106 protein-coding genes and 1 pseudogene (2 of these 107 cut by a window edge) are annotated in these 110994 nt (G+C 71.6%); 54 read left to right on the top strand and 53 right to left on the bottom strand.

Annotation, left to right across the window (positions count from 1 at the left end):
- On the bottom strand, positions 1-358 hold the beginning of the coding sequence (locus tag ACWEOZ_RS09880; protein WP_451910336.1) for an alpha/beta hydrolase. Its footprint begins 731 nt before the window's first position; only the first 358 of its 1089 coding nucleotides appear in the window; the start codon lies at positions 356-358; the stop codon falls past the left edge of the window.
- A gap of 207 nt (positions 359-565) precedes the next feature.
- Between ACWEOZ_RS09880 and ACWEOZ_RS09875 the strand changes: the two genes are divergently transcribed.
- From ACWEOZ_RS09875 to ACWEOZ_RS09855, 5 genes are all read left to right on the top strand, one after another.
- A complete protein-coding gene (locus ACWEOZ_RS09875; protein ID WP_451910410.1) occupies positions 566-1078 on the top strand; it encodes an MFS transporter in 513 nt (170 codons plus the stop codon).
- Positions 1079-1082: 4 nt separating this feature from the next.
- Positions 1083-1319 (top strand): hypothetical protein, encoded by a 237-nt coding sequence (locus ACWEOZ_RS09870; protein WP_451910335.1) that lies wholly within the window; start codon positions 1083-1085, stop codon positions 1317-1319.
- 241 nt (positions 1320-1560) lie between these two features.
- Positions 1561-1926, top strand: coding sequence for a hypothetical protein (locus ACWEOZ_RS09865; RefSeq protein ID WP_451910334.1), 366 nt, complete (start codon positions 1561-1563; stop codon positions 1924-1926).
- The gene (locus tag ACWEOZ_RS09860; RefSeq protein ID WP_451910333.1) at positions 1923-2450 is read left to right on the top strand and encodes a DUF6036 family nucleotidyltransferase; all 528 of its coding nucleotides are present in this window, start codon (positions 1923-1925) and stop codon (positions 2448-2450) included. Before ACWEOZ_RS09865 ends, ACWEOZ_RS09860 begins: the two co-directional genes overlap by 4 nt.
- A gap of 1055 nt (positions 2451-3505) precedes the next feature.
- On the top strand, positions 3506-4411 hold the full coding sequence (locus ACWEOZ_RS09855) for a hypothetical protein (protein WP_451910332.1): 906 nt from the start codon (positions 3506-3508) through the stop codon (positions 4409-4411).
- A 667-nt stretch (positions 4412-5078) separates the two neighbouring features.
- Here the strand turns inward: ACWEOZ_RS09855 and ACWEOZ_RS09850 are convergent.
- The 4 genes from ACWEOZ_RS09850 to ACWEOZ_RS09835 all read right to left on the bottom strand — a co-directional run bounded on the left by ACWEOZ_RS09850 (position 5079) and on the right by ACWEOZ_RS09835 (position 9409).
- On the bottom strand, positions 5079-5849 hold the full coding sequence (locus ACWEOZ_RS09850; RefSeq protein WP_451910331.1) for a class I SAM-dependent methyltransferase: 771 nt from the start codon (positions 5847-5849) through the stop codon (positions 5079-5081).
- 260 nt (positions 5850-6109) lie between these two features.
- On the bottom strand, positions 6110-6700 hold the full coding sequence (locus ACWEOZ_RS09845; RefSeq protein ID WP_451910330.1) for a DUF3885 domain-containing protein: 591 nt from the start codon (positions 6698-6700) through the stop codon (positions 6110-6112).
- A 127-nt stretch (positions 6701-6827) separates the two neighbouring features.
- On the bottom strand, positions 6828-7331 hold the full coding sequence (locus ACWEOZ_RS09840) for a hypothetical protein (RefSeq protein ID WP_451910329.1): 504 nt from the start codon (positions 7329-7331) through the stop codon (positions 6828-6830).
- Between the two features lie 62 nt (positions 7332-7393).
- The gene (locus ACWEOZ_RS09835) at positions 7394-9409 is read right to left on the bottom strand and encodes a fibronectin type III domain-containing protein (protein ID WP_451910328.1); all 2016 of its coding nucleotides are present in this window, start codon (positions 9407-9409) and stop codon (positions 7394-7396) included.
- Positions 9410-9662: 253 nt separating this feature from the next.
- Between ACWEOZ_RS09835 and ACWEOZ_RS09830 the strand changes: the two genes are divergently transcribed.
- Positions 9663-10463, top strand: coding sequence for an alpha/beta fold hydrolase (locus ACWEOZ_RS09830; protein WP_451910327.1), 801 nt, complete (start codon positions 9663-9665; stop codon positions 10461-10463).
- On the opposite strand, the gene ACWEOZ_RS09825 is transcribed toward ACWEOZ_RS09830, so the two are convergent.
- The 4 genes from ACWEOZ_RS09825 to ACWEOZ_RS09810 are packed head-to-tail and all read right to left on the bottom strand — an operon-like array spanning position 10444 to position 14718.
- Entirely contained in the window at positions 10444-12114 is a 1671-nt protein-coding gene (locus ACWEOZ_RS09825; protein ID WP_451910326.1) for a PQQ-dependent sugar dehydrogenase, read from the bottom strand. The genes ACWEOZ_RS09830 and ACWEOZ_RS09825 overlap by 20 nt on opposite strands.
- 25 nt (positions 12115-12139) lie before the next feature.
- Complete coding sequence (locus ACWEOZ_RS09820; protein ID WP_451910325.1) at positions 12140-13231, bottom strand: SMP-30/gluconolactonase/LRE family protein; 1092 nt, start codon at positions 13229-13231, stop codon at positions 12140-12142.
- Positions 13232-13291: 60 nt separating this feature from the next.
- Entirely contained in the window at positions 13292-14278 is a 987-nt protein-coding gene (locus ACWEOZ_RS09815; protein WP_451910324.1) for a S66 peptidase family protein, read from the bottom strand.
- Positions 14275-14718, bottom strand: coding sequence for a MarR family winged helix-turn-helix transcriptional regulator (locus ACWEOZ_RS09810; protein ID WP_451910323.1), 444 nt, complete (start codon positions 14716-14718; stop codon positions 14275-14277). Before ACWEOZ_RS09810 ends, ACWEOZ_RS09815 begins: the two co-directional genes overlap by 4 nt.
- A gap of 111 nt (positions 14719-14829) precedes the next feature.
- Here ACWEOZ_RS09810 and ACWEOZ_RS09805 point away from each other — a divergent pair, with 111 nt between their 5' ends.
- On the top strand, positions 14830-15558 hold the full coding sequence (locus ACWEOZ_RS09805; protein WP_451910322.1) for a dioxygenase family protein: 729 nt from the start codon (positions 14830-14832) through the stop codon (positions 15556-15558).
- 15 nt (positions 15559-15573) lie between these two features.
- Positions 15574-16455 (top strand): SDR family NAD(P)-dependent oxidoreductase, encoded by an 882-nt coding sequence (locus ACWEOZ_RS09800; protein WP_451910321.1) that lies wholly within the window; start codon positions 15574-15576, stop codon positions 16453-16455.
- A 34-nt stretch (positions 16456-16489) separates the two neighbouring features.
- Here the strand turns inward: ACWEOZ_RS09800 and ACWEOZ_RS09795 are convergent, their stop codons facing one another.
- Entirely contained in the window at positions 16490-16963 is a 474-nt protein-coding gene (locus ACWEOZ_RS09795) for a MarR family winged helix-turn-helix transcriptional regulator (protein ID WP_451910320.1), read from the bottom strand.
- Between the two features lie 62 nt (positions 16964-17025).
- Here ACWEOZ_RS09795 and ACWEOZ_RS09790 point away from each other — a divergent pair, with 62 nt between their 5' ends.
- The gene (locus ACWEOZ_RS09790) at positions 17026-18219 is read left to right on the top strand and encodes an FAD-dependent monooxygenase (protein ID WP_451910319.1); all 1194 of its coding nucleotides are present in this window, start codon (positions 17026-17028) and stop codon (positions 18217-18219) included.
- Here ACWEOZ_RS09790 and ACWEOZ_RS09785 read toward each other — a convergent pair.
- Positions 18209-19072: a helix-turn-helix transcriptional regulator gene (locus ACWEOZ_RS09785; RefSeq protein ID WP_451910318.1), complete on the bottom strand. Its 864-nt coding sequence runs from the start codon at positions 19070-19072 to the stop codon at positions 18209-18211. The genes ACWEOZ_RS09790 and ACWEOZ_RS09785 overlap by 11 nt on opposite strands.
- A gap of 139 nt (positions 19073-19211) precedes the next feature.
- On the opposite strand from ACWEOZ_RS09785, the gene ACWEOZ_RS09780 reads away from it, so the two are divergent.
- The 10 genes from ACWEOZ_RS09780 to ACWEOZ_RS09735 all read left to right on the top strand — a co-directional run bounded on the left by ACWEOZ_RS09780 (position 19212) and on the right by ACWEOZ_RS09735 (position 31117).
- Entirely contained in the window at positions 19212-20090 is an 879-nt protein-coding gene (locus ACWEOZ_RS09780) for an aldo/keto reductase (RefSeq protein WP_451910317.1), read from the top strand.
- 29 nt (positions 20091-20119) lie between these two features.
- A complete protein-coding gene (locus tag ACWEOZ_RS09775) occupies positions 20120-21103 on the top strand; it encodes an aldo/keto reductase (protein WP_451910316.1) in 984 nt (327 codons plus the stop codon).
- A 58-nt stretch (positions 21104-21161) separates the two neighbouring features.
- Positions 21162-24257, top strand: a complete 3096-nt coding sequence (locus ACWEOZ_RS09770; protein WP_451910315.1) for an FtsX-like permease family protein — start codon at positions 21162-21164, stop codon at positions 24255-24257.
- Positions 24254-26941 (top strand): FtsX-like permease family protein, encoded by a 2688-nt coding sequence (locus tag ACWEOZ_RS09765; protein WP_451910314.1) that lies wholly within the window; start codon positions 24254-24256, stop codon positions 26939-26941. Before ACWEOZ_RS09770 ends, ACWEOZ_RS09765 begins: the two co-directional genes overlap by 4 nt.
- Entirely contained in the window at positions 26938-27882 is a 945-nt protein-coding gene (locus tag ACWEOZ_RS09760; protein ID WP_451910313.1) for an ABC transporter ATP-binding protein, read from the top strand. The genes ACWEOZ_RS09765 and ACWEOZ_RS09760 overlap by 4 nt, the downstream gene beginning before the upstream one ends.
- On the top strand, positions 27882-28559 hold the full coding sequence (locus ACWEOZ_RS09755) for an ABC transporter ATP-binding protein (RefSeq protein ID WP_451910312.1): 678 nt from the start codon (positions 27882-27884) through the stop codon (positions 28557-28559). Before ACWEOZ_RS09760 ends, ACWEOZ_RS09755 begins: the two co-directional genes overlap by 1 nt.
- 266 nt (positions 28560-28825) lie before the next feature.
- A complete protein-coding gene (locus ACWEOZ_RS09750; RefSeq protein ID WP_451910311.1) occupies positions 28826-28978 on the top strand; it encodes a hypothetical protein in 153 nt (50 codons plus the stop codon).
- A 224-nt stretch (positions 28979-29202) separates the two neighbouring features.
- Positions 29203-29520 (top strand): hypothetical protein, encoded by a 318-nt coding sequence (locus ACWEOZ_RS09745; protein WP_451910310.1) that lies wholly within the window; start codon positions 29203-29205, stop codon positions 29518-29520.
- Positions 29513-30685 (top strand): putative T7SS-secreted protein, encoded by a 1173-nt coding sequence (locus ACWEOZ_RS09740; protein WP_451910309.1) that lies wholly within the window; start codon positions 29513-29515, stop codon positions 30683-30685. The genes ACWEOZ_RS09745 and ACWEOZ_RS09740 overlap by 8 nt, the downstream gene beginning before the upstream one ends.
- 33 nt (positions 30686-30718) lie before the next feature.
- Positions 30719-31117, top strand: a complete 399-nt coding sequence (locus ACWEOZ_RS09735; protein ID WP_451910308.1) for a contact-dependent growth inhibition system immunity protein — start codon at positions 30719-30721, stop codon at positions 31115-31117.
- 53 nt (positions 31118-31170) lie between these two features.
- Here the strand turns inward: ACWEOZ_RS09735 and katG are convergent, their stop codons facing one another.
- Genes katG through ACWEOZ_RS09720 form a run of 3 tightly spaced genes read right to left on the bottom strand, consistent with a single transcriptional unit; the run spans position 31171 to position 35126 of the window.
- Positions 31171-33447, bottom strand: coding sequence for a catalase/peroxidase HPI (gene katG, locus ACWEOZ_RS09730; protein WP_451910307.1), 2277 nt, complete (start codon positions 33445-33447; stop codon positions 31171-31173).
- Positions 33444-33899, bottom strand: coding sequence for a Fur family transcriptional regulator (locus tag ACWEOZ_RS09725; RefSeq protein WP_451910306.1), 456 nt, complete (start codon positions 33897-33899; stop codon positions 33444-33446). The genes katG and ACWEOZ_RS09725 overlap by 4 nt, the downstream gene beginning before the upstream one ends.
- A gap of 45 nt (positions 33900-33944) precedes the next feature.
- Positions 33945-35126 (bottom strand): hypothetical protein, encoded by a 1182-nt coding sequence (locus ACWEOZ_RS09720; RefSeq protein WP_451910305.1) that lies wholly within the window; start codon positions 35124-35126, stop codon positions 33945-33947.
- Positions 35127-35229: 103 nt separating this feature from the next.
- Between ACWEOZ_RS09720 and ACWEOZ_RS09715 the strand changes: the two genes are divergently transcribed.
- The 5 genes and pseudogenes from ACWEOZ_RS09715 to ACWEOZ_RS09695 all read left to right on the top strand — a co-directional run bounded on the left by ACWEOZ_RS09715 (position 35230) and on the right by ACWEOZ_RS09695 (position 43859).
- The gene (locus tag ACWEOZ_RS09715) at positions 35230-35427 is read left to right on the top strand and encodes a hypothetical protein (protein ID WP_451910304.1); all 198 of its coding nucleotides are present in this window, start codon (positions 35230-35232) and stop codon (positions 35425-35427) included.
- Positions 35428-36448: 1021 nt separating this feature from the next.
- Positions 36449-37447 (top strand): multicopper oxidase domain-containing protein, encoded by a 999-nt coding sequence (locus ACWEOZ_RS09710; RefSeq protein ID WP_451910303.1) that lies wholly within the window; start codon positions 36449-36451, stop codon positions 37445-37447.
- Positions 37448-37501: 54 nt separating this feature from the next.
- Positions 37502-41377, top strand: a complete 3876-nt coding sequence (locus ACWEOZ_RS09705; protein WP_451910302.1) for a ThuA domain-containing protein — start codon at positions 37502-37504, stop codon at positions 41375-41377.
- 77 nt (positions 41378-41454) lie between these two features.
- Positions 41455-42591, top strand: a pseudogene (locus ACWEOZ_RS09700) (cupredoxin domain-containing protein); the annotation flags it as partial.
- A 290-nt stretch (positions 42592-42881) separates the two neighbouring features.
- Positions 42882-43859 carry a hypothetical protein gene (locus ACWEOZ_RS09695; protein ID WP_451910301.1) on the top strand — a complete coding sequence of 326 codons (978 nt, stop codon included), beginning with the start codon at positions 42882-42884 and terminating at the stop codon, positions 43857-43859.
- A gap of 137 nt (positions 43860-43996) precedes the next feature.
- Here the strand turns inward: ACWEOZ_RS09695 and ACWEOZ_RS09690 are convergent, their stop codons facing one another.
- On the bottom strand, positions 43997-46912 hold the full coding sequence (locus ACWEOZ_RS09690; protein WP_451910300.1) for a glycoside hydrolase family 2 TIM barrel-domain containing protein: 2916 nt from the start codon (positions 46910-46912) through the stop codon (positions 43997-43999).
- Between the two features lie 67 nt (positions 46913-46979).
- Between ACWEOZ_RS09690 and ACWEOZ_RS09685 the strand changes: the two genes are divergently transcribed.
- The 4 genes from ACWEOZ_RS09685 to ACWEOZ_RS09670 all read left to right on the top strand — a co-directional run bounded on the left by ACWEOZ_RS09685 (position 46980) and on the right by ACWEOZ_RS09670 (position 50714).
- A complete protein-coding gene (locus tag ACWEOZ_RS09685; protein WP_451910299.1) occupies positions 46980-47918 on the top strand; it encodes a PrsW family intramembrane metalloprotease in 939 nt (312 codons plus the stop codon).
- A gap of 24 nt (positions 47919-47942) precedes the next feature.
- Positions 47943-48851: an ABC transporter ATP-binding protein gene (locus ACWEOZ_RS09680; protein WP_451910298.1), complete on the top strand. Its 909-nt coding sequence runs from the start codon at positions 47943-47945 to the stop codon at positions 48849-48851.
- The gene (locus ACWEOZ_RS09675; protein WP_451910297.1) at positions 48848-49450 is read left to right on the top strand and encodes a hypothetical protein; all 603 of its coding nucleotides are present in this window, start codon (positions 48848-48850) and stop codon (positions 49448-49450) included. The genes ACWEOZ_RS09680 and ACWEOZ_RS09675 overlap by 4 nt, the downstream gene beginning before the upstream one ends.
- A 94-nt stretch (positions 49451-49544) precedes the next feature.
- A complete protein-coding gene (locus ACWEOZ_RS09670) occupies positions 49545-50714 on the top strand; it encodes a winged helix DNA-binding domain-containing protein (protein WP_451910296.1) in 1170 nt (389 codons plus the stop codon).
- A gap of 145 nt (positions 50715-50859) precedes the next feature.
- On the opposite strand, the gene ACWEOZ_RS09665 is transcribed toward ACWEOZ_RS09670, so the two are convergent.
- The 6 genes from ACWEOZ_RS09665 to ACWEOZ_RS09640 all read right to left on the bottom strand — a co-directional run bounded on the left by ACWEOZ_RS09665 (position 50860) and on the right by ACWEOZ_RS09640 (position 53727).
- Positions 50860-51579: a sulfite exporter TauE/SafE family protein gene (locus ACWEOZ_RS09665; RefSeq protein ID WP_451910295.1), complete on the bottom strand. Its 720-nt coding sequence runs from the start codon at positions 51577-51579 to the stop codon at positions 50860-50862.
- 26 nt (positions 51580-51605) lie between these two features.
- Positions 51606-51941, bottom strand: coding sequence for a YnfA family protein (locus ACWEOZ_RS09660; RefSeq protein ID WP_451910294.1), 336 nt, complete (start codon positions 51939-51941; stop codon positions 51606-51608).
- 65 nt (positions 51942-52006) lie between these two features.
- Positions 52007-52399: a hypothetical protein gene (locus ACWEOZ_RS09655; protein ID WP_451910293.1), complete on the bottom strand. Its 393-nt coding sequence runs from the start codon at positions 52397-52399 to the stop codon at positions 52007-52009.
- Positions 52383-52826, bottom strand: a complete 444-nt coding sequence (locus tag ACWEOZ_RS09650; protein WP_451910292.1) for a MerR family transcriptional regulator — start codon at positions 52824-52826, stop codon at positions 52383-52385. Before ACWEOZ_RS09650 ends, ACWEOZ_RS09655 begins: the two co-directional genes overlap by 17 nt.
- Positions 52823-53167, bottom strand: coding sequence for a hypothetical protein (locus ACWEOZ_RS09645; RefSeq protein WP_451910291.1), 345 nt, complete (start codon positions 53165-53167; stop codon positions 52823-52825). The genes ACWEOZ_RS09650 and ACWEOZ_RS09645 overlap by 4 nt, the downstream gene beginning before the upstream one ends.
- A gap of 224 nt (positions 53168-53391) precedes the next feature.
- Positions 53392-53727: an ArsR/SmtB family transcription factor gene (locus tag ACWEOZ_RS09640; RefSeq protein ID WP_451910290.1), complete on the bottom strand. Its 336-nt coding sequence runs from the start codon at positions 53725-53727 to the stop codon at positions 53392-53394.
- A 105-nt stretch (positions 53728-53832) separates the two neighbouring features.
- Between ACWEOZ_RS09640 and ACWEOZ_RS09635 the strand changes: the two genes are divergently transcribed.
- From ACWEOZ_RS09635 to ACWEOZ_RS09625, 3 genes are read left to right on the top strand one after another with little or no spacing between them, the layout of a single operon-like run.
- A complete protein-coding gene (locus ACWEOZ_RS09635) occupies positions 53833-54870 on the top strand; it encodes a cation diffusion facilitator family transporter (RefSeq protein ID WP_451910289.1) in 1038 nt (345 codons plus the stop codon).
- A gap of 48 nt (positions 54871-54918) precedes the next feature.
- Positions 54919-56271, top strand: a complete 1353-nt coding sequence (locus tag ACWEOZ_RS09630) for an FAD-dependent oxidoreductase (RefSeq protein ID WP_451910288.1) — start codon at positions 54919-54921, stop codon at positions 56269-56271.
- A 9-nt stretch (positions 56272-56280) separates the two neighbouring features.
- Complete coding sequence (locus tag ACWEOZ_RS09625; protein WP_451910287.1) at positions 56281-56916, top strand: CG0192-related protein; 636 nt, start codon at positions 56281-56283, stop codon at positions 56914-56916.
- A 91-nt stretch (positions 56917-57007) separates the two neighbouring features.
- On the opposite strand, the gene ACWEOZ_RS09620 is transcribed toward ACWEOZ_RS09625, so the two are convergent.
- From ACWEOZ_RS09620 to ACWEOZ_RS09600, 5 genes are all read right to left on the bottom strand, one after another.
- Positions 57008-58327 (bottom strand): SGNH/GDSL hydrolase family protein, encoded by a 1320-nt coding sequence (locus ACWEOZ_RS09620; RefSeq protein WP_451910286.1) that lies wholly within the window; start codon positions 58325-58327, stop codon positions 57008-57010.
- A gap of 67 nt (positions 58328-58394) precedes the next feature.
- Positions 58395-59003: a TetR/AcrR family transcriptional regulator gene (locus ACWEOZ_RS09615; RefSeq protein ID WP_451910285.1), complete on the bottom strand. Its 609-nt coding sequence runs from the start codon at positions 59001-59003 to the stop codon at positions 58395-58397.
- On the bottom strand, positions 58996-60996 hold the full coding sequence (locus tag ACWEOZ_RS09610) for an acetyl/propionyl/methylcrotonyl-CoA carboxylase subunit alpha (protein ID WP_451910284.1): 2001 nt from the start codon (positions 60994-60996) through the stop codon (positions 58996-58998). Before ACWEOZ_RS09610 ends, ACWEOZ_RS09615 begins: the two co-directional genes overlap by 8 nt.
- Positions 60997-61003: 7 nt before the next feature.
- On the bottom strand, positions 61004-62602 hold the full coding sequence (locus tag ACWEOZ_RS09605; protein WP_451910283.1) for an acyl-CoA carboxylase subunit beta: 1599 nt from the start codon (positions 62600-62602) through the stop codon (positions 61004-61006).
- A complete protein-coding gene (locus tag ACWEOZ_RS09600; RefSeq protein WP_451910282.1) occupies positions 62599-64299 on the bottom strand; it encodes an acyclic terpene utilization AtuA family protein in 1701 nt (566 codons plus the stop codon). The genes ACWEOZ_RS09605 and ACWEOZ_RS09600 overlap by 4 nt, the downstream gene beginning before the upstream one ends.
- A gap of 79 nt (positions 64300-64378) precedes the next feature.
- Between ACWEOZ_RS09600 and ACWEOZ_RS09595 the strand changes: the two genes are divergently transcribed.
- The gene (locus ACWEOZ_RS09595) at positions 64379-65524 is read left to right on the top strand and encodes an acyl-CoA dehydrogenase family protein (protein WP_451910281.1); all 1146 of its coding nucleotides are present in this window, start codon (positions 64379-64381) and stop codon (positions 65522-65524) included.
- 7 nt (positions 65525-65531) lie between these two features.
- Here the strand turns inward: ACWEOZ_RS09595 and ACWEOZ_RS09590 are convergent, their stop codons facing one another.
- Both ACWEOZ_RS09590 and ACWEOZ_RS09585 read right to left on the bottom strand, forming a co-directional pair.
- Positions 65532-65726, bottom strand: coding sequence for a hypothetical protein (locus ACWEOZ_RS09590; RefSeq protein ID WP_451910280.1), 195 nt, complete (start codon positions 65724-65726; stop codon positions 65532-65534).
- A complete protein-coding gene (locus ACWEOZ_RS09585; RefSeq protein ID WP_451910279.1) occupies positions 65695-65850 on the bottom strand; it encodes a hypothetical protein in 156 nt (51 codons plus the stop codon). Before ACWEOZ_RS09585 ends, ACWEOZ_RS09590 begins: the two co-directional genes overlap by 32 nt.
- Before the next feature lie 212 nt (positions 65851-66062).
- On the opposite strand from ACWEOZ_RS09585, the gene ACWEOZ_RS09580 reads away from it, so the two are divergent.
- The 4 genes from ACWEOZ_RS09580 to ACWEOZ_RS09565 all read left to right on the top strand — a co-directional run bounded on the left by ACWEOZ_RS09580 (position 66063) and on the right by ACWEOZ_RS09565 (position 69438).
- Positions 66063-66287: a helix-turn-helix transcriptional regulator gene (locus ACWEOZ_RS09580; RefSeq protein ID WP_451910278.1), complete on the top strand. Its 225-nt coding sequence runs from the start codon at positions 66063-66065 to the stop codon at positions 66285-66287.
- 226 nt (positions 66288-66513) lie between these two features.
- On the top strand, positions 66514-67323 hold the full coding sequence (locus ACWEOZ_RS09575; RefSeq protein WP_451910277.1) for an SAM-dependent methyltransferase: 810 nt from the start codon (positions 66514-66516) through the stop codon (positions 67321-67323).
- A gap of 4 nt (positions 67324-67327) precedes the next feature.
- The gene (locus ACWEOZ_RS09570; RefSeq protein ID WP_451910276.1) at positions 67328-69040 is read left to right on the top strand and encodes a putative bifunctional diguanylate cyclase/phosphodiesterase; all 1713 of its coding nucleotides are present in this window, start codon (positions 67328-67330) and stop codon (positions 69038-69040) included.
- Positions 68923-69438 carry an EAL domain-containing protein gene (locus ACWEOZ_RS09565; RefSeq protein ID WP_451910409.1) on the top strand — a complete coding sequence of 172 codons (516 nt, stop codon included), beginning with the start codon at positions 68923-68925 and terminating at the stop codon, positions 69436-69438. The genes ACWEOZ_RS09570 and ACWEOZ_RS09565 overlap by 118 nt, the downstream gene beginning before the upstream one ends.
- Here the strand turns inward: ACWEOZ_RS09565 and ACWEOZ_RS09560 are convergent.
- The gene (locus tag ACWEOZ_RS09560) at positions 69431-70267 is read right to left on the bottom strand and encodes an NAD(P)H-binding protein (RefSeq protein ID WP_451910275.1); all 837 of its coding nucleotides are present in this window, start codon (positions 70265-70267) and stop codon (positions 69431-69433) included. The two genes, ACWEOZ_RS09565 and ACWEOZ_RS09560, sit on opposite strands and share 8 nt — an antisense overlap.
- Positions 70268-70352: 85 nt before the next feature.
- Here ACWEOZ_RS09560 and ACWEOZ_RS09555 point away from each other — a divergent pair, with 85 nt between their 5' ends.
- A complete protein-coding gene (locus tag ACWEOZ_RS09555; RefSeq protein WP_451910274.1) occupies positions 70353-71627 on the top strand; it encodes a WXG100 family type VII secretion target in 1275 nt (424 codons plus the stop codon).
- The gene (locus ACWEOZ_RS09550) at positions 71624-72466 is read left to right on the top strand and encodes a hypothetical protein (RefSeq protein WP_451910273.1); all 843 of its coding nucleotides are present in this window, start codon (positions 71624-71626) and stop codon (positions 72464-72466) included. The genes ACWEOZ_RS09555 and ACWEOZ_RS09550 overlap by 4 nt, the downstream gene beginning before the upstream one ends.
- An 89-nt stretch (positions 72467-72555) precedes the next feature.
- Here the strand turns inward: ACWEOZ_RS09550 and ACWEOZ_RS09545 are convergent, their stop codons facing one another.
- The gene (locus ACWEOZ_RS09545; RefSeq protein WP_451910272.1) at positions 72556-72840 is read right to left on the bottom strand and encodes a hypothetical protein; all 285 of its coding nucleotides are present in this window, start codon (positions 72838-72840) and stop codon (positions 72556-72558) included.
- Entirely contained in the window at positions 72840-73991 is a 1152-nt protein-coding gene (locus tag ACWEOZ_RS09540) for a WXG100 family type VII secretion target (protein WP_451910271.1), read from the bottom strand. Before ACWEOZ_RS09540 ends, ACWEOZ_RS09545 begins: the two co-directional genes overlap by 1 nt.
- A 168-nt stretch (positions 73992-74159) precedes the next feature.
- On the opposite strand from ACWEOZ_RS09540, the gene ACWEOZ_RS09535 reads away from it, so the two are divergent.
- Both ACWEOZ_RS09535 and ACWEOZ_RS09530 read left to right on the top strand, forming a co-directional pair.
- Complete coding sequence (locus ACWEOZ_RS09535; RefSeq protein WP_451910270.1) at positions 74160-74816, top strand: hypothetical protein; 657 nt, start codon at positions 74160-74162, stop codon at positions 74814-74816.
- A 56-nt stretch (positions 74817-74872) separates the two neighbouring features.
- On the top strand, positions 74873-75922 hold the full coding sequence (locus ACWEOZ_RS09530; RefSeq protein WP_451910269.1) for a M14 family zinc carboxypeptidase: 1050 nt from the start codon (positions 74873-74875) through the stop codon (positions 75920-75922).
- A gap of 50 nt (positions 75923-75972) precedes the next feature.
- On the opposite strand, the gene ACWEOZ_RS09525 is transcribed toward ACWEOZ_RS09530, so the two are convergent.
- Positions 75973-76503 carry a MaoC family dehydratase gene (locus tag ACWEOZ_RS09525; protein ID WP_451910268.1) on the bottom strand — a complete coding sequence of 177 codons (531 nt, stop codon included), beginning with the start codon at positions 76501-76503 and terminating at the stop codon, positions 75973-75975.
- A 738-nt stretch (positions 76504-77241) separates the two neighbouring features.
- Between ACWEOZ_RS09525 and ACWEOZ_RS09520 the strand changes: the two genes are divergently transcribed.
- From ACWEOZ_RS09520 to ACWEOZ_RS09475, 10 genes are all read left to right on the top strand, one after another.
- The gene (locus ACWEOZ_RS09520; protein ID WP_451910267.1) at positions 77242-79383 is read left to right on the top strand and encodes an Agd3-related carbohydrate-binding protein; all 2142 of its coding nucleotides are present in this window, start codon (positions 77242-77244) and stop codon (positions 79381-79383) included.
- Between the two features lie 27 nt (positions 79384-79410).
- Positions 79411-80973: a GT4 family glycosyltransferase PelF gene (gene pelF, locus ACWEOZ_RS09515; RefSeq protein ID WP_451910266.1), complete on the top strand. Its 1563-nt coding sequence runs from the start codon at positions 79411-79413 to the stop codon at positions 80971-80973.
- The gene (locus ACWEOZ_RS09510; protein WP_451910265.1) at positions 80970-82493 is read left to right on the top strand and encodes a hypothetical protein; all 1524 of its coding nucleotides are present in this window, start codon (positions 80970-80972) and stop codon (positions 82491-82493) included. Before pelF ends, ACWEOZ_RS09510 begins: the two co-directional genes overlap by 4 nt.
- Positions 82494-82522: 29 nt before the next feature.
- Positions 82523-83248, top strand: coding sequence for a sugar phosphate nucleotidyltransferase (locus tag ACWEOZ_RS09505; RefSeq protein WP_360815339.1), 726 nt, complete (start codon positions 82523-82525; stop codon positions 83246-83248).
- Positions 83245-84144: an NAD-dependent epimerase/dehydratase family protein gene (locus tag ACWEOZ_RS09500; protein ID WP_451910264.1), complete on the top strand. Its 900-nt coding sequence runs from the start codon at positions 83245-83247 to the stop codon at positions 84142-84144. The genes ACWEOZ_RS09505 and ACWEOZ_RS09500 overlap by 4 nt, the downstream gene beginning before the upstream one ends.
- Positions 84141-85172 (top strand): endo alpha-1,4 polygalactosaminidase, encoded by a 1032-nt coding sequence (locus tag ACWEOZ_RS09495; RefSeq protein WP_451910263.1) that lies wholly within the window; start codon positions 84141-84143, stop codon positions 85170-85172. Before ACWEOZ_RS09500 ends, ACWEOZ_RS09495 begins: the two co-directional genes overlap by 4 nt.
- 23 nt (positions 85173-85195) lie before the next feature.
- Positions 85196-86551 carry a nucleotide sugar dehydrogenase gene (locus ACWEOZ_RS09490; RefSeq protein ID WP_451910262.1) on the top strand — a complete coding sequence of 452 codons (1356 nt, stop codon included), beginning with the start codon at positions 85196-85198 and terminating at the stop codon, positions 86549-86551.
- The gene (locus ACWEOZ_RS09485) at positions 86548-87516 is read left to right on the top strand and encodes an NAD-dependent epimerase/dehydratase family protein (protein ID WP_451910261.1); all 969 of its coding nucleotides are present in this window, start codon (positions 86548-86550) and stop codon (positions 87514-87516) included. The genes ACWEOZ_RS09490 and ACWEOZ_RS09485 overlap by 4 nt, the downstream gene beginning before the upstream one ends.
- Complete coding sequence (locus ACWEOZ_RS09480; protein ID WP_451910260.1) at positions 87513-88208, top strand: hypothetical protein; 696 nt, start codon at positions 87513-87515, stop codon at positions 88206-88208. The genes ACWEOZ_RS09485 and ACWEOZ_RS09480 overlap by 4 nt, the downstream gene beginning before the upstream one ends.
- A gap of 116 nt (positions 88209-88324) precedes the next feature.
- On the top strand, positions 88325-88726 hold the full coding sequence (locus ACWEOZ_RS09475) for a hypothetical protein (RefSeq protein WP_451910259.1): 402 nt from the start codon (positions 88325-88327) through the stop codon (positions 88724-88726).
- A 30-nt stretch (positions 88727-88756) separates the two neighbouring features.
- On the opposite strand, the gene ACWEOZ_RS09470 is transcribed toward ACWEOZ_RS09475, so the two are convergent.
- Genes ACWEOZ_RS09470 through ACWEOZ_RS09450 form a run of 5 tightly spaced genes read right to left on the bottom strand, consistent with a single transcriptional unit; the run spans position 88757 to position 92841 of the window.
- Complete coding sequence (locus tag ACWEOZ_RS09470; RefSeq protein WP_451910258.1) at positions 88757-89950, bottom strand: hypothetical protein; 1194 nt, start codon at positions 89948-89950, stop codon at positions 88757-88759.
- A complete protein-coding gene (locus ACWEOZ_RS09465; RefSeq protein ID WP_451910257.1) occupies positions 89947-90297 on the bottom strand; it encodes a hypothetical protein in 351 nt (116 codons plus the stop codon). Before ACWEOZ_RS09465 ends, ACWEOZ_RS09470 begins: the two co-directional genes overlap by 4 nt.
- The gene (locus ACWEOZ_RS09460) at positions 90294-91187 is read right to left on the bottom strand and encodes a hypothetical protein (RefSeq protein WP_451910256.1); all 894 of its coding nucleotides are present in this window, start codon (positions 91185-91187) and stop codon (positions 90294-90296) included. Before ACWEOZ_RS09460 ends, ACWEOZ_RS09465 begins: the two co-directional genes overlap by 4 nt.
- Positions 91184-92527 carry a hypothetical protein gene (locus tag ACWEOZ_RS09455; RefSeq protein WP_451910255.1) on the bottom strand — a complete coding sequence of 448 codons (1344 nt, stop codon included), beginning with the start codon at positions 92525-92527 and terminating at the stop codon, positions 91184-91186. The genes ACWEOZ_RS09460 and ACWEOZ_RS09455 overlap by 4 nt, the downstream gene beginning before the upstream one ends.
- The gene (locus ACWEOZ_RS09450) at positions 92524-92841 is read right to left on the bottom strand and encodes a chorismate mutase (protein WP_451910254.1); all 318 of its coding nucleotides are present in this window, start codon (positions 92839-92841) and stop codon (positions 92524-92526) included. Before ACWEOZ_RS09450 ends, ACWEOZ_RS09455 begins: the two co-directional genes overlap by 4 nt.
- Before the next feature lie 660 nt (positions 92842-93501).
- Between ACWEOZ_RS09450 and ACWEOZ_RS09445 the strand changes: the two genes are divergently transcribed.
- The gene (locus ACWEOZ_RS09445) at positions 93502-93855 is read left to right on the top strand and encodes a hypothetical protein (protein WP_451910253.1); all 354 of its coding nucleotides are present in this window, start codon (positions 93502-93504) and stop codon (positions 93853-93855) included.
- Here ACWEOZ_RS09445 and ACWEOZ_RS09440 read toward each other — a convergent pair.
- A complete protein-coding gene (locus ACWEOZ_RS09440) occupies positions 93842-94501 on the bottom strand; it encodes a hypothetical protein (protein ID WP_451910252.1) in 660 nt (219 codons plus the stop codon). The two genes, ACWEOZ_RS09445 and ACWEOZ_RS09440, sit on opposite strands and share 14 nt — an antisense overlap.
- Positions 94502-94570: 69 nt before the next feature.
- Here ACWEOZ_RS09440 and ACWEOZ_RS09435 point away from each other — a divergent pair, with 69 nt between their 5' ends.
- Positions 94571-95446, top strand: a complete 876-nt coding sequence (locus ACWEOZ_RS09435; RefSeq protein WP_451910251.1) for a transglutaminase-like domain-containing protein — start codon at positions 94571-94573, stop codon at positions 95444-95446.
- A 3-nt stretch (positions 95447-95449) separates the two neighbouring features.
- On the opposite strand, the gene ACWEOZ_RS09430 is transcribed toward ACWEOZ_RS09435, so the two are convergent.
- The 4 genes from ACWEOZ_RS09430 to ACWEOZ_RS09415 all read right to left on the bottom strand — a co-directional run bounded on the left by ACWEOZ_RS09430 (position 95450) and on the right by ACWEOZ_RS09415 (position 98584).
- Complete coding sequence (locus tag ACWEOZ_RS09430) at positions 95450-96013, bottom strand: DUF5709 domain-containing protein (protein ID WP_451910250.1); 564 nt, start codon at positions 96011-96013, stop codon at positions 95450-95452.
- Between the two features lie 57 nt (positions 96014-96070).
- Complete coding sequence (locus ACWEOZ_RS09425; protein WP_451910249.1) at positions 96071-97312, bottom strand: PP2C family protein-serine/threonine phosphatase; 1242 nt, start codon at positions 97310-97312, stop codon at positions 96071-96073.
- 67 nt (positions 97313-97379) lie between these two features.
- Positions 97380-98279: an SDR family oxidoreductase gene (locus ACWEOZ_RS09420; protein WP_451910248.1), complete on the bottom strand. Its 900-nt coding sequence runs from the start codon at positions 98277-98279 to the stop codon at positions 97380-97382.
- A gap of 53 nt (positions 98280-98332) precedes the next feature.
- On the bottom strand, positions 98333-98584 hold the full coding sequence (locus tag ACWEOZ_RS09415) for a hypothetical protein (RefSeq protein ID WP_451910247.1): 252 nt from the start codon (positions 98582-98584) through the stop codon (positions 98333-98335).
- Positions 98585-98732: 148 nt separating this feature from the next.
- Here ACWEOZ_RS09415 and ACWEOZ_RS09410 point away from each other — a divergent pair, with 148 nt between their 5' ends.
- Positions 98733-99743, top strand: coding sequence for an SDR family oxidoreductase (locus ACWEOZ_RS09410; RefSeq protein WP_451910246.1), 1011 nt, complete (start codon positions 98733-98735; stop codon positions 99741-99743).
- A 5-nt stretch (positions 99744-99748) separates the two neighbouring features.
- Here the strand turns inward: ACWEOZ_RS09410 and ACWEOZ_RS09405 are convergent, their stop codons facing one another.
- The 7 genes from ACWEOZ_RS09405 to ACWEOZ_RS09375 all read right to left on the bottom strand — a co-directional run bounded on the left by ACWEOZ_RS09405 (position 99749) and on the right by ACWEOZ_RS09375 (position 105504).
- Entirely contained in the window at positions 99749-100216 is a 468-nt protein-coding gene (locus tag ACWEOZ_RS09405; RefSeq protein WP_451910245.1) for a hypothetical protein, read from the bottom strand.
- A gap of 93 nt (positions 100217-100309) precedes the next feature.
- The gene (locus ACWEOZ_RS09400) at positions 100310-101428 is read right to left on the bottom strand and encodes an alpha/beta fold hydrolase (protein ID WP_451910244.1); all 1119 of its coding nucleotides are present in this window, start codon (positions 101426-101428) and stop codon (positions 100310-100312) included.
- Between the two features lie 89 nt (positions 101429-101517).
- On the bottom strand, positions 101518-102699 hold the full coding sequence (locus ACWEOZ_RS09395) for a serine hydrolase domain-containing protein (protein ID WP_451910243.1): 1182 nt from the start codon (positions 102697-102699) through the stop codon (positions 101518-101520).
- A 1-nt stretch (position 102700) separates the two neighbouring features.
- Entirely contained in the window at positions 102701-103621 is a 921-nt protein-coding gene (locus ACWEOZ_RS09390; protein ID WP_451910242.1) for a hypothetical protein, read from the bottom strand.
- Positions 103622-103760: 139 nt separating this feature from the next.
- A complete protein-coding gene (locus ACWEOZ_RS09385; RefSeq protein ID WP_451910241.1) occupies positions 103761-104012 on the bottom strand; it encodes a DUF3040 domain-containing protein in 252 nt (83 codons plus the stop codon).
- A 67-nt stretch (positions 104013-104079) separates the two neighbouring features.
- Positions 104080-104412 carry a hypothetical protein gene (locus tag ACWEOZ_RS09380; RefSeq protein WP_451910240.1) on the bottom strand — a complete coding sequence of 111 codons (333 nt, stop codon included), beginning with the start codon at positions 104410-104412 and terminating at the stop codon, positions 104080-104082.
- Between the two features lie 69 nt (positions 104413-104481).
- Positions 104482-105504 (bottom strand): SMP-30/gluconolactonase/LRE family protein, encoded by a 1023-nt coding sequence (locus ACWEOZ_RS09375; RefSeq protein ID WP_451910239.1) that lies wholly within the window; start codon positions 105502-105504, stop codon positions 104482-104484.
- A gap of 468 nt (positions 105505-105972) precedes the next feature.
- Between ACWEOZ_RS09375 and ACWEOZ_RS09370 the strand changes: the two genes are divergently transcribed.
- Positions 105973-107571: an LPXTG cell wall anchor domain-containing protein gene (locus ACWEOZ_RS09370; protein ID WP_451910238.1), complete on the top strand. Its 1599-nt coding sequence runs from the start codon at positions 105973-105975 to the stop codon at positions 107569-107571.
- Positions 107572-107595: 24 nt separating this feature from the next.
- Here the strand turns inward: ACWEOZ_RS09370 and ACWEOZ_RS09365 are convergent, their stop codons facing one another.
- The 4 genes in view from ACWEOZ_RS09365 to ACWEOZ_RS09350 are tightly spaced (at most 28 nt apart) and all read right to left on the bottom strand, a layout consistent with a single transcriptional unit that may run on beyond the window.
- On the bottom strand, positions 107596-108399 hold the full coding sequence (locus tag ACWEOZ_RS09365; protein ID WP_451910237.1) for an ABC transporter permease: 804 nt from the start codon (positions 108397-108399) through the stop codon (positions 107596-107598).
- On the bottom strand, positions 108399-109280 hold the full coding sequence (locus ACWEOZ_RS09360) for an ABC transporter permease (protein WP_451910236.1): 882 nt from the start codon (positions 109278-109280) through the stop codon (positions 108399-108401). The genes ACWEOZ_RS09365 and ACWEOZ_RS09360 overlap by 1 nt, the downstream gene beginning before the upstream one ends.
- Before the next feature lie 7 nt (positions 109281-109287).
- Positions 109288-110496: an ABC transporter substrate-binding protein gene (locus tag ACWEOZ_RS09355; protein ID WP_451910235.1), complete on the bottom strand. Its 1209-nt coding sequence runs from the start codon at positions 110494-110496 to the stop codon at positions 109288-109290.
- 28 nt (positions 110497-110524) lie between these two features.
- Positions 110525-110994, bottom strand: partial view of an ABC transporter ATP-binding protein gene (locus tag ACWEOZ_RS09350; RefSeq protein ID WP_451910234.1) — the 3' portion only. It continues 544 nt past the right edge of the window; the window shows 470 of its 1014 coding nt (coding positions 545-1014); its start codon lies off the right edge, out of view; the stop codon is at positions 110525-110527.

Genomic DNA, 110994 nt, shown 5'->3' with positions numbered 1-110994 from the left:
ATTTGGTGCCGGCGATGAAGGCTCCGCCGTGCACCCAGACGACGGTGGGTAGCCGACGGTCGGTGGTTGACGGATAGATGACGTCCATCCGGCCGTCCGGATCGTCCGGGTCGTAGACCCGGTCGATCTCCTGGGTGATGCCTGGAGGCACGTAGCGTGCCAGATGTTGGCCCGCGTCGAGGCCGTCGTTGCCGGTGGCTCGGAGCACGAGCACCGCGGGCCAGGGACTCACCTGAAAGGCGGTCCACAGAGCGATCGCGAGGACGACGAGTACGGACAGCGAGACGAGTGCCACTCGGCGCAGGCGTCGCCGCGGCGACCTCTTCATCGTCTCGGTATCTGATATGCCGGCATCCATGCTAGCCAAATTACCTCGTGCCCGATGCTGCCGAAGTCTTCTGGAACGTGGAACAGGCCGTCGCCTCCATCGAGACGAAGATCGCCTGGACTTCGTTTGGCGTCACTGCTGGTCGGCGTCGCCCGACCGCGTGGCGGATGATGGCCGCCCGCGCCCTGCAGGGTGTCGGTGCCGCGATCCTGGCCCCATCGTCGTTGTCGCTGCTGACTGCAAGCTTCGCCGAGGGCCGAGTGCCGAGAGCAGGCGAAGGCGGTGGCCGCTTACAGTGCCGTTGCGGGGATCGGCGCAAGCGCCGGCCTGGTCGTCGGTGGGATCCTCACCGATCTGGGGTCGTGGCGGGCCGGGTTCTTCCTCGACGTCCCCATCGCCATCGCCATGATCATCGCCGTGCCACGGGTGGTCGGAGAGACCGAGCGCCGCGCCGGCCGCTTCGACCTGATCGGCGCGGTGTGCGCGCCGCTGGGCATGACAGCGCTGGTGTCCGGCATCGTCGATGCCGCCGACGCCGGTTGTCTGTCGGTGACCACTATCGGCGCGTTCGAGTTCCGGTTGCTGCTGCTGGCCGTTGCCTGGTCGTCAACGAGTCTCGGGCCGAGCTATCCGCCTGCTGACCGAACCTCTCGACGGACGCCGCACCCGCTACCTGAGCAGAGAAGACCTCTTCCGTCGGCGCGATGCCACCACGGTGACCCTGCGCGCCTCCTGCAACGGCAGCACTGAAGACTTGGCCCCCTACCACCACGCCATTGCCCTCGGCCCCGCGAAGGCCGCGTTCACCCTGACCTACACCCCGCCACCACCCACGGTGTTACGCGGTCGCGCCGACTGGATCGCTGGCAACACCGCTGAACCCAGCGACCCCACACCGAGAACCCGCGAACGCATCCGCCACGTCTACCTGCTCGGCCTACGCGACGCCGTCCGCGACCTCGGCAGCAGCACCGCCACCGGCGTACGATGATCATCGAAAGGCTGATCGCCGAGGCCGACAGAACACCCCACCCGACGGTCAGCTCAACAACCGCGACCAGCTACTCGCTCACGCCCACGAGCACCTGGATACCAGCTGACTCTGCTGGCGGAGGAGTGCTCCGGTGAGTACCTCGCGGCCGTGTTCTCCGCATCCGGTCGGTTCAGCTTCGTAGGATCGACGGCGACACCGTTGAGAGGTAGAGGTCCAAGCAGCCATGGCGTACCAACCGATGACGATGGTCGAACTCGCCGGCCACCTCTCCCGCCACACTGACGAGAAGATCCGGTGGAAGCACGTCTGGGAGTTTCTCGAGGAGTACCGCTGGGAGCAGGCCGACGCACAGGCCCGGCTGCTGTTCGACGAGCCACCGACGACAGGCGACCTGCAGTGGGACGTCTTGCTCGGCGCTCTTGCGGAGCACCTCGCTGCGCAAATGGATCTGGCGCCTCCCGAATGGTCGAGACCCCGGATTCTCGCCACCCCCTGGTTCCCTTCGTCGCTGCCGTCGAAGCGTATGGAGGCTCTCGTCTGGGCGCCGGCCGCCTTTCGCAAGCACGGCGTCTACCTGTCCGCCCGCGACTTGGACGCGGCATGACTGATGACGGACTGCTCGGCCGAGCCGAACTCGAGCGGGCATTCTCGGCGCTCGGCGACCGGCTGGTCCGCCGAGGCGTAGTGGCCGACCTGTTCATCGTCGGCGGTGCCGCGATGGCGCTTGCCTATGATGCCGACCGGGTGACAAGGGACGTGGATGCCACATTTCTGCCGCATGGCATCGTTCTGGAAGAAGCGCGCAACGTGGCGGAAGCGATGGGTTTACCGCCGTGGTGGCTTAACGACCAGGCCAGCGCCTACGTCTCAAACCAGTACGACGCTGGAAAGCGCGAAGTGTTCGACCACCCCGGCATTCGCGTGATGGCGGCCTCCCCGGAGCATGTATTCGCGATGAAGGCGTTTGCTTCCCGGGGCCGAGACGAGGACGATCTCCGTGCACTCGCCGAGATTCTTGGGATCTCCACCGTCGAGGCGGCGCTGGAATTGTGTAGTCGGTTCTTCCCTGACGAAGAGGTTTCTTCTAGATCAAAGGCGATGCTGGAGGATTTGTTCGCCTCGCAATGACGGAGCGCTTGTTCTGTCATTGTTAGATTCGAGGTGGAATTGATAGCACGTATAAGCGTCGTTGTCGGCCTTGTTGAGCACTGCGACGACGGTAGAAGTCAGCCGCGCTGGGTCAGTCGGATCGCCGGGAGAACGATGCTGAGGCAAGCAGGTTGGCAAAGACGCAGGTCAGGTACCATGAGGGTAGCCCTAAAGGGGTGATGTGCTTGGACCCCTTTACTCGGCCGAGTATACTTCTCAGTGACCTGGTAAAACGTTTGTCAGCACGTCGCTGGGCCCTCTAAATGCTGGGGGTCAAGGGGTCGCAGGTTCAAATCCTGTCAGCCCGACAAAGTGTTCAGCAGGTAAGAAGGCTGGTCCGGATCTTGGACCAGCCTTCTTCGCGTTTCTGGGGACCACAAGAGTCAAGTGGCGCCGGTCTTAGCGCACCTTGACCGCTGGTCCAGAAACCCGCAGCAAGCAAGTGTTACTGCCGACTTGGTCAGTCTGTGTATCAAGGCGACCGTGCCCGCTCGCGCCCGGCCTGCTGGCGGCCTCCGGCTGGCATCGGCCGGCGCGGCGGGCCGCACCATGGCATTCCTTCCTCGCTCCTGGAGCTGGACTTCAGCCGGCGGCAGTCCTGCGGACCCTGGAAGGTACGAGCGACAACTCGGTCGGCCTTCCCTTCTCGCCTCAATGGTCCAGCACCGGTACCAGGCGTCAAGGACGCACCGCGTCGCTTCGCGATGGTCTGCGGCCACCCTTGACTCCTTGCATCGGTGCTGGTGGGGCGCTCTTGAGGGGGCCGGCAGAAGAAGGGTTAGCACTGCAGCTACCAGTCCGGCCGTTCTTGGTGGTGATGAACAGGGGTCGTGCAGACCGCCACCCTGTTGTGGGGTTCGGCGCTGCGGCGTAGCTGGGCCGGGCGGACGTGGGCGCGACGATGCTGGCGGCTGCACGCCCCGAGAGCCACGTTAAAGAAACTTAAGGAAAGCTTGCTCAGCGTCATGAACTGCTGCCGCATCACTGCTCGTATCTCTCGGCACAAGCAGTACCTAGATGAAGAGGAGCCGTGCATGTATCGACGCGGAGTCAGTAGCCGGACGCGCAAGCTGGTGATGGGAAGTGCCGCCGCAGCGCTGCTCGGCTCGGCGCTCGCGGTCGGCACGGGGATGGGCCAGGCCGCCGAACAGGGCAACGCCGGAGCCAGCTCCGGTAACATCAACGCTTTGGTGCCGGCGCTGGGTTTCAGCCCGGGCGATCCGAACGCGACGGCCGACCGCGTTGGCCCTACCGGGGTGAAAGTTCCCGGTCGTTGCCCACCCACTCAGGCCCAGGTGAACGCGCAGGTAGCGCTCAAGAATGCGACCTTGCCGAGTGGAGCGGACCTTGAGAGCCGCATCCAACGTTTTGAGAAGACCTTGTCGGCGATTCAGGACTTGAAATGCCCCGCGTCTTCCACGACTTTGCTGGGCCGCTTGAATTCCTTGACCGCGCTGCGCGGAAACGCGAACCGCGACAACATCGTGCGTGGTTTGGGTCTGAATGAAACGCCAGCGGATAAAGCCGCCGCCTCGGGATCCGGTGACGCGGCCGCGAGTGGAGCGACGGGGAACGCCGGGGCCGGCTCCGGTAGCATCAACGCTTTGGTGCCGGCGCTGGGTTTCAGCCCGGGCGATCCGAACGCGACGGCCGACCGCGTTGGCCCTACCGGGGTGAAAGTTCCCGGTCGTTGCCCACCCACTCAGGCCCAGGTGAACGCGCAGGTAGCGCTCAAGAATGCGACCTTGCCGAGTGGAGCGGACCTTGAGAGCCGCATCCAACGTTTTGAGAAGACCTTGTCGGCGATTCAGGACTTGAAATGCCCCGCGTCTTCCACGACTTTGCTGGGCCGCTTGAATTCCTTGACCGCGCTGCGCGGAAACGCGAACCGCGACAACATCGTGCGTGGTTTGGGTCTGAACGAAACGCCAGCCGGATAAAGCCGCGAGTATTGCGGCGCCGCAGAACGCGCCAGCGAAATGAGCGGCTCGCAGAGCGGCAACCTGATCCTTCGCTGATCCTGATTCACCGCACGGAACCGCCTCGCCGGAGGCCCTCGCACCAACGGGGGTCTCCGGCGCGTCCGTGTGTGGGCCATGCGCGCGGTGATCGTCGACTACTTCGACACGCTGACCGACCCCGGCGCTGAGGAGTATCGCGAGCCCCCTCGCGCACCGCACCGGCGAGCTGTCCGGCGTCTGCCGGCCACGGTTCTGGGAGGCGCTGGGGAGCTTCGGCGAGCGCACCATCGGGTCCACGGCGGGACGGAGAGCACGCTGAGGGCGGTGGCGCTTTCCCGCGGAGCGAGCCCGTCATCTGCCCAGCTCCCCGTCGCGCTCGCGCATCACCGGAGCGGTCATGCCCGCCTCCGAAGGCGCGGCACCACGCGCTCGGCGTCCTGGCGGAACTCCGGCGACGGGGGCTCTGGATCGGCCTGCTGAGCGACTGCGGTGCCGAGCTGGCGGAGTGCTGGAGCCCCACCGCGTTCATCCCGCTCGTCTTCTCCTGGCAGGAGCGATGCCGCAAACCCGATCCGCGGCCGTCCTGCATGCTGTCGTCGTACCTGGCGCTCACGCCGCCCCGGCCATGACGGGATGGATGGTCCGACTACCGGGCAGGAGCGACCCGCAGCTCGTGCAGGTAGGTCTTGATCACCACGCCTGCGTGGTCGTTGTCGATCAGGGCGCGGAGGTCGCCGAGCAGCCCGTTCCGCGATTGGTCGGACAGGGCGCGATGGCCCGAGTACGTGCCCAGGACATCGAGGTAGGTGTCCGCGGTGTACTCGATGTCGCGGACGTAGCGGCGTCGGGTCGCGGGTCCGAACAGCGTTGAGGTGTCGATCTCGTCGGTCGTGGCCGGGATGTCGTCGGGGGGCAGCAGCCGCTCGTCGGGGTCGGTGGCCGGATCCCAGCGCAGGTAGGCCTCCTGGGCCCGGTCGAAGAAGTCGACGCTGCCGCCGCGCACATGCGCTGTGGCGACCGTGGCCAGATGGCCGTCGGGCAGCAGGGCGGCGTAGACGCGTTGGGCCCGCACCTCGGGATCCACCCAGTGCCAGGCGGTGAAGCTGGTGACGAGGTCGACCGGACCCGGCGGAGTCCAGTCCTCGAAGGCTGCGTTGACCACGGTCACGTCGGGGAGGTTGGCCGCCAGGCGGGCAGCCAGGTTGGCTCCGATCTCGACGGCGGTGACCGTGGCACCGGTCGTGAGCAGTCCGCGGGTCGCCTGACCCGTGCCGGGCCCGATCTCGATCACGCTGCTGGTCGCGTCGAGGCCCGTCAGCCGCACGAGGTCGGCGAACAGCTCAGGTGGGTAGTCAGGTCGGGCGCGGTCGTAGAGGTTGGCGTCGGAATCGAAGATGCCGCGAAGGCTTACTGCCATCACCCCAGCATGCCCGAGGCGGGCAGCCGATTACCGCGCCCCTGGCAGTATGGGATCGGTCCGCCAGCAAGCGCCGTGGACGACGACGGCCAGGGCGACGCGTCAACGAACAGCATTCCGAGGCCACGGACGCGGACCGATCCGGGTCAACGGGACGGCGTTCTGCACATCTTGGGGACCACGTGGTCACGTGCGGTGTTCCGTAGCGCACCTTGACCGACAAGTGCAGAGAGCGGCCAGCCGACCTTTCGTGGATCGTCCTAAAGTCCTGCGGGATGGTGGGACAACCAACCTCCGTACGTGAGCTTCAAAGCGTCGCGCTGCTCTCGGGTGGGCAGGATGACGTCCGCCCCGCCGTCGTATGGGTGGTAGAGCCATTCCAAGTTCGGCGGAGCGATCATGACGTTGGACAGTTCGTCATCCGCGACAGCGCGAAGCAGTAGGTCGAGCTCAGGAGTAGCCAGGTTCAGCGATTCGACGTACAGGTGGGTATAGGTCTGTTGGTCCGAGTCCTCGATGACGGTGCGCCAATGCAACCCTCCTGGCGATAATTCCGCGCGTCGTGACGACAGAGGAGGGCTAGGCGCTTCAGTCTCGGTCCAGTCTGTAGTGAAGAGAAGAATCTTTGCGTCTGCGGAGAGTTCGCCGAGGATCGTACGGTGCCGCATCAGCACCGTGGCGTACTCGTCCGCTGTTCTGGGGTAGCGCCCCGACTCGGGCAGGCTGTGAAACCTGACCCACCGCTGTGGATAGTGCGTCTTCAGCTCGTGTGCGATCGGCAAGCACTCCGGCCACCGTTGAGCCCAGGTAGCGGTGAGGGGCACGAGGCTCAACGGTTCGGGCGAGATCATCTAATGGTTCTACAGCAATGCCGGGGCTTCCACGGCAGTGACCAGCCGCGGGGGAGGAGGTAGCCCGGCGCTGACCGTGCGCCGGCGCGTCACCGCCCAGCTGGCCTGCCGCGAAGCGAGCACTCCACTACTTGCGGCCGGACCGTCTCCGCCGGAGGGCCACGGCAACGCCCACGCCCACCAGGACGACCCCGGCCGCCGCGACCAGCGGTAGGTGCGACCGCCCGCCACTCGGTTGCTGCTGCGCGACCGGCGCCGCGGCCGCCGGCTTCGGTTCGCCGCAGCGGGTCGAGCCCGGCCGGCCAGATCCGCCACGCTGCACGTCGACCGGTGCCGCGCAGTGCCCGATGCCGGGTGCGGCGACGTCGATGGTCACCTGCCAATCGCCGTCGGGCAGCGTGCCTTCGTAGACAGCGGTGGAGGTGCCCTCCAGGCGGGCGAGTGCACTCGGTCCTACCTGGTCACCCGCGGACGATACGGCGACGATGGTCCCGGCCACCGGTTCGGTGACCGGATGCCCGTCGGCCCAGAGCAGGTCGACCGAGACGCTGCCGCGGCCGTCGTCGTTGACGGTGAGGATGATGCCGGCGTGGGCCTGCGCCGGGGCGGCCGTACCGACCGCGATCAGCACCGCCGCCAGGACGCCGCACCACCGGCTTGGCCGGTGGTGCGGCGGTGTTCCGGTCGTTCTGGTCACCTGACGTCGGCCGACCATGCCTGTTGGCGTACCCCTGACGGGTTCTGCAGGGCGAGCAGCGGCCGGCCTCCGTAGGAGGCGCTGCCCGGGCCGGCCACGAGGCCGCCGGTGGCCAGGGTCAAACCTGCTTCGGTACGGGTGACCTGCCACGTCGCCGCCGTCGCGCAGTCCTTCTGGACCAGTACGGCACCGGCCACGGCACGCCCCAGCGGGCTGACGCACTTGCCGGTCGCCTTCGACACCAGTTTGCCCCCGTCGAGGCGCCACGACTGGCTGGCCTCGCCGGTCGCGGCCTGGGTCACCAGGGGCGTGCGGTCGGCGCTGCGGGCCCCGTACACGTCGGCGGTCTCACCGGTGAGTGCGTTGGACAGCGAGAACCATTGCCCGGCCGGCGGCACGGCCGCCGCCGGGGTCGAGACCGCGACCTCGTCGGTGTAGTCGGCCGACCCCTTGGTGATCTTCATGCGGTAGGTGCGTCCCGGCGTGAGGCCGGTGATCGTCACCGCGGCCGAGCGGACCGTGCCGAGCGTACGGCCGTCGACGACGACCCCGTAGCTGCTGCCCGAACCCGCCGACGGCCAGCTGAGCCGGGCCGACGTGGTGGCGAGCTGCGCGACGGTGAGCTTGGCCGGCGCGGGACCCGGGTCCGCGCTGGGCTTGGTCGGGCTCGGCGCGGGCGTGGTCGGTGCCGGCTGGGAAGCGCTCGGGCCGGGCGTGGGCGGTGTGGTGCGGCTCGCGGACGGCGACGGGACCGGCACGCTCGGCGTGCTGGACGGAGCGGCCGACGGCGTGGCCGAGGGCGACGAGCTGGGCGTGGGCTCCGGCGCCCCACCGGTCTCGCCGGCGATGAGGAACTCGTTGCTGGCGACGTTCCAGTGCGACGCGAGGTAGCTGCCGGGCTGCGGGTCGGTGCTGTAGTAGTCGTCGTGGTTGCAGTCGAGCCGGTTCTCCTTGGCCCGGTCCGTGCACACGATCTTCACCGTGGTCTCCGGCGCGTCCTTGTAACACATGACGTCGTAGTCGTCGACGCAGTGACCGGCCTTGCTGGAGTTCGGGGCGCTGTTGCTGACGGCGCCGAGGTTGTGGCCGAGCTCGTGAGCCGCCACGCTCGCCGCCCAGCAGCCGGTGTCGCTGCGGCCGTACGACGGGCCGGCGTTGCTGCGGTTGCGTGCCGACGCCTGGTCGTCGCCCGCGAAGGTGCCGATGCCGCAGTACACGTTCGATTCGGCGAAGATCATGTACTTGCGGTCGGTGCGGCTGAAGCCGAGAGTTTTCAGCGCGCTGATGGTCTTGCTGAAGTCGTCGAGCTGGCCGGCGGGCACCTCGACCTCGCGGACGTCCACCTGGCAGTCCGAGGTGGTCACGTACCGCAGGTGCCGGTGTCCGCCGGTCTCCTGGGCGCTGGCGTCGTAGATGGTGTCCACGCCGGCGGCCCACGTACGGAAGGAAGCCTCGTACGCGGCGAAGCGGCTCGCGGTGGCGGCGGCGCGGACGTACAGGACCTGGACCCGCTTGCCGCTCTGCCCGTCGCCCTCGCAGACCACATCGCCCGCGGCAGCCGCCGCGCCGGCAGCCGTGGGGGCGGCGGCCGGAGTCAGGGCGAGCGCGTCGGGCTGGAGCAGCGGAGCCGTACGGGACGGCAGTTTCGATTCTTTGCGGACCGCGGCGACCGGCTGAACCCGCTTCTTCACGCTGAGGCCGGGAGGCGCCTCGTCGGGGCCGTGCGAGCACCGGCCGGTGCCGATCACCTCGTACTCACCCGCGCAGGACGTACCTTTCCCGCCGGGGCGCAGGCCCTTGTGCACAAGGCCTTCGCCGGGATCGTCGGCGGGCACGGAGGTCAGCGGTTCGGGTTCGGACACCGCTACGGTGCGCTCGCCCGGCGACGACGCCGAGGGAAGCAGCCAGGCGCTGCCGAGGGCCGAGGGGATACCGACGAGCCCGACCGCCAGGACACCGGTCGCGATGAGCGCGACGCGGCGCAGGGGGCGTCTGCGGCGGGGAGAGGACATGGATGCGGAGCCTTCCGGGGGTGAGACGGGCAAGCCTCGATCGGCGCCGTGGTGGCGGACGCCAGGAGGGGCCCCGACGGTATCGCCGCATCGACGTCCATCACCGCTCTTAAGCGAGACTTAATGTCGGCCTAGGCCACGTTTGAGTCGTCTCGCGGAGCTGATGCCAATACGTCGCCAAGTCGTGATCTACGGACGATGCCGGCGTCTGACATGCGGTAATCGGGCGGATACGCGTTGATAGGGTCGGCGCGTGCTGAATCCGTCCGAACACTTCGTCGGTGATCTACCCCTGGCGGTGTACGACTACGGCGGCTCCGGGCCCGACGTCCTGCTGATGCACGGGGGCGGGCGTACCCACAGCGACTGGGACGAGTTCGCCCGGGTGCTGCGCAGCGACGGCCATCGGCCGGTGGCGATGGACCTGCGCGGGCACGGGGCCAGCGGGCCCGGCCACTGGTCCTGGGAAGCCGCCGTCGCCGACGCCGAGTCCGTGGTGACGGCTCTCGGTCTGCGGACGCCGGTGGTCGTCGGGCATTCACTCGGCGGCATGGTGGCTGCCGTCTGGGCCGCCGGCCACGAGGACTGCCCGCTCGCCGTCAATGTGGACGGTCATGGCAATCCGACCCGTACCGATCAGATGCTCGGTCTCAGCGGAGAGTTCGCCGCCGACGCGCTGCGGCGGCTGCGGGCCGACCTGGACGACATGTCCCGGGGCATGTCGCCCGCCCTGCTGCAGATGATGCGTGAGGTGGACGCCCTCGACCTGCCCGCTGTCTATCGCCGCCGCCGCTGCCCGGTGCTCGTCGTGAGCGGGGCGCTGACAGTCGAGTTCGCCCTGCTCTTCGACGAGCCGGCGGCCTCGGCCTGGCGCGCCGGCCGCGACGCCATGCAGGCTGTGCTGAACGACCTCGCTCGTGCGTCGGACACCTTCGCCCACGAGGTGCTCGAGGCCGGCCACGATGCCCACCGGGAGGACCCGGAAGGACTGGCCCGTCTGGTGGCGGCGCAGCCGGCGCTGCCGGCGACCTCCGTCAGCTCTCGCCCAGGGTGATCTTGAAGATCTTCTCGTTGCTGTTGCGGGGGATGCTGTCCTTGTCGCCACCGGTGCTGGTGGTCAGCCACAGGTTGCCGTCGTTGGTCGGCTCGACCGTGCGCAGCCGGCCGTAGGTGCCGACGTAGTACTGCTGGATCCCGGTCAGGTGGTCACCCTCGATCACCGCTCGGTACAGGCGGGTGCCGCGCAGGCAGGCGATGTACATGACATCCCGGACGATCGCGATGCCGCTGCACGACGCTGCTGCCACCGGGTAGGTCTGGGCCGGGGCGATGAAGTCCTCGTTCGCGCAGGCGTCGCCGATGGTGCCCTCGCAGGCCGGCCAGCCGTAGTTGCCGCCCTTGACGATCAGGTTGGTCTCGTCCATCACGTTGTTGCCGAACTCCTGCTCCCACAGCCGTCCCTGGGAGTCGAACGCCAGGCCCTGCGGGTTGCGGTGGCCGTAGCTCCACACGTAGCTGCCCGGGAACGGGTTGTCGTCCGGGACGCTTCCGTCCGGGTTGAGCCGCAGCACCTTGCCGCCGAGGTTGGCCGGGTCCTGGGCCTGGTCCGGGTCCTGGCCGTCGCCGGCCGCCGCGTAGAGCTTGCCGTCCGGGCCGAACCGCAGGCGGCCGCCGTTGTGGTACTTGTTGCGGGGGATTCCGGTCACCAGGATCTCGCGGGACTCGGTGCGCAGCGTGCCGTCGTACTGGAAGCGGACGATGCGGTTGTCCGTCGCCGTGGTGTGGTAGACGTACAGCCAGTGGTCGGTGGTGAAGCTGGGGGAGACCGCCAGGCCGAGCACGCCGCCTTCGCCGTTGGTGCCGGCCGCGTCCGGGACCTTGCCGATGCTGTGCTTGCCGGTGCCGTCCGCGGCCATCGCCTGGATGGTGAACAGGTCACGCTGGCCGTAGAGGACCGTTCCGTCCGGAAGTTGCACCAGGCCCCAGGGCAGGTCGCGTTCAGTGGTCACCTGGGTGGCGGCGCAGACGGCGGCGCAGGAGCTTCCGGTGTGGACCTCGGCCGGGGCGCTGCGGGCCGACGTGTTGCCCTGGGCGTCGCGGGCGATCACCGCGTACGTGTAGGTCGTGTCAGCTTTGAGGCCGACGTCGGTGAAGGTGGTGGCGGGTGGGCTGGCCGCCGTACCGGTGAGACTGCCGACCTTGGCACCGTCGCGGAGCACGTCGTAGCCGGTGACCGCGACGTCGTCGGTCGCGGGTGACCACCGCAGGGTCACCGCGGTGCCGACGGCACTGCCGGTGAGGCCGGCCGGGACGGTCGGGGCAGTGGTGTCCGACGAGCAGAACGGCGGGGTGACCGACACGGTGTTGCTGGCCTGGGACACGTTGCCGGCGGCGTCCCGGGCGTTGACGTAGAAGCCCCAGCGGGCCCCGGGGACCACCCCGAGCGTGATCGTGCGTACCTCGGCGGTCGTCGAGCCGATCGCCTGGCCGTCGTGGTAGAGGTCGTAGAACGCGACCCCGGTTTCGTCAGTGGACGCCGACCACGTCAAGGTGACGGAGGAACAGCTCAGGTCACTGGCCGCGAGGCCGGTCGGGGCGGTGGGCGGCCGGGTGTCGGCCGCGGCCGCCCGGACCGGGGATCCGATCGCCACCGGTACGCCGATCAGAACGGCAACCAGGGCGGAAAATGCGCGCGGTGCAGTCATGAGTGGCCTTTCAACAACGAGATTTTCAGTACGGGTAACCGGGTACGCCCAGGTGCACGCTGTACAACCCGGAATCGCCCGTACGCCCGGAAGTGATGAACAGGGTCTGCCGGTCCGGGCCACCGAATGCCACGTTTGTCGTCCCCGCGGCGGAGGCAATGGTGCCGAGCCCGGCGCCGGTGGGACTGAAGACGTGGACGAGGCCGTCGGTGCCGGACGCCCAGTACACATTGCCGGCGCAGTCGATCGTTCCGCCGTCGGGTCCGGCGATCGACGCGAACAGGGCCCGGGTGCCGGTGCTGCCGTCTGCCCGTACGGGATAGCTGTAGATTTTGTTCTCGCCGTAGGCGCCGACATAAAGGGTGCTGCCGTCGGGGGACAGGGCGATGCCGTTCGGTTCCCGCAGGGCGTCGTCGACCAGCGAGACAGTGCCGCCGGAGACGCGGAAGACGTTGGTCCGGCCCCTCATCGCGTCGGATCGCCGGCCGCGCTGGAAATCGGGGTCGGTGAAATAGATGACGCCGTCGGAGCGGATCGTCACGTCGTTCGGGGAGTTGAAAGCCGCTCCCTGGAAATTGGCCGCCACCACCTGCCGGGAGAGGTCGCCGAGCTGATAGCGGGAGACACTGCGCTGATCGTGAGTGGCCGCGAGGACCGACTGGCCGTCCGGGGAAACGGCCAGACCGTTGCTGCCCGATTCGGCGATCACCGTTTCGACGGTGGCCGAACCCGGGGTGTATCGCAGCATTGTCGACGGTTGCACGCGCTGAGGGCCGGTCGCCGCGCGCATGTCGGACATCAACAGATAGCCGGGGTCGGCGACCCAGGTCGGGCCTTCCAGGAATGTGCGGCCGCCGATCAGCCGCGAGGCGGTGGTCGTCGGCGAGGCGAGCGGCGGCCCGTACTCGGCGCCGGTCGGGCAGACCCCGGGCGGGGCGCCGGGCGGCAGGTCAGCCGCTTGCGCGACGGTCGCAACGGCCGTGCCGGCGACCAGCAGGAGGCCGGCCGCGCCCGCGGTCACCAAGGCAATTCGCGTTTTCATGGATGTCCTCGTCATGGGTTCAGACATTGACGACGTTCGAACGATAACGCACCCTTCGAACTCCGTCGACCGCAACTGTTTCGTGAATAAACGTTATGTCGATGCGCATGCCGTGGTCGGTACCTGCCGCCGTTGTCAGCCGGATACTTCGGTCGCCGCCCGGACCGCCGGTTCGAGGAGGGACAGTTTCCGCTGCTCCGCGTCGAGGGCGACGCGGATGCCGACCGGCATCGGCAGGTTCGGGCCGGCGTGTCCGACCTCGACGTTGCCCAGAACCGGGATGTCGCGGTCGCCCAGGACGTCGAGAACTATTTCCCGCAGGGTCGGTTCCTCCAGGCCGTCGATCTCACGGGGAATGCCGACGACCATGCCCGAGATTCGGTCGAGGATGCCGCTGTGCCGCATCACCTGCAGATAGCTCCACACGTATGCGGCCAGTCCGCCCATCTCCTCCCAGAACAGCACCGCGCCGTCGAAGCTCTCGGGCGGCAGGGCGAAGGGCGTCGCCTGGGCCAGCACGATCCGGTTGATGACTCCGCCGATCAGCCGGCCTTCGGTGCGCCCGGGCCGCCAGCATTCCCAGGTCTCGCTCGCGGGCAACGGACCGATCGCCTCGGTGCTGGTCAGCAGTCTCGTGTAGAGATGTTCGAGTTCCGCTCGACGCGTCGCCGGGGCGGTCTGCCAGTTTCCGCCGAAGCCGGGAGTGGCCATGTCGGCGTGGAATCCCACCAGTCCCGTACGGGCGTGGAGCACCAGATGCAGCAGGGAGATGTCGCTGTAGCCGAGGATCGGCTTGGGGTCGGCCCGGATCGCCTCGACATCGATGAGATCGAGGTAGCCGAGTGCCGTCTGGCCGCCGTCATTGGCGATGATCGCGCGCACTTCAGGATCACGCAGCAGGGCGTTCAATTCCGCCGCGATCTCTGCCGGCGCGGCCGCGCTCCACCAACGGTGCCGGCCGGCTTGCAGCAGCGGCGCCCGGCGTACGCGGAAGCCCATCCGCTCGAGCATGGCCACCGTCTTGTCGACATGGGGCTCGTAGATGGCCTGGAGTGGCCCGGACAGCGCGGCGATGACGACCAGGTCTCCGGGCTTGAGGGCGCGAGGGCGAAGCAGGGTCATCCGGCTGAGTATTCCGGCCCGGGCGGTGCCATCGCTTTGATTAACAGGCGGTGCAGGCGGCGCTGCTCTGCCTCGGTCAGGCGGGCTATCGGGGTGCGGGTCGTCGCTGTCTCGACCAGGCGGCGGCGGGCCGCGCGGCCCGCGTCGGTCAAGCGCAGCGCTTTGGTGCGCCGGTCGCCGGGGGCGGGCGCGCGGACCGCGTAGCCGAGCTGCTCCAGCCGGTCGGCCAGGAACGTCACCGTGGACGGGTCGCAGCCGAGCTTGGCGGCCATCTGCCGCATCGACGGCGCCGGGGCCGACGGCTCCAGCTGCCACAGGGCGTCGGCCAGGGCGTGGGTGAGTTTCAGTTCGGCGAGGACGTCCTCGATCCGCGCGTTCGTCGCGCCGTCCATGGCGTGCACCAGCCGGAGCAGCTGGTAGGTCAACGACTCACCATCCATGGCTCCAGCGTACCCAGACGCTTGGACACTCCAATACTTGACTAGTCCAAGCTTTACCGGGAGCATGGCCGATGCTTGGAGAGTCCAAGCATTTCCGACCGAGGAGCCGGCATGGACGCGATCGCGGGGAAGCGGGAGCCGGTGCGGGACCGGGTCCGCCGGCGGGTGCTGACGACGTTGCTCGGCTTCATCGACAACGATGCGGCCATTCGGCGCGCGGCTGTCCTCGAACCGGGTCAGGCCACCGCGAACCAGGGGAACGGGCCGTACTACGTGCCGGGGTCACCGCTTCGGCGTGACGTCCGGGAGGGGCGGGACGGAGTTCCGCTGCTGCTGCGGATCCGTGCCCTGGAGGTCGGCTCGCTCACACCGGTCGCCGGCGCGACGGTCGAGATCTGGCACTGCGACGCCGACGGCATCTACTCCGGCTATCAGCGCTTCGGTGCGGACAAGTTCCCGGCGCTGGTTTCGCTCGCGCTGCGGCGGTTCCGGCCGACGGACTCGGCGATGTTCCTGCGCGGGCGGCAGGTCACCGACGATTCCGGGTACGTCGCATTCCAGACCATCGTGCCGGGCTGGTACACGCCGCGGACAGTGCACATCCACGTACGGGTCAGTCTGGGCGGCAAGGCTCTGCTGGGCACCGAGTTGTACTTCTCCGACGACTTCGCCGCGCACGTCCAGTCGCTGCCGCCGTACGTGCGACGGGGCCGCAGCCCGTACCGCAACCCCACCGACATCGAGATCCGCATGGCCAAGGGTTCGCCGGGCAGCTGGCCGGCCGTGCGCCCGGCCGGGGACGGCCATCAGGCTGACGTCGCCCTCCAGATCCTCACCTGAGCCAGGAGTGTTGCCATGACCACACGCACCGCCGTTGTCACCGGCGCGGCCGGAGGCCTCGGACGGGCCACGGCCCGGTACCTGCTGGCCGCCGAGTTCGACATCATCGCGGTCACGCGCGACGCGGACAGTGCCCTCGCCGTGCGACAGGCCCTCGCCCCGGATGCCCACGGTCGCACGGTGCACGCGCTGCACGCCGACCTCACCGACCGCGACGACGTTCGCACGCTCGCGGCACGACTCCGGGAATCCGTCGAGCACGTCGACGTGCTGATCAACAACGCCGGCGCGGCGTTTCCCCGGTACGCGGAGACCGCCGACGGCGTGGAACGGACGCACGCCCTCAACCACCTCGCGCCGTTCCAGCTCACCCACCTGCTGCTGGCCGACGGTCTGTTCGCCGCCGACGCTCGCATCATCACCATCTCCAGCGACCTGGTGACCCGCGGGCGCCTCGACGCCGACGACCCGGACGTCACCGGCGTCTCCTGGCGTGACCAGTTCTCGCAGCTCGCTGTGTACGGCACCGCCAAGCTCGCCGGCGTGCTGGCAACCGTCGCGCTCGCGGATCGGCTTCCGGCCGGCCTGGCGGCCTACAGCGCCAACCCCGGCGTCATCAGGACCGGCTTCAACGCCAAGTCCGGTGGCCTGCTCAAAGCGGTGTCCGCGGTCGCCGGACTCCTCGCCCAGACGCCGGACAAGGCGGCCCGGACGCCGGTCCTGCTCGCCACGGCCACGACGCCGCCGGCTCCGAACGGTGGCTTCTTCGCCAAGAGGGCGAGCGCCACTCCGCCGCCACCGGCCCGCGACGCCGAGCTGGCAGCGGCGGTCTACGAACGCACGGCGCGCGTGCTCGGCATCGACGCCTTGCCGCGGCCGTCTAATGTGGCCGGATGAGGCGTAGACCAGGATGGCGGGCCGTTCGTGAGGCCTACCGGTCGTCCGGGCGGGCGACTTCCTTGATGTAGCCGTTCATCGTGGCCACGAAGTCGGTGATGAAGCGTTCGGCGTGGGCCAGCTCCTCGGGCGAGTACCGCGCCATCATCGCGTCGACGTGGCCGATGAGGGGGCTGAAGAAGCTCGCCAGCATGTCCTCGACGCCTTCCGTCGCGCGCAGGGTCACGATGCGGCGGTCGGCGCTGTCCCGTACCCGAGTCACGTGGCCGGCTTTCTCCAGGCGGTTGAGCAGCGAGGACGTCGCGCCGGGGGTCAGGCCGATGCGGTGGCTCAGGGCGGCCTGGGTCAGCGGTGCGCTGCGGTCCTCCGCCGAGAGGATCTCCACGATCGCGTTCGCGTCGGTGGTGTGCAGGCCCATCCGCGCGCCGAAATGGCGGCCGAGCTCGGCGAAGGCCATGCCGTGCTCGCGGAGGCCGTCGAGCAGGCGGTCTCGCTGGGTGCCGGTCACGCCGGAACCATACCACCGTCAAACAGTTTGACGGTAAAACAATCACACGGTAGAACTGTCTCATGACAGTCACCGCGCCACGGGCGCTCGTCTCGGGGGCCAGCATCGCGGGCCTCAGCACCGCCTTCTGGCTCGGCCGTGCCGGGTGGGACGTCGAGGTCGTCGAGCGGTTCAGCACGTTCCGCGACGGCGGGCAGAACATCGATGTGCGGGGCGCGGCCCGGGAAGTCCTGGACCGGATGGGCCTCACCGAAGCGGTACGCCGTCAGAGCACTACCGAGGAAGGCACCAGCGTCCTCGACGGTGAGGGCCGGGTCATCGCGAAATTCCCCGTCGAGGACCCGGACGGTCCCACGGCGGAGCTGGAGATCCTGCGCGGCGATCTCGCCCGGATCATCCTCGAGCACCTGCCCGACCGGGTCTCGGTGCGGTACGGCGATCAGATCGAGACCGTCCGCGACGGGGAGGTGACGCTACGGTCCGGCGCGGTCGCGCGGTACGACCTGCTGATCATCGCGGAGGGCGTCCGGTCCCGGACCCGGGACCTCGTCTTCGGCTCCGCGGTCGCCCGGCGCGAGCTCGGGCTGAACATGGCCTACGGGACGATCCCCCGGACCGCGGACGACGACCGCTGGTGGCGCTGGTATTCGGCGCGGGGCGGCCGCCAGATCACCCTGCGGCCCGACAACAAGGGCACTACGCGCGCGACCCTGGCCTTCACCAGCCGCGGGCAGAACCTCGCCGACCTGCCGCTCGACCAGTCCCGGGCCGAACTGCGCCGCACGTTCCACGACGCGGGGTGGCAGGCCGATCGGGTCGTCGCCGGGTTCGCATCCTCCGACGACGTGTACGTGGATCACCTCACCCAGATCAGGCTGACCTCATGGTCGAAGGGGCGGGTCTGCGTCACCGGTGACGCGGCCTGGTGCGTGACTCCCCTGGGCGGGGGCGGGACCTCGCTGGCCATGGTCGGGGGATACGTGCTGGCGGCTTTTCTCAGCCAGGCCGAGCCCGCCCACCTCGGCGCCGCGCTCACTCGTTACGAGGCCTGGATGCGGCCACTCATCGAGGACGCGCAGAAGTTGCCGCCGGGGACGCCGGGGCTCTTCTATCCGAGATCCGCGGCCGGTGTGCGGGTCCTGCGGCTCGCCGCACGTATCGGAAGCGTCGGCGTGCTTCGCAAGCTGACGTCCCGCATCGGTCACGTCGCCCGAACCGGGCAGGCTCTGCCACCGCTGACGGAGTTCAGCCGCTGACGGCGCTCCGCTGCGTCGCGGCCCAGGTGGCGAGCAGTTCCAGCCCGTCGCCGGACGGGGTGCCGGCCTCGGCGGAGTAGGTCGGGACCGTCAGGTTGTCGTCGCCGGACAGCTCGAGCACCTCGAACGCCAGCTCCAGCTCGCCGATCGCCGGGTGGCGGAAACGCTTCGTGCCGTGGCGGTGCACGTACACATCCTGCGCAGCCCACCAGGTGCGGAAGGGTTCGCTGCGCATCGACAGCTCGCCGATCAGGTTCATCAGCTGCTGGTCGTCCGGGTGCCGGGCGGCCGCGGTGCGCAGCGCGGCGACGGCGGAGCGTGCCACCTGCGGCCAATCCGGGTAGAAGGCCTGGGCGTGCGGGTCCAGGAAGGTGAACCGCATCGAGTTCACCGGCAGGCCCGGGCCTGCGGCCACCATCGGCGCGTAGAGGGCCAGGCCCAGCGGGTTCGCGGCCAGGATGTCGAAGCGGTGGTTGCGCAGGAACGCCGGTACGCCGGTCATCGCGGCCAGCACGCGGCGGATCGCCGGCCGGATCTCGGGTGCCTTCTCACGGCGAGGGCGGGCGGCCGGCCGCCCCGCGGCGCGTGCCAGATGGTGCAGGTGCGCAGTCTCGGTCTCGTCGAGCCGCAGCGCGCGGGCGATGGCATCCAGGACGCTCTCGGAGGCCCCGGCGAGGTTGCCGCGTTCCAGCCGGGTGTAGTACTCGACGCTGACCCCCGCGAGCGCTGCCACCTCACCGCGGCGGAGCCCGGCGACCCGGCGGCTGCCGTACGCGGGGATGCCGGCCTGTTCCGGGCTCAGCTTGGCCCGGCGGGAGCTGAGGAACGCGCGGACCTCGCTGCGGTTGTCCATGACCCCAGGCTAGGCACGTCGCCCGGCGGGAGGGGGTCCCTGGCGTTACCCCTCTACGCAGGGCCTCCCGGCAGGATCCGTTTCAGCGCAGGCTTTCGGGATACGTCACTTCCTGTCCGGCCACCGAGAGGAACATTTCATGACCACCGTCCCCAGCCTGACGCTGAACAACGGTGTCGAACTGCCCGCCATCGGCCTCGGCGTCTTCCAGACCCCGCCGGACGAGACCCGCGCCGCCGTCGAGGCCGCGCTGGTGGCCGGCTACCGGCACGTCGACACCGCCGCCGCCTACGGCAACGAACGGCAGGTGGGGGAGGCCGTCGCCCGGTCCGGCGCCGACGTCTTCCTCGAGACCAAGATCTGGATCAGTGACTACGGGTACGACGAGACGCTGCACGGCTTCGACAAGAGTGCCGGCAAGCTCGGCGTCGACCGGATCGATCTGCTGATCCTGCACCAGGCGCTGCCCTCGGACTTCGGGCGGACCCTCGAGGCGTACCGCGCGCTGGAGCAGCTGCTGGCCGACGGGAAGGTGCGCGCGATCGGCGTCAGCAACTTCATGGTCGAGCACCTGCAGGCCCTGCTCGACCGGGCCACGGTCGTGCCGGCCGTCAACCAGATCGAGGTCCACCCCTACTTCCAGCAGCGTGACGTGCAGGAGTTCGGCGCCCAGCACGGCATCCTCACCCAGGCGTGGGCGCCGATCGGTGGCATCACGTTCTACCGCGACAGCGGGCACACCAGCACCCTGCAGGATCCGGTCATCGGTGCGATCGCCCAGGCGTACGGGAAGACCCCCGCGCAGGTCATGCTGCGCTGGCACCTGCAGCAGGGCCGTCAGGTCATCCCGAAGTCGACCAGGCCGCAGCGGATCGCGGAGAACTTCGACGTGTTCGACTTCGACCTCACCGCTGAGCAGCTCGCCGCGATCGACGCCCTGGACACCGGCAAGCGCGGCGGCCCCGAGCCCGCCGACGTCACCCTCGAGACCTTCGGCCGCGCCATCCCCGAGGCCTGAACCGCACACCGACCACACGGAGGACGATCATGCGTACCGCGAAGCTCGGCGACCTGGAGGTCGCCCGGATCGGCCTCGGCGCGATGGGGATGTCGCACGGCTACACCGGCGCCGGCAGTGACGACGCCGAGTCGATCCGCACCATCCACCGGGCCGTCGACCTGGGTGTCACCCTGATCGACACCGCCGAGGTCTACGGCCCGTACGTCAACGAGGAACTGGTCGGCCGGGCCCTGCGGGGACGCCGCGACCGGGTGGTGCTGGCCACCAAGTTCGGCCTGATCTCGCACACCGGCCGCGCCGCGGGCCGGCCCGACAGCAGCCCGGACAGCATCCGCGCCGCGGTCGACGGCTCCCTCCAGCGGCTCGGCACCGACCACATCGACCTGTACTACCAGCACCGCGTCGACCCGGACACCCCGATCGAGGACACCATGGGCGCCCTCGCCGACCTGGTCCGGCAGGGCAAGATCCGCTACATCGGGCTGTCCGAGGCGTGGACCGGCACCATCCGGCGGGCGCACGCCGTCCACCCGGTCACCGCCGTGCAGTCGGAGTACTCGCTGTGGACGCGTGACCAGGAGCTGCTGCTGCCGGTGCTGCGGGAGCTGGGGATCGGGCTGGTGGCGTACTCGCCGCTGGGGCGGGGCTTCCTCACCGGGGCGCTGCGGTCGCCGGCGGACCTGGAGCAGCTGGACGACAGCGACTTCCGCAAGCACCACCCGCGCTTCACCGGGGAGAACTTCCAGCGCAACCTGCACATCGCCGACCGGGTGCAGGCGGTCGCCGATCAGGTGGACTGCACGCCGGCCCAGGTGGCACTGGCGTGGCTGCTCGCTCAGGGAGAGGACGTCGTTCCCATCCCCGGGACCAAGCGGGTGAGCCGGGTGGAGGAGAACACAGCCGCGGACGCGGTGGAGCTCAGCGCGGAGCTGATCGCGTCCCTCACCGCGCTGCCACCGGCGGAGGGCGGTCACCACACCGACGACCAGATGCGGCTGATCGAACGCTGAGCCGCCGGGCGGGCACAGTGCCCCCTGCCGAGCTGGTTGATCTGGCAAGATCGCGCGCATGATGCTGCGGCGCGCGCGGGGGGCGGCGGCTCTGCTGCTGGCCGCGGCCGGGGTGGCGCTGACCGCGGCGACGCTGCTGGCCGCTCTCACCGTCTACAGCGCGGCCGTGACCGAGGCGAGCGTACGCACCGCCGTGGCCGCCGCCGACCCGGCCGAGCGCTCGGTGCTCGTCCGCGGCTCGGCGGGTGACGACCCGGCCCGGCAGCAGGAACGGGACGCCACGCTGCGCCGCTCGTTCGGAGCCGGGCTGGGTGGCGTTCCCGTCACCGTCTCCGGTGCCGAGTACGGCGTCGGCTGGGCGCTCGCCGCGCCGACCGGGCAGGCCCGGCCCGACTCGTCCGGGGTCGCGTACGCGTCGGTCCTGCACGTCGATGACCTGGCCGGGCACGCGCGGCTGACCGCCGGCCGGTGGGCCGCCCCGGGGGCGTCGCCGGCCCAGGCCATGCTGGCCGAGCCGGCTGCCCGGCTGATGGGCCGCACGGCCGGGGACCGGATCCCGCTGGCCGACCGGCGCACCGGGCGGGTCACCGAGGTGGTGGTGGCCGGGGTGTGGCGGCCGGTGGACGCCGGTGATCCGTACTGGCGGCTGATGCCGGAGGTCACGACCGGCGTGCGGCCGCAGTCGGCGACCTACGGGCCGCTGGTGGTGGACCGGGCCGACTTCGCGGCGCGTTTCGCCGCCTCCGCGTCCGCCGCGTGGCTCGTGACCCCGCGGCTGGACGCGCCCACGCTGGAGGAGGTGCAGCGGGTCGCTGCCGCGGCGACAGCGGCCGGGACCGGACTGCCGCCCTCGCGGGGGCTGGACGAGTCGGCTTCGGCCGAGACCGGCCTGCCCGAGCTCGCCGCCCGGTTGCCCCGGGCCGATCTGGTCGGCCGGTCCACGCTGGTCACGCCCGCTTTGCTGATCGTCGTGCTGGCCGGGTACGCGCTGCTGCTGATGGCCGTGGTGCTCGCCGAGGACCGGCGCGGCGAGACGGCACTGCTGCGGGCCCGCGGTGCGTCCCGCGGCTGGCTGGCCGGTCTCGCCGTGCGCGAGGCGCTGCTGGTGGTGCTGCCGGCGGCGGTGTTCGGGCCGGTGCTGGCGTACGGCCTGGTCGAACTGGCCAGCCGGGTGCCGGCGCTGGCCGCCGTGCTGGACCTGCGTCCCCGGCTGGCCGCCTCGACATGGCTGGTGGCGGCGGTGGCCGCCGTGGGGTGTGCGCTGGCCGTCGCGGGTCCGGCGGCGCGGCGGGGGCGCGCGTACGCGGCCGAGCTGGCCGCCCGTTCGCGACCCCGCACCCGATCCGTCGTGCTGCGCGCGGGCCTGGACGTGGTGCTGCTGGCGCTGGCCGTACTGAGCTGGTTGCAGCTGCGCCAGTACGCGTCCCCGTTGTCGGGCGCGGGCTCGGGCGGCGCCCTGGGCATCGACCCGCTGCTCGCCGCGGCCCCCACACTCGGGGTGATCGCCGGTGCCGTGCTCACACTGCGCTTGCTGCCCCCGGCGGCGCGCCTCGGGGCCCGGCTCGCCGAGCGGACGGCCGACAGCGCGGCGGTGTTCGGTGCCTGGCAGGCCGGTCGCCGGTCGCACGCGGGCCCGATGGTCCTGGTGGCGCTGGCGGTCGCCGCGGGCACGGTCTCGTGGTGCCTGGCCGGCACGTCCGAGCGGTCCGCCGCCGATCAGGCCGACCTGCGCGCCGGTGCCGACCTGCGGCTGGTCGAGAACGCCGGGATCCCGCCGGCCGACCGGGCCACCGAGCTCGCCGCGCTGCCGGGGCTGGTGACGGCGTTGCCGGGCGTGCGTACGAATGTCTCCCTCGGCAGCGGCGGCGGCACCGGCGACCTCGTCGCCGTGGACGCGGCCGCCGGGCCGCGCGTGCTGCGCATCCGCGACGACCTCGCCGACGGTGACCCGGAAGGCCTGTGGCGGACGCTGGCCGCTGCCCGGCCCGCTCCGGGCGACGCCCGGGCGCCCCGCTCCGGCACGGTCACGGCCGGCCCGGGAGTGCGGACGACTGTCCTGTTCGCCGATCCCAGCGGCCGGCAGGTGCGCACGCCGGTCGAGCCGGACGCTGCCGGCCGGTTCACCCTGAAGCCCCCGGCGGACGGCTCGTGGCGGCTGGCCGGGTTCCTCATCGAGGCACCCACCGCGGCACCCGGGTCCACGGTGGACTGGCGGCTCGACAATCTCGACGTCCCGTTGTCCGCGCCGAAATGGCAGATGGCGGACCGGGAGTTCACGTCACCGGCCGCCCACCCCCGGCCGGACACCCTGACCGCGGCCTACCAGGTGCCCCGGTCGGGCCGGGTGGACTTCGCGGTCGTGCCGGCCGTCGCCACCACGCCGGTGCCGATCGCGGTCACCCCGGCCGCGCTGGCCGAACTGCGGCTGCGGACCGGGCAGACCACCACCCTGAACGTCGCCGGAGTTCAGGTGGACGTGAGGATCGCGGACACGATCGAGGCGGTGCCCGGCACGGCCGGTGGCCCGGCGATGCTGGCCGACCTCCCGACGCTCAACGCCCAGCTGCTCGGCCGGCGCGGCGTGGTCTCGGCGACCCAGGAATGGTGGCTGGCCACGCGCCCGGACGCGTACGCCGCCGCCGCGGGTGCCGCGGCCCGGCTGGACGGCATCCAGGTCGTCGACCGGCGGGCCCTGGCCGCCGCGAGCAGCGACCCGTTCGGTGCCGGGGCCCGCGCGGCACTGTTCGGAGCGGCCCTGGCCGCCGTCCTGCTCGCCGCGGTCGGGGTCGCGGTGGATGTGCAGGCCACCACCCGGCGGCGCGCGGGTGAACTCGCGGTGCTGCACGCCCTCGGCGCGGGTCCGCGGCTGCTGACCCGGTCGCTGCTCGTCGAGCAGGCCTTCCTGGCCGGCATCGGCGCGCTGGCCGGACTGCTCACCGGGGTGCTCGTCGCCATCGCGGTGGCCCCGCTGCTGGTCCTCACACCCGCCGCGGCCCGGCCCGTCCCCGTGCCGTTGCCGGACATCGAGTGGCTGCGCGCCGCCGGTACGGGCGTGGTCCTCGTCGTGCTCGCCCTCGCCCTGACCGCGCTGGCCGCGGTCCGCATGCACCGCCGACTCGCCGCGGCCCCGCCCACCTGGGGGCAGGACCAATGACCGCCCTGCTGCACCGTGCCCGCGCGTTCGCCGGTGGACTGGCCCTGCTCGCGGCTCTCGCCCTGGTCGCCGCCCTGCTGGTGAGCGGCGTGCCGAAACTGGCCAACGGCAACACGGACGCGGGCCTGCGCGCGGACATCGCCCGGTTGCCGCACACCGCCCGCGACCTGACCTTCGGCAGCGTGAGCGTGCGCTTCCCGCTGGACCCCACCGCCGATGTCGTCCGCGACGGCCCGGAACGGCTCGACACCTACCGCCGGCAGCTCAGCGCGCCACTGCCGGGGCTGATCAGCGATCAGTGGTACACCGCGCGGGTCGGCCCGGCCGGCGTGCGGACCAGTGGCGATGTCGCGCCGTTCCTCGGCAACTGCACGCCCAGCCTGTCGGTGCGCACGCTGACCGGCACCGATCAGGCGATCCGGCTGGTCGAGGGCCGCCCGCCGGCCTCGGGCGGCACCGTCGAGGCGACGGTGGCCCGCCCGGCCGCCACGGCCATGAAGCTGCGGGTCGGCTCGGCCTTCACCCTGACCGGCTCGTACGGCCAGGTGCCCGTGCAGGTTGTCGGCATCTTCGAGCAGAACGACCCGGCGGCGCCGATCTGGGCCGACATGCCGCTCACCCAGACGGCCTGCCCCAACCCGGACGACGGTGTCACCGTGCAGGCGGGCCTGCTCACCGACGATGCCGGCCTGCGGTTCGCCGCCGAACGCACCGGAGACGCGGTGCACGAGTGGCGCTACCGGCTCGCCGAGGACCGCCTGTCGGCCCCGGACGTGCCCGCCGTGGCCGCGGCCGTGGCCGCCGCCCGGCGCAACCCGCCGCCGCTCACCGTGCTCACCAGTGGCCTGGAGGCCTCCTTGAGCCGCTTCACGAACGAGCAGAGCGCCGTCGCCGCGCTGCTGGCCGTCGTGCAGGCGGGTGTCCTGGCGACTCTGCTCGGCCTGATCGCGCTCGCCGCCGGCCTGGTCGTGGAGCGGCGCCGCGCTGAGTTCGCCCTGATCCGGGCGCGCGGTGGCGCCGCCGCGACCATCGGTGGCCGGCTGCTGGGCGAGATCCTGCTCGTCGTACCGGCCTCGGTGCTCGTGGGCGTGCTCGCCGGTGCCCTGCTGCCCGGACGGGCCCCCGCGTACGGCTGGGTGCCGCTGCTCGCGGTGACGGCCGTGGCCACGTTGACCGCGCCGGTGCTGGCCACGGTGACGCAGCGACATCCCACCTTCGCCGGCCGGCGCCAGGACCTCACCCGGTCGCGCCCGTCGGCACGGCGACTCGTGGCCGAGGCCTTCGTCGTGCTGCTCGCCGCGCTCGGCGTGCTGCTGGTGCGCCGGCGCGGACTGGCCGCGTCCGACGGCGTGGACCCGTACCTGGTCGTGGTGCCGGTCCTGCTCGCGGTCGGGGTGGCCCTGATCGTCCTGCGGCTCCTGCCGTGGCCGCTGCGGCTGGCCGGGCGCCTGACCGCGCGGGCCCGCGGTGCCGTGCCCTTCCTCGGGCTGGCCGGGGCCGGCCGTGGCTCGCCGGTGCACACCGCGCCGCTGGCAGTGCTCGTCGTGGCCGTGGCCACCGGCGTCTTCACCGGCACGGTGGCCGGCTCGATCGCCGACGCCCGCGACCGCGCGACCGACCAGGAGGTGGCCGGGGACGCGCTGATCACCGGCGCGGGCTTCGGGACGGACACCGCGCGGACCCTGTCCGCCGTGGCCGGGGTGACGTCGGTGGCGCCGATGTGGGTCGGCAACGGGGTGCCGCTGCGGACCGGCGCGGGCGGCGGCCAGGCGCGGGTGCTGCTCGTCGACGGCCCGGCCGCCGAGCGGGTACTGCGCGACAGCGGCAACAGCCTGCAGCTGCCGTCCGCGCTGACCCGGGCGGTCCGCGGCGGTGACCCCGTGCCCGCGCTGGTCTCGCCCGACCTCGCCATCCGGGTCGGCGGGGAGGGCACGGCGGTCGTCCGGGGCACGCCGTACCGGTTCCGGGTCGCCGCGGTGGCCGACGAGGTGGCGGGGCTGGGCGTGGGTGCCCAGCGGTTCGTGGTCCTGCCGGCCCAGGCGTTGCCCACCGGGACCCAGCCCGTGCAGTTCAACCGGTTCATCGTCGCCGGCCCCGGAGCCGATCCACAGGAGTTGCGCCGGGCCGGGGACGCCGGGCAGCTCGCGTACCTGACCAGCGGCCTCGGCCGCGCGCCGGCCGACTTCGCCCTGCCCCCGACGACCGTCACGACATGGCGCGCCCAGCGGGCGTCCCTGGAGGACAGCGGCGTCAACCGGGTGCTCAGCTTCACCTTCACCGCCGGTGCCGTCAGCGCCGTCCTGCTGGCCCTGCTGGCCGTCGCCTTCGCCGTGCTCGCCGGGGCGCCGGTCCGCGGCACCACGCTGTCGCGGCTGCGGACCCTGGGACTGTCCACCGGTCAGGGACGCCGGCTGCTGCTGTACGAGCTCGTACCGCTGCTGACCGTCGCCCTGCTCGCCGGCGGCCTGGTCGGCGTCGCCCTGCCCCGGCTGCTCGGTCCTGCCCTGGGACTGTCGGGATTCACCGCGGGGGTACCGCCCCGCGACCGCATCGACCCGGCGCTCGTCGCCGCCGTGCTCGCCGTGGTGATGCTCGCCGTCGCCGCGGCGCTGCTGGTGGAGAGCGCCGCGAACCGCCGGATGCGCCTGGGCGAGGCGCTGCGGCTCGGAGGGGAGTACGGATGACCGAGGATCTCGCCGCCCTGGAACGCCGCGCGGCACAACGGGCGGCCGACCGCGCGGGTGGCGCCGACCGGCTGGCCGGCCACATCGTGTGCGACGGCCTGGTACGCATCTACAAGACCGACGGCGTCGAGGTCGTCGCCCTGCAGGGCCTGGACCTCGTCGTCGACCGCGGGGAACTGCTGGCCATCGTCGGTGCGTCCGGCTCCGGCAAGTCGACCGTCCTCAACATCCTGTCCGGGCTGGACGTGCCCACCGCCGGCGTCGCCCGGGTCGCCGGCTACGACCTGCTCAGCATGTCGGCGAAGAGCCGGCTCGCGTACCGGCGGCGGACGGTCGGTTTCGTGTGGCAGCAGACCGCGCGGAACCTGCTGCCGTACCTGGATGCCCGGGAGAACGTCGAGCTGCCGGTGCGGCTGGCCCGCGGCAGCCGCAAGGCCGCCCGGGCCCGGGCCGACGAACTGCTCGAACTGGTCGGCCTGGCCGACCACGCGGACCGCCGGCCCGCCCGCCTCAGCGGCGGCGAACAGCAGCGCTGCGCGGTCGCGGTGGCCCTGGCCAACGACCCCGAGGTGCTGTTCGCCGACGAGCCGACCGGCGAACTGGACGAGGCCACCGCGGTGGAGGTCTTCGGCGCGCTGCGCACGGTGAACGCCGAGCTGGGCGTGACCGTGGTGGTGGTGACCCACGACCGCAACGTCGCCGGCGAGGTGCGCCGGGCGGTCGCGATCCGCGACGGGCGCACCGCCGCGGAGGTACGCCGCTCGGCCCGCCGCGGCACCGACGGGGTGGAGGAACTGGTCAGCGAGGAGTACGCGGTCCTCGACCGCAACGGCCGCCTCCAGCTGCCGGCCGCGTTCGTCGAGGCGCTGACCCTGCGCGACCGGGTACGGCTGACCCTGGAACCCGACCACGTGGCCGTCCGGCCCGGCGAGGAGCCCTGATGTCCGACACGGTGGTCCGGGTCAGCGACCTGGGCCGGGACTTCCCGGCCGGCGACGGCGTGGTGCACGCCGTCCGCGGGGTGTCGTTCACGGTGGCCCGCGGCGAACTCGTCGCCGTCCGCGGCCGGTCCGGGGCCGGCAAGTCGACGCTGCTGAACCTGATCGGCGGACTGGACCGGCCCACCACCGGCCGGATCGAGGTGGCCGGCCGCGACGTCGGCGGGGCCACCGAGCGGGACCTGCTGGAGCTGCGCCGGACCACGATCGGTTTCATCTTCCAGTCCTTCGGGCTCATCCCGATCCTGTCCGCGGCCGAGAACGTCGGCGTGCCGCTGCGCCTGGCCCGGCGCCCGGCCGCCGAGCGCGACCAGCGGGTCGCCATGCTGCTCGAGCTGGTCGGCCTGGGCGCGCATGCGGAGCAACGACCGTACGAGCTGTCGGGCGGTCAGCAGCAGCGGGTGGCCGTGGCCCGGGCCCTGGCCAACGAGCCGCTGCTGCTGGTCGCCGACGAACCCACCGGGCAGCTGGACTCGGACACCGGACGCTCGATCATGGACCTGCTCCGCGCGGTGGTCGACGCGCACGGGATGACGGTGCTGGTCGCCACTCACGACACGAGCTTGATGGACCGCGCCGACCGGGTGCTCACCCTGCGAGATGGTGCCCTCGCCGACTGACGGGTAAGCGGGCTCCGGGTCTGTCACGGGCGAATTGATTCCCGGGCCGAAGCAGCGCTGGTGATCTCCGGGAACCGTGCGGTAGCGTTCGCACATCGTCGGCCGTCGATTGCCGAATTCTGGCTGTCGAAGCCGTTCCTGTCCTTGTAGGCCTGCCGGGGACCGGCCGGCCTCCGGATCCCGCCTCGTCCGGGCCCCGGATCACGCGAGCGCCGGGTCCTCTCGCCGCCATAACGACCTCATGAAGCTCCCGGGAAGGAATCACCATGCCTGCAACCCTGCGCCGCGCTGTGACCCTCGTCGTCACCGCAGCGGCCCTCGCCCTGGGCGCGGCCACCGTCGCGTCCGCCCCCGCCGCCGCCGAGCCGGTCTGCCAGGCCGGCACCAACTGGGACGGGGTCCTGAAGATCTGCCGCTGATCACGGCCCAGCACAAAGGTGCTGGCGTCCCTCGGGATGCCGGCACAGCCGGGTGCCGCGGTCAGCGCGAGCTGGTGCGCATGATCGGCGGATTCGACGTGGTTGCCGGCCCGGCTCGATAGAGCGCCGCCGGGCGGCCCGTGGCGGGAACTTGCTTGTTGTCGGTGGGCTCGACGAACCCTCGATACATTCGGTGGGAACGCGGGGGGGGGGGGGGGGTATCGATGGACGGCCCTGGTTTTCATGTCGACATCGACGCGCTGGAGCGGGCGGCGGACGGCATCGTCCGCACCGTCGACGACCAGAGGAGATCTCAGCTCGAAAATGCAGGTGGAAGTGCCGACGTCTACGGCGACGAGGGCCTGCACGGTGCGTTGACGAACTTCTGTGACCGGTGGAGTGACGGGCTGGACCTGCTCACCGAGGACGCGAGAACGGTCGGCGACATCCTGAGCCGAGCCGCGAAGGCGTACCGGGCGGTGGACAGCACGGCGGCTGCTCGGCTGCCGACCGATCCGGGGGTGCAGGCCGTCGATGGCTGAGCTCGGCGAGACACATGATCCGCACGTCCTCGTCGCGGGTGACCCCAGCAGAGTACGCGCCGATGCCGGGATGCTCCAACGACGCGCGCAGAATGCCGAGCGTGCCGGTGACGGCCTCATCGACATCGACACCGGCGCCTGGGAGGGCAAGGCCGGACAGGCGTTCCGCGACAAGTTCAGCTACGAGCCCAGTAAGTGGTACGACGCCGCCAACTGTCTGCAGTCTGCGGCTGATGCCTTGTCGACGTACGCCGCGACCCTCGAATGGGCCCAGGGCCGGGCGGCGGAGGCGGTCCGGATGTGGGACGCAGCCCAGGCTGACTCGCAACGGGCGCGGCAGGCGTACGAGCAGGCGACAGCGCATGCCACGGCCGCGCAGGCCGTCCCACCGTTTGTGGATCCGGGGGATGCCGGTCGTCAGGCCGCACGGGACGCCCTCACCGGCGCACGGAGTCAGGTCGCCGATGCCGCTGCCGCGGCGGCACGCGTTCTGAACGCCGAAGCGGACGCTGCACCGGAGAAGAGCGGCTGGCTCGACGACGTGGGGGACTTCTTCACCGACGTCGGTGCCGATGTCGTCAACTCGCTGGCCTCGGTCGGCAACGCGATGCTGCACCATCCCGGAGAGGTGGCGGCCGCGGCGGCGGGGATCGGCCTGACGATGGTAAGTGCCGGTGGTGACGGCCTCGGGCTGGCTCTTGACGCCACCGGCGTGGGCGCAGTGGCCGGCGTCCCGCTCAACATCGTCTCGACCGCCGGCATTGTGGCCGGCGTCGGCATCACCACCGCCGCGGGCGCGTCGCTGCTCCAGCATGCAGCGGCCGAGGACGCGGTGTCTCCGATGCAGGGCAGCGCTCCGGCACGTTCCGCCCCCCGAAAGACCGACCGCATCAAGGAACATCTGACCGAGAAGGACCTCGACGCCGCCCGACGGGAGCTGGACGGCGAGGTGGTCGCGCGCAAGCCGGACGGCACCCCCTGGGATCACGTCGACGAGGTGCGCAACGCGCAACGAGGTCTGGTCAACCGCATCCGGCAGCTCAAGCGGGAGGTCGGTGATCCGCACCTCTCCGAGGCGGAACGCGCCGATGCGCAGGCGGAACTCGGAGAGGCCAGCCGCCTGCTGGACCATTCCGAGCAGTACGTTCCCCGTATCAACCCGTGATCTGCATGGTCCTACGAAGGCGAAGGAGTACTTGTGGCCGACACGCAAGAGTTGTCCCTCGAGCAGATCGAGGGCAGCGCCTGGGGTGACGCGCCGGCCGATGCCAGCACCTTGATCTCGACCGTGCACCGTCTGCGCCGCCGGCCGGTCGGTAGCCTCGACGCGGAGGATCTGCGTATCCTGATCGGTCAGCGGGTGGGTCTGCCGGTGCTGGTGTCCCGCGCGTTGGGCCTGCTGCAGAACGATCCGCTGGTGGAGGGGGCCTACTACCCGGGCGACCTGCTCGCCGCGGTGCTGCGGGTGCCGGCCGAACACTGGGCGGCGCGCCCGCAGGAGCTGGCCCGGCTCCGCGCCATCCTGCAGGCGGTGGACCTGGACGACATCGACGACGAGCTCCACGCGGACATGACCGCATTCCAAGCGGAAGCATGAAGGAGCCCGGCCGATCGCAGCGGATCGGCCGGGCTCCTCGGTCGTACAGAGGATCAGGCGAGGTCGAAGCGGTCCAGCTCCATGACCTTCGTCCACGCCGCGACGAAGTCCGTCACGAACTTCTCGCGGGCGTCCCCGCTGGCGTACACCTCGGCCAGGGCCCGCAGCTGCGAGTTCGAGCCGAAGACCAGGTCGACCGCGGTCGCGGTCCACTTGACCTCGTCGGTGGTCACGTCGCGGATCTCGTACACGTGCTCGTCCGTCTGCGACGTCTTCCACCGGGTGCCGGGGGACAGCAAGTTGGCGAAGAAGTCGTTGGTCAGCACACCGGGCCGATCGGTGAGGACGCCGTGCTGCGAGCCGCCGACGTTCGCGCCCAGGGAGCGCAGGCCGCCGATGAGGACCGTCATCTGGGGCGCCGTCAGGTCGAGCATGTAGGCGCGGTCGATGAGCAGGACCTCGGGCTGGGTCTTCTCGCCGGGGCGCAGGTAGTTGCGGAAGCCGTCGGCGCGGGGCTCGAGGACCCGGAAGGAGTCGACGTCCGTCTGGTCCTGGCTCGCGTCGGTGCGGCCCGGGTGGAACGGCACGGTGATCTCGACGCCGGCGTCGCGCGCCGCCTTCTCGACCGCGGCCGAGCCGGCCAGCACGATCAGGTCGGCGAGCGAGATCTTGGCGCCGCCCGCGTTGTTGAACTCCTGCTGGATGCCCTCGAGGGTGCCCAGCACCGTCGCGAGCTGCTCCGGCTGGTTGACCTCCCAGTTGCGCTGCGGCTCGAGACGGATCCGGGCCCCGTTGGCGCCACCGCGCTTGTCGGTGGAGCGGAAGGTGGCGGCCGACGCCCAGGCGGTGGAGACCAGCTGGGCGGTGGTCAGGCCGGACTCCAGCACCTTCGCCTTGAGGGCGGCGATGTCGGCGTCACCGACGAGCTCGTGGTCGACGGCCGGCACCGGGTCCTGCCACAGCTGCGGCTCGGCGACCCACGGGCCCAGGAAGCGGCTGACCGGTCCCATGTCGCGGTGGAGCAGCTTGTACCAGGCCTTGGCGAAGGCCAGCGCGAACTCGTCCGGGTTCTCCAGGAAACGGCGCGAGATCTTCTCGTACGCCGGGTCGAAGCGCAGCGACAAGTCCGTGGTGAGCATCGTCGGCTTGTGCTTGCGGGCCGGGTCGTACGCGTCCGGGATGATCTCCTCGGCGTCCTTGGCGACCCACTGCTTGGCGCCGCCGGGGCTCGTGGTGAGCTCCCACTCGTAGCCGAAGAGGATCTCGAAGAAGCGGTTGCTCCACTGCGTGGGGCGGTCGGTCCAGGTCACCTCGAGACCGCTGGTGATCGTGTCGGCGCCCTTGCCTTCGCCGTACGTGCTCAGCCAGCCCAGGCCCTGCGTCTCCAGGTCGGCGCCCTCCGGCTCCGGGCCGACGTGGTTGTCGGCCGGGCCGGCGCCGTGGGTCTTGCCGAAGGTGTGGCCGCCGGCGATCAGCGCGACGGTCTCCTCGTCGTTCATCGCCATCCGGCCGAAGGTCTCCCGGATGAAGTGGGCCGCCGCCCGGAAGTCCGCGCTGCCGCGGGGACCCTCGGGGTTGACGTAGATGAGGCCCATCTCGGTCGCGCCGACGTTCTCGGCCATCTCGTTGTCGGAGACGTAGCGCTCGTCGCCGAGCCAGGTGTCCTCGGGGCCCCAGAAGATCTCCTCGGGCTCCCAGACGTCCTGGCGGCCGAAGCCGAAACCGAAGGTCTTGAAGCCCATCGACTCCAGGGCCACGTTGCCGGCCAGCACGAGCAGGTCGGCCCAGGAGATCTGCTGGCCGTACTTGGCCTTGACCGGCCACAGCAGGCGCCGCGCCTTGTCGAGGTTGGCGTTGTCGGGCCAGCTGTTGAGCGGGGCGAACCGCTGACCGCCGTCGCCGGCGCCGCCGCGGCCGTCGTGGATCCGGTACGTGCCCGCGGCGTGCCAGCTCATCCGGATCATCAGGCCGCCGTAGTGACCGAAGTCGGCCGGCCACCAGTCCTGCGAGGTGGTGAGCACCTCGGTGATGTCACGCTTGAGGGCGTCGACGTCGAGCTTGGCGAACTCCCGGGCGTAGCTGAAGTTCTCCCCGAGCGGGTTGCCCTTGGACGAGTGGGCGTGCAGCACGGACAGGTCGAGCTGGTTGGGCCACCAGTCACGGATGGTGTGCGGCCGGCCGCCGGTCTTGGGCGTCGGCGAGTCGATCGCCGGGTTCTCGCTCTCACTGCCGGTCGCGGTCACCGAGTCGTGCGCGACCGGGCAGCCTTCCGCCGCCATCTTGTCCACGCCCTGCGCGCTCGCCGGGGCGTTGTCCTGGGTGTCGCTCATCTGTTTCCTTCCGAACTGGCGGATCCTTGGGCAAGGCGTGCGGTCGCGCAGTCGGGGCAGGTGCCCCAATAGACGACCTCCGCCTCGTCGACCACGAAGCCGTGGTCGTCGGAGGCGGTGAGACAAGGGGCATGACCGACCGCGCACTCGACGTCGGCGATGGCGCCGCAGGAGCGGCACACGACGTGGTGGTGGTTGTCTCCCACCCGGGACTCGTAGCGAGCCGTCGCGCCGGCCGGCTGGATGCGCCGGATCAGGCCGGTCTCGGTGAACGCGCGCAGCACGTCGTAGACCGTCTGGTGGGAGATCGCGGGATGCTCGGCCCGGACCAGCGCGATCACCGTGTCGGTGTCGACGTGCGGATGGTCCCGCAGCGCGGCCAGCACAGCCAGCCGTGGCCTGGTCACCCGCAACGAGACCGCCCGCAGCTGAGTCTCGAAGTCGGGCGTCACCGGATCAACATAGGTGCTTTTCTGGAATAGTTCAAGTTTGCGCGGTCAGCTCAGCGTGGCGGCGGCGTTGACCGCCAGCTGCCGGTTGAGCTGGTCGGCCCGGGTCACGCCGATGGCGTCGATGTCCTGCTCCCAGCCCCGCGGCAGCTCGACGGAGATGCCGCCGTTCTCGGCGACCCAGGACGCGGTGGCCTCGGCGGTGCCCTCGGCCGCCTGGATCTTGGCGAGGGTGGCGGTCTGGAACTGGATCGGGTGTCCCGCCGCGGCGCCGGCGATCATGTGGTCGTACATGTCCTGGTAGTCGGCCCGGGTCTGCATCAGCCCGGCACTGGTCCGGCGCGCGATCAACGAGTTGTTCTCCCAGACGCCGTACGCGCCCATCGTGGCGCGCTGGTGATCCATGAGCGCCACGGTGACGGCCGGATCGGTCTCCATCCGGCCGCCGGCGGTGATGAACTGCCAAGGGTTGTACGCCACCGAGGATGCGATGCCGAGGGGCGAGAAGGTCTCGTGGTGCGCGGCGATCACCGTCTCCAGCGCCGCCCGGTCAGCCGCGGCGGTGTACTCGCGGGCGAGCGCCTTCTCCCGGTTGGCCGCCACCCCGAGCTGCTTGACGCACGGCTCGGCGAAGACCGTGCAGGTCCCGGAAACGGTCACCTCACCCCAGAGCGGCTCGGACTCCAGCGCGGCAGCCAGCTTGGGCAGGAAAGCGCTGTAGGCCGTGAGGAAACTGTCCGCCCACCACACCGGCACGTCGTACAGGTCGGGCTCGACCGCGTCGGGATCCACCCATTCCCGCATCGGCCCGCCGCCGAGCGCGAGCGCCCAGCCGGGCGACTGCCAACCGGTGAGCAGGCGCAGCTTGAGCCGGGAGTAGCCGCGCTGCCGGCCGAGGTCGGCCGCGGCCCGGAGCTTCGTCAGCGCCTGACTGCTCAGGTCGCCGCCGGGCTCGGGCTGGGCCTCGGCCCACGTGAGCGGCTGGACGAAGCCGCGCAGCCGGGCCGCGCTCGCGTCGCGGATGAGCATCGGATCGCGAACCAGGAGACCGGTGACACGCCCCCGCAGCGGCGCGGCAGCAGCGAATGCGGGCGAGGTCGCCGCCGCGTCGAAGGCCTTTCCGGCGGGGGAGGCCGTCGGCGTGGCTGCAGCGGGGGCGGGTGAGGCCGTGACGCCGGCGACGGCCAGCGGTACGCCGGCCGCGACTGTCAGAAATCCACGCCGATTCATGCCCGGCGACGCTATCAGCCCGGAGGCAACCGCGAGGGCACCCAGACGGGTGCCCATCCGCGGAACGACGATGGGTACGCCGGCCGCGTCCTAAGGTGAACGTATGGACTATCAGGTCAGCGTCAACGTGGAGAAGATCGCGCAATGGCAGGTACGCCTGAGCGGCCTCGCCGACGCGCACAAGGGACAGCCGATCGAGTCGCACCTGCGGACGATCGCTGCTGAGCTGTACGCCGAGGTGCCGGAGGAGTGGTGGGCCAGCCAGCCCGCGCCGCTGGACAATCGCGTCCGCAACAGCTGAGAGCCGCCGCCCAGCCGCAGCTGAAAAGGCAGGTCGGCGCAGCGGTCGCCGCGTGCCATCAGGCGCGACAATGATCTCTTACGCCTGCGCCCTGCGCCGGCAACGTGGTGGGCGCGGCGACGGCTGGACGTCTACAAACGCGCCAATTATCCGTGCGCCGGTGATGTCATCCTGGCGGGTTCCGCGACCGGGGCGGTCGCACCGGGCTTGACGGCCGGGCTCGGGCGGCTGATCGCGTTCGCGTCTCCGCGCGCTTGGGTTGCCGGGGCCTTTCGCCGAAACGTGTGCGTGGACGAGGTGTTTCCCAACCCGCTGGCGTGGCCGGAGCGGCCTTCCCCACGCTTGCGGCCGGATCGGAGTCGCCTGCACGCTTGCGTGACCCGAGTCGTCTTCGCCTGCACGGCTGCGTGGCCGGGTCGACTTCGCCTAGACGCTCGCGTGGCGGGGTCTACTTCGCCCCCACCTCGGTCGCTGGCCGCTTGACCCGGCCGGTGTCCCCGGCCCTCTCCCAGTTGCCTTGTGCGGTGCGTTCGGCCTCCTCCACAGCGCGCCTCAAGGTCACCTCGGTGCCCCTGAGCGCCTGCCGAACCTCAGCCTGGAGAAGCGTCCAAGAGACCACCAAGACCTCAGGTGAAGATGCGAACGCTGAGGTGAACCCGAGCCCATCGACGGCATCCGCCGATCTGTCGTCTGTGGATGCCGGTCCACCGCAACAACGAACCGCGGCCGACCCGCCGGCCCTTGACCGCCGGGTTCCCCCGCTTGTCGATCATGTCCCGACCCGGCTTCCAGCAGCGGAAATAGCCACCGTCGGCGATTTCAACGGTATTTCGGCGGGGTGACGCGAACCCCGCAGGATTCGGACTTTTTGGTTTGTAACCTTTACTTTCGTCGATGGCATACATAGATTGCTGTCATCCGACGAAAGTTGCGGCGGTCGATGCGGAAAGCGCGGCCCCACCGTGGACACTTCTCGATCTTCTGCACCCCGTGACCGGTTGCGAACAGGTGGGCGAGACGCATGGAAGACAACGTTGTCAACTGGCCTCGGAAGAATGTCTCGCGGCGTTCGCTGGTCGTCGGTGGCGCCTTGGGGTTGACCTCAGCCGCAGGTGGCGCAGCTGCACTGCGCGCTGAGCCGGCGCGGGCCGCGGCCGGTGCCACCCGCAAGGTCACCATCTACGCCGAGGCGTTGCCGGGTGGGCTCTTCGGCTACGGGCTCGCCCCCGGCAAAGCGACCGTGCCGGGTCCGGTGCTGGAGATGTGGGAGGGCGACACCCTCGAGATCACCCTGGTCAACACGACCAACCAGCGGCTGTCCATCCACCCGCACGGCGTCGACTACAGCACCGATTCCGATGGCAGTCCTTTCAACGACTCCTTCAACAAGCCGGGGGAGACCCGCACCTATGTGTGGCGGTCGCGGGAGATGTTCGCCGCTGAAGGGCGCCGGTTCATGCCCGGCAGCGCCGGCTACTGGCACTACCACGACCACGCGATGGGCACGGATCACGGCACCGGCGGGGTCGCCAAGGGACTGTACGGCGCGCTGGTCGTCCGGCGCCGCGGCGACATCCTGCCGGAGAAGCAGTTCACCGTGGTCTTCAACGACATGATGATCAACAATCGGATGGCGCCGGACACGCCGATGTTCGAGGCCAACCTCGGGCAGCGTGTCGAGTGGCTCGCCATCGGGCACGGCGGCACCTTCCACACGTTCCACCTGCACGCGCATCGCTGGGCCGACAACCGCACCGGCATGCTCGAAGGTCCCGCGGATCCGAGTCAGGTCATCGACAACAAGGACCTCAACCCGGGCAGCTCCTTCGGCTTCCAGGTGCTGGCGGGCGAGGGCGTCGGGCCCGGCGCCTGGATGTACCACTGCCACGTGCAGTTCCACTCCGACGGCGGGATGGCCGGGATCTTCCTGGTCCGTAACGCCGACGGCAGCATGCCGCCCGGTGCCGAGGAGGCCATCCATCGTTTTCAGGGTCACGTCCACACAGCGCAGCACGGCTGACGAGCAAGGGGGCTTGGGATGAGGCGAGGACTACTCCTGCGGAGGGCACTGGCTGTGGCCGTGCTCATGGTGGGCGGGTCGGCTGCGGTCGCGCACGCTGCTCCGGCCGTACGGGAAAACGCCGTGGCCGTGGAAGTGCTGGTCTTTCACGGGCCGGTCGCCGAGCAGCAGGATCCGGTGGCCCGCGCGGCCCAGGCGATCAAGGAGCTCGGGCAGGCGGACGGCATCGCTGTCACCGAGACCACCGACCCGGCGACCTTCACGCCCGCCACGCTCGCCCGGTATCGCGCGGTGGTGTTCATGTCGGCCGCCGGCGCCGCGCTCAGCCGGCCGCAGGAAGCGGCGCTGCAGAGCTATGTGAAGGCGGGCAACGGTTTTGTGGGTATCGCCGACGCGGCGAGCGCGCAGCTGGACTCGGCCTGGTTCACCGGGCTGATCGGCACTCGGCCGGCCGGCAGCGCTCCGGTGCCCGAGCCGGTCGCCAAGGTGACCGCGAGCGGGGAGAACGCGCCCAACGAAACCAAAGAGAAGCTGAATGATGGTGACGCGAACACGAAGTGGCTGGTGCGAACGCCGACCGCCTGGGTCGCCTACGAGCTGAACAAGCCCACCGCGGTTACCGGATACTCGCTCACCTCGGCCAACGACTTCGTCGGCCGGGACCCGAAGGACTGGACCCTGCAGGGCTCCACCGACGGCACGAGCTGGTCCGATGTGGACAAGCGGACCGGGCAGACATGGCCGGACCGCTTCGTCATGCGCAGGTTCGAGGTCACCGGCGCGGCCGAGTACAAGCACTACCGGCTGAACATCACCGCCAACGGTGGTGAGCCGCTGATCCAGCTGGCCGAGCTGCGGCTGTTCACCGGCGCGACGACGGCACCGCAGCCGCCGGGCGTCAACGAGGCGGTCGTGGACATCCTCGACCGGCAGCACCCGGCGACGAAGAGCCTGCCGACGACCGTCAAGCGCGCCGACCGTTGGTACAACTGGGATCCGAACCCGGTCGGCACGGTGCACACGGTCGCGCAGGTCGAGGAACGCTTCTACGACCCGGGCCCGAGCGCGAACGGGCCGTTCCACCCGGTCTCCTGGTGCCGCGACTACGACGGCGGCCGATCCTTCTACACCGGCATGGGCCACACCGAGGGCAGCTACGGCGAACCCGCTTTCCGCACGCATCTCGCCGGCGCCCTGCGCTGGACCACCGGCGTCGAACGCGGTGACTGTCAGGCCACCATCGCCGCCAACTACAAGGTCGAACGGCTCACCGCGGCCAACAAGACCGGTGAGCTCGACCAGATCGGCGAGCCGCACGGGTTGACCATCGCCGACGACGGCACTGTCTTCTACGTCGGCAAGGCCGCCTGCCCGAGCGGACCGATCGTCGACTGGGCCGACCCCAAGGTCGGCCTCGGGTGCGGCACCATCCACTCCTACGACCCGAAGACCAAGCAGGTCAAGCTGTTGACCACTTTGCCGGTCATGGGCAACCGGGGCAGCGGCTCCGAACTGGTCAAGAACGAGGAGGGCCTGCTCGGCATCGTGCCCGACCCGGCGTTCGCGACCAACGGCTGGCTCTACGTCTACTGGATGCCGCACGACTCCATCGACCGGGAGAAGCGGATCGGCCGGCGCACCATCTCGCGGCTGACCTACGACAAGGCGACCCAGACCATCGATCAGGCGAGCCGCAAGGATCTGCTGCAGTTCGCGGTGCAGATCCACAGCTGCTGCCACGCCGGCGGCGGCATGGCTTTCGACAAGCAGGGCAACCTGTACGTCGGATCCGGCGACAACAACTCGTCGGAGGGCTCGAGCGGCTACTCCGGCAACAACTGGACCGCCGAGTACCAGGGCGTCTCGTTCCAGGACGCCCGCCGGACCGCGGGCAACACCAACGACCTCGCCGGCAAAATCATCCGAATCCACCCGGAGGCGGACGGCACGTACACGATCCCGGCCGGGAACCTCTTCCCGCCCGGCACCGAGAAGGCCCGCCCGGAGATCTACGTGATGGGCGTGCGCAACATCGCCCGGCTCGCGATCGACCCGGAACGCCAGTGGCTGACCGCCGGCTGGGTCGGCCCCGACGCCGCGTCGCCGAGCCCGACGCTGGGTCCGGCCAAGTACGAGACCGCCACGATCATCACCTCGGCGGGCAACCAGGGCTGGCCGTACTGCATGGGCAACAAGCAGCCGTACCGGGACCGCAGCAGCACCGACGCCACCGTCCTGACCGGCTGGTACGACTGCGACAACCTCAAGAACGGGTCGCCGCGCAACACCGGCCTGGTCGACATCCCGCCGGCTCGCGACAACATGATCTGGTACGCACCCGACGGCGGCGGACCCGTCTTCCCGCCCCGGGCCGACGGTAGCGGCATCCCCACCTACGTCAAGGCGGACGCCACCTACACCCAGCCGTACCTGCGCGGTGGCGGGCAGGCGATCATGTCCGGCCCGACGTACCACCGCGACCTGGTGGACACCGCCAGCGGCGTGGCCTGGCCGCAGTACTGGGACGACAAGTGGTTCATCGGCGACCAGTCGAACGCCTCCAACCGCGTCGCGGTCACCGTCGACCCGGCCGGGGTCCCGCGGCAGGCACCGCCGGTCTTCGGTGAGTCGCTGCGGGCCATCATCCCGAGCGGTAACGGCGACGCCCGGCTGCAGAGCTGGATGGACGCCAAGTTCGGCCCGGACGGCGCGCTGTATCTGCTGGACTACGGCGGCGGCTTCTTCAGCCTTCATGCCAACCAGAAGCTGATCAGGATCACCTATCAGGGCGGTGCCCCGACCCCGGCCCCGGCCGCGTCCTCGGTCGCCGTCCAGAACAAGCCGCTGACCATCGCGTTCTCCGGCTCCCGCTCCGGCGGAGTGTCGTACCGCTGGGAGTTCGGCGACGGCGGCACCTCGACCGAGGCCAATCCGCGCCACACCTACGCCAAGGTCGGGAAGTACACCGCGAAGCTGACGGTGACCTACGCGGGTGGTGAGACGGCGACGACGCAGGTCGCCGTGACGGTCGGCTGTGCGACGCCGGACACCCGCACCACGGTGTGGGTGGACCAGACGGATACGGGAGTTCCGAACAGGACGGTCGGTGAGGGCTGCACCATCAACGATCTCATCGACGACGAGAGCAGCTGGGCCGACCACGACAGCTTCGTGCGGCACGTCACCGCGGTCACCCGTACGCTCGATCTCACCAGCCGCGAAGCCGGCGCCCTGACCCGCGCGGCTGCCGGGTCGGCCGTCGGCCGGCCCGGGCACAAGGGCTACGAGCCGCTGTACGACGGCACAGCCCAGTCGCTGCTCGGCTGGGAACAGGCGCCCACCGGGCAGTTCACCATCCAGCCGGACGGCTCACTGCGGTCCAGCGGCGGGCTCGGGATGCTCTGGTACACCAAGCCCTTCGGCGACTTCTCCCTCAAGCTCCAGTTCCGGGACGTGGCACCGGGCACGGCCCGCGCCAACAGCGGCGTCTTCACCCGGTTCCCGGACCCGCGCATCCCGCTCGACGAACGCCCGCCGGGCAGTTGCGGCACGACGGGCTCGGCCCAGACGTCGCAGGCGTGGGTGGCCATCTACTGCGGGCACGAGATCCAGCTCTACGACGGTGACACCGGCGAACCGCAGAAGACCGGTTCGATCTACAACTTCGACCCGGTGACGCTCGCCGACGCCCGGGTCACCGCGAAGAACATCTGGAACACCTACGAGGTGCGCGTCGTGGGTCAGCACTACACGATCCTGCGCAACGGCGTGGTCATCAACGAGTTCGACAACACGCCCGGCAAGCAGTCCTCGCGCGCCGGTGACCCGCCGACCGATCTGCGGCAGTTCACCAGCGGCTTCATCGGGCTGCAGAACCACAGCGACACCGACCTGATGGACTTCCAGAACATCCGGGTGAGGGCCCTATGACTTCCCGCTTCCTGAAGGTGGCGCTGCTCGGCCTCCTGCTGGTCGTGTCCCCGGTGGCGGTCTCTCCGGCCGCCGCCGCGGGGACCCTGACCTGGACGACCGACGACGACATCACCCGCTACAAGTCCACGCCCGCCTCGGCCACCGCCGGTGCGACCACGATCATCTTCGAGAACAGTGCGGCCACCGGCAACACCACCGGCATGCCGCACACGCTGACCTTCGACACCACCAGTGAGGGTTACAACCATGATGTGAACCTGAACATCCTGGCCAGCCCCTTTGACACGAACAACGGACGGCACCAGGCGACCGTCACCCTGACGCCGGGCAAGTACCGCTACTTCTGCTCGATCCCCGGGCACAGCTCGATGGTCGGCGAGCTGGTCGTCACCGACGGCGGGGGAGGCGGGGACACCACCGCGCCCACGGTCTCCGCGCAGGTCTCGGGCGAGCGGAACGCCGCCGGTGACTACCTGGGCAGCGCGACGGTGACAGTCTCCGCCTCCGACGCGGGTTCGGGCGTCGACACGGTCGAGTACCAGGTCGACGACACGAGCTGGACGCCGTACACGGCTCCGGTGACGGTGACCGCCGTCGGTGACCACTCGGTGCAGTTCCGGGCCACCGACAAGGCGGGCAACGCCTCGGCGGCCGGGTCGGTCTCGTTCACGGTGGCTGAACCGGGGCCGGGGGAGGACACGACACCACCGGTGGTCACGTCTCAGGTCACCGGCGACCGGGACACCGCCGGGCAGTACGTCGGCAAGGCCACGGTCGCCATCACGGCCACCGATGCGGAGTCCGGGGTGAAGACGATCGAGTACAACGTGGACGGTGGTGCCTTCGCGGTGTACGCGGCGCCCGTCGTGGTCGGCACGGTCAAATCGCACATGGTGCACTTCCGGGCCACGGACGTCGCCGGCAACACCTCGGCCGAGCAGATGGTCAGCTTCACCGTGGTCGCGGCGCCGGTTCCTGACACCACGCCGCCGGTGACGTCTGTCGCGGTGCGTACCGAGGCGGACGGCAGCGCGGTCGTGACGGTCACGGCCTCGGATGCCGGATCGGGGGTCGCCTCGATCGAGTACGCGCTCGACTCGGGCGGCTGGACGGCGTACACGTCAGCGGTCGCCGTCCGGGCACCGGGCGCGCACACCCTGCGCTACCGCGCCACCGACGTGGCCGGGAACGCCGCGGCGGAGAAGTCGGTGACCTTCACGGTCGTGCCGCCGGCCACCGGTGACTGCCCGGTCCCGGACACCCGCGCCACGGTGATCATCGGCAGTCAGGACACCGGCATCGCCAACGCCGACACCGGCAACGGCTGCACGATCAACGACCTGATCGCCGAACACGCCGGCTACCCGACCCACGCCGCCTTCGTCCGGCACGTCGAGACGGTCACGGCGCCGCTGGTCGCCGCGGGCCGGCTCACCGCCCGCCAGCAGGGAACCATCGTGCGGGCCGCGGCCCGCTCCGACGTCGTCAAGGGAGCACAACGATGAGACGTACCGCCGCGAAGCTGGCCACTGTCACCGCCGTCGTCACCGCCGCGGCGCTGACGATCGCCCCCACCAGCGCAAGCGCCGACCTGGTCACCCACTGCGTCGGCACCGGCGGCGCGGTGACCGTGCCGAACGACCTGCTGGTGCCGGCCGGCCAGTCGTGCGCGCTGACCGGCACGACCATCACCGGCAACGTCAGCGTGGCCGCGGGCGCGAACCTCGTCGTGACCGGCGGCCGCATCAGCGGTGAGATCCAGGTCGCCGCGGACGGCTACCTCGACGCCGGCACGACCGCCATCGGTGGCGGCATCGAGCTCGCCCCCGGCGGCTACGGCGTGTTCCTCAAGGACACCGGAACAGGCTCGATCACGTTACGGCCCAAGGGATCCGCGACGAACGACAGCTTCCTGTTCGCGGAGAACGCGGCCATCGACGGCACGGTCACCGCGAGCGCGGGCGAGATCCGCCTCGACCGCAACACGGACGTGACCGGCAACGTGAGCACGACGGGCAGCTACTACACCGACGTGCACGACTCGTTCGTCGACGGCACCCTGTCGGTGCTCAACAGCGCAACCGGAAGCGTGATCTGCGGCAGCGCGGTCCGCGGCCGGGCAACGTTCGCGGGCAACCTGGGCGGGGTTCAGCTGGGCCCGAACGGCACCCTGGACGGATGCGCCTCAGGTGGCTACTGGGGTCGTGACGTGAGCATCACCAACACCACGGGCGGGGTGAATGTCGACGACAACATCATCGACGGCAAGCTGACGACAACATCCAACACCCCGGCGGCCAAGGTGGCGGCGAACAACCGCATCCGCGGTGGCGTCGCGGGGGAGCAGGGATCGGCGGCGGCTCGGGTGTCGGCCAAGCGGAGCTTGCCGGAGCGCGAGGCGAAGGGCGAGGAGCGCGCCGCGGCGCGGACAAGCTCGGCGGTCCAGGAAGCGGACGCGGCGGGAGACGCCGGCCTCTGACCGGCACACGGTCCGGGGATCGAACGGTCCCCGGACCGGTGCGGCGCGGCGTGGTCCGGCGGGGCGTGCTCGGGATGGGCCGGGGCTCGTCGGGGTGGTTGCGGCCCGGGAGGGGTCGCGAGGCCGAGCGGCCCCGATCACCGAGCCGGCCCGAGCCTGCGGAACCCCACCTCGAACGTGTACGCCCGGTCGGCCGCCAACTGGTATCGCGGCAGGACACCCGGCCCACATGAGGCTGACCCGAGCCCGTTCTGGCCGAGGTCAACATTAAGGTGCACCCGATCGGACCGCTTCAGCTCGTACGGGTGCCGGGCCGCGGCCAGATCAGCGCTCGTCCAGCGTCGCACCGACAGTTCGAACGTCGGGTGGCCGATCACCTCCAGGCCGTTGCCGTCCGGCGCGGTGATGCGGGCCCAGCGCACGCCGGTGCGGTTGCCGTTCTCCTGAGGATGGACGTACGGCGTCTGCATCTCGTCCACCCTCAGGCGGTACCGGCCGAACCGCACCGCCTGCCGGCTGTCGGCGTACGCCTCGCCCGGGCCGTCGCCGAGCCACTCCACCGCGTCCAGTTCCGCCGGGCCGGCCAGGTGCAGACCCATCCGGGGCAGGACGCCGCTCCACGCCCCGACCGGCTCGGTGGCGACCGACAGCGTCACGCCGTCGTCCGCGGCCGTCCAGCGGTAGGTGGTGACGACTCCCAGATCGGTGGCGGCCGGGGCGACCCGGGTGCGGACCACAAAGGTGTCACCGTCCGCGCCGATACCGATGACGCGGTGCTGCAGGCGGTTCAGGCCGATCCGGCGCCATTCGCTCGCCACCGCGTCGCGGACGTCGCGGGGTGGGGCGTCGTTGTCCGTCGGCGCGCGCCACAGGTCCAGCCGGGGGCCGGTCACCGGTAGGTCGTCCAGGCTCAGCAGCAGACCGGTGCGCGGGTCGAACCGGGCATCGCCGACCCGTACCAGTCCGTTGTCGTCCGTCCGCACGGGATGGCTCGTCTTCGTCGGCCACCCGGGCGCCGGGGCTGGGAGCTGCACCTGGGTCCAGGCGATCTCGTGGCCGGCCGGGGCCCACGGCTCGTCGTGCGCCAGCCGGGCCCGAACCGTCAGCCAGGTGTCCGCGCCGGCGGCGGGCAGTTCCGGCAAGCCGGCGGAGACCTGAGCGCCGGCCGGGGCGATCGGCACGGTGAGGAAGCCATCGGCCACCGTGACTCCCTGCTCCTGCACCGTCCAGTCGAAGGTCAGGTGTGCGGTGTCGCGGAAGTCGTACTTGTTGTTGACCTGAACCTCAGCCAGGTCCGGATCGACGGTGAGACCGATCGGTTCGCTGACCTTCTTGAGCTCGAGCACGCCCGGCGACGGGGTGCGGTCCGGGAACACCAGGCCGTCCGCCACGAAGTTGCCGTCGTGCAGCGGTTCGCCGAAGTCGCCGCCGTACGCGAAGTAGTGGCCCTCGCCGCCCGGCACCGGCCGGCGGATGCCGTGGTCGATCCACTCCCAGACGAAGCCACCCTGACATCGGGGGTACGTGTCGAAGAGCCGCTGGTACTCCGCCAGCCCACCCGGGCCGTTGCCCATCGCGTGGGCGTACTCGCAGAGGATGAACGGCAGCGACCGGCGGTGCGCGTCGGCGGCCGGATCGCGGGTCGGTGGCTCCTCGCCGCGGCCGATCGTGGTGACCTCGTCCGGGGAGGCGTACATGCGGCTGTAGCAGTCGGTGTAGGTGCTGTCCCGGTCGCCCTCGTAGTGGATCATGCGGGAGGGGTCGCGGTCGCGGATCCAGTGGGCCATGGCGGCCAGGTTGCGGCCTGTGCCTGCCTCGTTGCCCAGGGACCAGGCGATGACGCTGGGATGGTTCTTGTCGCGTTCGACCATCCGCTGCGCCCGGTCCAGGAAGGCGGGCGCCCAGCGGGGGTCGTCGCTGGGATTGCCGCGCCAGCCGGTCGCGGCGAACCCGTGGGTCTCCAGGTCGCACTCGTCGACGACCCACAGGCCCAGCTCGTCGCAGAGGTCCAGGAACGCCGGCGCCGGCGGATAGTGGCTGGTGCGTACGGCGTTGAGATTGTGCTGCTTCATCATCAGCAGGTCCTGGCGCATCACCGCCACCGGTACGGCCCGCCCGGCGTCGGGGTCCCACTCGTGCCGGTTGACGCCGCGCAGCGACACCGGAGTCCCGTTCACCGTCCATCGGCCGCCGGCCAGCGCCACCGTACGGAAACCGATCCGGATGTCGGCGCCTTCCGCCGCGGTCCGCAGCCGCGCGGTGTAGAGCCGGGGCGTCTCGGCCGACCACGGTTCCACCCGGTCGATGACGTGCGGGCCGGCCGCGTCCACGTCCACCAGGCCGAGCTCGGCGACCGTCAGCCGGGCCGGGACGTCGGTGTCGATCGAGACCGTGCCCCGCCCGGTGACATGGTCGTAGGCGGCGTGCACGAACACGTCGCCCAGTCCGCCCTCAGGCCGGGCCAGTAGCCGGACCGTCCGGAAGATGCCGGACAGCCACCACATGTCCTGGTCCTCGAGGTAACTGCCGGAGGACCACTGGTGCACCCGTACCGCCAGCACGTTGCGGCCCGGCCGCAGCAGGCCCCCGGCGGCGAACTCCGCGGGCAGCCGGCTGCCCTTCGCGTGCCCCAGCTCCTCACCGTTCAGCCACACCTTGCAGCAGGAGTCGACGCCCTCGAAACGGATCACCGCGGGACCTGCCGGCCAGCCGGCCGGCCGGTCGAAGACCCGGCGATACTCGCCGGTGGGGTTCTCGTCGGGCACGTGCGGCGGATCGACCGGGAACGGATAACGGACATTGGTGTACGCCGGTGCGCCGTACCCGTGCAGTTGCCAATGCGCCGGCACGGCGAGGGTGTCCCAGCTCTGGTCGTCGAAGCCGGGATCGGCGAAGCCGCTGGTGACAGCGTCGACTGTGGGGGCCAGGCGGAACCGCCAGGAGCCGTCCAGCGACAGCGTCGCGGCGTCCGAGCCGACGTCGGCCCGGGGCGGGCACAACCCTTCGCCGGGTCGCAGGTCCTCGAACCACCGCGACTGCTCCGACTCGCGCATGGTCACCAGCGTAGATCTGGGCTGACGCGGGTATGCGGCGGGCCGAGCCGCACACGAGGAGAAGACCATGGACGACGTCAGCACGGCCGAACGGGCCGTCCACCCGGCCCCCAGGCGCCGCCGGAGCTGGTTGCGGGTGTTCCTCACCGGCCTGGTGCTGTGGATCCTCACGGTCGTGGTCACCTTCGTGACGGGCAACCCCAATCTGATCCCGACGCTGGTCCTGCTGGGCAGCTTCCTCGTACCGGTGTCCTTCGTGGTCTGGGCCTTCGGCCGCCGGCACAGCGGCGAGGTCACCGCCGAGCTGCTGTTCACCACGTTCGTCACCGGCGGGGTGCTCGGGGTGCTGGCGGCCTCCCTGCTGGAGTCCTACCTGCTGCACCCCTCCCCGGGCCTGTTCCTCGGCGTGGGCCTGATCGAGGAGGCCGCGAAGCTCACCGTCCTGGCCGTCCTGACCCGCCGGCTGCAGCACAAGTACGCCGCGGACGGGCTGATCCTGGGCGCCTCCGTCGGGTTCGGCTTCGCCGCCTTCGAATCGGCCGGGTACGCCTTCACCGCCCTGTTCACCGAGCAGGGTCTGTCGCTGATGCAGCTGGTCCAGACCGAGCTGCTGCGCGGGCTGCTCGCTCCCGTCGGTCACGGCCTGTGGACGGCCATCCTCGGCGGCGTGCTGTTCTCCGCCAGCGGACGGGAACATTTCGCGCTGACCTGGCGGCTGCTGCTGGCGTACCTCGGTGTTTCGGCCCTGCACGCCCTGTGGGACAGCATGCACAGCATCGCCCTGCTGTTGACGCTGGTGCTGACCGGGACGCCGTACCAGTCCTCCCTGCTGGAACGCGGCTACCAGCCGCAGCCGACCGCCGACCAGACCCACCTCTTCACCGCGTTGTCCTGGGGCGGGCTGCTCGTCGTGTCGCTGGTCGGCGTCGGCTGGCTGCTCGCCGTCCGGCGGCACGCCGACCGGGAAGCCCGGGCTGTGCTGTGGAGGATCCCGGCCCATCGGTGAGCGGACCTGCCATGATGGCGCGCGATGATCGAAGTGATCGGGTTGACCAAGTCCTACGGGCGGGTCCGTGCCGTCGACGACGTGACGTTCTCCGCCGTGCCCGGGCGCGTGACCGGATTTCTCGGGCTCAACGGCTCCGGCAAGACCACGACGCTGCGGATGCTGCTCGGCCTGACCCGGCCGACGTCCGGCGTGGCACTGATCAACAAAGTGCGCTACCAGGAGCTGAGCCATCCGGCCCGGCAGGTCGGGGCCGTCCTGGAGCAGGGCATCAGCCATCCCGGGCAGAGCGGGCGGGCCCACCTGATGACGCAGGCGCTGCTCACCGGGGCCGATCGGGCCCGGATCGGCCCGCTGCTGGCGCAGGTCGGCCTCGACGACGCCGCGGAGCAGCGCTGCGGCGACTACTCGCTCGGCATGCGTCAGCGGCTCGCGGTGGCGACCGCCCTGCTCGGCGAGCCGTCGGTGCTGGTCCTCGACGAGCCGGCGAACGGCCTGGACCCGGAAGGCATCGCCTGGCTCCGGGAGCTGCTGCGTGAGCACGCCCGCAACGGCGGCACGGTGCTGATCTCCAGCCACCTGCTCGCCGAGCTGGCCCAGCTCATCGACGACGTCGTGATCATCGCGGACGGCACCGTGCGCTACGCGGCACCGCTGGCCGAACTGTACGGCTCGGCGCCCGCGCGACTGCGGATCCGCGGCCGCGATCCGCAGCTGCTGTGGCGCGTGTTCGAGGAAGCCGGGGCCCAGGTCGACACCGACGGGTACGCCCTGGAGGTGATCGGGCTGACGCCCGAGCACGCCGGCGAGCTGGCCTTCGCGGCTCAGGTGCCGATCCACGAACTGACCACCGACGCCCCCAACCTCGAACAGATCTTCCTCGGCCTGGTCAGCGCCCCAGGCCCCGCCGCTGTCGAGGAGGCCGTCCCATGATCGCCGTGGTGCGCAGCGAGCTCTATCGCCTGTCGACGATCCGGTCCAGCGCGCTGTCCCTCGCGATCTTCACGTGCCTGGGCACCATCCTCGGCGTGATCGGCTCCGACTTCTGGGCGCTGCTGGCGGGCGTGGGCGCGTTCGGCTTCGGCGTCACCGGCGTCTCCCAGCACTTCCAGCACCGGACCGCCGTACTGCTGTATCTGGCCCGGCCCCGGCGGATCCGGGTGCTGATCGGCCAGCTGATCACCACCGTGATCGTGGGTTTCGGCTTCACCGCGATCAGCGGTCTGATCGTGCTGATCCAGGGCAACCGCGAGCGATACCTGATCACCCTGCTGGTCGCCCCGGTCATGGCCGTGCTCGGCGCCGCCGCGGCGGCCGTCGCACGCAGCGCGACCATGCTGTTCGTCGGCTTCGTGGCGTGGATCATCTTCGTCGAGGCCATGTACGGCAAGATGCAGGAACCACTGCCGTTCTCGGCCTACCTGGACGCGGCCTCGGGCGACGTCCGGAAGCTGCTGATCCTGCTGGGCTGGACCCTGGCGGCGATCATCGCCGCGATGGTCGCGATCCGCCGCGACCTCACCGGCGACTGAGCGGTCACCGGCGCCCGGTCTCCCGTGGCAGCTCGGCTTCTCGTGGCAGCTCGGCTTCTCGTGGCAGCTCGGCCTCTCGTGACAGCATGGCCCGATGCGTCACGTGTCCGATCATGAACGCCGCGCCCGCCTGGGGGTCCGGCACGCGCTGGCGCCCGCGTTCCGGGCCGACTCCCCGGAGTCCGTCACGCGGGCGATGACCGTGCTGCACGCCACCGAGCCCGCCACGGTCTACCTGTCCTGCTGGGCACGGGCCGGGTCCCTCGAGATCGGCGACGTCGACCGGGCGCTCTACGCGGACCGTACGCTGGTCAAGCAGCTGGCCATGCGGCGCACTCTCTTCGTGGTCCCGCACGAGCTGCTGCCGGCGGTCTGGTCCAGCGCGTCCGCCCGGGTCGCGGGCACCGAGCGGGCCCGCCTGGCCAAGGACGCCGTCCTGGCCGGACTCGCCGAGGACGGGCACGACTGGATCGACCGCGCCCGGGCCGAGGTCCTCGCCGCGCTCGCGGACGCTCCGGACGGTCGTTCGGCGCTGGAGATCCGGCAGGCGGTGCCGCTGCTTGACGTGAAGACGGCGGTGGGGGCCGGCGGACTGTCGCCGGCGGCCCGGGTGATGACCCACCTCGGAGCCACCGCCGACATCGTGCGCGGCGCCAACACCGCGGGCTGGTACACATCCCGGCCGCGCTGGACCCTGATGCGGCACTGGCTCACCGACGTACCCGCGCCCGGCGGGGCGGCCGAGGGCTATCGCGAGCTCGTGCGCCGGTGGTTGTTCACCTTCGGACCCGGCACCGAGGACGACCTCGTCTGGTGGCTGGGCTCGACCCGGAGCGTGGTGCGGGCGGCGCTCGGGGAGCTCGGTGCCGTCGCGGTCTCGCTCGACAGTGGCGACACCGGCTGGCTCCTGCCCGACGACCTCGACGACGTGCCCGAGCCGGGACCGTGGGCGGCGCTGCTGCCGGTCCTCGATCCGACGATCATGGGATGGCAGCGGCGGGACTTCTACCTCGGGCCGCACCGCGAGCAGCTCTTTGACAACCGGGGTAACGCGGGCGCGACGGCTTGGGTGGATGGGCGGGCCGTGGGTAGCTGGGTGCAGGACGACGCCGGTGTCGTCAAGGTGCGGTTGCTGGAGCCGGTGTCGGCTGCCGGTCGCCGGTGCCTCGATGAGGAGGCGGCCCGGTTGACTGCGTGGCTCGGTGGCTTCCGGGTTCCGAGTCTCTACCGGTCCCCGGCCATGCGGCCGGACCCGGCCCCATGATGCTCAGGTCGGCTTGGTGATGCTCGGGCCGGCACGATGATGCTCAGGTCGGCCTGATGACGCTCGGACCGGCACGATGATGCTCAGGTCGGCTTGGTGATGCTCTGGTCGGTCTGGGTTGATGCTCGGGTCGGCGTGGTGAGGTTCAGGCCAGTCCGAGGAGGAAGAGGAGTCCGGCGACCACCAGCCCGGCCTCGACCAGCGTGACGAACACCCGGTCGCTGATCGCGGCGACGATCCTCCGGCCGGTCCACGCACCGGCCATGATGACCGGCGTCAGCGCGGCGCCGTAGAGCACGATCCGCCCGGTGAGCAGACCACCGGCGCCGTAGGCGGCCGTCTTGGTCAGGTGCAGGGTCAGCGCGGCGGCGGCCTCGGTGCCGATGTACGCCGCGCGCGTCAACCCGTACGCCAGGAAGAACGGCGCGGTCAACGGGCCCACCGACCCGAGCAGCGCCGACCCGAACCCGGACGCGGCGCCGACACCGACGAACGCCCGGTCGCCGGGCCGGCCGGGGCGCGGGCGCAGCCGGCGCCAGGCCACCACCCCGATGAGGAACACGCCCAGCACCCGCTTGAGCGGGCTCAGCGGAGCGTGGCTCAGCAGGACGGCACCGCCCACGGCGAACGGCACAGCGCCGAGGGCGAACCAGCCCACCAGCGGCCACCGGACCTCCCGGCGGTTGAGCCACAACCGGCTGCCGTTGCTCGACAACTGCGCCAGCGTCAGCATCGGCACCGCGACCCGCAGCCCGAACAAGGCGGTGAAGACCGGCAGCAACAGCACCCCGCCACCGAACCCGGTCACGGCCGACAGCAACGCCAGCAGGAACGCCGCGGCGGCGGCGAGCACCAACGTCTCCATCGACTGCCGACTGTAGCCGCGGCCGGTCAGGAGCCGCGCGGGGCGTACATGATCACGGCGACGCCGAGCAGGCAGATGCCGGCGCCGATGAGGTCCCACCGGTCCGGGCGGAACTTGTCCACGACCATGCCCCAGGCGAGCGAGCCGGCGACGAAGACGCCGCCGTAGGCGGCCAGGATCCGCCCGAAGGTGGCGTCGGGCTGCAGGCAGGCCACGAAACCGTACGCGCCGAGAGCGATCACGCCGGCGGCGATCCACCACAGGCCACGGTGTTCGCGCCAGCCCTGCCAGATCAGCCAGGCGCCGCCGATCTCGGCGAGCGCTGCCAGGACGAAGAGCAGCAACGAACGGGCGATGATCACTCTGGGTACGGTATCCGGACCGGATCGGCGGTGGCAGTCACGGGGTGGCGATCACGGGGTGGCGGTCACGGGGTGGCGCAGGAGCAGGCGCCGCCGGCACAGCCGGAGCGGTGGCGCTGGCGGGTGGTGCGCCACCAGGCGGCGACGGCCAGGACGGTGAGTACCGCGGCGATGCCGGGCATCCAGGACACCGCTACAGCCCAGGTCGCGCCGGACAGGACGCCGGCGGTCAGGAGCAGCGGGATGGCGCAGCAGGCTGCGCAGGCGAGAGCGGCTAGGCCGGTCAGGCCGGGTGGCAGCAGTCGGCGGACCCGGGCGGCGAGGCGGCTGAGGCCGGGTAGCGGCACGCGTGTGCGGTCGGCGGCGGCTGGGCTGGGTGCCGGCGAGGGGTGGGCTCGGTCGGCGGGGGCGGTCGGGCTGGGGAGCAGCTGGCGGGCGGGGTCAGTGGGGGTCGGCATCTGGGGCTCCTACCGCGATAGTGGCGAACGGAATCGGGCAGCAGGGCTGGGCGGCGCAGGTCACCAGGTCGTCGCAGCCGGCGTCGACGGCCGCCCGCAGCGTGCCCGCGATGACCTGCAGGTCGCTGATCTTGGCTTCCACCTCGGCCAGCTTGGCCTGCGCCCGGGACCGCAGCCCGGCATCGCGGGCCCGCCCGTGCCGGTGCCGGCCGGTCTCCAGCAGGTCGGCGATCTCCTCGAGGGTGAAGCCGAGCCGCTGCGCCGCCTTGATCACCCGCAGCACGGTGACCGCCTCGGGCGGGTACATCCGGTGCCCGCCCAGGCTGCGGTCCGGTTCGGCGAGCAGACCTCGGCGCTCGTAGTAGCGCAGCGTCTGGAGATTCACCCCCGCGGCGGCGGCGACCGCACTGCTGCGCAGGCCGCTCACGCGGCCATCCCGGCGACGGCCCGGCCGGCCAGCGCGTCCAGCACGGCGATCTGGGCGGCCGGCACCTGGACGTCGAGGTTCACTGCTTCATGCTCACCTTCACTGTCTGCGGCGAAGGTGAACATGAAGAACGAGCAGCACGAGCTCTCCCGGGCGGTGAGGTCGCGGGCCACCGGCTCGGCGGCCGGATCGAGCCGCCACCGCAGCACGGTGGGTGACAGCCGCCGCTGATCACGCAGCGCGGTGGCGAAGAGGTCGTCGAACTCGGCCAGCCGCAGCGGCTGGTCGACGGTGGGCAAGGTGCAGGCCTCGGGCACCCACACCGGGTCTTCTTCGGTCATGGTCCGACGGTAAACCCGTACCTGGGTACCGGATGCAAGTCGACGGTTCTTCGGCGGTGCTCGGGTGGTGGGCCGGGCGGTCTGATCGTGGCACGGGACAGCGGAGCGCGGGTGGTGGGCTGACGGGGATCACGGTGGCGCGGGACTGAGTAGTGCGGGGTGGTGCGCTGACGGGGATCACGGTGGCGCAGGACCGAGGAGCGCGGGTGGTGGGTTGACCGGGATCACCGTGGCGCGGGGACGGGTGCGTTTGTGTGATGGGCCGGGCGGTCGGTGACCCGGTGCTCCGCCATCCGTAGCGCTTCGACCACGAGGCGGCGTACGTGCGGGTCCGTGACCGCGTACACCGAGCGGCGGCCGTCGCGGCGGGTCCGGACCAGCCCGGCGAGGCGCAGCTTGCCGAGATGCTGCGACACGGCCGGCCGCGCCGCGCCCACCAGGCGGGTCAAGGCGGTCACGTCGCTCTCCGCGTCGACCAGAGCGGCCATCAGCCGCAACCTCGTGCCGTCGGCCAGCATCCCGAGGGTGACCGTCGCCGCCTGGATGACGTCGTCGCTCATGAACGGTTCCTGCCGGTCACTGGCAGTTGCACCGTTGTCGCGTGCGTACATGAGCACATATTATCGGTGCGCGGCACGGGCCACCAGAACGGCAGGGGAGCAGCGATGAGCGACCACGAGCACAGTCACCACGACGGCTGGTGGGACCGCCTGCGCCACCAGGTCACCCCGCACTCGCACGACAGCGCCGACAAGGTCGACCCGGCCCTGGAGTCGTCGCGGGAGGGACTTCGCGCTCTGTGGATCTCGCTCGTGGTGCTGGGTGTCACCGCGGCCCTGCAGGCGGCCGTGGTCGTGTTCTCCGGCTCGGTGGCGCTGCTCGGCGACACTCTGCACAACGTCGCTGACGCGCTGACCGCCGTACCCCTGGGTATTGCCTTTCTGCTCGGCCGCCGGGCCGCGACCCGGGCGTACACCTATGGTTTCGGCCGGGCCGAGGATCTGGCCGGCATCCTGATCGTGCTGGTGATCGCCGCTTCGGCGGTCGCCGCCGGCTGGACCGCGGTCAACCGGTTGCTGCACCCGCAGACCATGACGCACCTGCCGTGGGTGCTGGCCGCCGGCGTGATCGGCTTCGCCGGCAACGAGATCGTCGCCCGCTACCGCATCGGGGTCGGTCGGCGCATCGGCTCGGCGGCCCTGGTCGCCGACGGCCTGCACGCCCGCACCGACGGCTTCACCTCCCTCGCCGTCGTCGTCGCCGCGGCCGGCGCGTGGTTCGGCTGGCAGTGGGCCGACCCGGCCGTCGGCCTGGCCATCACGGCGGTGATCGCGTTCGTGCTCAAGGACGCCGCCCGGGAGGTGTACCGGCGGCTGATGGACCGGGTGGACCCGGAGCTGGTGGACCGGGCGGAGGAATCGCTGCGGGCGGTCCCGGGCATACGCGACGTGTCCGGACTGCGGCTGCGCTGGATCGGGCACCGGATGCACGCGGAGGCGGCCGTGGTGGTGGACGCGGACCTGAGCCTGCTGGCCGCGCACGAGATCGCCGCGGACGCCGAGCACCAACTGACCCACCAGGTGCCGCGCCTGACCGGCGCGACTGTGCACGTGGACCCGGCCAGCCACCCGGGCGACAGCCACCACACCGGCCTGTCCCACCACCGCCGCGACCGCATGTCCCCGCCGACGGTCCAGCACTGACAGATTCCGGATAGGACCCCTGGCCGGCCGAAGTGCCACCATCGAGAGATGGGTGACGATGCCGTGGTCATCGGGGCCGGCATGGCCGGTCTGGCTGCCGCGCGGGTGCTGGCCGACCGGTTCGACCGGGTGACGGTCGTCGATCGGGACCGGCTGCCGACCGGGCCCGACAGCCGCCGCGGCGTGCCGCAGAGCGCCCACCCGCACGCCCTGCTCGCGGTCGGCCGCGACGCCCTGGAGAAGCTCTTCCCCGGGCTGACCGACGAGCTGCTCGCGCTCGGCGCACGGTGGATCGACGTGGCCAGGGACGCGCACGTCTGGCAGCTCGACGGCTACCGCGTGCGGGCCGACAGCGGCGTCACGATGCTCGCCATGAGCCGGCCGCTGCTGGAGAGCTGTGTGCAGCGGCGGGTGCGGGCGTTGCCCCGGGTGAGCGTTCTCGACGAGACCGCGGTGGCCGGGCTGACCGGCCGGGCCGGCGAGCGGGTCACCGGCGTGACCCTGGCCGATGGCCGGGAGCTGCCGGCCGGGCTGGTGGTCGATGCCAGCGGTCGCGGCAGCCGCTCCGACCGCTGGCTGCACGACCTCGGCTTTCCGAGCCCGCCGGAGTCGGTGATCACCGTACGCGTGCACTACACGACCCGCCTGGTCAGCGGCCGGCCGAAGTGTCTGCCGGGACCTGGGATGATCGTGCTCGCCGAGAGCCCGCCGGAGCATCGGCGCTACGGTGCCGCGTTCTCCGTCGAGGGCGACCGGTGGCTCGTGACCCTCGGCGGCTTCCACGGCGAGCAGGCACCCACCGATCCCGAGGGCTACCAGCGCTTCGCCGAGAGCCTGCCGGACGGCACGATCGCCGAGCTGCTGCGTACCGGGGAGCCGCTGACCGATCCGGTGGCCTACACCTATCCGACCAGCCGGCGCCGGCACTTCGAACGGCTGCGCCGGATCCCGGCGGGGTACGTGGCCGTGGGCGACGCGCTGTGCAGCTTCAATCCCGTGTACGGGCACGGCATGACGGTCGCCGCGCTGGAAGCCGTCACGCTGGCGGAGTGTCTCGATCGGCACCGCGCTCCGAGCGTGGCGATGGCGCGTGACTTCTACCGCCGCAGCGCCAAGCCGATCGCCGTCGCCTGGGAGATGGCCGCCACGACCGACTTCGCCTACCCCGGCACGCAGGGTCCCAAGCCGCGCGGGCTCGCCCTGACGCACTGGTACCAGCGGCAGATCTTCCGCGCCACCCACGTCTCGCCGGAGGTGATCCGGCAGGTCGTACGGGTGCAGCACCTGCTCGCGCCCGGGTCCGCGTTGCTCCGGCCGGCCATGGTCGCCAAGGTGCTGCGCGCCGCCCGCCGTGACCGGAAGGCGGCGGGCAGTTCTGCGCCCTCCGGGCCGGTCCTCTAGATTCAGCGGATGGCTTTGCTGCACCGCGCGGATCTGACCCCGACCAAGCTTGAGCTGCTGGCGGGCTGGCTGCCCGGCCGCCCGTGGTTCGCCGGCCCGCCGGAGGCCGAGGTGACCCGGGTCTCGGCCTTCCGCTTCGACGACCCGGCCGGCGCGGTCGGCCTGGAGACGATGCTGGTCCGCGCCGGTGACGGCCCGGTCCTGCAGGTCCCGCTCACGTATCGTGACGCACCCCTGGACGGCGCCGAGGAGTGGCTGATCGGCACGACCGAGCACTCGGCCCTGGGCCGCCGCTGGGTCTACGACGCCTGCGGCGACCCGGTCTACGCCGCGGCGCTGGCCCGGGTGATCCACGCCGGCGGCACCCAGGCGGAGGAGTACTTCGAGGTCGACGGCCGGCGCGAGACCCGCGCGCCCGCCATGACCGTCAGCGGCAGCGGGACCGGGGACGCCCCGGTCCCGGCCGCCGGCAGCGTGCACCGGGTCGTCGACGAGGACCCGACGGTGATCGTGACGGACGACGTGGAGCTGGCCGTGCTGCGCCGCCTCGGCACCAGCCAGCGGGTCACCGGCCCGGTGCTGACCGGCATGTGGGGCGACGAGCCACTGCCCGTGCCGCTGGCCTACGCCATCCCACCGCAGTGACGGTCGCCGCTCACTGAGCCGCGGCCCGGTCGAGGTGGCGAGGCGGCGGGTCGCTGAGCCGCCACCCCCGCCGGGTGACAAGGGCGGCGGGTCACTGGGCCGCCACCCGGTCGCCGGTCACCTGGAGCAGTCGCAGCGGGATGGCGTCCGCCATGGCCTGCATCCCGGCGTCGTTGGGGTGCAGGTGGTCGCCGCTGTCGTAGCGCGCGAGGATGCGCAACGGCTGGGCCGGGTCCCGGACCGCCCGGTCGAAGTCGATCACGCCGTCGTACTCGCCGCTGGTCCGGATCCAGCGGTTGACCGCGGCCCGCTTGGCCTCGTTCTCCGCGCTGTAGTAACCGGTGATCGTGGTGTCCTGGAACGGTGTCAGGGTGGCGCCGATGATCCGCAGGCCGCGTTCGTGGGCCCGGGCGATCAGCTGCCGGTAGCCGGCGATCAGCTCGTCGGCGGTCACCGCCTCGGACGGCGGAGCCAGTGAGGTCGGCTGGCCGATGTCGTTGATGCCGAGCAGCACGATCACCGCGCGGGCGCCCGGCTGGGCCAGCACGTCACGGTCGAAGCGGCGCAGCGCGCTGTCGCCGAAGAGCGGCCCGATCCCGGAGAACGGGGTGCCGGCCACCGTGTTGCCGTCGTACAGCAGGCGGTTGCCACCGATGCCCTTGTTGAGCACGCCCAGGTGCCGCAGCGAGGCCTGCCCCTGCAACCGGCGGGCCAGGAAGTCGGGCCAGCGGTGGTCGGCGTCGACCGTGGTGATCGCACCGTCGGTGATGGAGTCGCCGAACGCCACGACCGAGGCCGCCCGTGGCGCGGTGGCGACGCTGACGCCGGAGAGGAAGTACCAGGACGTCATGGCGGTCGCGCCGGTCAGGGCCGGGGAGCGGGTGACGTTGCCGGCGGCGACGTAGTTGGTCTGGAAGGCGGAGCCGTGCACGGTCGCGGCCGCGGTGCGCTGCGGCAGGTGGATGCTCACCGCGAGATCGGAGAGCGCCGGTACGGGCAGAGCCACGGGATCGCTCAGCGCGGGCGCACCGGGCGGGATGCTGAACGAGGACCGCCCGCCGAAGGTGAGCCTGCGGTCGGTGCCGGCCAGCAGCCGGGAACCGCCGGCGCTGCGGGCCACCCGCGCCTCGCCGATCACCAGCGGCTCGGTGCCGTACTCGTTGGACAGCCGCACCCGCAGGGACCGGCCCGCGATGCTGGTGTGCACGATCTGGCGCAGGGTCTGGTTGTCGAACACGGTCTGCGGCTGGGGCGGGGTGGCCGGGCCGGTCACCGCCGTGGACCAGGTGCCGGTCCAAGCGGCGGGCCGGCCGGCCGCGACGGCCGAGCCGGTCAGGGTGAGGGCCGCGACGCCGAACGTCGCGACGGTGGCGGTGATCAGGCGCCGGAGCCTGGTGGTGGATGCTGTCATCGTCGACACCTCCCTGTCCGGACCAGCCCAGCTCAGCCCGGCGGAGGTGTCAAGACATCGACGAACATCAAGTTCCGGCGCTCGCCGCCAAGGCCGCGAACAGCTGATCCGACCAGGCGCGGACCACCCGGGCCCGGCGGCGCGAGTCGTCGGTGAGCACGTCGGCCAGCGCCAGGCCCCGGGCCAGATCCAGGGTGGCCTGGATGAGACCGCGGACCGCCGGGTCGGTGTCGTCGACCCGCAGCAGCCGTACGGCCCGCCGGTGCACGCCCCGGGCGAAGTGCCGCTCCAGCGGGACCACCGCGGCCCGCAGTTCCGGGTCGGCGGCGGCCACGGTCCACACCTGCAGCGCGGCCCGGAACAGCTCCCCGCCGATCGCGTCGACCAGGCCGGTCACCACGGTGTGCACCCGGTCCGGGCCGGAGCCCGCGGGATCGGGCAGCGCATCGAGCAGGGCCGCCCGTTCATCGAACATGTGCTCCAGGGCGGCGATGATGAGCGCCTCCCGGGTCCGGAAGTGGTGCTGCACGGCCCCGCGGCTGATGCCGGCCTCGGCGGCGATGAAAGCCACCGTCGACACCTCCCATCCGTTCCGGGCCAGGCTCCGGATGGTCGTCTCCAGCAGGCGCCGGCGCGTCTCCCGCGACCGGTCCTGCTTGGGCGCGGCGTCAGCCATCGCCGGCCGGGCCGTCACCGCGGGCCGCGCGGCCTGCTCCGGGCGCCGCGCCGTTCCCGGCCGCGACGACGACCAGCGGCGTGCCCTGGCTGACCTGCCGGCCGACCGGGACCGGCAGCTCCGTCACCGTGCCGTCGGCCGGGGCGCGCACCACGTGCTCCATCTTCATCGCCTCCAGCCAGATCAGCGCCTGACCGGCCACGACGGCTTCGCCGACCCGCACGTCGGTGCGCACCACCGTGCCGGGCATGGGCGCCACCAGGGCACCGGCCGGCAGCTGGGCGGACGGGTCGGTGAAGCGCGGCACCCGGCGCAGCTCCAGCGAGCCCTGCGGCCCGTCGACGACCACCCGGTCGGCGAAGCGGCCCACCGTCCATCGGCGGCGGACACCGTCGAGGTCGAGCACCACGGCGCCGGGTCCGGCGTCGATCAGGGTGACGTCGTCCCGGCCCGCCACCTCCAGACCGTCGCGGCCGGAGCGGTACCGCACCTCGATCTCGGTGTCGCCGGCGGCATAGGTGCGGCTGCGGTAGCCGACCGGGATGTTGCGGAAGCCGCGCGCGAGCAGGGGCACCAGCGCGGCGTCGGACAGCGCCGCGACCAGGGCACCGAGCGCCGGGTCCAGCCCGGTCCCGGCCGTCAGCGCGGCCGGCGGGTGGTCGGTGTAGAAGGCGGTCCCGGCGGTCCCGGCCAGGAACTGCGGGTGCAGCAGGCTCGCGACCAGCAGGTCACGGTTGGTGGCCACCCCGTGCACCCGCGAGCGGCGCAGGGCGGCGGCCAGCTGCCGGGCCGCGGCCTCCCGGGTCGGCGCGTACGCGATGACCTTCGCCAGCATGCCGTCGTAGTGGGTGCCGACGACGCTACCGTCCACCACCCCGGAGTCGAGGCGGAGGCCGTCCAGCCCCGCGCGCTCGAAACGGGCTGTCACGCCAGGGACGTCGAAGGTGACCACGGTGCCGGTCTCGGGGCGCCAGTCGTCGGCGGGGCTCTCGGCGTACAGGCGGGCCTCGACGGCGTAGCCGGTCATCGCCGGCTCCGCACCGCTGAGCCGGCGGCCCGCCGCGACGTCGAGTTGCAGGCCGACCAGGTCGGTGCCGGTGACGCACTCGGTGACCGGGTGCTCGACCTGCAGGCGGGTGTTCATCTCCAGGAACCAGAAGTCGCCGTCGGCGGCGGCGATGAACTCCACCGTGCCCGCGCCGCGGTAGCCGACCGCGGCCGCGGCCTGCCGGCCCGCCGCGAGCAGGCGTTCGCGCAGGTCGCCGCCGATCCGCTCGACGAGCGGCGCGGGCGCTTCCTCGATCACCTTCTGGTGCCGGCGTTGCAGGGAGCACTCCCGTTCGCCCAGCGCCCAGACGGTGCCGTGGGCGTCGGCCATGATCTGCACCTCGATGTGGTGCCCCTCGTCCAGATACCGCTCGCAGAAGACGGTGGGATCGCCGAACGCGGCGCCGGCCTCGCGGGCCGCGGACGCGACGGCCGCGGGCAGCTCGGCCAGGGTGCGCACGATCCGCATGCCACGGCCGCCGCCGCCGGCCGACGCCTTGACCAGGACGGGCAGCTCGGCCTCGGTGACGGCGTCCGGTTCCAGCAGGTCCAGCACGCTCAGGCCGGCGGCCGCCATCCGGCGCTTGGACTCGATCTTGGAGCCCATCACCTCGATCGCTGCCGGGTCCGGACCGATCCAGGTCAGACCCGCCTCCTGCACCGCGCGGGCGAAGCCGGCGTTCTCGGCCAGGAAGCCGTAGCCCGGGTGGATCGCGTCGGCGCCGGCCCGGTGGGCCGCCGCGATGATGAGATCACCGCGCAGGTACGTGTCGGCCGGCGTCGAGCCGGGCAGGCGTACGGCGCTGTCCGCCTCCCGCACGTGGGGGCTGTCCGCGTCGGGATCGGAGAAGACGGCCACGGTGGCGAGGCCACGGCGCCGGCAGGTGGTGAAGATCCGCCGGGCGATCTCACCGCGGTTGGCGACCAGAACGGCGTTGAAGGTCATGCAGCTCTCACATCCGGAAGACGCCGAAGGCGTCGGTGCCCGACACCGGCGCGGTGTGGATGGCGGACAGGGCGATACCCAGCACGTCACGGGTGTCGCGGGGGTCGATGATCCCGTCGTCGTAGACCAGCCCGGACAGCACCATCGGCATCGCCTCGGCGGTGATCTGCCGCTCGATCGCCTGCCGCATCAGCTGGGCGGCGTCCTCGTCGAACGGCTTGCCCTGGGCCAGCGCGGAGGCCCGGGACACCATGGTGCTCACGTCGGCGAGCTGCTGGGCGCCCATCACCGCGGACCGCGCGCTGGGCCAGGCGAAGACGAACCGGGGGTCGTAGGCGCGGCCGCACATGCCGTAGTGGCCGGCGCCGTACGAGTTGCCGATGAGCAGGGAGATGTGCGGGACGGTCGAGTTGGACACCGCGTTGATCATCATGGCGCCGTGCTTGATGATGCCGCCCTGCTCGTACTCCGCGCCGACCATGTAGCCGGTGGTGTTGTGCAGGAACAGCAGCGGGGTGTGCGAGCGGTTGGCGAGCTGGATGAACTGGGCCGCCTTCTGCGCCTCGGCGCTGAACAGCACACCGCGGGCGTTGGCCAGGATGCCCACCGGATAACCGTGCAGCTGTGCCCAGCCGGTCACCAGCGAGTCGCCGTACAGCGGCTTGACCTCGTCGAAGTCGCTGTCGTCGACGATCCGGGCGATGACCTCGCGCGGATCGAAGGGCGCCTTGAGGCCGGGCGGCACGATCGACAGCAGTTCGTCGGCCGCGTACCGCGGGGGTCGCGGGGTGGCCGTGACCGGGCCGGCCGCCTTGCGCCAGTTGAGCCGGGCGACGATGCGCCGCCCGATCCGGATGGCGTCCTGCTCGTCGCGCGCGAAGTGGTCGGCCAGGCCGGACACCCGGGCGTGCATCTCGGCCCCGCCGAGCGACTCGTCGTCGGACTCCTCGCCGGTGGCCGCCTTGACCAGCGGCGGACCGGCCAGGAAGACCTTCGAGCGCCGCTCGATCAGCACCACGTGGTCACTCATCCCGGGCAGGTACGCGCCGCCGGCCGTCGAGTTGCCGAAGACCAGCGCGATCGTCGGGATGCCGGCCGCGGACAGCCGGGTGAGGTTACGGAAGACCGCGCCGCCGGGGACGAAGACCTCTTTCTGGGTGGGCAGGTCCGCGCCCCCGGACTCGACCAGCGAGATCACCGGCAGCCGGTTGTGCAGGGCGACCTCGTGCATCCGCAGCGTCTTGCGCAGCGACCACGGGTTGCTGGCGCCGCCCTTGACCGTCGGGTCGTTGGCGATCAGCAGGCACTCCACCCCGCTGACCACGCCGATCCCGGCCACGACGCTGCCGCCGACGGTGAACGACGAGCCGTAGCCGGCCAGCGCGGCCAGCTCCAGGAACGGCGAGTCCTCGTCGAGCAGCAGCTCGATCCGCTCGCGGGCGGTCAGCTTGCCCCGGGCGTGGTGCCGGGCCACCGCCTTCTCGCCGCCGCCGGCCACCGCCCGGGCGGTCTCGGCGGTGATCTCGGCGAGCGCGTCCAGCATCGCCTGCCGGGCGGCCAGGGCCTCGGCGGTGGCGGGTTCGAGCGTGGACCGCAGGACGGTCACAGTTCCTCCCGGTCGGTGAGCAGTGCCACGGGGATCTCGACGTGCCGGGACCGCAGCCACTCGCCGAGGCCCTTGGCCTGCGGGTCGAAGCGGGCGTGGTAGGCGACGCCCGCGCCGAGGAGGCCCTCGACGACGACGTTGACGGCCCGGATGCCGGGCAGCCGGGTGATCCGGATCGGCAGCGCGGCGGTCTCGGGGAGCAGCTCCCGGATGGTCTGCTCAGTGATCAGGGCGGCCAGCCACGGATAGGCCCGGTCGTCGCGCACCCACAGGCCGATGTTCGCGTTGCCGCCCTTGTCCCCGGAGCGCGCTCCGGCCAGCGTGCCCAGCGGCGCCCGCCGGGCCGGCCCGGGTCGGGCGGCCCTCGCGGGGCCGCCGGTGAGCGGTTCCAGGGGCCGGGTGCGCGCCGGCGGCTCGATCGGCTCGACGCGGCCGTCGTCGTGGACGACCTCGTGCCGCGGCACGCTCTGCGGGACGAAACCGGCGGTGAAGACGCCGTACGGCTGAGCGCCGGCCGGCGGGGTGGTGCTGAAGAAGCCGGGGTACGACGAGAGCGCCAGCTCGACTGCGGCCTTGCTGAACGCGCGGCCCGCGACCTTCTCGTCCGGGTCCCGGGCGACGACGGTGAGCAGGGCGGACGCCTGCTGCTGGGTGGCCGCGTCGGCGCTGTCGAGCCGGGCCAGGCTCCAGGTGACCTCGGTCGGCGCGGTGCCCGGGGCGGCCTCGAACTGGCGGCGGAACAGCGCCGCCTTGGCCTCGATGTCCAGCCCGGTCAGCACGACGGTCAGCTCGTTGCGGTAGCCGCCGACGGTGGTGCACGAGACCTTCAGGTCAGGGGGAGGCGCCTCACCGCGTACCCCGGTGATCTCGACCCGGTCCGGGCCGGCCTGGCGCAGCGACACCGTGTCGAGGCGGGTGGTGACGTCCGGGCCGGCGTAGCGCGCGTCGTCCACTTCGTACACCAGCTGGGCCGTGACCGTGCCGACGGTGACCGCCCCACCGGTCCCGGGGTGCTTGGTGATGACGCTGGAACCGTCCGGGTGCAGCTCGGCGATCGGGAAGCCGGGCCGCAGCGGGTCGCCGATCTCGGTGAAGAACGCGTAGTTGCCGCCGGTGGCCTGGGCACCGCACTCGATCACGTGACCGGCGACCGTGGCCCCGGCCAGCGCGTCGAGGTCGTCGCGCCCCCAGCCGAAGTGGGCGATCGCGGGCCCGACGGTCAGCGAGGCGTCGGTGACCCGCCCGGTCACCACGACATCAGCGCCGGCGGTGAGCGCCCGGGCGATCCCGAAAGCACCGAGGTACGCGTGCGCGCCGAGCGGCCTGCCCAGCCCCAGCTCGCCGGCCCGGGGGGTGAGGTCGTCGCCGCGGACCAGAGCGACCCGGGCCGGTGTCCCCAGCGCGCGGATCGCGGCCACCAGCGCGGGCGGGTTGACGCCGCCCGCGTTGGCGACGATCCGCACGCCGCGCTCCAGCGCCAGCTCAAGGCAGTCCCGCAGCTGCACCAGGAAGGTCTTGGCATACCCGGTCGCCGGGTCTCTCGCGCGGTCCCGGCCGAGGATCAGCATGGTCAGCTCGGCCAGGTAGTCCCCGGTGAGCACGTCCAGCTCGCCGCCGGTGAGCAGCTCGCGCATGGCCGAGAGCCGGTCGCCGTAGAACCCGGAGCAGTTGCCGACGCGCAGCATCTCGGGCCTCATGCCGACCGACCCTGGCACAGGTTCAAAAAACAAGCAAGCGCGCTTGTTTCTGCCGGGTGCCCTTCGCTAGCGTCGGCCCATGCGCCTCAACGAGGACCACCGCGCCTTCTCCGACAGCGTCCGCCGGTTCGTCGACACCGAGGTCAACCCGCACGTCGACGCCTGGGAGGCGGCCGGGCGGGTGCCCCTGCACGACCTGCTGCCCAAGGCCGCGGCCCTCGGCCTGCTCGGCCTGGAATACGACGAGGCCTACGGCGGCGAGGGCGCCGACGCGAGCTTCCAGCTGGTCGCGGCCGAGGAGTACGGCCGGATGCACGCCACCGGGGTCGGGATGGCCATCGGCGTCCAGGCGATGATGGCGACACCCTCGCTGCACGCTTACGGTTCACCTGAGCTGAAGGAGCGTTACCTCACCCCGGCCATCGCCGGCACCGCGGTCACGTCGATCGCCGTGACCGAGCCGGACACCGGCTCCGACGTGGCCCAGCTGCGCACCCGGGCGGTCCGCGACGGCGACGACTGGGTCATCACCGGCCGCAAGGCGTACATCACCAACGGCGCCCAGGCCGACTGGCTCTGCCTGCTGGCGCGCACCTCGGACGAGGGCGGCTACCGGGGCATGTCGCAGATCGTCGTGCCCACGGACCTGCCCGGGTTCAGCGTGGCCCGCACGTTCGACAAGCTGGGCAACCGCTGCTCGGACACGGCCGAGCTGGTGCTGGACCAGGTGCGGGTGCCGGTCGCCAACACGATCGGCGAGGTCGGGCGCGGCTTCCAGCAGCAGATGCGGCAGTTCGTCACCGAGCGGATGTTCGCCGCGTACACCACGGTCGGCGGCTGCCAGTACGCCCTGGACCGGACCCGCCGCTTCGTCCTGGACCGGAAGGTCTTCGGCCGCCCGCTCGCGGACCGGCAGTACGTGGCCTTCCGCCTCGCCGAGCTCCAGGCCGAGGTGGACCTGCTGCGCAGCCACAACCTGGTGACGTGCGAGGCGCTGATGGCCGGCGAGGACATCACCCGGATGGCGACGGTGGCCAAACTGAAGGCGGGGCGGCTGGTGCGCGAGGTGGCGGACTGGTGCCTGCAGCTCCACGGGGGCATGGGGTATCTGGAGGACACCTGGACGGCGCGGTGGTTCCGGGACACCCGGCTGACGTCGATCGGGGCGGGGGCCGACGAGGTGATGCTGCAGGTGCTGGCCCGCCTGGACGGGCTGCCCGCCTGAGCGGCTGTCAGACCGGCCGGCCGTCCGGGCCGATGACGTAGCCGAACTGGGCCGGCGAGCCGGCCCGGTCGATCTCGTCCAGGGCCGCGGCGCTGAAACCGGCCATGGGGGGATCGCCGGCCCGGTTGCGCCAGCCGGCCAGCCGGACCGACTTGTACTCGAGGTTGACCTCACCGTTCTCGGTGTGGAAGCCGCCGTCCACCCGGCCACCCGCCGGAATACCCCTTGAGCAGGGCGGCCTTGGACCAGGTCTTGTCGCCGTGGCGTTCCCAGCCGATGGTGCTCAGGCGGGCGGCCACGGCCCGCACGGCTTCGTCAGGGGTCACCGGCCCGATCCTCCCAGGGTCGCGCCGACGACCTCATCGAGGTTCGACAGATCGTCGGCCATCTCCAGGCCCGAGCCGTCGAGGCCGAACAGCCGCCAGTGGTCGGATGAAGCCGGGGCCGCGGGGGAAGTCGGGCCGGAACTCGCCCGGGTCGGTGCGGGGCGCCGGGGGGCTAGTTGTGCGCCAACTTGACGGGCGACTAGTATCGGGGCATGAGCTCGCAGTTCGTGGCGGCCAAGGAGATCGAGCGGTGGTTCGGCGTCAGCCGGCAGCGCGTCCAGCAGTTGATCGCCCGGCCTGACTGGCCCACTCCCTGCGCCGTGCTCGCCATGGGCAAGATCTGGTTGCGTGAGGACATCGAGGACTGGGTCGCCCGGCACCGCCCGGATCTTCCCGGCGGGGGCGACCTCCCCGATTCGCAGCGCCCCGGGGAGTAGCCCGGAGTCCGCTGCGCCTCCGGTCAGGATCACCTCTTCGTCCGGTATTCCTGCACCGCTTTGCCGAGGGCCGGGAGCCGGGCCACGGGCCATTGTGGAGATCGACCGTGACTGCTCTGCCCTGGTTGCCAATCCTGGACCGGGGCGATAGACAGTTGTGGTCCTGCGGCCGGGTGCGCGTGCGCCGCGGAGCGAGAGCAGCGTGGCGAACAGGGGAGGCTCCACCGTGACCGGACCGTCCGACTGGGTTCCAGCCGGCATCGACGTCGACCGGCCCAGCGCCGCGCGGGTCTACGACTACTTCCTCGGCGGGGCGCACAACTTCGCGGTCGACCGGGCGCTGGCCCAGCAGATCGCCGCGATGACGCCGAACATCGGCGAGACCATGCGGTCCAACCGGGTCTTCCTGCGCCGGGCGGTGCGCTACCTGGTCGAGCAGGGCGTACGCCAGTTCCTCGACATCGGCTCGGGCATCCCGACCGCCGGCAACGTGCACGAGATCGCGTTGGCCGCCGCCCCGGACGCGGCCGTGGTCTATGTCGACATCGACCCGGTCGCGGTCGAGCACAGCCGGGCGATCCTGAAGGGGGTGGACCGGGCCGGCGTGATCTGCGCGGACGTCCGCGACGTCGACCGGGTGCTCAGCGAGGCCGGCAAGCTGGGACTGCTCGACTTCACCGCGCCGATCGCCGTGCTGCTGGCCGGCGTGCTGCACTTCGTGCCGGACAGCGACGAGCCGGCCGCGACCGTGGCGGCGCTGCGCGAGGCGATGGCCCCCGGCAGCTACCTGCTCGTGTCGCACGCCACGGCTGACGGGCAGCCCAGTGAGGTGGTCGAGGCGCAACGGCTCTCCGGCCGTACCGCGACCGAGATCGTGCTGCGCACGCGGGCGCAGATCGCGGCCTACTTCGATGGATTCTCCCTGGTCGATCCTGGTCTGGTGTTCATACCGCAGTGGCGACCGGACCCCGGTGATCCGGCGGACGAGCACCCCGAGCAGGTCGGTGCCTACGCCGGCGTCGGCAGAAAAGACTGAACGGATGGGCTCGCAGGGCGGGCTGACGGACTTCGCGGCGTGCTGGCGCCGGCTGGTGGCCCACGAGGGCTTCGTGCCGATGGATCTCGGCGGACTGGATGCCCTGCTGGGTCGCCTGACCGACCGGCTCGCCGAGGCGGCGCGGGCCGAGCCGTTCGATCCAGAGGCAGCCGGCGCGGTCGGCTTCGCGCTGGTCGAGGCCCACCTGACCCAGCCGGCCGTGCTCGCCGCCACCGTCTCCCTGGTCGGCACCCGCCTGGCCGCGGCCACCGGAGCCGGACCGGACCGCGTCGTGCAGATCCAGGCCGCCGTGGCCGCCGGCTACGCGGCGGCGATCCGCGGCGCCACCATGGCCGAGCAGGAGCTGCTCGGCCGGTCGGTGCTCAGCGCGCACGCCTCCGCCGAGCGCGCGCTGCGTTTCAGCGAAGCGCGGCTGCGGGCGGTCTTCCACGGCGCCGCGATCGGCATCGGCGTGAGCACCATGGACGGCCGCATCGTGCAGGTCAACCAGGCGTTCGCCGACCTGCTCGGATACACCACCGAGGAGATGTGCCGCCTGCTGGTGCCGCAGCTGAACCATCCCGACGACCCGCCCGAGATGTGGAAGATGTACGAGGCGCTGATCGGCGGCGAGCATGATCACGTACGGATGGAGAAGGCCTACTACCGCAAGGACCGCGCCGTCGTCTGGACCGATCTGACGGTGTCGCTGATCCGCGACGAGGCCGGTGACCCGGAGTTCACCATCGCCATGGTCCAGGACATCACCGACCGCCGCCGGCTCAAGCACCGGCTGGAGTATCAGGCCACGCACGACCCGCTGACCGGCCTGCCGAACCGCACGATGGTCGGCGACCAGCTGCAGCGCATCTTCGACACCGGCGACCCGGACGCCCGGGTCGGGCTGTGCTACCTGGACCTGGACGGCTTCAAGCGGGTCAACGACACCCTGGGCCACCAGGTCGGCGACGAACTGCTGGTGGCGGTGGCCCAGCGGCTGCGCGCGTGCGCGGCGGGCTTCCGGCAGCTCGCCGGCCGGATGAGCGGCGACGAGTTCGTGCTGCTGATCGAGAACTCGAGCGGGCCGACGGAGCTGACCGAACTGGCCGAGCGGACGCTGGCCGCACTGGCCGAGCCGTACCAGCTGGGCCAGCACCGGATGCGGGTGTCGGCCAGCATCGGCGTGGTGGAGAGCAACGTCCACGCGACCAGCCCGGCCGAGCTGATGAAGGCGGCCGACCTCACCCTGTACGTGGCCAAGTCCGAGGGCCGCAGCCGCTTCGTGATGTACGACGCCGACCGCAACGCCCGCCAGGCGGCCCGGTACGCGCTCGCCGCGGCGTTGCCCGACGCCCTCGACCGCGGTGAGTTCACCCTGGTCTACCAGCCGCTGGTGAGCCTGGCCGACCAGCGCCTGATCGGCGTCGAGGCGCTGCTGCGCTGGCAGCATCCGCAGCTCGGCGAGCTGACCCCGGACGCGTTCATCACCCTGGCCGAGGAGACCGGCATCATCGTGCCGCTGGGCCGCTGGGCCGCTGGGTCCTCGAGCAGGCGTGCGGCCAGGCGGCCGACTGGGCCCGCCGCTTCCCCCGGGTACGCATCTCGGTCAGCGTCAACATCACGGTCTCGCAGGCGCACGAGCCGACGCTGCCGGCCGAGGTGGAGAGCATCCTCACGCGTACCGGCCTGGACCCGTCGCTGCTGGTCCTGGAGCTGACCGAGAGCGCGATCATGGACACCAACGGCCCGCTGCAGGCGCTGGCCAGCCTGGCCGAGCGTGGCATCCGCATCGCCATCGACGACTTCGGCACCGGCTACTCGAACTTCGCGTACCTGCGCCGGCTGCCCGTGCACACGCTGAAACTGGCCGGCCCGTTCGTCGACGGCCTGCGCGACCCGTCGGGCGGCGACTCGGTGGACGAACGCATCGTGGAGACGATCATCCGGCTGGCCCACGCGATCGGCATCAGCGTGACGGCCGAGGCGGTCGAGACCCGGCTGCAGGCGGACCGCCTCCGGGCGCTGGGCTGCGACACCGGCCAGGGCTGGCTGTTCGCCCGCCCGATGCTCCCGGCCGGCGTGGCCGACCTGCTGCGCGAGGAACCGGTCAGCTGAACGCGGCGCGGTGATCGCTCACCCAGCGGGCGAACGAGCGGCCCGGACGCCCGGTCACCTCCGGGACGGTGGTCGTGACGGTGGTCTCGTCGATGACACCGTCGGCGAAGAACGCCTCGAAGGCCGCGGCGTACTCGGCGGGCAGGGTCGCGTACAGCTCGTCATGGGTCTGCTCCCGGGTCTGGCCGACCGCCCGCAGTGGCCGGCCGAGCACCTCGGCCAGGATGCCGACGCGGTCGGCGGGGGTGAGGGCCTGCGGCCCGGTGAGCCGGTAGCGGCGCAGCTGATGGCCGGGCTCGGTGAAGGCCCGGACCGCGACCTCGGCGACGTCGCGGGGATCGATGGTGGACACCGCGACGCCGGGGAACTGCGTGCTGATGGTGTCGTCCCGATCGAGCTGGTCCTTCCACTGCAGCGTGTTGGTCATGAAGCTGTTGGGCCGCAGGAACGTCCAGGGAATGCCACTACCGGCGACGGCCCGCTCAGCGGCGAGGTGGTAGCGCGCTACCGCGTTGGCTGTGTCGGTGCCCAGGACCGAGCTGCTCGACAGCAGCACGACGTGCCCGACGCCTGCGGCTTGTGCACCGGCCAAGAGCTGCTCGACGTCGTCGTAGCCGCTGAGCAGGAAGAGACCGTCGACGCCGGGGAGGGCGGGGGTCACGGTTTCGGGCCGGTTGAGGTCGCCGGTGGCCAGATCGGTGCCCGGGGAGAGACGGCCGGCGGCCTTGGCGGGATCACGGACGAGCGCGCGGACCGGTACGCCGGCGTCGAGCAGGGCCTGGACCACCGCGCTGCCGATGGTGCCGGTCGCCCCCGTAACCAGAATCATGCCGTTCCTCTCGGTCAGGTGTTCCCCGGTGTCACCGACTACTCTGGCGGAACTCCCGGGGGAAGGGCAGCCATGCCGAGGACCGATGGCCGATAATCCGCTGATCGCAGCGCCGTCGGCGCAGGACCCGAGCCCATGGGCGGGCGTCTGGATCGCCGAGGACATCGAGCAGATCATCTCCGGCGTGCAGAACGGCTCCTGGATCGACGGCACGCTCGGGGTGGTCGGGGCGGGACTGGACGGGCTGGCCCTGGTGTCGGATCCGGTGGGGGCGCTGCTGCAGTACGGCATCGCCTGGCTGATCGAGCATGTGAAGCCGTTGTCCGAGGCGCTGGACTGGCTGGCGGGGGATCCGGGCCAGATCGCGGCGCACGCCCAGACCTGGCGCAACGTCGCCGCCAGCTTGGGCGACGAGGCCGATGAGCTGGTGCGCTCGGTGCGCTGGGACGTCGAGGGGTGGACGGGCGCGGCCGGCAACGCGTACCGCGGTCACGCCGATCACCGCGCGGAGAACCTGCGAACCCTCGGCCTGGCGGCCGACGGGATGGCCCTGATGACCGAAGCCGCCGGAACTCTGATCGGCACCGTACGGATCATGGTCCGCGACGCCGTCGCGACCGTCGTCTCGCGGTTGATCGTCTATGCGGGCGAGCTGATCGCCACGGTGGGCCTGGCCACGCCGCTGGTGGTGGAGCAGGTGACCACGCTGTGTGCCGCGTGGGGCGCGCGCATCGCCCGCTGGCTCAAGGGCCTGATCGCCAGCCTGCGCAAGCTCGGCGACGCGATGCGCCGGCTCGGCGACCGCATCCACGACCTCAAGCTCAACCGGGCCGACGCGTCCGCGGGCAAGGGCGAGCCCGGCACCGGTGCCGGATCAACCGGGTCGTCGTCCGGCGCCGCCGTCCCGCCACCGGGACCACCGTGGCCCGTTCGCGACGACGTCCGTGGCGCCGCCCGCGGCAAGGACCTCAAGCCGCCGAACAATCGCCACACGGTGGCCGGCGCCGCGCACGGCGAGGTCAAAGGGGACAACAGCGTGATCCTGCGCGGGAGCGAGAGCCTGATCCGCGACGACATCGCGCAGATCGCCGCCGGCCGCGCCGAGTGGCTCCCCGACCTCAACCGGTACGAGATCAACGGCCGAACCTATGGCATCGAGCCGAGTGGCACCGTGTTCCCGGACTCCGGTCCTGGCATTGTGAAGCTGGACCGCAACGAGTTCGCGGCGTTGAAAGAGATCGCTCGGGCGGGAGGCGACGTGGACAGCGTGCGGGTCTTCACCCGTGACCCCCGGTACGTCAGGCATCCCGAAGCCATCGCCAAGGCGAAGTCCATCTACGACGGGACCTACCCGGAATGACCTACGACCTGCTCCTGGCCGGTGACCTGGACACAGCCCGGCTCACCGCGGCGCTCGCCGACGTGGCCTCCGTCCCGCTGGAGGCGGTGGACGTCGCCGCCGCTGACACTGAGGAGCGTGACTGGAACGCGGCTGTCCTGTGCACCTACCGAGCTGTGCAGGGCGATCTCTCCTGGTCCTTGGACGTCTACCTGGCCGTGCCCGAGCCGCCGGAGACGGCGGAGGCCGCTGACTCTCTCGCCGTGTCCTTGGGGCTGCCCGTGTTGTACCCGGCCGAACCGTTCCCGCCCAGTGCGTACTGGATGGCCCTGCCGGACGGCTCCCGGACCCGGGCCCGCGTCTACGAGCAGGACCAGCAGCAGGGCGAGACGGCCCTCGTCATCGACGCGGTGGCGAAGCCGGTCGCCTGGCTGCCGGGGATCCGCGTCGAGGCGCAGCCGGAGGTGATCCGGGAGCATCGGGTGCCGACTCCGGTCACGGCCGAGTTCGAGGCCTGGCTGGCCGGCGAGATGAGGATTCCCGAGCGGGAGGACGTGCTGCGGGCCGCATGCGGCCGGCTCGCGGCCTGGGAGGCGTTGACCGTACGGATGAAGTCGGGCTGGCCGCCGGACGGGTGGTATCCGGAGGCCTACTACCAGGAGGATCTGGCGAACCGGGACGATCTGGCCACTGACGCCGACCGTGTTCCGCCGGCGGTTCAGAGCCGCTTCACCGAGGCGCTCGCCCGGGTCGACGAAGCGTTTCGCGTCGCAACTCGTGACCGGCCGGTCGCGGCCGAGTCGCGGGGCTGGTGGCGGCGACGGGTGCCGGAGCCTGTCCCGTGGCCCAGCGCCGGCTGACCCGCCGTCGTGACGCCGGCCCTCATCGCTGCACCCATCGGGTCCGTAGGAGGTTCCGGATGCAAGCCTTCGGAGTTGCGGTTGCCGGGCTACGAGATCAGGGTGAAATTGGGGATCTTCGGCTCGCGTGCTTCGCGCGGAGCGTGGATGTCCTGGACCACGGCGCCCTCCGGGATGGGTGCCCGCGAGATGCCGATGCCCCGTAGGCAGTTGTCGCACCAGAAGTGTCCGTAGCCGATCGCGTGATCGAGGTCGCCGGTGAAGACCAGCCGCAGGGTTCTGTGACCGCAGTGAGGGCAAGCGACACCCGCGTCGCGAGGGATGGCGTCGTAGACGTCTGTGTACGCCGCCAGCCAGTCGTCGTAGGTGGCCACTACTTCCTCCTCGGTTCCGGCCGGATCGGCTGGTTGTTCCACCATTCTTCCTCGTGGTCGTAGGCGCGGTCCTCCCACAGGTCCAGTTCCGCGTCGTCGGTCGGGAAGGGCTTGCCCTGGGCCAGCTCGTCGTGATGGAACTTCTCGTGGGCCAGGGTTCGGGCCAGATCCTCCTCGCTGCGGAAACCGGCCGGGAAGAGCACGATGCTGCCGTCGGGCCGGGTGCGGCCGCACACGCCGCGGATTTTCTTGTCACCCAGCGAGATGTCCAGGGTTGACACGTCGATGCCGTACTTGGCGGCGGTGGTCTCCACCGACTCCAGTTCGAAGAACTGGATGGGTCCGGCGCCTCGTTTCTTGACCCGGCTCAGGGCGGGCTCGTCCGGAACGGCCCGCCGGCGGGTCAGGAGTTTCCTGAGCGCGTCGATCGCCTCGGTCACCGTGTCGCTCAGACCGCGCAGGCGGGCCAAGCTGCTGATGAGACCACGCAACCAGGTGGCGATCTTCGCGGCCCAGGCGGCGCACAGTGTGCTCACCTGCTCGATCACCAAGGGCGTCGCGAGCCCGAGGGTGAAGACCTCCTCCGCGGCGTACGAGATCAGCCGGGAAACCACGACGGCAATCGCGTCCCGGACCATCACCCGGACGCCGGCGATCAGCATGCCGGCGCCCTCGGTGATCCCCGCCATGGTGTCGGCAGCGCTCGCCAGGGCGCCGGCCGCGTCCCGTTGCTGTCCGGACCAGGCGCGGTAGGCGTCGGCGGCCCGCCCGCTCCAGTCAGCGGTGTCCCAGCGCACCGCCCGGTCCAGGTCAACCGATCGGTCGCGGAGCGAGGCGGCGACGTTGCGCCAGGTCTGGGCGTGTGCGGCGATCTGGCCGGGATCTCCCGCCAGCCAGTCGAGAGCCTCGGACAAGGGCTTGACGTGCTCGATGATCCAGGCGACGCCGTACTGCAGCAGCCCGCCGATCGGATCGGAGATGAAGGCCAGGGCATCCAGGCCGGCCGAGACCGCGCCGATCGTGGATTCGATCCAGCTGCCGCTCCTGATCCCGCCCAGGACGGCTTCGATGTCCTCGGCGATCCAGGCCCCGGCCCATGGGCTGACCGGGTTGTCCGCCTCTCCCGCCACGAGCGGGTTCGTGCCGGGCATGAGGCCCCCGATCCCTGTCCTGCCATCGGCGCGTGTCACTGTAGCGGCGTCCGGCCAGGAGTGGGGACAGGTCGATGGATCTTGGTGGTGCGGGAGATCTAGGCTGCCCGCATGCATAACGGGGACCTTCATCGATTCACCTGGCGCCGGCGGGCCGTAGTCGGCCTGGTGGCCCTTTCCGTCGCCGGCCTCACCGCCGCCTGCAAGACCTCCGCCGCCGATGAGCCGGCCTCCGTCGCCGGTGCCGGCTCGGCTGCCTCCAGTGCGCCGGCCGTCAAGTATTTCGGCCCGGACTCCTTCGGCAAGCTGACCATCACCATGTCCGAGAAGGACGCCCTGGCCACCGGGGAGCTGCAGGCCGAGCCCGTCTCGACCGTGCTCGGCAAGAACGTGTACTCGTTCGTCGGCGGTCCGAAGCCCGACCCCAAGCGGATGGCCGCTGACGAGAAGCTCGAGAAGGCTGTCAAGGAGGCCGACGCGGGCACCGATACTTCCGCGGCCGGTTCGGCCCGGGCCGCCAAGGCGTACGCCGATTCCACGCAGCGCATCGTGGAGCGGCTGGAGGCGTACCTCGATGCCGGGGGTGCTTCCTTCCGGGACGGCCGGCTCAGCTCCATCGCCGCGCCGGAGGGTGCCGTGACGCAGGCCGGGATCAAGCGGGGTTCGTCGGTGGCCGAGCTCAGAGCGGCCTATGACGGCAAGGGTCTCAAGAGCACTTCCAAGACCGCGTACGAGCTGCCGGTCGAGGGCCACGCCGGCTGGACCGTCCTGTTCGAGCTCAAGGACGACACGGTGCAGTACATGTCGATCGGCGAGGCCGGCTGACCCGGACGGTACGGTGGAGCGACGTTCATCGATCAACGTCGATCAGGGGAACCTGGATGAAGTCGCTCACCGTCGCCGTGACCGCTGTCCTGCTCAGCACCACTCTGTTCGCCGTTCCGGCCCGGGCCGGCACCCCCGCGCCGACCGCACCGGTCAGTGCGATGGAGGTGCCGGCCCCGCTCATCCCGGCGCGGCCCAGCCCGGACGACGTCCGCCGCTCCCTCGCGCGCATCGCCCGGGACAGTGCCGGCCGGGTCCGGCTCGGCGTCATCGGCCGCAGCAACGAGGGCCGGGCGCTGCGCCTGGCCAGCGTCGGGCACGGCCCCACGCGGCTGCTCTACGTCACCCAGCAGCACGGCGACGAGCCGCTGGGCACGCCGGCCGCCGTACGCCTGTTGTGGTCTCTCGGCGTGCCCCGCACGGCCTGGCACCGCTGGCTGCTGAGCCGGGTCACGATCGACGTCGTGGTCCAGGCCAACCCCGACGGCGCGGTACGCGACCAGCGCTACAACCACGACCCGGCCGCCACCGGTGACTACACCGAGCCGGGCGTCGGGTACGACATCAACCGCTTCCACAACCCGCTCACGCCCATCGCGGACAACCCGGTGCCCGAGTCCCGCGCGATCCTGCGGCTGTGGCAGGCCACCCGGCCCCAGGTCGTCGTCGACTACCACATGCAGGGCCGCTACCGGCAGCCCGACGGCCGGGAGACGACCGCGTCGATCCTGTGGCCGACCAATCCGCTGGCCCCGGCTCCGGCGGTCACCGCGGGGCGCCGGCTAGCGGTCGTCAACGATGCCGCGATGACGCGGGTGGCCGGGGCTGACGTGACGCGCTATCCCGGTGGCGACTACGAGGGCATCGCGCGCAACGCGTACGGGATTCTGGGCAGTGCGTCGCTGCTGGTCGAGCTCTCCGATCTGCCCGCCGAGCATGTGGAGTTCCAGATCCGCACCGCGTTCGTGTCGATGATCGCCACTGCGCAGGCTGCGGCGGACGGATCGCTGCGGCGGGCCGATCCGGCCCGGGCGGACGCCATCCCGGCCCGCGGCCCCGCCCTGCCGGGCGTCAGGCCCCCGCTGTCCCGTGTCGACGCCGCCTGACCCGGTCTGAACCCACCGCCGGCCCGGCTTGGGCGGGCCGCCGGTGGGACTCAGCTGTAGAACGCCAGGACCTGGTCGGCGACGCAGGCCGGCTTGGTCTGTCCCTCGACCTCGGCCGTGATCCGGATGGCCGCCAGCGCCGACCCGGCCATCCGCCGCGAGCTGAGCAGGGTCGCGGTGCCGCGCAGCCGGGAGCCCACCGGCACCGGCGCCCGGAAGCGGACGCGGTCGAAGCCCACGTTGATCGCCCGGGTCACGTCGCGGACCTGGACGATCTCGGTGATGAACGCCGTGCACAGCGACAGCGTCAGCGCGCCGTGCGCGACCGTCCCGCCGAACGGGCCTTCCTTCGCGGCCCGTTCCGGATCGACGTGGATCCACTGGTGGTCGCCGGTCAGGCCGGCGAACGTGTCGATCCGGGCCTGGTCGATCAGCTGCCAGCCGGAGGTGCCGAGCTCGTCGTGCGCGAGCAGGTCGTCGATGCTGTCGAAGGCGGTCACCCGGCCAGTGTGACCGATCAGGGTGACGGGTACGCCCTCGGCGGCCTTGCCGAAGCCCCTCAGGGACTCCTCGGTGGTCATGCCGATGCCACCGCAGATCGAAGCGGGCGGCGGAGGAGGCCCGGGCGGTGCCCGGCCGGTACCGGTACGCACGCCAGAGCGGCGAGCAGATGGTGCGGCGGCATCGGGGTCTCCGCTTTTCCGGGATTTGAGCGTACGACGCCAGGTCGCGGCAGTTACCGGTCAGTTAACGTAACGGGAATGCATTCTCGGGCGCTCATGAACGGCCGGGGCGCGATTCGGCGGGCCGATTCCGTGTTTTGTGGAGGTCGGGGTTCGTCAATGGTCGCCGCGCCGTCGTGTGACCGGAAAAGCCTGTCCCAACGGTGGATACGGCCATGGTCCGATCGACCTCGAAACCCGTGAATTTTCGGTGGCTGATCACCCCTAGTTGATCACCGCAGGCGTGGAAGACCCCCCGCGGGCCATGATCCACTACGCCGCGTCGCGCTTCCGCTACGTGTCTGGTTTAATACGCCTTCATTAAGATCACTTAAGGGAATGCCCATGTCAGTCGATGCTTAACAGTTCAGTCAGCAATGTAGACCGACGTGAAAACAGCGCCCGGAAATTGCGGGCGCTAGCACTCCTACGTGGACCGGTCAACGGCTGAACCGGGTCAGCCACGGGACATCGAATGTCCCGCCGATCGTTGCTACCGTCCATCGTGGCTTCATCGCGGGCCACCTCCGGGATCGCTCTGTGTCAATTTCCTTTAACGGCATCTGTGCTGATCCTTCCCTGCTCTGGAGGTCTTGGATGGTCCCCACTCGTCCCGCGCGCCGTCGATCGACGCGCATCGCCCTCGTCGCGACGGCTGTCGTGACAGTGCTGCTCGGCGCCTCGAGCCCGGCCGCCGCCCAGGCGGCCGGCGCGCTCGGCAAGCCCACCGGGCAACCGCCGAACGTGCCCGGTCTGGCCCAGGTCGCGCGCCCCACCGAGGCGCGCCCCGCCCCGCTGCCCAAGCGCACCGGCAGCGTCAAGGTCGTCAAGCCGGCCAAGCCGGCCCGGGCCGCCGCCGCGGCGGCCGGTCTCAACGACCAGGTCGCCCTGCGCGCGCTGGTCATCGGCACCGACGCCAACGACTTCGGCGTCGCCACCTGGAAGACCACATTGGACCGCGTCGGCGCCTCCTACGACGTGCTCTACGACGCCACCACGCCGCTGACCACCGGCACCCTCGTGCGTCCCGACGGCGTCGGCCGCTACAACGCGATCCTGCTCACCAACAGCATGCAGGTGTACGAGTCCAACGGCAGCTACCTCAGCGGCCTCGACCCCGCGGAGTGGAACATCCTGTGGGCGTACGAGCGCAACTTCGGGGTCCGGCAGGCCGCCCTCTACACCAGCTACGGCACCTGGCCCGAGAACTACTGCCTCACCTCCAACGGTGAGACCGGCGTCGGCAGCACCCCGATCAACCTGTCGCTCACCGCGACCGGCGCGGGCGTCTTCGACTACCTGAAGAGCACCGCCCAGATCCCGCTGGTGCAGTCGTACGTCTACCGCACCGCGATCACCCCGGGCTGCGGCGCCGAGGCCACCATCACCAACGGCTCTGACGTGCTCGGTGTGCGCACCACCTCCACCGACGGCCGCGAGCGGCTCGCGCTGACCTTCACCTCGAACCAGTACCTGACGCACTCCGACCTGCTGGTCTACGGCATGCTGCGGTGGGCCAGCAAGGGCATGTTCCTCGGTGAGCAGCGCCACCACCTCAACGTCGACATCGACGACTGGTTCAACACCTCGGACCACTACTACCCGGACGGCCACGTCGAGTACACGCCGGGCTTCCAGGTCAGCGGGCACGACACCGTCAACCTCGACAACCAGCAGACCGCGCTGCGCGCCGCGCACCCGCAGGCCGCCGGCTTCAAGCTCAACGTGGCGTTCAACGGCGCCGACATCGACCCGTTCGCCGGCAGCGCGTGCAGCCCGAACGGCGGCGTCAACGAGCTGACCGCCACGACCAAGTGCCTCAAGGACAACTTCCGGTGGATCAACCACACCCTGAACCACCCGGAGCTGAACAACACCAGCTACGCCACCACGTACCAGGAGATCAACGACAACCGGGCCGCCGGCACCGCGATCGGGCTGTCCGTGCCGGACAGCGTGCTCAAGACGCCGGAGTATTCGGGCCTGGGTGTCTACAACCCCAACCCGAACGACGACACCAGCCCGCCGGTCGACCACGGCCTCACCGGTTCCAACCCGGAGCTGCTGCGCGCGGCCAAGGACCTGAACATCAAGTACCTGCACGGCAACATGTCGTTCGCCAGCCACGTGCCGGCCAACCTCAACGCCGCCAAGGTGCACCCGATGGAGCCGAGCATCTCGGTGGTGCCGGACTGGCCGACGAACGTCGCCTACTTCGTCACCACGCCGCAGGAGGAGACCGCGTTCTACAACTCCTTCTACGGCCCGAACGGCCGCTTCCCGTACTGGCCGCAGAACCTGACCTACGAGCAGATCATCGACTACGAGGCCGGCGTGGCCCTCGGGCACGTGTCGTCGGGCGCCATCTACTCGCACACCTTCCACATCGGCAACGTCCGGGACTACGGCGCCGGCAAGACGCTGCTCACGGACTGGATCGACGCCGTGATGACCAAGTACGAGGGGTTCTACTCCGTACCGCTGCTCAACCAGGACTGGCCGACGCTGGCGGCGTACACCTCGACCCGGACCGCGCACTTCGCGCAGCTCGGCGCCGGCGTGGACCCCGTCTACGACCGGTCCACCGGCAGCATCACGGTCACCTCGCCGGCCGCCGGCACCGTGCAGATCAGCGGCGCCCAGGGCACCGGAGCCAGCACGTACGGCACCGATGTGACGACGACGCTCGCCCTCGCGGCGAACACCGCCGTCACGGTCACCGCGGTCCCGCACCTGTGACGAGCAGGACCTGGTAGAGGAGGGCCGGTGAAGATCGCGCTGGTGTCGGAGGGCACCTACCCGTACGCGATGGGCGGCGTCAGCGTCTGGTGCGAGCAGCTCATCAAGGGCATGCCCGACTACCGCTGGGATGTCGTCGCGCTCACCGTCGACGGCGCCGAGCAGTCGGTCTTCCCGGCCCCCACCAACCTCGGCCAGGTCCACTCGATCCCGCTGTGGGGTGCGCGGCCGCCCGGCCGCCGCTCCCGGCGGGGCCGGGGCCGCCGGCCCGGCGCCACCTTCACCGAGTCGTACGAGGTGTTCCTGCGGGCGCTCGTCACCCCGCTGGAAGCCACCCGTTCCGAGCAGAGCGCCGTCAGCCGCAGCATGTTCCTGCTCGCTCTGCGCGGCATGTTCGAGTACGCCAGCGACGGCGGCGACCTGAGCGGGGCGCTGCTGTCCAACCAGGCTCTGACGATGATGCTCGACGCCTGGCGTGATCTGCGCGTCGACGAGATCGGGCCGGCGCCCACGGTGGCCGACGCCGTCGAGGCGGCCTGGCTCATCGAGCACATGCTGCGCCCGCTGAGCGCCACCCCGGTCCAGGCCGACATCGTGCACTCCTCGATGAACGGGCTGGCCACGCTCGTCGGCATGACCGCCAAGTGGAAGCACGGCACCCCGCTGGTCATGTCCGAGCACGGCATCTACCTGCGCGAGCGCTACATCGCCCACCTGCACGACGACGCGTCGCACCCGGTGCGGGTGCTGGTGCTGAGCTTCTTCCGGCAGCTGGCCGGGGCCGCGTACCTGATCACCGACGTGCTCGCCCCCCACTCCATGTACAACCGGCGCTGGCAGCTGCACAACGGCGCCGACCCGGAACGCATGTGGACCATGTACAACGGCGTCGAGCCCGAGGAGTTCCCGGCCGCCACCAGCGAGCCCGAGCTGCCCACCATCTCGTACATGGGCCGGGTCGACCCGCTCAAGGACCTGCACACGCTGATCCGGGCGTTCGCGCTGGTCCGCGCCGAGATCCCGGAGGCGCGGCTGCGCATCTTCGGCGGCACCCCGGCGGTCAACCGGATCTATCACGAGAGCTGCGAGCGGCTCATCGAGGAGCTCGGCCTCACCGGCGCCGCGGTGCTGGAGGGCCGGGTCGGCAACGCCGTGGACGCGTACCACGCGGGCAGCATCGTCGCGCTGACCAGCATCTCCGAGGGCTTCCCGTACACGGTGGTGGAGGCCATGGCGTGCGGGCGCCCGACCGTGTGCACCAACGTCGGCGGGGTCGCGGAAGCGGTGGGGGACACCGGCTTCGTCGTTCCGCCCCGCGACTACGCGGCCGTGGCCGAGGCGTGCGTCAAGCTGTTGCGCGACAACGAGATGCGCCGCCGGCTCGGCATCATGGCCCGCGCCCGGGTGCTCGAGCACTTCACCCTGCGACGCTCGCTGGAGATGTACCGCAACGTCTACGAAGGGCTGGCCACCCCGCTCAAGGCGTCCCCGCCGCCGCGGCACCTGCGCGGCCAGGCCCAGGGCCGGGTGGCCGTCCCGGCGCAGCGCGCCGCCGAGCAGCAGCTGCAGCTGGACGGTGAATCCCGGTGAGCCTGGACAGCGAGCTCGATCCGAACCGGCAGCGGCTCGGCTCGATCATGGCGGCCGCCGCGAAGAACCGCGCGGCCGGGCCGGGCGAGCACACCGTGCTGCTGCCCAAGATCTCCACGGATCCGCTGGACGACCTGGTGGAACGGGTACGCCCCCAGCTCGGTCAGGCGGTCGACTCGCTGCACGTGGCCGCCGCGCTCGAAGCCGACGGGCTGACCGACCGTAGCGCCCGCGTCGAGTACGGCTACCACGACGTCTTCGCCCTGGCCACCGAGGTGTTCCGCCGGCTCGGCCCGCAGCTGCCCAAGCCCCGCGAAGCGACCGCCCGCGACCCCGGAGCCTGGCGGGAGAGCCTGCGCCTGATCGCCCATGGGCCGCTGTACGTGCTGCCGAGCACCGCGTTCCCGGCGGTGCTGGCGATCGTCGGGCGGCGCTCGCTGGTGCTGGGCCTGGTCCTGGCCAGCACGCTGGGCTGGGTGTGGGCCGGTGCCGCCGCGCACGGGGCGTACCGGATGCTCGGTCTCGGCCGGCCCCGTTCCGCCGCCCGGATCCTCACCGTCGCCGCCGCGGGGGCGCCGGTTGCCGGCGCCCTGGCCGGCGCCGCGCTGGTCCGGCTCACCGGCGGCGGGCCGGCCCTGGTCGTCATGATCACCTGCCTGGTGGCGTACCAGCTCACCAGCACCGTCCTGGTCTTCTACCGCCGCGAACGGTGGCTGGCCCTGGCCATGACGCCGGCCTTCCTGGCCGGCTCGGCCTACCTGGTCCTCGGGTCCGGGCTCACGGCCTGGTCGGCCGGGGTGGCGGCGGGGTGCGTGCTCGCCGCCTTCTCGATCGCGGTGCTGCTCGCGGTCCACCACGGCCACGTGGCAGCCGTCCGGGAGCCCTCGCTGCGGGTCGCGCTACGACCGGAGGTGCCGGCTCTGATCGGGGTGAGCGCGTACGGGCTGTGCTCAGCGGCGCTGCTGCTGCACGCCGAGGCGCCCTATCTGCTGGGCCGGCTCGACATCGCCATCGCCGCCGCGCCGCTGATCCTGACCATGGGCGTGGTCGAGTGGCGGGCGGAACGGTTCCGGCCGCAGGCGGTCGCCCTCGTGCGGCGGGTCGAGCGACCCCGGGAGTTCGTCCGCGGCGTGTGGTTGCTGCTGGCCCGGGAGGTCGCGATCTGCCTGCTGGCGCCCGCGCTCCCGGCGGCGGCGATGGTGGCAGTGCTGTTCCGGACCGGCCTGTTGTCCGGCGCGGGGGTCGTCATGACGGCGGCCCACGTCGCGCTCGGCGGCGCGTACCTGCTGGCCTTCCTGCTTGCGGGGCGCGAGCGCTTCGGCTGGCTGTGCGCCTCGATGCTCGCCGCGATCACCGTCCACGTCGGCCTGGGCGCGCTGCTCGGTGCCGCGCCGCTGCTGGACCGCCCCGGCTCCGCGCTGGTGGACACCTCGCTCTACCTGGGCAGCGTGCTGCTGCTCCAGGCGCTCTTCGTGCTCGGCCTGGCCCCGATCCTCGGCCAGGCCCGGCACTACCGGTAGTTCCGACACGTGGGGAAGGCAGGTCAGCGATGCACGCAGTGATCCTTGCCGGCGGCAAAGGCGTCCGGCTGCGGCCGTACACGACGGCGTTGCCCAAGCCGCTGATGCCGATCGGTGACAACCATTCGATCCTGCAGATCGTGCTGGATCAGCTCGCGTCGTTCGGCTTCACGTCAGTGACGCTGGCGATCAACCATCTCGGCCCGCTGATCAGGGCGTTCGTCGGGGACGGGGCGCGCTGGGGGCTGCGCATCGACTACGTCGAGGAGAACGTGCCGCTGTCCACCATCGGCCCGCTGTTCGGCATCAAGCACACGCTGCCCGAGCACTTCCTGGTGATGAACGGCGACATCCTGACCGACCTCGACTACGCCGCGCTGCTCACCGAGCACATGCTCGGCGGCAGCTCGCTGACGGTGGCCACCGCCGCGCAGACCCACAAGATCGACTTCGGGGTGCTGGACGTGGAGGAGGGCCGCATCGTCGGCTTCCGGGAGAAGCCGGTGCTCAGTTATCCGGTGAGCATGGGGGTCTACGGCATGTCCCGCAAGGCGCTCACGCCGTACCCTCCGGGTCTGCCGTTCGGCTTCGACCAGCTGGTGCTCGACCTGCTGGACCGCGGTGACCACCCGGCCACCTACGCCTTCGACGGCTTCTGGCTCGACATCGGCCGGCCCGAGGACTACGACGAGGCCAACCGCACCTGCGACACCCTGCTGCCGATCCTGCTCCCGCGCTCCAAGGAACCCGTATGAGTCAGCGGGTCGTCCTGTTCGGGGCCTCCGGTTTCATCGGCGGGCACGTGCGCGCCGCGCTGGAGGCCGATCCGGAGATCAGCGCGGTCATCTGCCCCGGCCGCCGGGACCACGACCTGATCGACGGCGACCACCGCGGCCTGGTCCGGGTCGTCCTCGACGCCGCGCCCACCGCGATCGTCAGCTGCGTGGGCCGCCTCGGCGGCACCGACTCCGAGCTCATCCGGGGCAACACCCTGGTCGCGACCAAGCTGCTGGAAGCGGTCGCCGCGGCCCGGCCCGGCGTGCGGCTGGTCCGGCTCGGCTCCGCCGGGGAGTACGGCGTGGTCGCGCACGGGCACGCCGTCACCGAGGACGACCCGCTGCAGCCGGTGGCCGCGTACGGCGTCAGCCACCTCGCCGGAACCCGGCTGTTCCAGCTCGCCGGGGAAGGCGGTCTGGTCGACGCGGTGTCGCTGCGCGTGTTCAACCCGATCGGCCCCGGGATGTCGGCGGAGAACATGCTCGGTCGCGCCGCCGATCGGATCCGCGCGGCGCTGGCCACCGGGGCCGGGGAGATCACCATGGGGCCGCTGTCGGCGTACCGGGACTTCGTCGACGTCCGCGACCTCGCGGCGATGGTCCTGGCCGTGCTGCGCCCGCCGCAGCTGCGGCACCGGGTCTTCAACGTGGGCAGCGGCCGCGCCGTCCGCTCCCGGGACGCCGTGCAGCTGCTGGCCGAGACGGCCGGCTACCGGGGCGAGATCCGCGAGCAGGGCGCCGGTCCGGAGCGGTCGGCCGCGGTGGACTGGATCCAGGCGGACGTGCGCCGGGCCCGCGAGGAGCTGGGCTGGGTGCCGGCCCGCGACCTGGCCACCTCGATCAAGGACATCTGGGCGGCCGGTGAGGCCGGATGACCCGCCGGCGGCGCGGGTTCGTGCTCGCGGCCGTGCTCGTGGTGGCGGCGCTGGTGGTCAGCGGCATCCTGGTGACCCGTACCGGGACAGACCGTGCACCGACAGCGGCCGGCTCCCCGACGCCCGCGGCCTCCTCGCCGCCGAGTTCCTCGCCGCCGGCCTCCGCTCCCGCGGCCTCCGTCGCGCCCCTGCCGCTGCCGTCGAAGTCCGGGCCGGGACGGATCTCCAGCTGGGCCTACCAGCTGCAGGGGTACGCCGGGGGACGGCTCGACCGCATCGCCGCCGGGCCCTACCAGCTCGCCGTGGTCGACCTGGCCCGCGACGCGCACGCCGACTACTTCCGGGCCGACGAGATCCGCACCGTCAAGCGGACCGGCAAGCGGGTGCTCGCCTACTTCGAGATCGGCAGCATCGAGGACTTCCGGCCGGAGTATCCGGCGCTGCGCCGCGACGCCGCCGACCTGATCGCCAACGAGTGGACGGACTGGCCGGGCGAGTACTTCGTCCGCTACTGGGACGAACGCTGGTGGGCCCGGGTCGTCCGGGGCCGGGTCGACCAGGCCCTGCGGGCCGGCTTCGACGGGGTCTACCTCGACACCCCGCTGGCCTACGAGCAGATCGGCCCCGGCTACGCCCAGGGCCGCGACCGGGCGGCGCTGGGCCGCGAGATGGCCGCGCTCATCGCGCGGATCAGCGCGTACGCCAAAGCCCGGCAGCCGGGTTTCCTGATCGTCCCGCAGAACTCGCCCGAGCTGCGCCGCCACCCCGGCTACACGGCGGCGATCGACGGCATCGCGATGGAGGAGCTGTTCTTCCTGGCCACCGACGAGCCGTGCACGCAGGACTGGTGCGCGGAGAACCTCGCCGACACCCGGGCGCTGCGCGACGCGGGCAAGTTCGTGCTCAGCGTCGACTACGCCACCCGGCCCGCCGACATCCGCTCGGCGTGCGGCCGGTACCGCACCGAACGTTTCGCCGGCACGGTCACCGTGCTCGAACTCGACCGGCTCACCCCACCCTGCTCCTGAACCTGCATCGGAAGGAATGGCACATGCCGCCCACAACCATCGGCGTCGTCGGCCTCGGCTACGTCGGGCTGACCCTCACCGCCGCCCTGGCGGACAAGGGCTTCGTCGTGCACGGCTCGGACGTGTCGCCCGGCGTGCTGGAGACGCTGTCGCACGGCCGGTCGCACATCTTCGAGCCCGGCGTCGAGGAGGTGTTCGCCGAGCACATCAACACCCGCATCCAGGTCGGCACCGAACTGCCGCCGGACACCGTCGAGGTGGCCGTGATCAGCGTGTCGACGCCGGTCGACGACACCACCCGCCGGCCCAACCTGGCCAACCTGGCCGCCGCCGCCCGCAGCGTCGCCGCCCGGTGCGCCCCGGGCACGCTGGTCGTGGTCCGCAGCACCGTGCCGGTCGGCACCAGCCGCCGGGTGGTCCTGCCCGAGCTGCGCGCGGCGTGGGGTGACGACGTCAAGCTGGTGATGGCCCCGGAACGCACCATCCAGGGCCAGGCGCTGCGCGAGCTCGTCGAGCTGCCCCAGGTCATCGGCGGGCTCGACGAGGCCAGCCTGCGGGCCGGCGTCGAGTTCTTCAGCGGCCTGGCCCGGACCATCGTGGAGGTCTCCGACCTGGAGACCGCCGAGCTGGTCAAGCTGTCCAACAACTGCCACACCGACCTGATCTACTCGTTCGGCAACGAGATCGCGCTGATCGCCGAGCGGCACGGGCTGGATCCGCTGGAGGTCATCCGGGCGGCCAACGCGGACTACCCGCGGCCGGACCTGTCCAAGCCCGGGTACGTCGGCGGCGGGTGCCTCTCCAAGGACCCGTACATCATGATCGACAGTGCCGGCGGCCGGGAGCCGTTCCTGGTGGGACGGGCCCGCGAGCTCAACGAGTTCATGCCGGTGCACGTGGCCGAGACCGTCGTGCGGATGCTGCAGGAGACCCGCGGCGAGACCCGGGGGGCGCGGCTGGCGGTGCTCGGCTGGGCGTACAAGGGCTGGCCGCCCACCGACGACATGCGCGGCACCCCGATCGCGGCGATGATGCCGGCCTTCTCCGCCGCCGGGATCACCGTCACCGGCCACGACCCGATGGTCACCGACGACGTCATCCGCCAGTACGGCGGCGAGCCGGTGAGCCTGGACAAGGCGTTCGCCGACGCGGACGCGGTGCTGGTCATCAACGACCACCCGGACTACCGGGCGATCCGGATCCCGGACATCCTCGGCGAGGCCCGGCCGGCCTTCATCTACGACTCGTGGCGGGTCCTGGACGCCGACGCGGTCACCGCGGCCGGCATCCGCTACGCCGGCCTGGGCTACCTGCCGCGCCTCAACTCGGCGGTCACCGCCGTCTCGGCGGCTCCGGCTTCCTCGGCGGTGACCGCATGAGGGCTCTGCTGCTCGGCGGGGCGGGCTTCATCGGCCTGCACCTCGCGCGCCGGCTCGTCGCCGAGGGCCACGAGGTCACCATCGTGGACGACTTCTCCCGCGGCCGGGAGGACCGGGACCTGAACGAGTTGCGCGCTGCTCCCGCCGTACACGTGATCTCCGGTGATCTGACCGATCCGGTCACCTTCGCCGGGCTGCCGCACGGCTGGGACCAGATCTACCTGCTCGCGGCCGTCGTCGGCGTCCGCAACGTGGAGGCCGACCCGGCCCGCGTGGTCCGCGTCAACACGCTGTCGGCGATGCACCTGCTGGACTGGGTGGCGCCGGGGGAGCGGGTCTTCTTCGCCTCCACCAGCGAGGTCTACGCCGGTGGGGTCGACGCCGGCGTCGTCGCGGTGCCGACCCCGGAGGACATCCCGGTGATGATCTCCGACATCACGGCACCCCGCTTCGCGTACGCGGTCAGCAAGCTGCTCGGCGAGGCGGCGTTCCTGCACACCGCCCGGGCCAAGGGCTTCGACGCGGTGGTCGGCCGCTTCCACAACGTGTACGGCCCGCGGATGGGCGCCGACCACGTGATCCCGGAGATGTCGCTGCGGGCGATGCGCGGCGACGACCCGTTCAAGGTGCCGGGCGCCGACCAGTTCCGCGCCTTCTGCCACGTCGACGACGCGGTCGAGGCGATGCTGCGGCTGATGGCGGCCCCGGCGGCGGCCGGGCAGATCGTGCACATCGGCAACGACCGCGACGAGACCAACATCGGCGACCTGGCCAAACTGGTGCTGCGGCTGGCCGGGGTGAGCCCGGCGATCGAGCCACTGGCCGCCCCCGCGGGCTCGGTGCCGCGCCGCTGCCCGGACCTGACCCGGCTGCGCGAGCTGACCGGCTACGAACCGGCGGTGCCGCTGGAGGAAGGCGTCCGGAGCACCTACACCTGGTACCGCGAGAACGGATGGCCGTCATGACGGAGAGACCACCGATCTGCTTCTACTACGGCGACAAGCACCTCGACGAGCTGGCCACGTACCCGCGGGTGGTGCTCCAGCCGGAGTTCTACACCCCGCCGGAGCTGGCCCAGCTGGCCGACAAGGGCGTGCAGACGCTGGGTTATCTGTCCCTGTCGGAGGACCAGGGGCCGCCGGCGCCGTGGCAGCGCCAGGAACGCAACCCCGACTGGGGTGGCGCGTTCGTCGAGGTGGGCCACCCGCTGTGGGTGGAACACGTGGTCGGTCAGGCCAAGGACGCGATGGCCGCCGGCTTCGCGGGACTGTTCATGGACACATTGAACGTGGAACTGACCTACCCGGAGGACGTCCCGCACCTGCTGACGCTGGTCGCGGCGATCCGTACCGAGGCCGAGCCGGGCTATCTGCTGGCCAACCGGGGGTTCGGCATGCTGCCGGGACTCGCGGAACTGGTGGACGGGGTGGTCTTCGAGTCGTTCTCGGCCCGCTGGACGGACGAGGGCTACGCGCCGTGGCCGGCGGACGTGCTGGAGTTCCACGCCCAGATCGCCGAGCAGCTGCTCCAGCTGGAGGTGGACCTGTACGCGCTGGACTACGCGGACTCCCCGGGTCTGACCGACTTCGCGATGCGGCGGGCCCGGCAGTTCGGCATGCAGTGCGTGGTGAGCGACCGGGCGCTGTCCCGGGTCTGATTCGCTGTCCCGGGTCTGACTCGTTTTCCCGGGTCTGACCCGAGTGGGGCCCGGCTTGCCGGCCGGGCCCCCGCTTCGCCCGGAAAAATGTCAGAGGGTGACGGCATCATCGGGGTATGGCTGAACCCGCCACCCCGTTGCCGCATCCACGCCTGGAGTTGTCGCTGGTGGAGGCTCGCACGCGTTTCGTGCAGCTCGCCCGGCTCGCCGGCCTGACCAACCAGACCACCGTCGTGACCGAGGACGGCCGCCCGCTGGCGGCGATCGTGCCGATGGGAGCGACCTGTCCCGCCGCCCTTCCTGACACTGACCGGCCCAACCCCGCCGCCGCCGGCTGGATCAGGCGGATCGACAAGCTGCGTGCGGAGTTCCGGCGGCAGCATGGCGGGCTGGAGCAGGCGCTGGAGGACGCGTGGCAGGAGCTCGACCGGCTGAGCCCGCCGGGCACCGACAAGCGGGTCGACGGTCTGCGCGCGGCCCACGCCGACCTCCGCCGCCGCCCGGGTCCGACCGGGTGAGCCCTGACCGCCTGATGTGCTGAGCCCGGCTCAGCGGACGAAGAGCAGAAACAACCCCGCCCACGTGTAGCCGATCATCAGCAGCACCACCGGCAGTTCGTCGGCCAGCGTGGCCAGCGGCGGGCGTTCCGGGGCCGCGGTCAGCGCCATGTCGTGGGCCACGACCACGCCCAGCACGTGGCCGGCCAGGATCAGGGTGATCTGCGCCGCGGCGATCACGCCCGGTGCCGGAGCCACGTTCCACTCCACGCCTCCGGCCACACCCCACTGCTGCACCGCCAGCAGCACCCCTCGGGGAGCTTCGACCAGCAGCAGCGACAGGTAGTGGGCCAGCGTGTAGCCGACCGCGATCGGGATCAGGGAGGCGGTCACGTCCAGCCGCCCGGACAACACGCGGACACTCACCAGCACGATCGCGCACAGCAGGATCAGCCCGGCACTGCCGTACAGGATCGGGTGGCCCGCCCGCTGCAGGAAGGCCGCCCAGACCGGCGAGCCCGACGCGCTGTCGAAGATCGTCGAGCCCCACCACACCGCGAGGAACGCGGCCAGGCCGGGGCCCGGCACGGTGCGGGCCACGCCGGCCAGCGGGTTGCGGTGGCGCAACGGGCTCAGCCGGCCGGCCAGCTCCGAGTAGACCTCGAAGCAGTCGCCCCGCGCGAACCACTCCTCCCCGCGCACCGCCGCGCAGGCCAGCTGCACCAGCCCGTACCCCAGCAGCCAGCCGCCCACCACGACCGGCTGGCCGCGGTGCGGCGCGACCAGTTCGAGCCAGACGAACGCCAGCAGGGCGACCGCGGCGGGCCATCGGCTCGCCGGTCCCGGGGCGAGCGGCCGCAGGCCGGTGGCCGGCAGCCGCAACAACCGGAACAGCGTGCGCAACGGGTTGACCGGCCGCCAGACCGGTCCGAAGACGACGCTGACCGGCACCAGCCCCACCCACAGCCACACGAACAGCGCATGCCCGGCCGGATTCTCCGGCCCGCGCGGCCCGAGAAGCGCGTTGCCGACGATGTACAGCGCCACCGCCAGCACGAGCCACCGCAGTCGGCTCTCCCGGACCGGTCGCTCGGATCCATGGGCGAGGCGCAGGCGCGGGCGTTTCCACCAGACCGCCACGACGAGGAACGAGACCACCACCGTGGCCGCGCCCGCCTGCAGGACCAGGTCGAGCGGCAGGGGCAGGTCCTGCGATCGGCCGACCCCGTGGGCGAGGACCGTCACCGCACCTCGAGCTGCACCAGCAGCGTCTCGGGGTGCGCCTCGACGTCGAACAGGCCGCTGCGGTCGGCCACGAAACTCACGCAGCCCGGGCTTGCCGGCTTCGCCTCGGTCTCCAGGTCGTACCCGTGGACGTGCACCTCCGCGTCCGCGTCGGCCTCCACCCGCAGCAGCACCGAGCTGCCCCGCGGCACCTTGACCCGGTGCGGCGCCGGCTCGGCCCGGCCTTGCCTGACCGCCGCGGTCACCACGACGCTGTCCGGCGCGGCGGAGGCACAACCGGTGGTGGCCGGCTGGGCGGCAGGGCTGCTGCAGCCGGCGAGCAGCACGACGACAAGCAGGCGTTTCACGCGCGCTCCCCGGCGGGCGACCGCTGGGCGAGGGTACGCAGCGCCGAGGCGCCCGCCACCGCCACGCCCACCCCGGCCCCCAGCGTCACCACCACCAGCAGGCGCTCGACGACGGCCGGGCCCGCGAACGGCAGCACCGCCCGGTGCAGCGAGGTCACGTCGGGCAGCACGAAGACCGCGGTCAGCGCCGCACCGGCACAGATCGCGAGCACCCCGGCGGGCCGGCCCCGCAGCACCGCCACCGCTCCGCCCACGATCAAGGGCCAGTTCAGCAGGTTGATCCCGCAGGCGCTGAGGAAGGTGCCCAGCAGCGGCGCCGACTCGACGGCCATGGTGGAACCGGCGACATGCACCACGGACGCGGCCATGGCGGCGAGACCGGCCGCGGCCAGCGCCAGGTCGGGGCGGCGCAGGCGACGCGACACCAGGGGTACGGCCACAGCCGTCACCAGCACAGCCGCCCACCACGGCGCGGGCGTCGGGGGCTGTTCACCGATGAACTCCCCGGTGACTGTCACGGGCGTACCGCCGGCGTCCAGGACCAGGGACCAGGCTTGCGTGCTTCCCGCGCGGACCTTGCGCCCCTCGGGGGTGCTCCTGGTGTCGATCCAGGTCAGCTCCTGTCCGGGCGCGACAACCGCCGGCGTCGCCCGGCCGCCACCACTGGGCACGGTGACCGGGGTCGCCGTGCCGTTGCGCAGCCGCAGCCGGGCGCCGTCCTCGATCGCGGTGATCACCAAGCCGGGCCGGGCCGGTGTCACGGCGACCACCCGGCTGCGGGCGTCGGTGGCGGTGAGGCCTCCGGCATGGGCGGCGGCCGGCGAGGCCGCGGTCAGCAGCAGTCCACTCGAGACCAGGAGCAGGAAGCCGAGATGGCGCAGCAGCCTCACGACGCCGGCACACCGGTCCGGGAATCGTCGTCGGCCGCGGCGGCGGCGGAGCCAGCCTGCTTATCGGCCCCCGCAGCGGTCGATCCGGGCGCTGCCGCTTCACGTGCCGCCGCTTCGGGCGCCGCCGCTTCGGGTGCCGCCGCTTCGGGTGCCGCCGCTTCGGGTGCCGCCGCTTCGGGTGCCGCGGCTTCAGGTGCCGCAGGAGAAATCGTGGCGGCGGATGCTGCGGCCGGCGTGGGGGTCGGTGTCCCGGTTGGCGTTCCGGCCGTTTCCGCGGCCGGCGTTCCGGCCGGTGAGCCGGTCAGGGGCGCGGCCGGCCCGGGAGCCGGCTGCACCCGGCGGGCGACCAGCGCGGTCAGCCCACCCGTGATCGCCACCAGCGTCAGCAGACCGCTGACCATGTGCACGTTCCATCCGACGCCGACCGTCTGCGCGGCGGCCACGAGCACCGCGCCCCACACGATCAGCGGCGCCACCAGGCCGGCCGCGAACCAGCGGGCGTCCGCCGACCACCGCACCAGCCGACCGGCCAGCCGCAGCACCAGCTCGGCCCCGGCCGCCGCGCCGGAGACCGTCAAGGCCAGCCACCAGCCGGCGTCGGTCGAGAACATCAGGTGCATCAGCACCGCCGGCACCGCCACCAGCAGAGTCGGCACGCCGATCGGCAGCCGCCAGCGCCGGCCCATGATCAGGATCGGCAGGAACAGCAGCACCGTGCTGAACAGGTACCCGTGCATCACCTGCGCGTCGAACGAGAAGATCCGGACCCGGCCGTCGCCGGGCTCGCCGAAGTACATGGTGCCCAGCGCGGACGCGTGCAGCGAGTAGATGTGCAGGGGCAGCACCGACAGCAGGGCCGAGATCGTGGCCAGGGTGCCGTCCGCCACCGACAGGCCGCGGCCCGGCCGGCCGGCGAGCATCAGGGCCGGTCCGGCGGCGACCAGGGCCATGCCCAGGATGATGAACTCGTGGCTGGGGCTGACGAAGATCTCCAGGCCTTGCTCGATGCCGAAGACGTTGTGCCAGAGCGTGTCGACCCCGCCGCCGACCAGCAGCAACGCCATGCCGGCGAGCGGGATCCGCAGGGCGTTGGGCAGGGCCAGGACCGTGCTGTACGTCGGGATCACCGGCAGCCGCGGCCGCATGAGCCACACCAGCGTCAGCCCGGAGACGGCGATGCCGGAGTAGAGCACCCCGTGCCACGGCGTCCAGAACGTCTCCAGCTCGGGCGTCGTCGCATGCGCGTACGCGTCGAGCTGCAGCCCGCTGACCAGCCAGGCGCTCGCGACGAGCAGCACCCACCGCTCCCGCGCACCGAAAGACCCCACGGACTTCGTCACTCGATCACTCCCTTGTCCGACGGGCGGGCCGTGACCCGGTGGTGCTCGGTGAGCTCCATGTCGATGAAGGCCTGAATCATCGCCCGGTAGATCCGCTCCACGACGTCCGGATCCCCGCCGGCGGCCGTGGCCTGCGCCCGGGCCCGGGCGACGACCTGCTCGACCCGCCCGGGCGCCTGCACGGCGCGCGCATCCCGCTTGAGGGGGGCGGCCTGCCGCACCAGGCTCTCGCGACGGGCCAGCAGCCGCACCAGGTCGGCATCCACGGCGTCGATCGCCGCCCTGATCTCGTCCAGCGACGTCGCATCGACCATGTCGGACATCCTCCCACGCCCACCGAACCGGCAGGGGGCACCGGGGTCGGCGGGGTGCGGGGGCTGCGGGGTGGGGAGGCTGCGGGGTGGGGAGGCTGCGAGGTTGGCCGGGCCGCGGGGTGGGAGGCGGGGGCGGGGCCGTGGGGTGGGAGGCCGGGGGTGGGGCCGTGGGGTGGGAGGCCGGGGGTGGGCCGTGCTGCAGGTGGGAGGCCGCGGGATGGGCGGAGCTGTGGGGTGGGCGGTGCTGTGGGGTGCGGAGGCCGCGGGCTGGGGACGCCGCGGGGTGGGTGGTGCTGTGGGGGTGGGGAGGGCCGGGGAGTCGGTGGGGCCGCAAGCTAAGGACGCCGCGGGGTAAGGCGGTGCTGTGAGAGGCGGAGGCCGGGGAGTCGGCGTGGCCGCGGGCTGCGGACGCCGCGGGGTGCGGTGCCGCAGGGTGCGGAGGCCGCAGGGTGGGTGGTGCTGCAGGGTGGGCGAGGCCGCGGGATGGGCAGGCCGCAGGTTGCGGAGGCCGCTGGGTGGTCGGGGCCGCGGGCTAAGCAAAGGCCGAGAGGCCGCCAGGGCCGCGGCGAAGCAAGGCGCTGGTCAGCAGGGCCCCGCGGAAGCAGGACCGCGGGGAAGCACGCCGGCCAAGCCTGGCGGCCCGTTCGTACCATGCCGCGGATGGATCATCCCCGGGTTCGATCGAGGCCGCTGGCCGGACTGTGGGCCCTCGTCGTCGGCGGGCTGCTCCTGGCCGTGCTGCTCGTCGTCCTCGATCCGGTCACCACGCAGCGGGACTGCCCGAACCACGGCGGCAACGGCAACGCCAGCGCCTTCCCGAGTCCCATCTGGGACCTCCTCTTCCCTCTGCTGACCCTGCTCTGGGTCAGCTGCGTCATCGCCGAGCAGTGTCTGGCTGAGACCTGGCAGGGACACTCCCGGCTCGAAGGTGCCGTCCGGGCCTGCGTGGCCGTCCTCGGGTCGATTTTCACGGCCTTCGTCACGGTCGTGTCGTTCGCGGTCATCTGTCGATGAGGTGCACGCGCTCCACCAGCCCTCGCCGGGCACTCACCGCACGCTGCAGCTCCAGCGGCGGCACCCGGATCTCGTGCCCCTCCCAGCGCACGACCTCCAGCCGCCCGGCCGCCACCGGCCCGAAGTCGGTGATCTCGGGCTGATCGGCGCCCGGCCCGACCCCTGCGACCCACTCCACCCGCGCCCCGAGCATCGCCCGCCCGAACCACCGGCAGAACCAGTCGACCCGGGCGACCGGCTCGATCAGCCCGTCCAGCAGCAGGTCACCGACCCGCTGGGCGTCCGCGTCGGCCACGACCAGGTCGAGGTCGACCGGCGTGATCGGCAGGCCGCGGACGGCCAGGGCCGCGCTGCCGGTCAGCCACCAGTCCACCCCGGCGCCGTCGAGCCGGTGGCAGACCTCGGTGACGGCGCGCGGCCAGGGGACCGGGTCGAGTCCGGCGATCTGGCGCAGAGCCGGCTCGATCAGCCGCTGGAAGTTGGCCCAGGCCTCGTCGAGGTGGGCCGTCTCGGTGGGGAAACTCCTGCTCCAATGACCGTCAGCGGCGGTGAAGGCCGCCTTGCGGACGGCCGGCACCAGCTCGCCGGGGACGTCGAGGAGCCGGAACTCGGTCGTCCGGCCGTTGTCGTGTCGTCGGTGGCGCACGGGAACATCCGACCACGGTGGTACGACAAGAATGCTTGACCCGGCCCCAGGGGCGGACGGTTCGGTGGGGTGATCGCGACACGGGAGGAGACGGTGATGGTCACCGAATGGGTGGAGCCGGGCGTCATGACGGCTGCCGGCAAGTACGCGAGCCTGCTCGACGGGCTGCCGGCGGACGCAGGAGGGATCGCCCGGGTCGTGCAGGGCCTGCTGATCCACGAGTTCTGGGCCGACGCGTACGGTGTGACGCTGGCCGAGCCGGACCGTGACCGGGTCAACCTGCGGCGGGTCGAGCAGGTCCTCGACGCGGTCACCGCGCGCGACGACCGGCCGCTGGACGTGCCGCGCGCGCCGGAGCAGCGGATCGCCACGAACTGCCGGGGGTTCTCGGTCATGGCTGTCGCCCTGTTCCGGGCGCGGGGTGTGCCGGCCCGCGCGCGGTGCGGCTTCGGAGCTTATTTCAAGCCCGGCTGGTTCGAGGACCACTGGGTGGCCGAGTATCTCGACGGCGGCCGGTGGAAGCTGCTCGACGCGCAGATCGACGAGGTGCAGCGCAAGCATCTCGGGCTCAGTTTCGATCTGACCGATGTGCCGCGGGACCAGTTCGTGATCGCCGGGGACGCCTGGACGCGGACCCGGGCCGGTCAGGCCGATCCGGACCGTTTCGGGCTGACCGTGATCGACGAGGCCGGGGCCTGGTGGATCGCGGCCAACCTGATGCGGGACGCGGCGGCGCTGGACAACGTGGAGGTCCTGCCCTGGGATCTGTGGGGCGCGATGCCGGAGCCGGCGGACACCGTCGACGTGGCGCTGTTCGACGAGCTGGCCGCCGCGACCGCCGGGCCGTCCATGGCGGACGTCCGGCGGCTGCTGGGTGATGAGCGGTTGCGGGTGCCGGCCGAGGTGTTCAACGTCCAGCACGGCCGCAAGGAGGCCCTGGTCTAGGGCCTAGCGGTATCCGGGCGCCTCGGTCTCGTGCACGGCCAGCTCCTCGGCGCTGGCCCCGCCGCCGGCCGCGCCCGCGTCGTACGCCACGTTGTCCGGCTCGGTGTCGTAGCCGTAGCCCTCGTCCGGTTCCACCAGCCGGCCCACCGGTTCCGGTGAGGTGCCGTCGAGCTGACCGTGGTCGTAGAGGGAGACCGGGGAGTCCGGGTCGGAGGTGGGGCTCTCGCCGTACACGTCGGCGTCCAGGCGGGCCTGGGCCGCGCCCTGCTCGTCGATCGCCTCGTCGGCCAGCGGGCCGGGGGATTCCAGCGGCTCCTCCGGCTGGATGTCCGGCTGCTCCTGGGCGAGGCGGTAGTCCAGCGACTCGCCGGCGCGCTGTTCCTCCGCGGTGGTGCCGTACCGGTCGACCGCCATCGGGTGGTCGGCGGGCAGCGCCGCCGGGTCCGGGCCGTCGGCCCACCGACCGGTCTCGACGTCGTCGTAGGCGGTCGAGTCGTCGTCCGCGGTGCCGGGCAGGCCCTCGGCCTCGGGGTCGGACACCGGGGTGGGGTAGTCGTTGTCTCGCATGCGGGTTGCGTACCCGTTCGGCGGACAGCCATGCATCCGGACGTACCGGACAACAGGTCAGGGCGCGGGGAGGTCGAGCGGCGCGCGGGCCGGCGCCGCGACCGGCTCGGCGTCGGGGTGCGCGGGCGCCGGGCTCAGCCACTGCGCGATCAGGATGGTGGCGTCGTCCTGCAGGGTGCCGTGCTGGTACTCGAGGATGGCGTGGACCAGCCGGCGGGTGGTCTCCGGCAGAGGTACGTCCTCGGCGACGGCCCGGCCCGCGAAGCTCACCAGGCGGTCGAGGCCGAACTCCTCGCCGCCGGGGGAGCGCGCCTCGGTGATGCCGTCGGTGTGCAGCAGCACCATGTCGCCCGCGACCAGCTGCTCCTCGACGACCGCCGGCGCCCGCTGATCGCCGAGGACGACCGGCAGGGCGGTGGGGGTGGGCAGCACCTTGACCACCCGGCCGCGGCGCAGCACCATCCCGCTCGGGTGGCCCGCGGAGATCACTCGCAGCCGGCCGGTGCGCTGGTCCAGCTCCGCGAGCACGGCGGTGATCAGGCCGGACCGGTCGTGGTCGCGGATCGCGGCGTCGATGTGGTGGTACGTGGCGATCAGGTCAAGATCAAGACGACGGGCATTGCGGTACGCCGCCAGGGCCAGCGACGCCAGCATGACCGACCGCATGCCGCCGGCCGACCCGTGCCCGGTGGCGTCGAACAGGGCCAGATGCGCGATGTCGCCGTTGACCGCGTAGTCGAAGGCGTCCCCGCCGACGTCGTAGCAGGGCTCCAGCACGCCGCTGATCATCACGTGCCCGGTGGAGAACGACAGGGGCGGCAGCTGGCTGCGCAACAGCTCCGCGGCCAGCTGCATCGGCTTACGACGGCGTAGCTTCTCGATCTCGTCGCTGTACTGGGCGCGGGTGATCAGCAGCTCGGCGAGCAGCGAGGCCAGGGTCATGCAGTCGTCGACCGCCCGGTCGTCCAGCGGCGTGCCGGCGGCGACCTCCAGCACGCCGAGGCGCTCGACCCCGTCGAGGATCGGCACCCACAGCCCCGCCCCGTCGTCGGCGGGGCAGGGGACCGATCTCGTGAACGCCCGCCCGGCCCGGGTGCCGTCGATGGTCAACGGCTCCCGGGCCGGGGTCGAGCCGTCCAGCAGCGGCCGCAGCTCGCGCTGCTGGTGATCGACGACGTAGATCACCACCGCGGTGGCGCCGACCTGCGGCGCGACGCGCATCGCCATCTCCGGCAGGTCCTGCGGGCGGGCGTGATGGGCCTCCTGCAGCAGTTGCCGCAGTGATCCCAGCCCGCTCATGCCGATCCCTTCGCCGTCCGTCCTGGGTGATCGTTCCCAGACGGCGACTTCCTCAACCTCGCGCGACTCAGTTCAGCGGCTTGCCGCCGGTCACCGCCAGCACCTCACCGGTGATGTAGCTGGACTCCTGCGAGGCGAAGAAGACGTACGCCGGGGCCAGTTCGGCCGGCTGCCCGGCGCGGCCCATCGGGGTGTCCTCGCCGAACGACTCGACTTTCTCCTTCGGCATGGTCGCCGGGATCAGCGGGGTCCAGATCGGGCCCGGTGCCACGGCGTTGACCCGGATGCCCTGCTCGGCCAGGCCGGCGGCGAGCGCCCGGGTGAACGCCACGATGCCGGCCTTGGTGGTGGCGTAGTCCAGCAGCTCAGGGGTGGACTGGTACGCCTGGATCGACGCGGTGTTGATGATCGTGGAGCCCGGCCGCAGGTGCGGGACGGCCGCCTTGCTCAGCCAGAACATCGCGTACAGGTTGGTCTTCATCACCCGGTCGAACTGCTCGGTGGTGATGTCGGTGATCCCGCCGGGCTGGGCCATCTGGTACGCCGCGTTGTTGACCAGGATGTCCAGCCCGCCGAGCTCACCGACCGCCTGCTCGACAAGCGCGGTGCAGTGCTGCTCGTCGCGGATGTCGCCCGCCACGGTGACCGCCTTGCGGCCCGCCTTCTCCACGAGCTGGGCGGTCGCCCGGGCGTCCTCCTCCTCGTCCGGCAGGTACGCGATGAGCACGTCGGCGCCTTCGCGGGCGAACGCGATGGCGACCGCGCGCCCGATCCCGGAGTCACCCCCGGTGATGAGCGCGCGCTTGCCGGTGAGCCGTCCGCTGCCCCGGTAGCTGTCCTCGCCGTGATCGGGCTCGTCGTCCATCTGCCGGGTGACGCCGGGGTGTGGGATCTGCTCGCTGTCCTGCTGCTCCGGACCCTTGAACTGCTCCTGCGGGTCCTGCTGGGCGTACTGGTCCTCGGGCACGGTGCCATCCTTTCGACGAAGCGGATGACCGCGGTTTCCCCCGGGTACAGCGACTATGCGCGGTTTCCGGAACTGCCGACCGACTGCCGGACCACCCGGCGCGCCCAGCGCATCCGCTCGGCCGCCAGGTCGGGGTGTTCGCCGAACTCGTACGCCATCCGGGCCGAACAACCACGCGGCCCGTCCTGCCGCAGCAGATCCGTGACCGTCCGGTCGACGATCGCGGTGTCCTTGACGTCCGCTGCCTGCAGATCCGAGGCGAACAGCGCCTCGGCGCGGGTGACGTCGTCAGCGGACTCCTGCATCTCCTTCACCTCCTTTCCCATTCCGTGGTTCAACTGTGCCCCGGCATCGGCCAATCCCCACGCGGCGGTGAGGGCTGACACAGCCCCGCGGGCGTAGCGGGGGCCGCACCGGGTAGGTCGCAGGGATCACTCTCCGGGAGGTAGTGCGATGTCCAAGTCCCTGTCCGAGCAGGTCGTCGTGATCGTCGGCGCGTCCAGCGGCATCGGCCGGGCCGGCGCGCTGGCCTTCGCGGCCCGCGGCGCCAAGGTCGTCTGCGCCGCCCGCGGCGCGCAGGCCCTGGACACTGTGGTCGGCCAGATCCGGCAGGCGGGCGGCAGCGCCGTCGCCGTGCCCACCGACGTCGCCGATCCGGCGGCGGTCCGGGCGCTGGCCGAGCTGGCCGAGCGGCAGTACGGCCGGATCGACACCTGGGTCAACGTGGCCGCGGTCGGGGTGTGGGGCCGGGTCGAGGACATCACCGACGCCGAGTTCGACCGGGTGCTGCGGGTGAACTTCCTGGGGCACGTGCACGGGGTGCACGCCGCGCTGCCGGCGTTGCGGCGGGCCGGCAGCGGCACCATCATCGGCGTCTCGTCGGCCGAGGGCGTGCGGGCCGTGCCGTTGCAGGCCCCGTACGCGGCCAGCAAGTTCGCCGTCCGCGCGCTCTACGACTGCCTGCGCTCGGAACTGGCGCAGGACGGCGAGCCGATCACGGTGACCACGATCCTGCCGGCGTCGGTGGACACGCCGTTCTTCGAGCACGCCCGCAGCAAGCTGGGCGTCATGGTCAAGCCGCCCCCGCCGGTGTACGCGCCCGAGGTCGTGGCCGACAGCATCGTCTACGCCGCGCGGCATCCCCGGCGCGAGATCCCGGTCGGTGGCGCCGCGGCGGCGCTGATGCTGGGCCAGCGGTTGTCGCCCGCGCTGACCGATGCGATCCTGTCGATCCGCCGCTTCGGGGTCTCGTCGCAGCGCACCGACCGCCCGGACAACGGCGTGGACAACCTCGACGCCGCGATCGAAGGCCCGGGGCAGGTGCACGGCAGTCACCCGGGGACCGTGCTGCGGCACAGCCCGTTCACCCGGCTGCTCGGCCGGCGCCCGCGCCCCGGTGACCTCGCGACGGCCCTGGTGCGCCTGCTGCACCGTGCCCCGGGGCGGGACGGTGCGCCGGCCTGACGTGGTCACAGCCTCGGGTGCGCCTCCTCGATGGTCGGTGCGTTCAGGTACAGCAGCAGGGCCTGCTGGTCGCCCGGGTCGAGGTCGGCGAAGCGCGCGTACGCGAGCCGCCGCGATCGTGTGGTCTCGGCGGCGAGCAGCGCTGTGATGGCCGCCCAGGAGAGCGTCACCAGGTGGAACAGGCGGCTCTCCTGCAACGGGGGCAGCCGGCTCAGCTCGCCGAGCGCGGTCACGGCGGCGTCCTCGCTGCGGGCCCGCAGCGCGAGCTCGAAGACCGCCCGGGCCCGGTACGGGGTGCAGCCCCAGGCCAGCGCCTTGAGCTGGGTCACGGACATGCCGTGCACCCACAGTTCCGCCGCGCGCGGCGAGGCCGGTGGGCTGCTCAGCGCCCGGCCGTGCAGGTAGCGACGCATCTTGAGCGCGCCGGCCCGGGTCGCGAACGACCGGGCGGGCGGCCTGACGGAGTAGTTCATGGACCGTGCCTCACTGTGTCGGGGATGGAGTGACGGCACCCCACGCGGGGGGCGGGCGCGTGGGACGCCGTCACCTCTTGCCGGCTCGCCGTCTCAGGCGAGCTTCGTCGCGATCCAGTCGGCGACCTGGGTGGTCGTCGCGAAGACCGCGCCGTCATGGTTGGCCCCGCTGACCGGGACGAAGTCCACGGTCACCGTGTGGTAGGCCCGCAGCTGCTCGACCAGCACGTCGGCGGTGAGGAAGTAGGGGACCGCCTCGTCGTCGGTGCCCTGCACGAGCAGCACGGGTGCGGTGGGGGCGGTCTGCGCCGGGTTGACGTGGGCCGACAGCTTGGCGATGACCGGGTCCGGCAGCGTGCCGCCGACCAAAAGCTGCTCCGGCGTCAGCTCGTCGTAGGCGTCCAGGATCGGGTAGAGGCAGTCGGTCTGCAGGACGCCGGCCCGCTGCTGGGCCGGGGCTGCCAGCACCGAGTTCGGGTTGAAGGTGGGGTCGACCGCGCTGAGGCCGTACAGGGCCATCACCAGGTAGCCCTGGCCGGGCGTGCCGGGGACCAGCGGGGCGAAGATGTCGGCGTTGGAGACCGGGGCGATGGCCGCCACCCCCTTGAGGACCAGCGCGCCGTCGTAGCTCGGGGCCAGCTGACCGGTGAAGAGCGCGCCCTGCCCGCCCTGGGAGTGCCCGTCGACCGCGTACGCCGTGGTGAGCTTGTTGTCGAGGTTACGGGCGGCCTTGACGCTGTCGATCATGGAGCGGGCCTCGCTCAGGCCGACCAGGTACGGGTGGGCCGAGGGCGTGCCCAGTCCCGGATAGTCGGGGGCGGCCACGGTCCAGCCCTTGGCCAGCAACGCGGCGATCGCCGCCCGCGCCTCGGGCCAGAAGACCGCCTGATTGGCCGAGGGCGCGCACTTGTCGGCCAGTCCGGTGGTGCCGTGTCCCCACACCACCGTCTTGTTCTTCTTGTTGGTCTTCGGGGTGATGATCAGCCCGGTGGCGGTGATCGCGCTCCCGGTGATCGACGTGGAGACGTACGCGATGCGTTTCCCGGTCGCCAGTCCGGAGAGCTCGGCCGGCAGGGTCGCGGGAACGTTGAGCAGGACCGTGCCGGGTGCCACTGCTGCCTTGGCCGGTGAGCCCGCGAAGAACAGGATGGCGGTGCTCAGCAGAGCCACCTGGAAAGCGGCGACCCAGGCATGGAAACGGGCAGAGTTCATCTACGGATCCCTTTCGAGGACGGTGAATCCGGGCATGCGGGGGCCCGGACCGAATTGCGGAAATGGTGGAAAGGAGAGCGGAGAGCGGGTCAGGCGAAGTGGTCGGCGACCCGGCGCAGAGCGGTGATGGTCTCGCGGTCGCGGTGTTCGTCGTCCTGGGTGGGCCAGGCGCTGCACTTGACGATCACGACGTCGGCGGTGGGGTCGACGAAGAGGTACTGGCCGTGCACGCCGAGGCCGGTGAAGGCGTTGAAGGAGCTCTCGCCCAGGGTCCACCACTGGTTGGCGTACCCGTAGTGGTCGTAGCCGCTCGGGCCGAGCGCGCCCACCGCCAGCTGGGGCAGGTCGCTGCCGCGGCTGCGCCGCACCCAGTCGCGGGGGACGACCTGCCGGCCGGCCACCACGCCGTCGTTGGCCATGAGCAGGCCGAGCCGGGCGACGTCGCGGGCCGTGGCGTTGAACGAGCCGCCGCCGATGGCGGTGCGGGGGCGGGCCCGGGTGAGCCAGTAGTAGGCGTCGCGGTCGGCGCCGATGTGGCTCCACAAGCGCTCGGAGGCGTAGGAGGCGAGGCTGTGGCCGGTGGCGGCCTCCAGCACCCAGCCGAGGATCTGGGCGTCGAAGGTGGAGTAGTTGAACGTCTCGCCCGGCGCGGTGCGGCGCGGTGCGGCCCGGATGACCTCGGCCACGTCGCCGCCGCCCATGACGGCCTGCTCGAAACGCTTGATGCCGCTGTCCGGCACGTCCCACACCTCTGCGTCGCCGACCCCGCTGGTCATGTCGAGCAGGTCGGCCAGGGTGGACTCCTCGTAGGCGGTGCCGCGGAAGTCGGGCCGGTAGTCGGTTATCCGGTCCTTGACGCTGCCGATCGCGCCGTCGGCCAGCGCGATGCCGATCAGCATCGAGGTCACCGACTTGGAGATGGAGAACAGCTGCATCCGGCTGCGGGGGCCGGCGAAGGCGCCCGGGTACGTCTCGTGCACGATCTCGCCGCGGTGCAGCACCACGAAGGCCGTGGTGTAGGTGCGCCGGTGCAGCTCGGTCAGGGTGTGGTCCCGGTCGTCGAAACGGTAGGTCAGGTCGAGCGGGCACGGGCTCAGCGGCAGCGGCCGGTGCGGGCCGCCACGGGGCACGTACTCGGTCGGCATGAGCCAGTTCATGTGGGTGAACGTCCACTCGTTGAACGGCCGGCGCATGATCAGGTCGCCCTGCCGGTCCCACCACGACGGTTCCCGCGCGGCTCGCGCGATGCTCGGCTCGACGGTGCTGGTCATGTCAGTCCCCGCTGTCGTCGGAGGGGTGCTCGGCGGAACGCGGTGCGGGTGCGTACCGCTCGAACTCTTCGCGCAGCGTGAGGCCGCTCGACTCACCCGCGGGTTCGAGATAGCTGTTCATGATGGCCAGCACCGCCATGCCGATGAGGTTGTCCCGGGTGTGGTCGTCGCCGACGATGCCGGCGTTCGGGTCGCCGAGGTGGTGCACGGCGAAGCCCTCGGTGATCGCGGCCAGGATGTTGGCGAACTGGTCGATCGTGATGCCCTTGCGCAGCTGGTAGCCGCGGGCGGCGATGGTCGCCTCGTAGATCTTGGTCCACGGTCCGAGGGCGCCGGCGTACTGGTTGGCGATCGCGTCGTGGATGCCGTCGTTGCGGTCCGCCGTGGCCACCATGATGAGCTGCAGGCGGAACAGCGGCATCCGGCAGATGGCCAGCAGCTCGTGGTAGGAGGCCCGGTCCAGGGCGTTGGCGAAGTCCGGCTCGGTGCTGATCAGCCAGTCGCCGCGGGTCTCCAGGTCGGCGCCGTACTGCGGGTCGTAGTTCATCGCGTGGAACAGGAACGTCAGCAGGTCGTTGAGGTAGTCGTCGTGGCTGGCCCAGGTGGCCCGGTAGGGGCCGTCACCCTTCTGGCGCAGGAACGGCGGCTCGAGGCTCTCCATCTCGCGGGACAGCGCGCGCTCGGTGAGGAAGCGCAGGCCCGACCAGTACGGCTTCCGGCCACCCTCGTCGGTCGGGAACGCCGAGTCCTTGGCGCCGAGGTTCTTCTCGACCAGGTTCGCCCCCGCCTTGAGGTAGGAGGCGACCTTGGGTGAGTTCACCAGGGCGGCGCGGGTCGACTCCCGGACACCTTTGACTCGCGTCACGATGCCGGAAAAGTCCTGACAATAGGGGAAGGGGAGATCCTTCTTGCCGTACGTCATGAGTCGATTGTTGTCCGCGGGTGCCCGGAGACAAGTGCGCACGTGCGTAGTACTCGGAGTCTAGGCCTCGGGAATTCAGGTAATGTGCGGAATATGACGTTGGGTAGGTGAGTGATAACGCAGCGAAATCACAATCTCCTCATTTTCCGCTCCGGCTCCGGATCACGGCGATCAGGCCGGCCAGCCACGGCGCGATGGCGATGACCGCCCCCTTCGGACCCCCGAAGGCGATCAGCAGGACGGCGGCGGCGCACAGGACGATGCCGATCAGCAGGAGCGTGCGACCGCGGCGCTTGCCGGAATCGGTCTCGCCGGCGGCGAAGCGGGGATCCTCGCTCCGCAACTGGGAAACGATGCGGGCGAAGGCCCGGGACTCGTCGTTGTCGGGCACGTCGTCACCTCCCGGGCCGCGCTGGATCAGCCGACGGTACCCCCATCGCGCGTTCGTGGCGCCCGGCTCAGGGCCGGGTGTCGCCGAAAGCGATGCTCAGTACGGCATGCGCGACCCAGATCGCCTGCGCCTTGTTGTCGTACGGCCCGACCCGCAGCTCGACCGCCTTGTCGCCGAACAGCGCGCGCACCGTCCAGGCGTTCGGGTGGCGGTCGTCCTCCCGGCTGTGGTTGACGATGACCTGGCTGGCGCCCCGGATGTTGACCACCGACCACTTCTCGTCGCCGGTCGGCCAGGCCCGGAACCAGCCGGGGGCGACCGCGACGGCCTCCTTGCCGGCCTCGGCCAGCGCCCACTGCAGTTCCTCGGGAACCACGATGTCCGGTTGTGCGTGCGTCATCTCGCCGCCCTCGGTCGTCTTCGCGGGAACTCAGGATAACGGCAAAACGGTTGATTCCCCCTCTTATCCCTATGAGAGCGACACTCGGGCGATGGCCTTCTCGGTCAGGCTGCCCAGCCAGAGGGTGTCGCCGTGCTGACGGACGCCGGTCGCCATCACGTACCGGCCCGCCGGTCCGTGCAGCACGCGCAGCACCGTGCCCTCGCCGTCGACCAGGGCCGCCATCGAGTACGGCACCGGCTGCGGCTGCCACCGGGTCGGCAGGATCGCAGCGATGCGGCGCACCTGCGGGTGCGGCAGGAGCTTCTCGGCGAGCGCGACCCGCGGGCTGGCCAGGGCGATCCAGTAGGTGCCGTCGCCGACCGGCGCCATGTTGTCCGGGTACGCGGGCAGGTCGCCGAGCACCCGTACCGCGCCGTCCGGCAAGGACACCCGGACCAGGCGGTGCGCGACCGTCTCGCAGAGCAGCAGCGCGTCCTCCCGCGGGGTGAGAGCCACGCCGTTGGGGAAGTGGAAACCCTCGGCCACCACGTCGACGCGGCCGGACGCCGGATCGAACGCCAGCACCCGCCCGTTGGGCCGGTGCTCCAGCAGATCCCGGCGCCAGTGCGAGACCGGGAAGCGGTTGGAGCTGTCGGTGAAGTAGACGACGCCGTCGCGCGCCACGGCCGCGTTGTTGCAGAACAGGATGCGCCGGCCACCGGCCCGGTGGGCCAGATCGGTGACGGTGCCGTCGTCGGTCACCCGCAGCAGTCCCCGGTACGCGTCACAGACGACGAGGCTGCCGTCGCGGGGATCGACCTCGATGCCCAGCGGCCGGCCGCCGGTGGTAGCGAGCAGGTCCGGGGTGGTGCCGGCGTGCGCGTCCACGGGCCAGCGCCAGAGATGCCCGTCGTCCGTACCGGAATAGATCTGTCCCGCCGCACCGACCGCGACGTCCTCGGGACCGTGACCGGTGGGCACGGTCAGCAGTTCGACGTCGTCGAGCCGGGTGTCGGCGGGCGCCCAGGCGCCGGTGAGCTCGGGCGGCACGGTGGCGGGCAGCTTCACGGGCCGGAGCAACCAGGGTGCGGGCGGGCGGGGAACCGTCATCGGGTCATCGTGGCCTGTGGGTGGGCCCACGGCCAGAGCATGAAGTCTCGGAACATGTGCGCAAGTTCCGGAGTCCGGGGGTGTCCGGCGCGGCGTTACTGAACCGTGTAGGTGGCCGTGGCCTGATCAAATGCCTGCCTCTGCTGGGTAACGGCGCCTGACGAGGGCCGAAACATCACGGCAAACTTCCGGAACGAGTTGTTGACGTGCCCGGAAACGGGACCGAACAATGACGAGTGACGGCCGTCGATCACTGACCTGGCTGTCCCTGCGGTGCCGCGCGGTATGACGCTGCTGCCCGGCACGGAGGACGGCCCTCAGAGCGGGGCGTGGCGACCACCCAGCGCCACGCCCCGCCGCCGTACCCGGCGACGGGGGAGCCGAAGCTGACCGAACGGCGGGCTCGCCCGATGATCTTCCCCGCTTATGCTCACGCGGCTTTGTCGTTCACGGGGAGGAACCACCACCATGCGCCGCGCCCTGCACCGCCTGCTGACCGGATCGGCGGCAGCCCTGACGGCGGTCGCGGCGCTGGCCGTACCCGGAACGCCCGCGCTGGCCGCGGGCCCGGCCGTGCGGCTGCACTTCCCGGACCTCGCGGTGGCCGGGTCCGTGCCCAAGGCCACCCCGCTCTTCGCCTGGATCGACATGCCGCGGCGGCCGGGTGAGGCACCTGCCGCCTTCGACAAGATGACCGTCCGCGTGGACACCGCCGGCGTCGCCGACATCGCCACCGTGGTGGCGGCCGACGACTTCCAGCTCAGTGACGAGCAGTCCTGCGGCCGCAGCGGCACGGTCATCAGCTGCACCCTCACCGGGCATTTCCCGCTCGACCCGGGCACCAACCTGGTGCCCCTGCTGGCCCTGGAGGTCACGGCGAAGGCCGGCGCCGCCCAGGACGCTCACGGCAAGCTGGCCTTCAGCGCGCGGCTCGACGACCTGCCCGAGGTCACCACCGCGTCGACGGTGACCATCGGCGAGGGCGTCGACCTGGCCGGCGTCATCAGCGCCCCGCGCACCGTGGCGGCCGGCGCGAACGTCGACGCCGGCCTGCGCGTCTCCAACGCCGGGACCACGCCGGTCAAGAGCGTCGTGCTGGTCATGCTCGGCTGGGACCCGAGCCTGTCGCCGGGCGCCGGCTTCGGCAACTGCCGGTACGGCGTCCTGACCGTCTGCACCTTCGACGACGAACTGGCCGCCGGTACGACCTACGAACTGACCACGCCCATGCGGCTGAAGATCCCGGCCGACGCCGCGGCCGGTTCCCGGGCCGGCGCCCTCGGCGGCTGGTACACCCCGGCCGACTTCGAGGAACTGATCGACACCGCGCCCGGCCTCGACGAGGAGACGCTCGGCCCGAAGGGCACCGGCCCCGCCGCCGGGTTGCGGGCCGTGCCGGTCAAGGGCGCGGCGCGGGCCGCGGCGAGCCAGGTCGACACCGACCCGAAGAACAACATCCTGGTCAGCGAGTTCGTCGTCGGCGGCCGCCGGACGGACCTGGCCGCCGTCGGTGCCACCGTCACCGGCGAGCCGGGCGACAAGGTGCGGGCCCGCGTCGGCTTCGTCAACAACGGGCCGGGCACGCTCTACCACTGGACCTTCGACAACACCGACCCGTCGACCCGCATCGTGGTCCCGGCCGGGCTCGAGGCCGTCGGCGTCGACGAGCGCTGCTTCCCGATGACGTTCGAGGACGGTGAGGAGCCCGGGGACTTCACCACCGATCTCACCGGGGCGCCGGAATACCTGTGCCCGCTCGAGGACGGCAGGACCAAGGCCAAGGCGTCGTCCTTGTTCGACTTCACCTTCCAGGTGCGGGCGAACCCGTCCGCGGCGGCCGGCCGCGTCGTCATCAACGAGGAGATCTTCACCGAGTACCCGATCGACCGCGATGCCGGCAACGACACGGCGGCGATCACGGTGCAGCTCAGCGGCGGCCAGGGCGGCGGCCTGCCGGTGACCGGGGCCGACGCCGGCCTGCTCGGCGCGGGCGGCGCGCTGCTGCTGCTCGCCGGTGCGGCCGGCCTGCTGCTCGTGCGCCGGCGCCGGGTCCGGTTCACCGCCTGACCCGCGCAGCGACCCTCCGGCAGCTCAGATCCGGCCGCCGGAGGGATCGCCGGACAGCCGCTGGGCGATCGCGATCGGGATGACCGAGGCGATCACCAGGACCGTCGCCACGACGTTGACGACCGGGGCCTGGTTCGGCCGGAACAGGTTGTCCAGGATCCAGATCGGCAGTGTCGTCGTGCTCTGGCTCGCGGTGAAGCGGGTCACGATGATCTCGTCGAAGCTGAGCGCGAACGCCAGCAGCCCGCCCGCCAGCAGCGCCGTGCGCAGCAGCGGGAAGGTGACGCGCCAAAAGGTGGTGAAGCTGTCGGCGCCCAGATCCATCGACGCCTCCTCCAGGTCACCGCCGAGCCGGCGCAGCCGGGCTATGACGTTGTTGAAGACCACCACGACGCAGAATGTCGCGTGGGCCACCACCAGGGTGAGCAGGGACAGCGGCACGCCCAGGATCGTGCGGAAGGCGTTGTTCAGCGCGATCCCGGTGACGATGCCCGGCAGGGCGATCGGCAGGATCACCAGCAGCGACACGGCCTCGCGGCCGAAGAACCGGTACCGCTGCAGGGACATCGCCGCCAGCGTGCCGAGCACCAGCGCCACCGCGGTCGACAGCAGGCCCACCACCACGGAGGTGCGCAGCGCGTCCAGCGCCCCGGCGTTGTGCGCGGCGCGCGACCACCACTGCAGGGTGAAACCGGCCGGGGGCCAGCCGAACGCCCGGTCGCTGTTGAACGAGTTGATCACCACGACGATCAGCGGCACGTAGACCACGGCCAGCACGACGGCGGTGATGACGCGCAGCGCGACGCGCATGCCCCGGGTCAGGTACATCAGAGGTTCTCCAGGGCTCCGGCGCGCCGGGACAGGAACAGGTAGACGATCATGACCACCACCGGGACCAGGCCGACCGCCGCCGCCAGAGGCTGGTTGTTGGCCGCGCCGATGTTGTCGTAGACCAGATTGCCGAGGAACTGCTTGGTGCCACCGACGATCTCCACCGCCACGTAGTCGCCCAGCGACAGCGAGAAGGTGAAGATCGACCCGGCCACGACGGCCGGGAACACCAGCGGCAGCACCACCGTGCGGACCGTGCGGCCCGGCCGGGCGCCGAGATCCCCGGAGGCCTCCAGCAGCGAGTCCGGCAGGCGTTCCAGGCCGGCGAAGATCGGCAGGACCATGTACGGGAACCACAGGTACGCCAGCGTGCACACGGTGGCGGCCAGGCCGTACCCGGGCGAGCCGAGCCCGAACGGCGCCCCGGCCCAGTCGATCAGCCCGCCCCCGCCGAACATGCTGCGCCAGGCGTACGCCTTGACCAGGTACGACGCCCACAGCGGAAGCAGGATGCCGGCGACCAGCAGGGGTTGCCAGCGCCGGCGGGCCACCTTGGCCATGAAGAACGCCACCGGCAGGGCCAGCACCGCGTCGATGACCGTGACCAGGGCCGCCACCCCGATCGTGCGGATCGTGACCGAACGGTAGACGGAGTCGGTCAGCACCGTACGGATGTTGTCCAGCGTCCACACCCGCTCGATCGCCCCGGTGAACGTGTCGGTCGACCACAGGGCGGTGACCAGCAACGCGGCCAGGGCCCCGAGGTAGGCCAGCCCGAGCCAGAGCAGCGGGGCACCGAGCAGCAGGGTCAGTCGGGTGCGCGGCGAGCGGGTGAGCCGGGCCGAGAGCCGGCGCCGGCGGGTGTCCAGCAGCGTCACCGGCCGGTCAGCCCTTGATCCCGGTCCAGGCCCGGGTCCAGGCCGCATAGTCGGTGCAGGTGACGTCGGTGCGTCCGTCCAGGCACTGCGGGATCGGCGTGCTCCAGTACCAGATCTTCTCCGCGTACGCGGCGTCACCGGCGTGGTAGGTCTCGCAGAAGCTCTTGTCGGTGGTCAGCGCGCACGCCTTCTGGTTGGCCGGCGCCTCGCCGAAGTACTCGGCGACCTGGGCGTTGGCCGTCGGACCGACGATCCAGTTCATCCACTGGTACGCGCAGTTCGGGTGCGCGCTCTTGGCCGCCACCATCCACGTGTCGGACCAGCCGGTCGAACCTTCGGCCGGCAGCACCGCCTTGACCGGAGCCTTCTCCGCGGCCGCCGTGTTGACGATGACCTGCCAGGTCGTGCCGATGACCGAGTTGCCGCTCTTGAACGACTGCACCTCCTTGAGGTAGTCCGACCAGTACTCGCTGACGTGGGCCTTCTGTGCCTTGAGCAGGTCGACCGCCGCGGCGAGCTGCTTGTCGTCCAGCGCGTACGGGTTCTTGATGCCCAGCTCCGGCTTGGTGTTCATCAGGAACAGGGCGGCGTCGGCGATGTAGATCGGGGAGTCGTACGCGGTGACCTTGCCGGCGTACCTGCCCGCGTCGGTGAACACCGAGGCCCAGGAGGTGGGGGCCGGGTTCACCTTGTCCGTGCGGTACATCAGCAGGTTGGCGCCCCAGCCGTGCGGGACGCCGTACATCCGGCCGCCGACCGAGTTCCACGCCTTGTCCTTGAGAAAGCCGGTGACGTCGGCGTAGTTGGGGATCAGGGCGGTGTTCACCGGGGCCACGTCCCCGGCCGCGATCAGCCGCAGCGACGCGTCACCGGAGGCCGAGATCACGTCGTAGCCGCCGGTCCTCATCAGGGTCACGGCCTCGTCGGAGGTGCCGAACGTCTTGACCGTGGCCTTGCAGCCGGTCTGCTTCTCGAACGGGGTCACCCAGTCCACCGCCGGGTCGTTGCTGCCGTTCTCGGCGTACCCGGGCCAGGCCAGGATGGAGACGGCGCCCTCGCCGGCGCCGAGCTGCCGGAGCTGGTCGATCTTGGGTGGGGTGAAGCCGGACGCGCCGGGCGCCGGGGAGCTGTCCCCGGAGGACGTGCCGCAGGCGGCGGCGAGCAGGGTGACGAGGCCGATGGCCGTACCGCCGAGCAGTGATCTGGTGATGCGCATGGCCGAACCCTTCGCAGCGGGGGTGGGGTCAGGGGGTCTCCAGGGCCACGACGTCGCCGCCGCGGATGCTGACGTGGACGCGTTCGCCGCGGCGCTGGACGGCCGTCGCGGCGCCGGCCTCGGTGTTGGCCTCGCTCGCGGTGATCCGCGGCCCGGTCTCGAGGTCGACCAGGTAGCGGGTGGTCGCGCCGAGATAGACCACCTCGGCGATGGTGCCGGCCATCCCGGGCCCGGTCCGCGAGAGCCGGACCCGTTCCGGGCGCACCACGAACGTGCCGTCCTGCCCGAGGAGCTCGGCGGCGGCAGGACCGGTGAGCACAGTGGAGGTGCCGACGAAGCCGGCCACGAAGCCGGTGCGCGGCCGCTCGTAGATCTCGGCGGCGGTGCCGACCTGGGCGACCCGGCCGTGCTCGAACACGGCGATCCGGTCGCTCATGGTCAGCGCCTCCTCCTGGTCGTGGGTGACGAAGACGAAGGTGATGCCGGCCTCGCGCTGCA

It is taken from the genome of Actinoplanes sp. NPDC004185, assembly GCF_053603475.1.
This window is presented reverse-complemented; position numbering and strand designations above follow the sequence as displayed.

What these genes read in the sequence shown, in the direction of transcription:
- ACWEOZ_RS09785 (WP_451910318.1), bottom strand. Translation starts at nt 19,072, where the DNA reads ATGGACAACCGCAGCGAGGTCCGCGCGTTCCTCAGCTCCCGCCGGGCC.
- ACWEOZ_RS09365 (WP_451910237.1), bottom strand. Translation starts at nt 108,399, where the DNA reads ATGTACCTGACCCGGGGCATGCGCGTCGCGCTGCGCGTCATCACCGCC.
- ACWEOZ_RS09580 (WP_451910278.1), top strand. Translation starts at nt 66,063, where the DNA reads ATGAGCTCGCAGTTCGTGGCGGCCAAGGAGATCGAGCGGTGGTTCGGC.
- ACWEOZ_RS09445 (WP_451910253.1), top strand. Translation starts at nt 93,502, where the DNA reads ATGGATCATCCCCGGGTTCGATCGAGGCCGCTGGCCGGACTGTGGGCC.
- ACWEOZ_RS09750 (WP_451910311.1), top strand. Translation starts at nt 28,826, where the DNA reads ATGCCTGCAACCCTGCGCCGCGCTGTGACCCTCGTCGTCACCGCAGCG.
- ACWEOZ_RS09815 (WP_451910324.1), bottom strand. Translation starts at nt 14,278, where the DNA reads ATGACCCTGCTTCGCCCTCGCGCCCTCAAGCCCGGAGACCTGGTCGTC.
- ACWEOZ_RS09720 (WP_451910305.1), bottom strand. Translation starts at nt 35,126, where the DNA reads ATGAATCGGCGTGGATTTCTGACAGTCGCGGCCGGCGTACCGCTGGCC.
- ACWEOZ_RS09370 (WP_451910238.1), top strand. Translation starts at nt 105,973, where the DNA reads ATGCGCCGCGCCCTGCACCGCCTGCTGACCGGATCGGCGGCAGCCCTG.
- ACWEOZ_RS09640 (WP_451910290.1), bottom strand. Translation starts at nt 53,727, where the DNA reads ATGAGCGACGACGTCATCCAGGCGGCGACGGTCACCCTCGGGATGCTG.
- ACWEOZ_RS09855 (WP_451910332.1), top strand. Translation starts at nt 3,506, where the DNA reads ATGTATCGACGCGGAGTCAGTAGCCGGACGCGCAAGCTGGTGATGGGA.
- ACWEOZ_RS09760 (WP_451910313.1), top strand. Translation starts at nt 26,938, where the DNA reads ATGACCGAGGATCTCGCCGCCCTGGAACGCCGCGCGGCACAACGGGCG.
- ACWEOZ_RS09740 (WP_451910309.1), top strand. Translation starts at nt 29,513, where the DNA reads ATGGCTGAGCTCGGCGAGACACATGATCCGCACGTCCTCGTCGCGGGT.
- ACWEOZ_RS09390 (WP_451910242.1), bottom strand. Translation starts at nt 103,621, where the DNA reads ATGACGTACGGCAAGAAGGATCTCCCCTTCCCCTATTGTCAGGACTTT.
- ACWEOZ_RS09405 (WP_451910245.1), bottom strand. Translation starts at nt 100,216, where the DNA reads ATGAACTACTCCGTCAGGCCGCCCGCCCGGTCGTTCGCGACCCGGGCC.
- ACWEOZ_RS09770 (WP_451910315.1), top strand. Translation starts at nt 21,162, where the DNA reads ATGATGCTGCGGCGCGCGCGGGGGGCGGCGGCTCTGCTGCTGGCCGCG.
- ACWEOZ_RS09400 (WP_451910244.1), bottom strand. Translation starts at nt 101,428, where the DNA reads ATGAACTCTGCCCGTTTCCATGCCTGGGTCGCCGCTTTCCAGGTGGCT.
- ACWEOZ_RS09610 (WP_451910284.1), bottom strand. Translation starts at nt 60,996, where the DNA reads ATGACCTTCAACGCCGTTCTGGTCGCCAACCGCGGTGAGATCGCCCGG.
- ACWEOZ_RS09625 (WP_451910287.1), top strand. Translation starts at nt 56,281, where the DNA reads ATGGCTTTGCTGCACCGCGCGGATCTGACCCCGACCAAGCTTGAGCTG.
- ACWEOZ_RS09495 (WP_451910263.1), top strand. Translation starts at nt 84,141, where the DNA reads ATGACCCGCCGGCGGCGCGGGTTCGTGCTCGCGGCCGTGCTCGTGGTG.
- ACWEOZ_RS09410 (WP_451910246.1), top strand. Translation starts at nt 98,733, where the DNA reads ATGTCCAAGTCCCTGTCCGAGCAGGTCGTCGTGATCGTCGGCGCGTCC.
- ACWEOZ_RS09675 (WP_451910297.1), top strand. Translation starts at nt 48,848, where the DNA reads ATGATCGCCGTGGTGCGCAGCGAGCTCTATCGCCTGTCGACGATCCGG.
- ACWEOZ_RS09485 (WP_451910261.1), top strand. Translation starts at nt 86,548, where the DNA reads ATGAGGGCTCTGCTGCTCGGCGGGGCGGGCTTCATCGGCCTGCACCTC.
- ACWEOZ_RS09415 (WP_451910247.1), bottom strand. Translation starts at nt 98,584, where the DNA reads ATGCAGGAGTCCGCTGACGACGTCACCCGCGCCGAGGCGCTGTTCGCC.
- ACWEOZ_RS09800 (WP_451910321.1), top strand. Translation starts at nt 15,574, where the DNA reads ATGACCACACGCACCGCCGTTGTCACCGGCGCGGCCGGAGGCCTCGGA.
- ACWEOZ_RS09630 (WP_451910288.1), top strand. Translation starts at nt 54,919, where the DNA reads ATGGGTGACGATGCCGTGGTCATCGGGGCCGGCATGGCCGGTCTGGCT.
- ACWEOZ_RS09550 (WP_451910273.1), top strand. Translation starts at nt 71,624, where the DNA reads ATGACCTACGACCTGCTCCTGGCCGGTGACCTGGACACAGCCCGGCTC.
- ACWEOZ_RS09600 (WP_451910282.1), bottom strand. Translation starts at nt 64,299, where the DNA reads ATGAGGCCCGAGATGCTGCGCGTCGGCAACTGCTCCGGGTTCTACGGC.
- ACWEOZ_RS09490 (WP_451910262.1), top strand. Translation starts at nt 85,196, where the DNA reads ATGCCGCCCACAACCATCGGCGTCGTCGGCCTCGGCTACGTCGGGCTG.
- katG (WP_451910307.1), bottom strand. Translation starts at nt 33,447, where the DNA reads ATGAGCGACACCCAGGACAACGCCCCGGCGAGCGCGCAGGGCGTGGAC.
- ACWEOZ_RS09540 (WP_451910271.1), bottom strand. Translation starts at nt 73,991, where the DNA reads ATGCCCGGCACGAACCCGCTCGTGGCGGGAGAGGCGGACAACCCGGTC.
- ACWEOZ_RS09775 (WP_451910316.1), top strand. Translation starts at nt 20,120, where the DNA reads ATGCGTACCGCGAAGCTCGGCGACCTGGAGGTCGCCCGGATCGGCCTC.
- ACWEOZ_RS09505 (WP_360815339.1), top strand. Translation starts at nt 82,523, where the DNA reads ATGCACGCAGTGATCCTTGCCGGCGGCAAAGGCGTCCGGCTGCGGCCG.
- ACWEOZ_RS09645 (WP_451910291.1), bottom strand. Translation starts at nt 53,167, where the DNA reads ATGACCGAAGAAGACCCGGTGTGGGTGCCCGAGGCCTGCACCTTGCCC.
- ACWEOZ_RS09380 (WP_451910240.1), bottom strand. Translation starts at nt 104,412, where the DNA reads ATGACGCACGCACAACCGGACATCGTGGTTCCCGAGGAACTGCAGTGG.
- ACWEOZ_RS09690 (WP_451910300.1), bottom strand. Translation starts at nt 46,912, where the DNA reads ATGCGCGAGTCGGAGCAGTCGCGGTGGTTCGAGGACCTGCGACCCGGC.
- ACWEOZ_RS09520 (WP_451910267.1), top strand. Translation starts at nt 77,242, where the DNA reads ATGGTCCCCACTCGTCCCGCGCGCCGTCGATCGACGCGCATCGCCCTC.
- ACWEOZ_RS09635 (WP_451910289.1), top strand. Translation starts at nt 53,833, where the DNA reads ATGAGCGACCACGAGCACAGTCACCACGACGGCTGGTGGGACCGCCTG.
- ACWEOZ_RS09765 (WP_451910314.1), top strand. Translation starts at nt 24,254, where the DNA reads ATGACCGCCCTGCTGCACCGTGCCCGCGCGTTCGCCGGTGGACTGGCC.
- ACWEOZ_RS09620 (WP_451910286.1), bottom strand. Translation starts at nt 58,327, where the DNA reads ATGACAGCATCCACCACCAGGCTCCGGCGCCTGATCACCGCCACCGTC.
- ACWEOZ_RS09530 (WP_451910269.1), top strand. Translation starts at nt 74,873, where the DNA reads ATGAAGTCGCTCACCGTCGCCGTGACCGCTGTCCTGCTCAGCACCACT.
- ACWEOZ_RS09865 (WP_451910334.1), top strand. Translation starts at nt 1,561, where the DNA reads ATGACGATGGTCGAACTCGCCGGCCACCTCTCCCGCCACACTGACGAG.
- ACWEOZ_RS09845 (WP_451910330.1), bottom strand. Translation starts at nt 6,700, where the DNA reads ATGATCTCGCCCGAACCGTTGAGCCTCGTGCCCCTCACCGCTACCTGG.
- ACWEOZ_RS09430 (WP_451910250.1), bottom strand. Translation starts at nt 96,013, where the DNA reads ATGCGAGACAACGACTACCCCACCCCGGTGTCCGACCCCGAGGCCGAG.
- ACWEOZ_RS09835 (WP_451910328.1), bottom strand. Translation starts at nt 9,409, where the DNA reads ATGTCCTCTCCCCGCCGCAGACGCCCCCTGCGCCGCGTCGCGCTCATC.
- ACWEOZ_RS09755 (WP_451910312.1), top strand. Translation starts at nt 27,882, where the DNA reads ATGTCCGACACGGTGGTCCGGGTCAGCGACCTGGGCCGGGACTTCCCG.
- ACWEOZ_RS09615 (WP_451910285.1), bottom strand. Translation starts at nt 59,003, where the DNA reads ATGGCTGACGCCGCGCCCAAGCAGGACCGGTCGCGGGAGACGCGCCGG.
- ACWEOZ_RS09425 (WP_451910249.1), bottom strand. Translation starts at nt 97,312, where the DNA reads ATGAGCGGGCTGGGATCACTGCGGCAACTGCTGCAGGAGGCCCATCAC.
- ACWEOZ_RS09665 (WP_451910295.1), bottom strand. Translation starts at nt 51,579, where the DNA reads ATGGAGACGTTGGTGCTCGCCGCCGCCGCGGCGTTCCTGCTGGCGTTG.
- ACWEOZ_RS09780 (WP_451910317.1), top strand. Translation starts at nt 19,212, where the DNA reads ATGACCACCGTCCCCAGCCTGACGCTGAACAACGGTGTCGAACTGCCC.
- ACWEOZ_RS09355 (WP_451910235.1), bottom strand. Translation starts at nt 110,496, where the DNA reads ATGCGCATCACCAGATCACTGCTCGGCGGTACGGCCATCGGCCTCGTC.
- ACWEOZ_RS09480 (WP_451910260.1), top strand. Translation starts at nt 87,513, where the DNA reads ATGACGGAGAGACCACCGATCTGCTTCTACTACGGCGACAAGCACCTC.
- ACWEOZ_RS09805 (WP_451910322.1), top strand. Translation starts at nt 14,830, where the DNA reads ATGGACGCGATCGCGGGGAAGCGGGAGCCGGTGCGGGACCGGGTCCGC.
- ACWEOZ_RS09670 (WP_451910296.1), top strand. Translation starts at nt 49,545, where the DNA reads ATGCGTCACGTGTCCGATCATGAACGCCGCGCCCGCCTGGGGGTCCGG.
- ACWEOZ_RS09555 (WP_451910274.1), top strand. Translation starts at nt 70,353, where the DNA reads ATGGCCGATAATCCGCTGATCGCAGCGCCGTCGGCGCAGGACCCGAGC.
- ACWEOZ_RS09825 (WP_451910326.1), bottom strand. Translation starts at nt 12,114, where the DNA reads ATGACTGCACCGCGCGCATTTTCCGCCCTGGTTGCCGTTCTGATCGGC.
- ACWEOZ_RS09475 (WP_451910259.1), top strand. Translation starts at nt 88,325, where the DNA reads ATGGCTGAACCCGCCACCCCGTTGCCGCATCCACGCCTGGAGTTGTCG.
- ACWEOZ_RS09680 (WP_451910298.1), top strand. Translation starts at nt 47,943, where the DNA reads ATGATCGAAGTGATCGGGTTGACCAAGTCCTACGGGCGGGTCCGTGCC.
- ACWEOZ_RS09745 (WP_451910310.1), top strand. Translation starts at nt 29,203, where the DNA reads ATGGACGGCCCTGGTTTTCATGTCGACATCGACGCGCTGGAGCGGGCG.
- ACWEOZ_RS09860 (WP_451910333.1), top strand. Translation starts at nt 1,923, where the DNA reads ATGACTGATGACGGACTGCTCGGCCGAGCCGAACTCGAGCGGGCATTC.
- ACWEOZ_RS09810 (WP_451910323.1), bottom strand. Translation starts at nt 14,718, where the DNA reads ATGGATGGTGAGTCGTTGACCTACCAGCTGCTCCGGCTGGTGCACGCC.
- ACWEOZ_RS09395 (WP_451910243.1), bottom strand. Translation starts at nt 102,699, where the DNA reads ATGACCAGCACCGTCGAGCCGAGCATCGCGCGAGCCGCGCGGGAACCG.
- ACWEOZ_RS09450 (WP_451910254.1), bottom strand. Translation starts at nt 92,841, where the DNA reads ATGGTCGATGCGACGTCGCTGGACGAGATCAGGGCGGCGATCGACGCC.
- ACWEOZ_RS09685 (WP_451910299.1), top strand. Translation starts at nt 46,980, where the DNA reads ATGGACGACGTCAGCACGGCCGAACGGGCCGTCCACCCGGCCCCCAGG.
- ACWEOZ_RS09695 (WP_451910301.1), top strand. Translation starts at nt 42,882, where the DNA reads ATGAGACGTACCGCCGCGAAGCTGGCCACTGTCACCGCCGTCGTCACC.
- ACWEOZ_RS09850 (WP_451910331.1), bottom strand. Translation starts at nt 5,849, where the DNA reads ATGGCAGTAAGCCTTCGCGGCATCTTCGATTCCGACGCCAACCTCTAC.
- ACWEOZ_RS09710 (WP_451910303.1), top strand. Translation starts at nt 36,449, where the DNA reads ATGGAAGACAACGTTGTCAACTGGCCTCGGAAGAATGTCTCGCGGCGT.
- ACWEOZ_RS09570 (WP_451910276.1), top strand. Translation starts at nt 67,328, where the DNA reads ATGGGCTCGCAGGGCGGGCTGACGGACTTCGCGGCGTGCTGGCGCCGG.
- ACWEOZ_RS09375 (WP_451910239.1), bottom strand. Translation starts at nt 105,504, where the DNA reads ATGACGGTTCCCCGCCCGCCCGCACCCTGGTTGCTCCGGCCCGTGAAG.
- ACWEOZ_RS09500 (WP_451910264.1), top strand. Translation starts at nt 83,245, where the DNA reads ATGAGTCAGCGGGTCGTCCTGTTCGGGGCCTCCGGTTTCATCGGCGGG.
- ACWEOZ_RS09790 (WP_451910319.1), top strand. Translation starts at nt 17,026, where the DNA reads ATGACAGTCACCGCGCCACGGGCGCTCGTCTCGGGGGCCAGCATCGCG.
- ACWEOZ_RS09525 (WP_451910268.1), bottom strand. Translation starts at nt 76,503, where the DNA reads ATGACCACCGAGGAGTCCCTGAGGGGCTTCGGCAAGGCCGCCGAGGGC.
- ACWEOZ_RS09715 (WP_451910304.1), top strand. Translation starts at nt 35,230, where the DNA reads ATGGACTATCAGGTCAGCGTCAACGTGGAGAAGATCGCGCAATGGCAG.
- ACWEOZ_RS09595 (WP_451910281.1), top strand. Translation starts at nt 64,379, where the DNA reads ATGCGCCTCAACGAGGACCACCGCGCCTTCTCCGACAGCGTCCGCCGG.
- ACWEOZ_RS09560 (WP_451910275.1), bottom strand. Translation starts at nt 70,267, where the DNA reads ATGATTCTGGTTACGGGGGCGACCGGCACCATCGGCAGCGCGGTGGTC.
- ACWEOZ_RS09655 (WP_451910293.1), bottom strand. Translation starts at nt 52,399, where the DNA reads ATGCCGACCCCCACTGACCCCGCCCGCCAGCTGCTCCCCAGCCCGACC.